Origin of the sequence: Stappia stellulata DSM 5886, from assembly GCF_000423705.1 — a bacterium.
Classification (GTDB): domain Bacteria; phylum Pseudomonadota; class Alphaproteobacteria; order Rhizobiales; family Stappiaceae; genus Stappia; species Stappia stellulata.
In genome coordinates this window covers 1-114,310 of the sequence record NZ_AUIM01000010.1, presented here as the reverse complement: position 1 = coordinate 114,310, position 114,310 = coordinate 1, and the positions used below count along the sequence as shown (strand labels likewise).

The 114,310-nt window shown below is 66.8% G+C and carries 99 protein-coding genes and 1 tRNA gene (1 of these 100 cut by a window edge); 57 read left to right on the top strand and 43 right to left on the bottom strand.

The features are described from left to right. From G572_RS0105745 to G572_RS0105700, 10 genes are all read left to right on the top strand, one after another. Positions 1–689, top strand: the 3' portion of a protein-coding gene (locus G572_RS0105745) for a histidine utilization transcriptional repressor HutC (RefSeq protein WP_084649909.1). It extends 46 nt beyond the left edge of the window; the window shows 689 of its 735 coding nt (coding positions 47–735); its start codon lies beyond the left edge, outside the window; the stop codon is at positions 687–689. Between the two features lie 200 nt (positions 690–889). After that, entirely contained in the window at positions 890–1,924 is a 1,035-nt protein-coding gene (locus tag G572_RS0105740; protein ID WP_029057658.1) for a TRAP transporter substrate-binding protein, read from the top strand. Positions 1,925–2,024: 100 nt separating this feature from the next. Beyond that, the gene (locus tag G572_RS0105735; RefSeq protein WP_029057657.1) at positions 2,025–3,296 is read left to right on the top strand and encodes a flavin-dependent oxidoreductase; all 1,272 of its coding nucleotides are present in this window, start codon (positions 2,025–2,027) and stop codon (positions 3,294–3,296) included. After that, the gene (locus G572_RS0105730) at positions 3,293–3,790 is read left to right on the top strand and encodes a MarR family winged helix-turn-helix transcriptional regulator (RefSeq protein WP_029057656.1); all 498 of its coding nucleotides are present in this window, start codon (positions 3,293–3,295) and stop codon (positions 3,788–3,790) included. The genes G572_RS0105735 and G572_RS0105730 overlap by 4 nt, the downstream gene beginning before the upstream one ends. 141 nt (positions 3,791–3,931) lie before the next feature. Then, on the top strand, positions 3,932–5,986 hold the full coding sequence (locus tag G572_RS0105725) for a putative bifunctional diguanylate cyclase/phosphodiesterase (RefSeq protein ID WP_029057655.1): 2,055 nt from the start codon (positions 3,932–3,934) through the stop codon (positions 5,984–5,986). 217 nt (positions 5,987–6,203) lie between these two features. Continuing rightward, entirely contained in the window at positions 6,204–6,713 is a 510-nt protein-coding gene (locus tag G572_RS25350; protein WP_156884491.1) for a hypothetical protein, read from the top strand. 56 nt (positions 6,714–6,769) lie between these two features. Beyond that, positions 6,770–8,038: an imelysin family protein gene (locus G572_RS0105715; RefSeq protein ID WP_029057654.1), complete on the top strand. Its 1,269-nt coding sequence runs from the start codon at positions 6,770–6,772 to the stop codon at positions 8,036–8,038. 93 nt (positions 8,039–8,131) lie between these two features. After that, entirely contained in the window at positions 8,132–9,658 is a 1,527-nt protein-coding gene (locus G572_RS0105710; protein ID WP_051241708.1) for a di-heme oxidoreductase family protein, read from the top strand. A gap of 95 nt (positions 9,659–9,753) precedes the next feature. After that, entirely contained in the window at positions 9,754–10,878 is a 1,125-nt protein-coding gene (locus G572_RS22685; protein ID WP_084649908.1) for an imelysin family protein, read from the top strand. Beyond that, positions 10,859–12,022 carry a DUF1513 domain-containing protein gene (locus tag G572_RS0105700; RefSeq protein WP_029057652.1) on the top strand — a complete coding sequence of 388 codons (1,164 nt, stop codon included), beginning with the start codon at positions 10,859–10,861 and terminating at the stop codon, positions 12,020–12,022. The genes G572_RS22685 and G572_RS0105700 overlap by 20 nt, the downstream gene beginning before the upstream one ends. Before the next feature lie 5 nt (positions 12,023–12,027). On the opposite strand, the gene G572_RS0105695 is transcribed toward G572_RS0105700, so the two are convergent. Beyond that, the gene (locus G572_RS0105695) at positions 12,028–12,552 is read right to left on the bottom strand and encodes a glycine cleavage system transcriptional repressor (protein ID WP_029057651.1); all 525 of its coding nucleotides are present in this window, start codon (positions 12,550–12,552) and stop codon (positions 12,028–12,030) included. 101 nt (positions 12,553–12,653) lie between these two features. Further along, positions 12,654–13,172 (bottom strand): cupin domain-containing protein, encoded by a 519-nt coding sequence (locus tag G572_RS22680; protein WP_051241702.1) that lies wholly within the window; start codon positions 13,170–13,172, stop codon positions 12,654–12,656. 408 nt (positions 13,173–13,580) lie between these two features. Here G572_RS22680 and G572_RS0105685 point away from each other — a divergent pair, with 408 nt between their 5' ends. The 9 genes from G572_RS0105685 (at position 13,581) to G572_RS0105645 (ending at position 21,551) form a co-directional block, all read left to right on the top strand. Beyond that, on the top strand, positions 13,581–13,826 hold the full coding sequence (locus G572_RS0105685) for a DUF6732 family protein (protein ID WP_029057650.1): 246 nt from the start codon (positions 13,581–13,583) through the stop codon (positions 13,824–13,826). Then, on the top strand, positions 13,826–14,932 hold the full coding sequence (locus G572_RS0105680; protein ID WP_245566160.1) for a sirohydrochlorin chelatase: 1,107 nt from the start codon (positions 13,826–13,828) through the stop codon (positions 14,930–14,932). The genes G572_RS0105685 and G572_RS0105680 overlap by 1 nt, the downstream gene beginning before the upstream one ends. Next, a complete protein-coding gene (locus G572_RS0105675; RefSeq protein ID WP_029057648.1) occupies positions 14,929–15,591 on the top strand; it encodes a precorrin-8X methylmutase in 663 nt (220 codons plus the stop codon). Before G572_RS0105680 ends, G572_RS0105675 begins: the two co-directional genes overlap by 4 nt. Next, complete coding sequence (locus tag G572_RS0105670) at positions 15,588–16,826, top strand: bifunctional cobalt-precorrin-7 (C(5))-methyltransferase/cobalt-precorrin-6B (C(15))-methyltransferase (protein WP_037545927.1); 1,239 nt, start codon at positions 15,588–15,590, stop codon at positions 16,824–16,826. The genes G572_RS0105675 and G572_RS0105670 overlap by 4 nt, the downstream gene beginning before the upstream one ends. After that, entirely contained in the window at positions 16,823–17,578 is a 756-nt protein-coding gene (gene cobI, locus G572_RS0105665; RefSeq protein WP_281168752.1) for a precorrin-2 C(20)-methyltransferase, read from the top strand. Before G572_RS0105670 ends, cobI begins: the two co-directional genes overlap by 4 nt. Continuing rightward, a complete protein-coding gene (cobJ, locus tag G572_RS0105660) occupies positions 17,548–19,368 on the top strand; it encodes a precorrin-3B C(17)-methyltransferase (RefSeq protein ID WP_029057645.1) in 1,821 nt (606 codons plus the stop codon). The genes cobI and cobJ overlap by 31 nt, the downstream gene beginning before the upstream one ends. Then, complete coding sequence (gene cobM / locus G572_RS0105655) at positions 19,365–20,138, top strand: precorrin-4 C(11)-methyltransferase (RefSeq protein ID WP_029057644.1); 774 nt, start codon at positions 19,365–19,367, stop codon at positions 20,136–20,138. Before cobJ ends, cobM begins: the two co-directional genes overlap by 4 nt. Before the next feature lie 72 nt (positions 20,139–20,210). Then, a complete protein-coding gene (locus tag G572_RS0105650) occupies positions 20,211–20,837 on the top strand; it encodes a class I SAM-dependent DNA methyltransferase (RefSeq protein WP_029057643.1) in 627 nt (208 codons plus the stop codon). An 84-nt stretch (positions 20,838–20,921) separates the two neighbouring features. Continuing rightward, positions 20,922–21,551, top strand: coding sequence for a class I SAM-dependent DNA methyltransferase (locus G572_RS0105645; protein WP_029057642.1), 630 nt, complete (start codon positions 20,922–20,924; stop codon positions 21,549–21,551). A gap of 71 nt (positions 21,552–21,622) precedes the next feature. Here the strand turns inward: G572_RS0105645 and G572_RS0105640 are convergent, their stop codons facing one another. Further along, positions 21,623–22,918 carry a cobyrinic acid a,c-diamide synthase CobB gene (locus G572_RS0105640; protein ID WP_029057641.1) on the bottom strand — a complete coding sequence of 432 codons (1,296 nt, stop codon included), beginning with the start codon at positions 22,916–22,918 and terminating at the stop codon, positions 21,623–21,625. After that, the gene (gene cobA / locus G572_RS22675) at positions 22,915–23,787 is read right to left on the bottom strand and encodes a uroporphyrinogen-III C-methyltransferase (RefSeq protein ID WP_051241700.1); all 873 of its coding nucleotides are present in this window, start codon (positions 23,785–23,787) and stop codon (positions 22,915–22,917) included. Before cobA ends, G572_RS0105640 begins: the two co-directional genes overlap by 4 nt. 125 nt (positions 23,788–23,912) lie before the next feature. Here cobA and G572_RS22670 point away from each other — a divergent pair, with 125 nt between their 5' ends. Beyond that, positions 23,913–25,046: a cobalt-precorrin-5B (C(1))-methyltransferase gene (locus G572_RS22670; RefSeq protein ID WP_051241699.1), complete on the top strand. Its 1,134-nt coding sequence runs from the start codon at positions 23,913–23,915 to the stop codon at positions 25,044–25,046. Continuing rightward, positions 25,034–25,771: a cobalt-precorrin-6A reductase gene (locus G572_RS0105625; RefSeq protein ID WP_029057640.1), complete on the top strand. Its 738-nt coding sequence runs from the start codon at positions 25,034–25,036 to the stop codon at positions 25,769–25,771. The genes G572_RS22670 and G572_RS0105625 overlap by 13 nt, the downstream gene beginning before the upstream one ends. A gap of 7 nt (positions 25,772–25,778) precedes the next feature. Here G572_RS0105625 and G572_RS22665 read toward each other — a convergent pair whose 3' ends face one another. Further along, entirely contained in the window at positions 25,779–26,564 is a 786-nt protein-coding gene (locus G572_RS22665; protein WP_084649907.1) for a WecB/TagA/CpsF family glycosyltransferase, read from the bottom strand. A gap of 225 nt (positions 26,565–26,789) precedes the next feature. On the opposite strand from G572_RS22665, the gene G572_RS0105615 reads away from it, so the two are divergent. Both G572_RS0105615 and G572_RS0105610 read left to right on the top strand, forming a co-directional pair. Then, the gene (locus G572_RS0105615; RefSeq protein ID WP_029057639.1) at positions 26,790–28,856 is read left to right on the top strand and encodes a GumC family protein; all 2,067 of its coding nucleotides are present in this window, start codon (positions 26,790–26,792) and stop codon (positions 28,854–28,856) included. Then, the gene (locus G572_RS0105610; protein WP_029057638.1) at positions 28,837–30,171 is read left to right on the top strand and encodes a hypothetical protein; all 1,335 of its coding nucleotides are present in this window, start codon (positions 28,837–28,839) and stop codon (positions 30,169–30,171) included. Before G572_RS0105615 ends, G572_RS0105610 begins: the two co-directional genes overlap by 20 nt. Here the strand turns inward: G572_RS0105610 and G572_RS0105605 are convergent. Both G572_RS0105605 and G572_RS22660 read right to left on the bottom strand, forming a co-directional pair. After that, positions 30,135–31,307, bottom strand: coding sequence for a glycosyltransferase family 4 protein (locus G572_RS0105605; protein WP_084649906.1), 1,173 nt, complete (start codon positions 31,305–31,307; stop codon positions 30,135–30,137). The genes G572_RS0105610 and G572_RS0105605 overlap by 37 nt on opposite strands. 8 nt (positions 31,308–31,315) lie before the next feature. Next, positions 31,316–32,401: a polysaccharide deacetylase family protein gene (locus G572_RS22660; RefSeq protein ID WP_051241697.1), complete on the bottom strand. Its 1,086-nt coding sequence runs from the start codon at positions 32,399–32,401 to the stop codon at positions 31,316–31,318. A gap of 375 nt (positions 32,402–32,776) precedes the next feature. Here G572_RS22660 and G572_RS22655 point away from each other — a divergent pair, with 375 nt between their 5' ends. The 4 genes from G572_RS22655 to G572_RS0105580 are packed head-to-tail and all read left to right on the top strand — an operon-like array spanning position 32,777 to position 38,243. Then, a complete protein-coding gene (locus G572_RS22655; RefSeq protein ID WP_051241695.1) occupies positions 32,777–34,003 on the top strand; it encodes a glycosyltransferase in 1,227 nt (408 codons plus the stop codon). Next, positions 34,000–35,391 (top strand): lipopolysaccharide biosynthesis protein, encoded by a 1,392-nt coding sequence (locus tag G572_RS22650; RefSeq protein WP_051241693.1) that lies wholly within the window; start codon positions 34,000–34,002, stop codon positions 35,389–35,391. Before G572_RS22655 ends, G572_RS22650 begins: the two co-directional genes overlap by 4 nt. Next, the gene (locus G572_RS0105585) at positions 35,378–36,433 is read left to right on the top strand and encodes a glycoside hydrolase family 5 protein (protein WP_029057635.1); all 1,056 of its coding nucleotides are present in this window, start codon (positions 35,378–35,380) and stop codon (positions 36,431–36,433) included. The genes G572_RS22650 and G572_RS0105585 overlap by 14 nt, the downstream gene beginning before the upstream one ends. Before the next feature lie 10 nt (positions 36,434–36,443). Continuing rightward, positions 36,444–38,243: an alpha/beta hydrolase family protein gene (locus G572_RS0105580; RefSeq protein WP_029057634.1), complete on the top strand. Its 1,800-nt coding sequence runs from the start codon at positions 36,444–36,446 to the stop codon at positions 38,241–38,243. Here G572_RS0105580 and G572_RS0105575 read toward each other — a convergent pair. The 5 genes from G572_RS0105575 to G572_RS0105555 are packed head-to-tail and all read right to left on the bottom strand — an operon-like array spanning position 38,228 to position 44,132. Then, positions 38,228–40,711 carry a glycoside hydrolase family 2 protein gene (locus G572_RS0105575; RefSeq protein ID WP_029057633.1) on the bottom strand — a complete coding sequence of 828 codons (2,484 nt, stop codon included), beginning with the start codon at positions 40,709–40,711 and terminating at the stop codon, positions 38,228–38,230. The genes G572_RS0105580 and G572_RS0105575 overlap by 16 nt on opposite strands. Before the next feature lie 26 nt (positions 40,712–40,737). Continuing rightward, positions 40,738–41,754, bottom strand: coding sequence for a DUF1839 family protein (locus G572_RS22645; protein WP_051241691.1), 1,017 nt, complete (start codon positions 41,752–41,754; stop codon positions 40,738–40,740). A 14-nt stretch (positions 41,755–41,768) separates the two neighbouring features. Beyond that, a complete protein-coding gene (locus G572_RS0105565; RefSeq protein WP_029057632.1) occupies positions 41,769–42,677 on the bottom strand; it encodes an amino acid--[acyl-carrier-protein] ligase in 909 nt (302 codons plus the stop codon). Positions 42,678–42,693: 16 nt separating this feature from the next. Continuing rightward, entirely contained in the window at positions 42,694–43,875 is a 1,182-nt protein-coding gene (locus G572_RS0105560; RefSeq protein WP_029057631.1) for an acyl-CoA dehydrogenase family protein, read from the bottom strand. Further along, the gene (locus tag G572_RS0105555; RefSeq protein WP_029057630.1) at positions 43,875–44,132 is read right to left on the bottom strand and encodes an acyl carrier protein; all 258 of its coding nucleotides are present in this window, start codon (positions 44,130–44,132) and stop codon (positions 43,875–43,877) included. The genes G572_RS0105560 and G572_RS0105555 overlap by 1 nt, the downstream gene beginning before the upstream one ends. A gap of 330 nt (positions 44,133–44,462) precedes the next feature. On the opposite strand from G572_RS0105555, the gene pcaF reads away from it, so the two are divergent. After that, positions 44,463–45,668 carry a 3-oxoadipyl-CoA thiolase gene (gene pcaF, locus G572_RS0105550; protein ID WP_029057629.1) on the top strand — a complete coding sequence of 402 codons (1,206 nt, stop codon included), beginning with the start codon at positions 44,463–44,465 and terminating at the stop codon, positions 45,666–45,668. A 10-nt stretch (positions 45,669–45,678) separates the two neighbouring features. Here pcaF and G572_RS22640 read toward each other — a convergent pair whose 3' ends face one another. Genes G572_RS22640 through G572_RS22635 form a run of 4 tightly spaced genes read right to left on the bottom strand, consistent with a single transcriptional unit; the run spans position 45,679 to position 49,021 of the window. Further along, positions 45,679–46,494 (bottom strand): small ribosomal subunit Rsm22 family protein, encoded by an 816-nt coding sequence (locus G572_RS22640; RefSeq protein WP_051241689.1) that lies wholly within the window; start codon positions 46,492–46,494, stop codon positions 45,679–45,681. After that, complete coding sequence (locus tag G572_RS0105540) at positions 46,491–47,567, bottom strand: glycosyltransferase family 4 protein (protein ID WP_037545921.1); 1,077 nt, start codon at positions 47,565–47,567, stop codon at positions 46,491–46,493. The genes G572_RS22640 and G572_RS0105540 overlap by 4 nt, the downstream gene beginning before the upstream one ends. Continuing rightward, complete coding sequence (locus tag G572_RS0105535; RefSeq protein ID WP_029057627.1) at positions 47,567–47,965, bottom strand: 6-pyruvoyl trahydropterin synthase family protein; 399 nt, start codon at positions 47,963–47,965, stop codon at positions 47,567–47,569. The genes G572_RS0105540 and G572_RS0105535 overlap by 1 nt, the downstream gene beginning before the upstream one ends. Before the next feature lie 36 nt (positions 47,966–48,001). Beyond that, positions 48,002–49,021 carry a zinc-dependent alcohol dehydrogenase gene (locus G572_RS22635; RefSeq protein ID WP_208979043.1) on the bottom strand — a complete coding sequence of 340 codons (1,020 nt, stop codon included), beginning with the start codon at positions 49,019–49,021 and terminating at the stop codon, positions 48,002–48,004. Positions 49,022–49,108: 87 nt separating this feature from the next. On the opposite strand from G572_RS22635, the gene mdoH reads away from it, so the two are divergent. The 4 genes from mdoH (at position 49,109) to G572_RS0105510 (ending at position 54,690) form a co-directional block, all read left to right on the top strand. Then, positions 49,109–51,001 carry a glucans biosynthesis glucosyltransferase MdoH gene (gene mdoH, locus G572_RS22630; RefSeq protein ID WP_084649905.1) on the top strand — a complete coding sequence of 631 codons (1,893 nt, stop codon included), beginning with the start codon at positions 49,109–49,111 and terminating at the stop codon, positions 50,999–51,001. Between the two features lie 173 nt (positions 51,002–51,174). Further along, positions 51,175–51,678, top strand: coding sequence for a hypothetical protein (locus tag G572_RS0105520; RefSeq protein ID WP_029057626.1), 504 nt, complete (start codon positions 51,175–51,177; stop codon positions 51,676–51,678). Between the two features lie 34 nt (positions 51,679–51,712). Next, entirely contained in the window at positions 51,713–53,014 is a 1,302-nt protein-coding gene (locus G572_RS22625) for a CaiB/BaiF CoA transferase family protein (protein WP_051241684.1), read from the top strand. Continuing rightward, positions 53,011–54,690 carry a thiamine pyrophosphate-binding protein gene (locus G572_RS0105510; protein WP_051241682.1) on the top strand — a complete coding sequence of 560 codons (1,680 nt, stop codon included), beginning with the start codon at positions 53,011–53,013 and terminating at the stop codon, positions 54,688–54,690. The genes G572_RS22625 and G572_RS0105510 overlap by 4 nt, the downstream gene beginning before the upstream one ends. A 9-nt stretch (positions 54,691–54,699) precedes the next feature. Here the strand turns inward: G572_RS0105510 and G572_RS0105505 are convergent, their stop codons facing one another. Both G572_RS0105505 and G572_RS0105500 read right to left on the bottom strand, forming a co-directional pair. Next, complete coding sequence (locus G572_RS0105505; RefSeq protein ID WP_037545916.1) at positions 54,700–55,188, bottom strand: DUF302 domain-containing protein; 489 nt, start codon at positions 55,186–55,188, stop codon at positions 54,700–54,702. A gap of 111 nt (positions 55,189–55,299) precedes the next feature. Beyond that, positions 55,300–56,472 (bottom strand): YeeE/YedE family protein, encoded by a 1,173-nt coding sequence (locus G572_RS0105500; RefSeq protein ID WP_051241680.1) that lies wholly within the window; start codon positions 56,470–56,472, stop codon positions 55,300–55,302. A gap of 359 nt (positions 56,473–56,831) precedes the next feature. Between G572_RS0105500 and G572_RS0105495 the strand changes: the two genes are divergently transcribed. Both G572_RS0105495 and G572_RS22620 read left to right on the top strand, forming a co-directional pair. Then, positions 56,832–58,214 (top strand): tetratricopeptide repeat protein, encoded by a 1,383-nt coding sequence (locus G572_RS0105495; protein ID WP_029057622.1) that lies wholly within the window; start codon positions 56,832–56,834, stop codon positions 58,212–58,214. A 99-nt stretch (positions 58,215–58,313) separates the two neighbouring features. After that, entirely contained in the window at positions 58,314–59,564 is a 1,251-nt protein-coding gene (locus G572_RS22620) for an OpgC family protein (RefSeq protein ID WP_281168751.1), read from the top strand. On the opposite strand, the gene G572_RS22615 is transcribed toward G572_RS22620, so the two are convergent. From G572_RS22615 to G572_RS0105460, 5 genes are all read right to left on the bottom strand, one after another. Continuing rightward, positions 59,561–60,433: a CE1 family esterase gene (locus tag G572_RS22615; RefSeq protein ID WP_051241678.1), complete on the bottom strand. Its 873-nt coding sequence runs from the start codon at positions 60,431–60,433 to the stop codon at positions 59,561–59,563. The genes G572_RS22620 and G572_RS22615 overlap by 4 nt on opposite strands. A 113-nt stretch (positions 60,434–60,546) precedes the next feature. Next, positions 60,547–60,708 carry a hypothetical protein gene (locus tag G572_RS26190; RefSeq protein ID WP_156884489.1) on the bottom strand — a complete coding sequence of 54 codons (162 nt, stop codon included), beginning with the start codon at positions 60,706–60,708 and terminating at the stop codon, positions 60,547–60,549. After that, positions 60,708–61,715: a cytochrome d ubiquinol oxidase subunit II gene (gene cydB, locus G572_RS0105475; RefSeq protein ID WP_029057621.1), complete on the bottom strand. Its 1,008-nt coding sequence runs from the start codon at positions 61,713–61,715 to the stop codon at positions 60,708–60,710. The genes G572_RS26190 and cydB overlap by 1 nt, the downstream gene beginning before the upstream one ends. 4 nt (positions 61,716–61,719) lie before the next feature. Continuing rightward, the gene (locus tag G572_RS0105470) at positions 61,720–63,129 is read right to left on the bottom strand and encodes a cytochrome ubiquinol oxidase subunit I (RefSeq protein WP_029057620.1); all 1,410 of its coding nucleotides are present in this window, start codon (positions 63,127–63,129) and stop codon (positions 61,720–61,722) included. Positions 63,130–63,295: 166 nt separating this feature from the next. Further along, a complete protein-coding gene (locus G572_RS0105460; RefSeq protein WP_051241890.1) occupies positions 63,296–64,027 on the bottom strand; it encodes a potassium channel family protein in 732 nt (243 codons plus the stop codon). 275 nt (positions 64,028–64,302) lie between these two features. Here G572_RS0105460 and G572_RS0105455 point away from each other — a divergent pair, with 275 nt between their 5' ends. Next, positions 64,303–64,674 (top strand): hypothetical protein, encoded by a 372-nt coding sequence (locus tag G572_RS0105455; RefSeq protein ID WP_029057618.1) that lies wholly within the window; start codon positions 64,303–64,305, stop codon positions 64,672–64,674. Positions 64,675–64,707: 33 nt separating this feature from the next. On the opposite strand, the gene G572_RS0105450 is transcribed toward G572_RS0105455, so the two are convergent. Further along, on the bottom strand, positions 64,708–65,763 hold the full coding sequence (locus G572_RS0105450; protein WP_029057617.1) for a dipeptidase: 1,056 nt from the start codon (positions 65,761–65,763) through the stop codon (positions 64,708–64,710). A 301-nt stretch (positions 65,764–66,064) separates the two neighbouring features. Between G572_RS0105450 and G572_RS0105445 the strand changes: the two genes are divergently transcribed. The 5 genes from G572_RS0105445 to G572_RS26185 all read left to right on the top strand — a co-directional run bounded on the left by G572_RS0105445 (position 66,065) and on the right by G572_RS26185 (position 70,688). Next, positions 66,065–67,546, top strand: a complete 1,482-nt coding sequence (locus G572_RS0105445) for an aminotransferase class I/II-fold pyridoxal phosphate-dependent enzyme (protein ID WP_037545913.1) — start codon at positions 66,065–66,067, stop codon at positions 67,544–67,546. Further along, entirely contained in the window at positions 67,543–68,586 is a 1,044-nt protein-coding gene (locus tag G572_RS0105440) for a TIGR01459 family HAD-type hydrolase (protein WP_029057615.1), read from the top strand. The genes G572_RS0105445 and G572_RS0105440 overlap by 4 nt, the downstream gene beginning before the upstream one ends. Next, complete coding sequence (locus tag G572_RS22610) at positions 68,580–69,725, top strand: Rossmann-fold NAD(P)-binding domain-containing protein (protein ID WP_037545908.1); 1,146 nt, start codon at positions 68,580–68,582, stop codon at positions 69,723–69,725. The genes G572_RS0105440 and G572_RS22610 overlap by 7 nt, the downstream gene beginning before the upstream one ends. Continuing rightward, positions 69,722–70,510 carry a class I SAM-dependent methyltransferase gene (locus G572_RS0105430; protein ID WP_029057614.1) on the top strand — a complete coding sequence of 263 codons (789 nt, stop codon included), beginning with the start codon at positions 69,722–69,724 and terminating at the stop codon, positions 70,508–70,510. The genes G572_RS22610 and G572_RS0105430 overlap by 4 nt, the downstream gene beginning before the upstream one ends. Then, a tRNA-Pro gene (locus G572_RS26185) sits at positions 70,501–70,688 on the top strand. The genes G572_RS0105430 and G572_RS26185 overlap by 10 nt, the downstream gene beginning before the upstream one ends. A gap of 826 nt (positions 70,689–71,514) precedes the next feature. Here the strand turns inward: G572_RS26185 and argS are convergent. The 4 genes from argS to G572_RS0105405 form a co-directional block, all read right to left on the bottom strand. After that, the gene (argS, locus tag G572_RS0105420; RefSeq protein ID WP_029057613.1) at positions 71,515–73,227 is read right to left on the bottom strand and encodes an arginine--tRNA ligase domain-containing protein; all 1,713 of its coding nucleotides are present in this window, start codon (positions 73,225–73,227) and stop codon (positions 71,515–71,517) included. Positions 73,228–73,311: 84 nt separating this feature from the next. Next, positions 73,312–74,412: an S-methyl-5-thioribose-1-phosphate isomerase gene (gene mtnA / locus G572_RS0105415; protein WP_029057612.1), complete on the bottom strand. Its 1,101-nt coding sequence runs from the start codon at positions 74,410–74,412 to the stop codon at positions 73,312–73,314. Between the two features lie 90 nt (positions 74,413–74,502). After that, the gene (gene hmuQ / locus G572_RS0105410; RefSeq protein WP_029057611.1) at positions 74,503–74,817 is read right to left on the bottom strand and encodes a heme-degrading protein HmuQ; all 315 of its coding nucleotides are present in this window, start codon (positions 74,815–74,817) and stop codon (positions 74,503–74,505) included. After that, a complete protein-coding gene (locus tag G572_RS0105405; RefSeq protein WP_029057610.1) occupies positions 74,802–76,109 on the bottom strand; it encodes a DUF2325 domain-containing protein in 1,308 nt (435 codons plus the stop codon). The genes hmuQ and G572_RS0105405 overlap by 16 nt, the downstream gene beginning before the upstream one ends. Before the next feature lie 450 nt (positions 76,110–76,559). On the opposite strand from G572_RS0105405, the gene hemP reads away from it, so the two are divergent. From hemP to G572_RS22600, 5 genes are all read left to right on the top strand, one after another. Continuing rightward, a complete protein-coding gene (gene hemP, locus G572_RS22605) occupies positions 76,560–76,769 on the top strand; it encodes a hemin uptake protein HemP (protein WP_037545905.1) in 210 nt (69 codons plus the stop codon). A 140-nt stretch (positions 76,770–76,909) separates the two neighbouring features. Continuing rightward, complete coding sequence (gene pheS / locus G572_RS0105395; protein ID WP_029057609.1) at positions 76,910–77,992, top strand: phenylalanine--tRNA ligase subunit alpha; 1,083 nt, start codon at positions 76,910–76,912, stop codon at positions 77,990–77,992. Continuing rightward, positions 77,989–78,645, top strand: a complete 657-nt coding sequence (locus G572_RS0105390; protein WP_029057608.1) for a hypothetical protein — start codon at positions 77,989–77,991, stop codon at positions 78,643–78,645. The genes pheS and G572_RS0105390 overlap by 4 nt, the downstream gene beginning before the upstream one ends. A 65-nt stretch (positions 78,646–78,710) precedes the next feature. After that, on the top strand, positions 78,711–81,131 hold the full coding sequence (gene pheT, locus G572_RS0105385; protein ID WP_029057607.1) for a phenylalanine--tRNA ligase subunit beta: 2,421 nt from the start codon (positions 78,711–78,713) through the stop codon (positions 81,129–81,131). Positions 81,132–81,243: 112 nt separating this feature from the next. Then, entirely contained in the window at positions 81,244–82,128 is an 885-nt protein-coding gene (locus tag G572_RS22600; RefSeq protein WP_245566159.1) for a nucleotidyltransferase family protein, read from the top strand. On the opposite strand, the gene pabB is transcribed toward G572_RS22600, so the two are convergent. Both pabB and G572_RS25345 read right to left on the bottom strand, forming a co-directional pair. After that, on the bottom strand, positions 82,068–83,894 hold the full coding sequence (gene pabB, locus G572_RS0105375; RefSeq protein ID WP_029057606.1) for an aminodeoxychorismate synthase component I: 1,827 nt from the start codon (positions 83,892–83,894) through the stop codon (positions 82,068–82,070). The genes G572_RS22600 and pabB overlap by 61 nt on opposite strands. Before the next feature lie 23 nt (positions 83,895–83,917). Then, positions 83,918–84,934 carry a class I SAM-dependent methyltransferase gene (locus G572_RS25345; RefSeq protein WP_169391288.1) on the bottom strand — a complete coding sequence of 339 codons (1,017 nt, stop codon included), beginning with the start codon at positions 84,932–84,934 and terminating at the stop codon, positions 83,918–83,920. A 294-nt stretch (positions 84,935–85,228) separates the two neighbouring features. On the opposite strand from G572_RS25345, the gene G572_RS0105365 reads away from it, so the two are divergent. Continuing rightward, positions 85,229–86,104: a cation diffusion facilitator family transporter gene (locus G572_RS0105365; protein WP_156884487.1), complete on the top strand. Its 876-nt coding sequence runs from the start codon at positions 85,229–85,231 to the stop codon at positions 86,102–86,104. Between the two features lie 125 nt (positions 86,105–86,229). Further along, positions 86,230–87,000 (top strand): SDR family oxidoreductase, encoded by a 771-nt coding sequence (locus G572_RS0105360; RefSeq protein ID WP_029057604.1) that lies wholly within the window; start codon positions 86,230–86,232, stop codon positions 86,998–87,000. A gap of 117 nt (positions 87,001–87,117) precedes the next feature. Here the strand turns inward: G572_RS0105360 and G572_RS0105355 are convergent, their stop codons facing one another. The 7 genes from G572_RS0105355 to G572_RS22590 all read right to left on the bottom strand — a co-directional run bounded on the left by G572_RS0105355 (position 87,118) and on the right by G572_RS22590 (position 94,502). Next, positions 87,118–87,816, bottom strand: a complete 699-nt coding sequence (locus G572_RS0105355) for a VIT1/CCC1 transporter family protein (protein ID WP_029057603.1) — start codon at positions 87,814–87,816, stop codon at positions 87,118–87,120. Then, positions 87,813–89,690: a heavy metal translocating P-type ATPase gene (locus G572_RS0105350; protein ID WP_029057602.1), complete on the bottom strand. Its 1,878-nt coding sequence runs from the start codon at positions 89,688–89,690 to the stop codon at positions 87,813–87,815. Before G572_RS0105350 ends, G572_RS0105355 begins: the two co-directional genes overlap by 4 nt. 59 nt (positions 89,691–89,749) lie before the next feature. Continuing rightward, positions 89,750–90,709 carry an FAD:protein FMN transferase gene (locus G572_RS0105345; protein WP_029057601.1) on the bottom strand — a complete coding sequence of 320 codons (960 nt, stop codon included), beginning with the start codon at positions 90,707–90,709 and terminating at the stop codon, positions 89,750–89,752. Then, the gene (locus G572_RS0105340) at positions 90,690–92,897 is read right to left on the bottom strand and encodes a PepSY domain-containing protein (protein WP_029057600.1); all 2,208 of its coding nucleotides are present in this window, start codon (positions 92,895–92,897) and stop codon (positions 90,690–90,692) included. The genes G572_RS0105345 and G572_RS0105340 overlap by 20 nt, the downstream gene beginning before the upstream one ends. Before the next feature lie 13 nt (positions 92,898–92,910). Further along, positions 92,911–93,393 carry a DUF2271 domain-containing protein gene (locus G572_RS0105335; protein ID WP_029057599.1) on the bottom strand — a complete coding sequence of 161 codons (483 nt, stop codon included), beginning with the start codon at positions 93,391–93,393 and terminating at the stop codon, positions 92,911–92,913. Between the two features lie 85 nt (positions 93,394–93,478). After that, a complete protein-coding gene (locus tag G572_RS0105330; RefSeq protein ID WP_029057598.1) occupies positions 93,479–93,859 on the bottom strand; it encodes a hypothetical protein in 381 nt (126 codons plus the stop codon). A 367-nt stretch (positions 93,860–94,226) separates the two neighbouring features. Continuing rightward, positions 94,227–94,502 (bottom strand): PepSY domain-containing protein, encoded by a 276-nt coding sequence (locus G572_RS22590; protein WP_037546045.1) that lies wholly within the window; start codon positions 94,500–94,502, stop codon positions 94,227–94,229. A gap of 146 nt (positions 94,503–94,648) precedes the next feature. On the opposite strand from G572_RS22590, the gene G572_RS0105320 reads away from it, so the two are divergent. Both G572_RS0105320 and G572_RS0105315 read left to right on the top strand, forming a co-directional pair. Then, the gene (locus G572_RS0105320) at positions 94,649–95,308 is read left to right on the top strand and encodes a response regulator (protein WP_029057597.1); all 660 of its coding nucleotides are present in this window, start codon (positions 94,649–94,651) and stop codon (positions 95,306–95,308) included. After that, positions 95,305–96,645: an ATP-binding protein gene (locus G572_RS0105315; RefSeq protein ID WP_029057596.1), complete on the top strand. Its 1,341-nt coding sequence runs from the start codon at positions 95,305–95,307 to the stop codon at positions 96,643–96,645. The genes G572_RS0105320 and G572_RS0105315 overlap by 4 nt, the downstream gene beginning before the upstream one ends. A gap of 9 nt (positions 96,646–96,654) precedes the next feature. On the opposite strand, the gene G572_RS22585 is transcribed toward G572_RS0105315, so the two are convergent. Then, complete coding sequence (locus G572_RS22585) at positions 96,655–97,374, bottom strand: nucleotidyltransferase family protein (RefSeq protein ID WP_051241676.1); 720 nt, start codon at positions 97,372–97,374, stop codon at positions 96,655–96,657. 333 nt (positions 97,375–97,707) lie between these two features. On the opposite strand from G572_RS22585, the gene G572_RS0105305 reads away from it, so the two are divergent. The 5 genes from G572_RS0105305 to recQ all read left to right on the top strand — a co-directional run bounded on the left by G572_RS0105305 (position 97,708) and on the right by recQ (position 105,302). Further along, the gene (locus tag G572_RS0105305) at positions 97,708–99,024 is read left to right on the top strand and encodes a DegT/DnrJ/EryC1/StrS family aminotransferase (RefSeq protein WP_037545902.1); all 1,317 of its coding nucleotides are present in this window, start codon (positions 97,708–97,710) and stop codon (positions 99,022–99,024) included. Positions 99,025–99,036: 12 nt separating this feature from the next. After that, on the top strand, positions 99,037–100,530 hold the full coding sequence (locus tag G572_RS0105300) for an FAD-dependent oxidoreductase (protein ID WP_029057594.1): 1,494 nt from the start codon (positions 99,037–99,039) through the stop codon (positions 100,528–100,530). Positions 100,531–100,551: 21 nt separating this feature from the next. Continuing rightward, positions 100,552–101,892: a sugar porter family MFS transporter gene (locus tag G572_RS22580; protein WP_051241675.1), complete on the top strand. Its 1,341-nt coding sequence runs from the start codon at positions 100,552–100,554 to the stop codon at positions 101,890–101,892. After that, positions 101,889–103,289: a sugar porter family MFS transporter gene (locus G572_RS22575; protein WP_084649901.1), complete on the top strand. Its 1,401-nt coding sequence runs from the start codon at positions 101,889–101,891 to the stop codon at positions 103,287–103,289. Before G572_RS22580 ends, G572_RS22575 begins: the two co-directional genes overlap by 4 nt. Positions 103,290–103,502: 213 nt before the next feature. Further along, the gene (gene recQ / locus G572_RS0105285; RefSeq protein ID WP_029057593.1) at positions 103,503–105,302 is read left to right on the top strand and encodes a DNA helicase RecQ; all 1,800 of its coding nucleotides are present in this window, start codon (positions 103,503–103,505) and stop codon (positions 105,300–105,302) included. A 58-nt stretch (positions 105,303–105,360) separates the two neighbouring features. On the opposite strand, the gene G572_RS0105280 is transcribed toward recQ, so the two are convergent. From G572_RS0105280 to G572_RS22570, 3 genes are read right to left on the bottom strand one after another with little or no spacing between them, the layout of a single operon-like run. Further along, a complete protein-coding gene (locus G572_RS0105280; RefSeq protein ID WP_029057592.1) occupies positions 105,361–106,803 on the bottom strand; it encodes a sensor histidine kinase in 1,443 nt (480 codons plus the stop codon). Beyond that, positions 106,800–107,468, bottom strand: a complete 669-nt coding sequence (locus G572_RS0105275; RefSeq protein ID WP_029057591.1) for a response regulator — start codon at positions 107,466–107,468, stop codon at positions 106,800–106,802. Before G572_RS0105275 ends, G572_RS0105280 begins: the two co-directional genes overlap by 4 nt. A gap of 48 nt (positions 107,469–107,516) precedes the next feature. Further along, a complete protein-coding gene (locus tag G572_RS22570) occupies positions 107,517–108,335 on the bottom strand; it encodes a L,D-transpeptidase (RefSeq protein WP_425423417.1) in 819 nt (272 codons plus the stop codon). 168 nt (positions 108,336–108,503) lie between these two features. On the opposite strand from G572_RS22570, the gene dsbD reads away from it, so the two are divergent. From dsbD to G572_RS0105255, 3 genes are read left to right on the top strand one after another with little or no spacing between them, the layout of a single operon-like run. Beyond that, positions 108,504–110,390, top strand: coding sequence for a protein-disulfide reductase DsbD (gene dsbD / locus G572_RS0105265; RefSeq protein ID WP_029057590.1), 1,887 nt, complete (start codon positions 108,504–108,506; stop codon positions 110,388–110,390). A gap of 1 nt (position 110,391) precedes the next feature. Beyond that, on the top strand, positions 110,392–111,216 hold the full coding sequence (locus G572_RS0105260; RefSeq protein ID WP_029057589.1) for a TlpA disulfide reductase family protein: 825 nt from the start codon (positions 110,392–110,394) through the stop codon (positions 111,214–111,216). Between the two features lie 10 nt (positions 111,217–111,226). Further along, positions 111,227–111,835 (top strand): DsbA family protein, encoded by a 609-nt coding sequence (locus G572_RS0105255; RefSeq protein ID WP_029057588.1) that lies wholly within the window; start codon positions 111,227–111,229, stop codon positions 111,833–111,835. Positions 111,836–112,196: 361 nt separating this feature from the next. On the opposite strand, the gene G572_RS0105250 is transcribed toward G572_RS0105255, so the two are convergent. Next, the gene (locus tag G572_RS0105250) at positions 112,197–113,402 is read right to left on the bottom strand and encodes an amidase family protein (RefSeq protein WP_037545899.1); all 1,206 of its coding nucleotides are present in this window, start codon (positions 113,400–113,402) and stop codon (positions 112,197–112,199) included. A 652-nt stretch (positions 113,403–114,054) separates the two neighbouring features. Continuing rightward, positions 114,055–114,310: integrase core domain-containing protein (locus G572_RS0105245; protein ID WP_029057586.1), on the bottom strand; the 256-nt coding region annotated here is incomplete at its 5' end.

Here is a 114,310-nt window from a genome sequence, read left to right as displayed (position 1 = left end):
CGCTGACTTCCTTCCGCACGATCAAGACCGAGATCCTGCGCCGGATCCGCGACCGCGTCTGGCAGCCGGGCGAGCTGATCCCGGGCGAGGAGGATCTCGCGCGCGAGTTCGGCTGCGCCCGGGTCACGGTCAACCGGGCGCTGCGCGAACTCGCCCAGATCGGTATCGTGGAGCGCAAGCGGCGCGCCGGAACGCGCATTGCCGAACACCCCTTGCGCGAGGCACGCCTGGAAATCCCGGTGGTGCGGGTCGAGGTCGAGGCGCTGGGCGCGCAATACCGCTTTTCGGTGCTGAGCCGCGAGATCCTGGCCGCGCCCGAGGCGATGCGCGCGCGGCTCGATCTTTCGGGCAAGGTGCGAATGCTGCATCTGCGCTGCCTGCATTTCGCCGACAATCGCCCGTGGCAGTTCGAGGACCGCTGGATCAATCTCGCCGCCGTACCCGACATCGAGGGTGAACGGTTCGACACGATGAGCCCGAACGAGTGGTTGGTGAAGAACGCGCCGTTCTCGGAGATGGAAATCGCGCTCAGCGCCACGGCGGCGACAGCGGAAGACGCGGATCTTCTGGGAATCGCCAAGGGCGACCCGCTGTTCGTCTTCGAGCGCACGACCTGGCTCCTCGACCAACCGCTCACCCACGTGCGCATGCTGCACCGGCCCGACTACCGCATGGTCTCGCGGTTCTGAGGGGCGAGATATGGCGGAGCGCGCCTGGCCTCGGTGCGAAGACCGCCTTGCCGGCTTGATCTGCTCATGCGTCGGCGGCATACTCGTTTACATTATAAACGATCAGACGCGCCCTTGACCTCTTGGCTCTTTCCGTGCGGCTGTATCGATCCGATCCGGGGAGCGCTCCGGTCGCAAATGTGTTCTGGGAGGATCCGCGCATGAACCGCTTGAAATCCGTTGCCCTTGCCGCTGCCGCCTTGTGCGTCGGCATCGCGCCCGCGCTTGCCCAGGAGGTCACGCTGCGCGTGCATCACTTCCTGCCGGCGCCAGCCCCCGTGCCGAAGAACTTCATCACGCCCTGGGCGGAAAAGGTGATGGAAGAGTCCGACGGGCGCATCAAGGTCGAGGTCTATCCGTCGATGCAGCTTGGCGGCGGCCCGCCGGCGCTCTTCGATCAGGCCCGCGACGGCGTGGTCGATATTGTCTGGACGCTTCCCGGCTACACCCCCGGCCGCTTCCCCGGCACCGAGGCCTTCGAGCTTCCCTTCATGCCGGCCAAGGCGGAAGCCACCAGCCAGGCGTTCTGGGATTTCTACGAGAAGTATCTGACCGAGGAATTCAAGGACGTGCATCCGATCGCGCTGCATGTGCACGGGCCGGGCCTCCTGCACGTCAAGGGCGACGGCGTCTCCAAACTTGAGGACATGAAGGGCCTGAAGCTGCGCGGTCCCACGCGCCAGACCAATGCGCTTCTCAATGCGCTTGGCGCGACGCCTGTCGGCATGCCGGTTCCGGCGATGCCCGAGGCGCTGTCCAAGGGCGTGATCGACGGAACCGTCGTGCCGTGGGAAGTGACCACGCCGCTCAAGGTCGCGGAACTCGTTGGCAGCCACACCGACTTCGAGGGGCCGCGCGGGCTTTACACGGCGACCTTCGTTTTCGCCATGAACAAGGCGAAATACGACAGCCTGCCCGACGATCTGAAGGCGGTGATCGACGCCAACAGCGGCCGCGAGATGTCCAAATGGGTCGGCCGCGTGATGGATGAAGGCGACGCGCCGGGGCTCGTTGCGGCGGAAAACGCCGGCAACACCATCCGCAAGCTGCCCGAGGACGAGGTCGCGCGCTGGAAAGCGGCAGCCGACCCCGTTGTCGAGGCCTGGGTCGCCGAGGTGACGGAAAAGGGCTACGACGGGGCGGCTATGGTGGAAGACGCCAAGGCGATGATCTCCAAATACGCCGACGCCAACTGAGGCGGACCGTTTGCATGACGCGCGGGCGGCCGGTTCGGCGCGCCCGCGCATGCAATCGCGAAACGTCCATTGAAAAGCCGTACAAGAAGAGCTGCACAACATGACCGTCGTGATCGCGGGTGCCGGTGTCGCCGGCCTGACGCTCGCCCTGTCTCTCCATCAGGTGGGCATTCCCGTTCGCGTGTTTGAAAGCGTGCGCGAGATCCGGCCGCTTGGCGTCGGCATCAATCTCCAGCCGCATGCGGTGCGCGAGCTCGACGAACTCGGATTGCTTGAGCGGCTCGATGCCATCGGCCTGCGCACGCGCGAGGTCGCCTATTTTTCCACCCACGGCCAGCCGGTCTGGTCGGAGCCGCGCGGCATGACCGCCGGATACGCCTGGCCGCAATTTTCCATCCATCGCGGCAAGCTGCAGATGATGCTGCTCGACGCGGTGCGCGAGCGGCTCGGCCCGGATGCGGTGCGCTGCGGTGCGGCCGTGGCCGCCTGGCGCGACGCGGGCGACGGCGTCGAGATCGATCTCGTCGACCGCACGAGCGGCGAGGGGCTCGGCAGCGTATCGGGATCCGTGTTTGTCGCGGGCGACGGCATTCATTCCTCCACCCGCGCGGCGCTTTACCCCGACGAGGGCCTGCCGGTCTGGGGCGGCATTGTCATGTGGCGCGGCATTACCCGGGGCCCACGGTTTCTCGGAGGGCGGACCATGGCGATGGCCGGCTGCAAGCCGCGCAAGTTCGTCTGCTATCCGATCGAGGACATTGAGCTGGACGACGGGTCGGAAGGCTCGCTGATCAACTGGATCGCCGATCTGAAGTTGCCGGCGGATTATCTGTGGCGGCGCGAGGACTGGAACCGTCCGGGCGACAGGGCGGATTTCCTGCCGAAATTCGAAAACTGGCAGTTCGACTGGCTCGATGTCCCAGCTGTCATCGGTGCCGCCTCGGAGATCTTTGAATATCCGATGGTCGACCGCGACCCGCTCCCACGCTGGACCCATGGGGCAATGACGCTGATGGGCGATGCCGCGCATCCGATGTATCCGATCGGCTCCAACGGCGCGAGCCAGGCCATTCTGGATGCCCGTGTGCTGACCCGCGAACTGCTGGCGCAGGGGGCGGGACCGGCGGCGCTCGCCGCCTATGAGGCCGAGCGCCGCGAGGCGACGGCCAAGATCGTTCTCGCAAACCGTGCCGACGGACCGGACCGGATCCTCGATATCGTCGAGGCGCGCGCGCCCGACGGCTTTGCGCGGATCGACGATGTGCTGACGCATGAAGAGCGCGTCGGCGCTGCCGCCGGGTACAAGCAGGTCGCGGGCTTCAGCGTCGAGGCGCTCAATGCACGCCCGCCGATTGTCCCGGCTCCGGGATGACCCGCTCCGGGCCCGAGGCCGGCAAGACATCCGCCGACGGCGTATCCGCGCCGTTGGACCACGGCTGTCTTGACGAACTCGTCGGCCATCTGCTCCGCCATGCGTTCCTGCGCGGACATCAGGTCTTCGCCGAGGTCTTCGACGGCGACAGCCTCACGCCCCTGCAATTCATGGTGCTTGAGCTTGTCGACAGGAATCCCGGCGTGACCCACCGCGAGGTGGCAGCCGTCATGTCCTGTGCGCCGTCGGTTCTGACAACGGCGCTCAAGCCGCTGGTGGCATCGGGTGCGCTGCTGCGCGAGGGCGTTGCCGGCGACGGCCGGCGCGCGGCCTATCGTCTGTCGCGGGACGGGCGGTCCTGGTTTCAGGATCTGCGTCCGAAGATCTCCCGCGCGGAAAGCGAGCTTCTTTCGGGCCTGGAAGAGACGGATCAGGCGACCTTGCGCGACATGCTCCGCCGCATCGCGGGCCGGTCCGGAGGTCGGCCCGTTTAACGCTTGATTCAGCACACGCTTGAAGGGTGCTCGGCGTTAACCTGATGAAGATTGCCCGCTCTTATTGTTGACACAAGATTCCAAAACCCAACGCATGTTCGCTCTTTTTCCGGTGGACATGACAGTTCGGATCAACTGTGCATGTCTTACGTTCTGTCCTGTATCGCGACCGAACACAATCCGTTCCTGGTCGCGCTTGCCGCGCTCATGTGCGTCGTTGGGTCCTGGATCAGTTTCAGTCTGTTCCGCCGGGCCCGCGATACGCGCGGTTCGACGCGGGCGGGGTGGTTGTTCCTGAATGGCATGGCCTCGGGATCCGCGGTCTGGTGCACGCATTTCATTGCGATCCTCGCCTTTGAAACGCCGCTTAGCCTCGAATTCGATCCTTTGCTGACCATCCTCTCGCTGATGCTGGCCATCGTCGGCACCGGCATCGGCTTCGGACTGGCAAGCAGCGGCTGGGGGCGGTTCGCCCCGGAGGCCGGCGGTCTGTTCGTCGGCGCGGCAATCGCGGGGATGCATTACCTCGGAATGGCCGCCCTGCATGTCGAAGGCTTTGTGGAGTGGAACGTCTCCATGATCGTCGCGTCCGTGGCGCTGGTCGCGGGATTTGGCGTCCTGTCGCTGAACCGCGCGATGCGTCCCGTGACCCGCTGGTGCCATCACGGAGCGGCCTTTTGCTTCTTTCTCGCCGTGGTGACTCTGCATTTCACCGGTGTGGCGGCGCTGACGATCACGCCGCTGGCGCCGGTCAATCCCGGCCATCAGCCGGCGCTGTGGGCGCTTGCCTTCGCGGTTGCGGGCGTTGGAACGCTGGTCATCGGCATGGGGGTGGTGACAGCGCTGATCGACCTGCGCACGCGCGCGCTCGCCGATGCGGACAGGATGCGCTTGTCCACCAGCGATCCCCTGACCGGACTGGGCAATCGGGCCGCATTCAACCGCGTGTTGGAGGACGGCTGCAGCTGGGCGGATGCATCCAACAGCCAGCTCTGCGTCGTGCTCGTCGATTTCGATGATTTCAAGTCGATCAACCAGTTGCGCGGCTACAGCGCTGGCGACGCGTTTCTGACCGCGATTGGGGCGCGGGTCATGGCCGGCCTGCAGCCGGAGGAGTGCGCGATGCGGCTCGGTGGGGACGAGTTCGTCGTCGTCAAGCGACTGACCGATGGCGGCTCCCTTCAAGGCTTCCTGGACCGGTTGCAGGCCCTTTTCACCGACCCTGTCCGCGCGTCGGGGACCGCGCTTTCCTGTCCGGTGTGCATGGGCGTGGCCATCTATCCCGACCACGGCCTGTCCTCCTCGGACCTTCTGGCCAACGTCGGCCTGGCTCTCGCGCGCGCCAAGCAGGACAAGCTCTCGCCGGTGCAATTCTCTGACACGGTGATGGATGCTGCGGAAAAGACACGCCGCACGCTCGGTGTGCTCTTGCGCGGCGTCGTGGAGCGGGGGGAGCTGGTCGTTCAGTACCAACCGCAGTTCGATCTCGAAACCGGTGCGATATCCGGAGCGGAAGCCCTGCTTCGCTGGACCCATCCGGTTCTCGGGCCGGTGTCGCCGGCCGACTTCATTCCGGTTGCGGAGGCAAGTGGCCAGATTGTCGGGATCGGCGAATGGGTGCTGCGCGAAGCGTGCCGACATGCGGCGGCATGGCCGAGCCCGTTCAAGGTTGCCGTCAATCTCTCCGCGGTCCAGTTGCGCCAGGCGAATCTGCCGGAACGTGTTGCCGCAATCCTCAAGGAGACCGGGCTCCCGGCAAGCCGTCTTGAGCTCGAGGTGACGGAAACCTCGCTGATGGCGGATCTCGAGCGCAGCGTCGCCGTCTTGCGCCGTCTTCGCGAGACGGGCGTGTCCATTGCCCTGGACGACTTCGGCACCGGCTACTCCGCCCTGGCCAGCCTGCAGGTGTTTTCCTTCGACCGCCTGAAGCTCGACAAGAGCTTTGCCGGCGATCTCGCGATGTCGAAAGAGGCGCGCGCGATCCTGAAAACGGTGCTGCTGCTGGGCCAGTCGCTGGCGATTCCGGTCCTCGCCGAAGGGGTTGAAACTGAACCGCAGGCCGCGTTTCTGCGCGAGGCAGGATGCCCGAATGTCCAAGGGTTTCTCTATTCGCGACCGATCTCCGACGGAGCGCTTCGCGCCATGATTTTGGCGCAGGACGAGGCCGGACCCCGCGCTGCGGCCCGGCACGCCTGAGGGCCGGTCGTCCCCGCGACCACGGGCCGCCGTCTCGTTTCGAGGGTTTCTCTTGAAAACATGAATTTACTTGTGAAGTTTAGAATGATTCTAAACCATTGATTTTGCTTGTTTTTAAACTTGACTCTAATGGTTATGTAATTGTATTTCCGGGTCATGGCCAATGAGGGCCACCCTTTGATGACGGGACCTTGACCCCCGTTGATTGGAGGCCGGAATGACTGACATGAGCTTTCGTCCTGCAAGCCTTGCGTGCGCGCACGACGAAACGGAACACTTGGTCGTCGAGGGCTTGCGCCGCTGGATCGCGGGTTATCAGACCGGCAGCATCGCCTGCTGGGAGCTGGCCTGGAATCTTTATGCCGCAAAGCTCGGCGTGGCGCGTGCAAGGCCCCTTATGGCGGGGCTTGGCTGTTATGCGCGTGCGCTCAACGGTTATGCCAAATGCGGTTTCTGCCTGCTTCCTTACGATTGCCGGCGCCGGTGTCCGCATGAGGATCTGGCGGTCGGTGTCGTGGCGGCCTGGCAATGCGGCGACCGCGTTGCGGCAAGCGGTATCGTCGAGGAGCTTGTCGTTTCGCCCGGATTGCCGGCAACGCTCGAGGCGGCAGCGCATTTTGCCGACAGTTTGCGCCGGGTCGATCTGACCCTGCCGAACGTCCTGCGGCGCCCGTCCGTCTCGTCGCGTCCGGCGCGCACCCATTCACCGGCAGAAACCCGTCATTGATCGCTTCTCTTTGCCCGGCCGGGGTCGCCGGGCGTCAACCCGAAGGATTTTTCCAGATGAAGACGACCGTAGTGATGGCGGCGCTTGCAGGTCTTGCGCTGTCGGGTGCGGGCTTGGCGCGGGCCGAGGCGCCCGAGCCGGTGCTTGAGACCTATTCCGACATCGCCGCCGCCGCCTACGCGGACGCGCTGGCAACCGCCGGGACCCTGTCCGGCAAGATCGACGCGCTTGTTGAAGCGCCGTCCGACGAAACCCTTGCGGATGCGCGCGCGGCCTGGATCGCGGCGCGCCGACCCTATCAGCAGACTGAGGTGTATCGTTTCGGCAATGCGCTCGTGGACGCCTGGGAGGGCAAGGTCAATGCCTGGCCGCTGGACGAGGGCCTGATCGACTATGTCGATGCCGGCTACGGCAATGAGTCGCCCGAGAACGCTTTCTACACGGCCAATGTGATCGCCAATCCGACCCTCAAGCTCGGCGGCCGCACGATCGACGCAAGCGCAATCACACCGGCACTTCTGGCAGAGGAGTTGCAGGAAGCGGGCGGCATCGAGGCGAATGTTGCGACCGGCTACCATGCCATCGAGTTCCTCTTGTGGGGACAGGATGTCAACGGCACCGGTGCCGGCGCAGGCAACCGCCCGGCAACCGATTTCGATCCCGACAATTGCACGGGTGGCAACTGCGAGCGCCGTGCGGCCTATCTCAAGGCCGCAACCGATCTGCTGATCGACGATCTCGCCGAAATGGCCGAGGCCTGGACGGCGGGCGGCGCGGCGCGGGCCGATCTTGCGGCCAAGGGGCCCGAGGGCGGTCTCGCCACGATCCTCACCGGGATGGGCTCGCTCAGCTACGGCGAACTGGCGGGCGAGCGCATCAAGCTCGGCCTGATGCTGCACGACCCGGAGGAAGAGCACGACTGCTTCTCCGACAACACGCATATGTCGCATCTCGACGATGTCGTCGGCATGCGCAATGTGTGGCTTGGCACCTACAGCGGCTTTGCAACCGGCTCGGTCGAGGGTGCGTCGCTGCGCGATTACGTGGCCGAAGGCGACCCGGCGCTTGCCGACGAGATGACGGCCAAGCTGGACGCGACGCTTGCCGCCTTCGAGGCGATGCGTGCGCGGGCTGAGACCGTCGAGGCCTACGACCAGATGATCGGCGAAGGCAATGACGAGGGCAATGCCGTCGTTCAGGCCGGTGTCGACGCGTTGGTCGCGCAGACCCGCACCATCGAGAAGGTGGTGACGGCGCTTGATCTCGGTGCGGTCGCCTTTGAAGGGTCCGACAGCCTCGATAATCCGGGCGTTGTCTTCCAGTAAGCCTTACCCCGTGCAGTGGGCGCTGGACGGAGCGCCCACTGCACGCCTGTCTCGGCCGCGCGCTTGGGGAGGGGGCGGCATCAAGGTGTTTTGATGATGATCCGATCACGAATCCGGGCTGCAACCGGTGTGCTTCTGGTTGCCGCCCTGCCGGCGTTTGCGGGCGATGCAGATCCTCTGCCGCATCGCGACGATCTGTCGAAACAGGACCGTGCCCGCGTCGCGCGCGTGCTTGTGCCGCCTGCGGACCCGGGCGCGCCGGAACCCTATGAAGACATGCCGGGAGGAGCTGCAACCTCGCGCAAGCGGTTGAATGCCAACGCTTTCTCCTTCCCTTCCGCCAATCTCTCGTTCTCCGGGCAGCGTGACTTCGCGTTGGGAAACGGGTTGTTTGAAAAGTTTTGGGTGTCGTCGCCGGCTTCGACCCGTGCTTCCGACGGCTTGGGGCCGCTTTACAATGCGCGCTCCTGCCAGGGGTGCCATCTGAAGGACGGGCGCGGGTTCCCGCCGGACGCGGGCGAGGATCCGGTCGCGCTGTTTCTGCGTCTCTCCGTGCCGCCGGGGGAGGCGGACGACCGCGACCGGCTGGAAAGCGGAGCGGATCTCGTTCTGCCGGAGCCGACCTATGGCACCCAGTTCCAGACCTTCGCCGTTCCCGGCCTTTCGGCGGAAGGGCGGCTGGAGATTGACTACACGCAAAAGCCGGTGCGCCTTGATGACGGCACCGAAGTGATGCTTCGGGTGCCGGACTACACGATCGCGGAGCTCGCTTACGGGCCGATGCAGTCCGACGTGATGATCTCGCCGCGCGTGGCCCCGCCGATGATCGGACTCGGTCTGCTGGAAGCGATCCACCCCGGAGATATTCTGGCGCTGGCCGACCCGCACGATGCGGACGGCGACGGCATCTCGGGTCGGCCGAGCTGGCTTGGCAAGGGCGGTGACGACAAGCGGGCGCTCGGCCGTTTCGGCTGGAAGGCGTCGGCGCCGAGCGTGCGCGCGCAATCCGCCGGCGCTTTCGCCGGAGACATCGGCATTTCGACCCCCGATGTACCGCGCCCGCATGGCGACTGCACCGCGCGCCAGACAGCCTGTCTCGACATGCCGACCGGCGAACAGGCGGACCTCGGGGAATCCGAGGCCCCGGACCCGGTGCTGGAGCTGGTCGATTTCTACGCCAGAAACCTCGCCGTGCCGGCGCGGCGGGACGCTCGCGATCCCGAGGTTCTCGCCGGAAAAGGCGTGTTTGCGGATCTCGGATGCAACACATGTCATAATCCGAAATATGTTACATCCCGTGCGGCCGCCCAGCCCGAACACAGGTTCCAGCTTGTCTGGCCCTATACCGATCTCCTGCTGCATGACATGGGCGAGGGGCTTGCGGATCATCGTCCCGCCGGCAGTGCCAATGGGCGCGAGTGGCGCACCCCGCCACTGTGGGGCATTGGCCTCACGGAGCTTGTCGGCGGCCGCGAGGCCTATCTTCACGACGGGCGCGCCCGCACGCTGGAGGAAGCGATCCTCTGGCATGGCGGCGAGGGGCAGGCCGCGCGCGACGGATATGCGGCGCTCGTGAAAGAGGACAGGGAGCGGCTGTTGCGCTTTCTCGGCTCGCTGTGAACCTCGGCGGATTTGACCCTGTACATTGGCCCGACCCGACGCGCTGGCCCGACCCGACACGCTGGCCCGACCCGACACGAAGGAAGGTTATCCGCATGCGATCTGTGACGACCACGCGTTTCGTTGCCTTTTTCGTCTGGCTTGCAATCGGTGTCGCCGGTCCGGTCGCGGCTGCAGACAAGGCGTCCCCCGAACCGGCGAAGCCGGATTTTTCGACGTTGGTGCCGAGGCTGGTGAGCGACCATGCCGTGCCGGTCGCGCGGGATCTCGCGGCGCGGCTTGTCGTTTTGCGCGAACGTATCGACGCACTGTGCGCCGAAACGCCCGCTAACGACGCGGCGCGCGCCTTCGATGCGGCTTTCGGCGAAGCCGTTGCGGCCCATGGCCGGCTATTCGTGCTCCGCTTCGGGGCGCTTGCCGAGGAGACGCGGCTGGAGCGGCTGGCCTTCGTGCCCGACCGGCGCGGCGTTGTCCGTCGTCAGGTGACGCGGCTTCTCGCCGATCCCGACCCGTCCGCCACCGATGTCGCGACGCTTCGCGACAAGAGCGTCGCGCTCCAGGGCCTTTCCGGGCTGGAATGGATTGCCTATGCAGCGGACGGGTCTGTCGGTCTTGGTGACCGCGACGCGGGGCGGGCGTTCCGTTGTGCCTATGCCGGAGCGATTGCGGAGCGGACGGCGCGGCTCGCCGGCGAAATCGTCGAGGCCTATCGTGCGCCCAGCGGCCAGACCGCCCTGCTGCTCGCGCCAGGACCCGACAACGCGCTGGCGCAGGATGCGCATGCGGCGGCCGGGTTTGCCTTCCACCAGATCGTGACAAGCCTGACCCTGGTATCCGATCAGGTGCTTGCGCCGGTGCTGGAGGAGGGACCGCCCGCCGCGCGCGCCGCGCGGGCGCCGTTTGCGCGCTCGCATCATGCGCTCTTGCATCTTCGCGCGGCCCTTGGCGGCATCGAGACCGCCCTGCGCACCGCGGGTTTTGCGACAATGGACGCGGATGCAGCCTGGATCGGCGACACAATGGCGTTCGAGACGAAGAACGCGGTCGCCGCGCTTGAGGCCCTGCCGTCCGGTCTGGCGGCAGCCCTTGCCGATCCCGAGCAGCGGGCGAAGCTTGCTTATGTCGCGCTCATCCTGGACGGACTGGAACGCACGGTTGGCGGGGAGCTGGCCGGCCATCTCGGCTTCCAGGGAGGCTTCAATGCGCTCGATGGAGATTGACCGGCGGCATCTTCTTCGTCACCTGCTGTCGGGGATAGGCGCGGCGGGGCTTGCCGGTTCAGCGGCGGGCGGTTTGCGCGCGGCCGGGATCGCGGCCGGGATCGCGGATGGAGAGCCGCTCTATGTCGCCGCAAGGCGAGAGGCGGACGGGTCGCACGCCGTTGCCGTCGTCGGGCTCGACGGGCTGGACCGGATGGTCGTTCCCCTGCCCGGGCGGGGCCATGATGTGACCGTGTGCCGGGCGACCGGCCGCTGCCTCGCCTTCGCGCGGCGTCCGGGAACCTTCGCCGTGGTGTTCGATCCCGCCGGCGGTGCTGTGCCTGCCGCCTTTGCCGCCGTGCCCGGCCGGCACTTCTACGGGCACGGCGCCTTTTCCCCCGACGGGCGGCTCGCCTATGCGACCGAAAACGACTATGCGGCCCTGCGCGGGGTCATCGGCGTCTATGACGTGTCGGGAGACAGGCCGCGCCGGATCGGCGAATTCGACAGCGGCGGCATCGGTCCGCACGACATCCTGCCGATGCCGGACGGCCGCACGCTGGTTGTGGCGAACGGCGGCATCGCCACCCATCCCGACACAGGACGCGAGAAGCTCAATCTCGACGACATGCATCCGAACATCGCGCTGATCGACAGCACGACGGGCGCGCTTCTCGGCACGGTGGACGGAGAGGCCGGGCTGAGCCGGCTCTCCCTTCGCCATATGGATGTCGGGGCGGATTCGCGCGTGTGGATCGGCGGTCAGTACCAGGGCGCTTCGAGCGAAACCCCGCCGCTGATGGCTTCGTTCGACCCGGGCGAGGGACGCTTGCGCATGCATGACATCCCCGACGACTTGCGGCCGGGGCTGCAGAATTACATCGGCTCGGTGACGCTCAACCGCGATGGCAGCGTGGTTGCCGCGTCCTGTCCGCGTGGCGGGCGGGTGCTATACTTTTCCGCGCGTGACGGCGCGTTTCTGGCAAGCCAGACCCGGCGGGACGCCTGCGGCCTGGCGCCGCTCGATGCCCGTTCGTTTCTGGTCTCGGACGGCGGGGGCGCGCTTCTGGAAAGCGCCCGCCCGGACCGCTCGCCGCTGCTGGTGGCCGCGCGCGCCGGCATCGCCTGGGACAATCACCTGGTCGCATTGGCGCCGGCGGGCTGACCGTCTCAGCCGATATCGGTGAAGTCGATTTCAGCCATGAGATCGCCGGCGAGATCCTCCAGCGCCTGTGAAAGCGCGTCGGTTTCAAGGTCGACGGGGAGAACCACGTCGAGCTCGGCGCGGAACATCCGCTCGCCGCTCATCGATCCGGCATAGATCTCGGTCGACAGGTTGGTGATGCTGACCGAGTGCTCGGCGAGCGCCGCCGACAGGGCCTGGACGATGCCGGAATGGTCCTGACACATCACGGCGATCCGGGCCGCCTGTCCGTGCGATTCGCGGTCGGTCTCGCCGCGTTTGACGGTGATGTTCAGGCCATCGCCGGCAAGTGCTGCGAGCCCGCTCTCGAGAGCGGCGACCCGGGCGTCGGGCGCTTCCACCCGCACGATGCCGGCAAACTCGCCCGCCAGACGCGCCATGGAACTCTCGATCCAGTTTCCGTCATGGGCTGCGACAACATCGGCGATCCGGCGCACGAGGCCGGGCCGGTCGTCGGCAATGACGGTCAGGACGAGTGAAACTGTCGACATGGTGCGTCTCCCCTTGTGTTTTGCGGGAAGACTAGAACATCGGGCGCAACAGTGGGAACCGGTTTTCGGGTCAATGCGCTGCGCGGAACAAGCTGTGCCTCCTACGACGCCTCGCGCCGTGCCGGTGCCGTCTTGGAACCGATTGCGACCGTGTAGAGCCTTTCCGCAATTGCGGACAGCCGGTTCAGCACCTTCAGCGGCACCCTGGCCAGCGTCGGGATGACCCTGTGGCAGAAGGCGACTTTTCGCACGTAGCTGGGAACATGCCATTCGAACCATGTGTAGGCGGGGAAATAGGCGGTGTCGCCCGCGTGCAACTCGCGGACCTCGCCGTCGGGCCCGGTGACGGTGACACTGCCTTCGAGGATGAAGACGGCTTCGTCGCAGCCAAAGTACCAGTTGAAGCGCCCGGCCGTGCAGTCCCAAACCGCCATCGTCGCCGCCGCATCGGCGCCTTCCGCGATCTGCATGACGCGCGCCTGCGGCTGACCTTCCAGGATCCAGTCCGGATCGATAGGGGCGTCGGAGAGCGCGAGCGTGTCGAGACGCGCATGGATCAGACCGGCCGCCGTGCGGGCGCTCGAAGGAAGGTGTGTCGGTTGCCCGTTTGCGGTCAGCATTGGCGGCGGGTCCCTCTCGAGGTGAACAGACCCTGCACGTTAGACGGGAAAGGGTGAAAATCCGGTTTCCCGGATCGCTGCAATTGTACCGAGCCGACGGACAGGGGCCAACCGGTGTCGTATTTCGCGCTTGATGGCCGCTGCTGCCTCAACTAGCGTGCGCGGCCTGGGAACACTTCCCTTCGACGGCGTCCCGCAAGGGGCTGAAAACGAGTCCGGTGGCGACCGACCCAATTCGGGGGTCCACTCCGGAGCTGTCCGACCGGTGACCCGGCTTGCACGCGATGCGCGCGACCGGATGTGCGGCCGGCCGACCTGTTTCCAGTCTCCCCGGCTCAGCACCGTTTGAGGGTCCATGCCGCAATGCGCCCCTGCGTTACGCAAGGGTCGACGAGGGAGCCTTTTGAGATGAAACCCGTATTTGCCTCAGGTGTCGTTCTGGCACAGCTTGTCGCCGGCACGACCGCCGCGGCCGCTCATGGCGGACATGTCGGCGAGCTTGCCGGCCATGCGCATTGGGTTGGCATCGCCGCCGTGGCGGCAGCCGCGGCGCTTGCCGCCGGTGTGGCACTGGCGGGCCGCAGGCGTTGCGGCGAATCGCACGCCGCATCGAAGGCCGACGTGGGCGCGACGCCGGAAGAGGGGACAGTTTGATGGCCGATGCATTGATGGACCCGGCGCAGAACGGCGAGAAGCTCGGCCTGATGATCTGCGGTCATGGAAGCCGCAATCGCGGAGCGGTGCAGGAGTTCGCGCAGCTCGCCGAAGGCCTGCGCACCCGTTTTCCCGAATGGCCGGTGGAATACGGCTACCTCGAGTTTGCCAATCCGGTGATCAAGGATGGGCTGGACAAGCTGCGCGATCAGGGATGCACCCGCATCCTTGCCGTGCCGGGCATGCTGTTTGCGGCCGGACACGCGAAGAACGACATTCCCTCCGTCCTCAACACCTATCAGGCGCAGAACCCGGGCGTGACCATCGACTACGGACGCGAGCTGGCCGTCGACCCGCGGATGATCCGGGCCGCCGGCGCGCGCATCCAGGAAGCGCTCGATGCCAGCAACAGCGATGTTCCGCTGCATGAAACGCTGCTGATGGTGGTGGGACGCGGCGCCTCCGATCCGGATGCCAATTCCAACGTCGCAAAGATCACCCGCATGCTGTGGGAAGGCTTCGGCTTCGGCTGGGCGGAGACCTGTTATTCCGGCGTGACCTTCCCGCTTGTCGAACCGGGGCTGGAGCATGCCGCCAAGCTCGGCTATCGCCGCATCGTCGTCTTTCCGTATTTCCTGTTCTCCGGCGTTCTGGTGTCGCGCATCTACAACCGCACGGACGACGTGGCGGCACGTCATCCGGAGATCGAATTCCTCAAGGCCGGCTATCTGAACGACCATCCGCAGGTGATCGACACGATGGCGGACCGGGTGCGCGAGATCCTTCAGGGATCGAACCTGATGAACTGCCAGATGTGCAAATACCGCGAACAGGTGCTCGGTTTCGAGGAGGACATCGGTCGCGCCCAGGAAAGCCATCACCATCACGTCGAGGGACTTGGCGCGGAAGCCGAATGCCAGCTGTGTGACGTGACCTGCACCGGCGCCTGCGAGGCGGACCCGCGGGAGCACCACCATCATCACCATCATGGCGATGGCCACGACCATCATCACGATCACGACGGCCATGGCCACGATCATCACCACCCGGTTTACCCGCATGCGGATCATCCCCTGGGACCCAAGTCGATGAGGCGCGACGGGTGAGCAAGACGCCTGCCGGCAGCTACGGTTACGAACGCGATCCGGCGGCGATCTATCGCCAGTCCTTTGCCATCGTGCGCGCCGAAGCCGATCTCGATGCCGTGCCGCCGGAGCTTCATCCGGCGGCGATCCGCATTATCCATGCCTGCGGCATGCCCGAGGTGGTGGCCGATCTCGCGTGGAGCGAGGGCGTCGCGCAGGCGGTCGCGCGCGCGCTTGCGAAAGGCGCGCCCGTGTTCGCCGACGTGCGCATGGTGACCGAAGGGATCATCGCCAGCCGCCTGCCGGCGGACAATGAGGTGATCTGCACGCTCAACGACGCGCGCGTGCCGGACCTTGCCAGGCAACTCGCAACGACACGGTCCGCCGCGGCGGTCGAATTGTGGCGCGCGCGCCTCGACGGCGCCGTCGTCGTGATCGGCAATGCGCCGACGGCTCTGTTTCATCTTCTGGAACGGCTCGGCGACTGGGATGTCCGACCTGCCGCGATCCTCGGCTTTGCGGTCGGTTTCGTCGGCGCGGCGGAATCGAAGGACGCGCTTGCCGGAAATCCCTTCGACGTTCCCTATCTGGTTCTGCGGGGCCGGCGTGGCGGCTCGGCGATTGCCGCTGCCGCGCTCAACGCGCTGGCCGGTGGCGTGCCGGAGGAGGCCGCACCGTGAGCGAGATCGCTGCGCAAGGCGCCGACGGACAGCGCGCACCCTGGCTGACGCTGATCGGTATTGGAGAAGACGGCTGGGATGGCCTGTCGCAGCTGGCGCGCGCCGCCTTGCGCGATACCGCGAGGGTCTTTGGCGGTGCCCGCCATGCCAGGCTTCTGGCCGTCAACGGCATCGAGGTCACACCGTGGCCGTCCCCCTTTCACGAAGGACTGGAGATGCTGCTTTCGGCGCGCGGCACGCCGACGGTGGTTCTCGCCAGCGGCGATCCCATGTGGTTTGGCATCGGGGCAACGCTTGCGCGTCGCCTGCCCTTGGGCGAGATGACGATCCTGCCGGGCCGGTCCTCCCTGTCACTTGCCGCGTCCCGTCTTGGCTGGCCGCTGCAGGACGTCGAGATCGTGTCGCTGCACGGACGCGCCATCGACAGTTTGCGCGCGCATCTCTTTCCCGGCGCCCGTTTGCTGTGCCTGACCTCCAACGGGGCTGCGGTCGAGGCGATTGCCGATCTTCTGGCCGACGAGGGCTATGGTGCAAGCCGGCTCAGCGTCCTGGAGCATCTGGGTGGCCCGCGTGAGCGCATCGTCACCGGTACGGCGGAGAGCTGGGACGATGCGGTCGCCGATCTTAACGTGCTGGCAATCGAGGCACGAGCTGTGCGCGACACGCCCTTGCGCGTGCGGGTTCCGGGTCTGCCGGACGATGCCTTCCGCCACGACGGCAAGATCACCAAGCGCGAGGTGCGTGCCGTCACGCTCGCCCGTCTCGCGCCGGTTCCCGGCGCGCGGCTGTGGGACATCGGCGCGGGGTCCGGCGCGGTTTCCATCGAATGGCTGCGCGCTGCGCGCGGAGCCTCGGCCATCGCACTGGAACCCAATGACGAGCGTCGTGCCGTGGCGCTGGCCAATGCGGCCGCCCTTGGCACGCCGCAGCTCGATCTGCGCAATGCCTCCGCGCCCGAAGGGCTCGACGGACTGGAGCCGCCCGATGCCGTCTTCCTCGGTGGCGGCCTGACGGCGCCGGGGATTGTCGATGCCGTCTTCGAGGCGCTTGTTCCCGGCGGCCGGCTCGTCGCCAATGCGGTGACGCTGGAAAGCGAGGCGGTGCTTCTCGCGGCCCACGCGCGGCTGGGCGGGGAACTGACGCGCATTGCCATTTCCCGTGCAAGCCCCGTCGGCGGCCTGACCGGCTGGCGTCCCCTGATGCCTGTCACCCAATGGAGCCTGGTGAAACCGTGAGCGATGCCCCCATATCCGCGAAGCGCTCCGGCGGAACGCTTTACGGCGTCGGTCTGGGACCCGGCGATCCGGAATTGATGACGCTGAAGGCGCATCGTCTGATCTCCGACGCGCGGGTCATCGCCTATCCGGCGCCGGACGACGGTCAGAGTTTCGCGCGGTCGATCGCAGCCGACGCGATCCGTGCCGACGCGCGCGAGATCCCCATCGTGGTGCCGATGCGCGTCGAGCGCTTTCCCGCACAGGCCGTCTACGACAAGGCGGCGGAGGAGATCGGCGCGGCTCTCGACAACGGCCACGACGTGGTGACGCTCTGCGAGGGCGACCCCTTCTTCTACGGGTCCTTCATGTATCTGTTCGAGCGGCTGTCGCCTCGTTTTGCCTGCGAGATCGTGCCGGGCGTGACCTCTCTGACCGCCTGCGCCGCACGGCTCAAGCGTCCGCTGACTGCGCGCAACGACGTTCTTACGGTGATCCCGGGGCCGCTGCCGGACGAGGAGATCCGCCCGCGCATCGCGGCGGCGGGTGCCGTGGCGATCATGAAGGTCGGCCGCCATCTCGACCGCCTGACCCGCCTGCTCGACGACATGGGACTTCTCGCCCATGCCGGTTACGCGGAGCGCGCGACACTATCCAACGAGCAGGTCCTGCCGCTCGCCGACGTCCGGGGCGCCTCCGCCCCCTATTTTTCCATGATCCTGATCTACAAGGGAGATGAAGCGTGGATGCTTCCGCCGCAATCCTCGTCCTGACGCCGGCTGCCGAGGCGACCGCGCGCCGGGTGGCGGCCGCGTTGCCCGGCGCAACGCTGCATGGACTTGCCCACCGGGTGCCGGGGCTGGACGTTTCCTTCGCCGAGACGCTCAATCATATCCGCGTGCTTTATCAGGCCGGCACGCCGATCATCGGCGTCTGTGCCTCCGGGATTCTGATCCGCGCACTGGCGGCGGTGATTTCCGACAAGCGGCTGGAACCGCCGGTGCTTGCGGTCTCCGAGGAGGGCGCAAGCGTCATCCCGTTGCTTGGCGGGCACCGTGGGGCGAATTCGCTGGCACGCCAGGTCGCGGAAGCGCTCGATGGACACGCGGCGATCACCACCGCCGGCGACACGGCGCTGGGGATCGCGCTGGATTCTCCACCGGCCGGATGGTGGCTTGCCAATCCCGAGCACGCCAAGGGCTTCATGGCGGACCTTCTGGCAGGCAGCGCGGTGCGGCTTGAGGGCGACGCGGACTGGATCGCGCGCTCGCGGCTCGCGATATCGGACAAGGCGGATCTGACCATTGCCCTCACCGAGGAACGGCGCGTGCCGGACGCCCGGACGCTGGTCTATCACCCGCGTCGTCTTGCGGTTGGCGTGGGCTGTGCGCGCGGGTGTGCGCCGGACGAACTTGTCACGCTGGTGCGCGAGACGCTTGCAGCCGAAGGGCTGGCGGAAGGGGCCGTGGCGCTCGTTACAACCCTGGATCTGAAGGCGGACGAGCCGGCGATGAACGCGCTCGCCGCTGCGCTTGGCGTTCCCTTGCGCGTCTTCGACGCGGCGACGCTGGAGGCGGAAACGCCGCGGCTGAAAACGCCCTCCGACGTGGTCTTCGCCGAGGTCGGCTGCCATGGCGTGAGCGAGGGCGCGGCCCTTGCCGCAGTCGGTTCGCAAGGCGCCCTTCGCGTTGCCAAGCGCAAGACGGCAAATGCGACGGTGGCGGTTGCCCAGTCGCCCGTGCCCCTGAAGTCCCCCGAAATCGGCCGTGCGCGCGGTCGGCTGTCGGTGATCGGCATCGGTCCCGGACGCGACGACTGGCGCACGCCGCAATCCTCGCGTCTTCTGGCGGAGGCTGACGAGATCGTCGGCTATTCGCTGTATCTCGATCTCGTCGCCCCCCTCATTCAGGGCAAGCCACGCCACGCTTTTCCGCTTGGCGCGGAGGAAGAACGCGTGCGTTTCGCGCTGGAACGCGCCGGTGAGGGGCGGTCGGTCGCCCTCGTTTCGTCGGGCGATGCCGGCATTTACGCCATGGGAGCGCTGGTCTTCGAACTGCTCGACAGGCCGCAAGCCGACGGCGGTGTCTCGGATGCCGCACGGCGCATCGAGGTGATCAACGCGCCGGGCATTTCCGCGCTTCAGGCGGTTTCGGCGCTGATCGGCGCGCCGCTCGGCCATGACTTCTGCACCATCTCGCTCTCCGATCTTCTCACCCCCTGGGAGGCCATCGAGCAGCGGCTCAAGGCGGCAGCACGGGGCGATTTCGTCATCGCCTTCTACAATCCCGTCTCCAAGCGCCGCCGCACCCAGCTGGCGGCTGCCCGCGAGATCCTTTTGGCGCACAGGCCCGCCGATACACCCGTGGTGCTCGGGATCAATCTGGGGCGCGAGGGCGAGACCGTGCGGGTCACCACGCTGGAGGCGCTCACCGTCGACGAGGTCGACATGCTGACCACGGTTCTGGTCGGCTCTTCCGCATCGCGCGCGGTGATGACGGGTGCCGGCAAACCCTTCGTCTACACGCCGCGCGGCTACGCCAAGCGCATCGAGGAAAAGCTATGACCGTTCATTTCATTGGCGCGGGTCCGGGCGATCCGGATCTCATCACCGTGCGCGGCCTTCGCCTGATCCAGAGCTGCCCGGTCTGCCTCTATGCCGGCTCTCTTGTGCCGGAAGCGGTTGTCGAGGCGGCACCCGAAGGCGCGCGCGTGATCGACACCGCGCCGATGACGCTCGACGAGATCATGGCGGAAATCGAGGCGGCGCACGCGCGGGGCGAAGATGTCGCCCGCGTGCATTCCGGCGACCCCTCGCTCTATGGCGCAATCGCCGAGCAGATCCGGCGTCTCAGGGCCAAGGACATTCCCTTCGACGTGACCCCCGGCGTGCCGGCCTTCGCGGCGGCTGCCGCAGCCTTGGGTCAGGAACTGACCGTCCCGGAAATCGCCCAGACGGTGATCCTGACCCGCACGGCGATGAAATCCTCCGCCATGCCCGAAGGCGAGGATCTGGAGACGCTGGGTCGCTCGGGCGCGACGCTTGCGATCCATTTGTCGATCCGTAACCTGCGCGAGATCGAACGCCAGCTCGCGCCCCTTTACGGCGCCGATTGCCCGGTTGTGGTCGCCTATCGCGTCGGCTGGCCGGATCAGGCCTTCATCCACGGCACGCTCACCGACATTCGCGACAAGGTGCGCGAGGCCAAGCTCACCCGAACGGCGCTGATCTTCGTCGGTCGTGCGCTCGAACCCGCCGCCGACTTCCGCGACAGCGCGCTCTATCACGCCGACCACGTCCATGTGCTGCGCCCCAAGCGCAAGGCAAAGAGCTGATATTCCAGCCGAATTTGCACAAGCCACCAGTCTTCTCCTAGGATCGGGCATCCGATCCGAAGGAGGACTGCCATGTCGCCGGAAAATCCGTTGCTCACGCGCGCCATTTCGCTCGGGCATGACAAGTCGAAGATCACCGAATTTTACGACGAGTGGGCGAAGGCCTACGATCACGACATTGTCGACATCATCGGCTATGTCGGTCATCGCGTGACGGCGGAGGCGCTTGTGTCGCGCGTGTCGGGCGATGCGGAAATCCTCGATGCCGGTTGCGGCACCGGGCTCGTGGCGCTCGAACTGAAAAAGCGCAATGCCGCCCTGCGCATCGACGGCATCGACCTCACGCAGGGCATGCTCGACGAGGCCGCCCGGACGGGAGCCTATCGGCGGCTCCTTCCCGGCGACCTGACGGCGACACTTCCCCTTTCCGACAAGTCCTATGACGGCATCGTCAGCGCCGGCGTCTTCACAAACGGTCATGTCGGGCCGGAAGGGATCGACGAACTGGTGCGCGTCGCCCGGCCCGGGGCGCCGATCGTGCTCACCGTGCGCGACACCGCCTGGGAGGCGGACGGCTTCGATGTTCATATCCGCGATCTCGAACGGGCGGGCGCGATCCGGCTGCGCGAGATCAAGCACAGTCCCTATCACGCCCATGAAGGGATGCTTTGCCGTTTGTGCACACTGGATGCAGTGTAAAACAGGCGGCATCCGCGCGCCGATTTGTAATTTCTTTCAATATTTCCTAGGCTTGGATTACATCAGCCAAAGGAGAGACACGCCATGGAGCCGGAAAACCCGCTCTTGAAACGCGCCTATGCCCTGGATGGCAACGCCCGCGAGATCCGCGCGCTCTACCGCGACTGGGCCGGGAGCTACGAGGCCGACACGATCGAGGGCATGGGCTATGTCGCGCCGCACCAGGCGGCAAAAGCCTTGTCCGAAAAGCTAGACACGGACGCGCTCGTCCTCGACGCCGGTTGCGGAACGGGCCTCGTCGGTGAGGCGCTGACCCGGCATGACATCGCCGGTCTGGTGATCGACGGCCTCGATCTCAGCCCCGGCATGCTGGAGCAGGCGGCGGAGAAGAATGTTTACCGCAAGCTCTCTGAAGCCGACCTGACCAAGCCGCTCGATATGCCCGCCGACAGCTACGACGGCGTCGTCAGCGTCGGCGTCTTTACCAGCGGCCATGTCGGTCCGCAGGCGATGGACGAACTGGCCCGCGTCGCGCGGCCCGGCGCGCCGGTTATCGTGACGGTGCATGAAAAGGTCTGGGGTCCCGACGGATATGCCGATCACCTGAAGGCGATGGAGGCAAAGGGGCGGGTTCGCGTGCGCGACATTCGCGACGCCGCCTACCACGAAAAGGAAGGCTACACCTGCAAGCTCTGCGTGCTGGAGGCCGCCTGACAGCGGTTTGTCGCGTGGTGACGGCACCCCCGAACTGCGTCATCGCGTGGCGATGAGATTTCGAAACACTGTCATCGCGCGGCGATGACATGGGCAAAGGAGCCCATGACGTTGCCCGCCCTCAGCCCCATGTCGGCAAGGGGCGACCCGGTCGCATCGCGCGCGGAAAAAAGCCGCTCCGCCGCCCCCTCGTGGGTGGTCGTCGCATAGTGGAACTCATGCGCCGAGAGCGGCCCGGCGAAGGGCGTTGCGCCAATTGGCGTCAGCACCCGATAGCCGAGGTGCAGCTTGCGTGTCGCGAAGCTCGTTTCCAGCGGCAGAAGTCCGGCCATGGCATGACGGTTGCCGTCGGCATCGGTCAGGCCCTGCCCGAGGGTCATGTACCCCCCGCACTCGCCAAAGACGAGCGCGCCTCGGGCGGCCGCCGACCGCAGGCCGTCGAGACATCGCGTGGCAGCGGCAAGCTGCCCGGCGTGCAGTTCGGGATAGCCGCCAGGCAGATAGACGGCATCGGCATCGGGCGACGGTGCCTCATCGCCCATGGGCGAAAAGAACGTCAGCTCCGCGCCGGCCGCGCGCCAGCCGTCGAGCAGGTGCGGATAGCAAAAGGCGAAGGCGACATCGCGCGCGACGGCGATCCTCTGCCCGAGCGGGGGCAGCCCGGGCTGGGGGGATGACCTGCCGAGCGGCGCGGCGAGGTCCGTCAGCGCCGACAGGTCGAGATGGCGCGCGCACAGCGCCGCCGCCTGATCGAGAAACGCGGCGAGATCCGCGTGTTCTTCGGCCTGGACCAGTCCCAGATGCCGTTCCGGGAGGGAAAGGGCGCGGTCGCGCGGCAGGGCACCCAGCACGGGGATGCCGAGCGGGTCGAGTGCCGTGCGCAGCATTGCCTCGTGGCGGGGACTGCCGATGCGGTTCAGGATCAGACCCGCGATCAGGATATCGTCCCGGTGATCGCGAAAACCGCGCACCAGGGCTGCGATGGATTGTGCCTGTTTCGCGCAATCGACGACGAGCACGACAGGCAGTGCGAGGATCGTGGCGAGATCGGCGGCGGAGCCGCTGCCGTCGGCGGCGCCGTCGAACAGCCCCATGGCGCCTTCCACCAGCAGGAGGTCGGCGGTGTCCGCCTGTCGGGAGGCAAGCCCCCGAATCCCGTCGGCCTGCATCGCCCAGGCATCGAGATTGACGCAAGGCCGCCCGCTGGCGGCCTCATGGAACTTCGGATCGATGTAGTCCGGGCCGGATTTGGCGGAGGCGACGCGCAGTCCCGCGTTTTTCAGCGCGCGCAGCAGCGCGAGCGTCAGCGTCGTCTTGCCGGCGCCGGAACCCGGTGCCGCGATCAGCAGGCCGCCCGGCGCGCTCATCCGGTCTCTGATGTCTGCCTGAGATCGAGCGGGTCGGCGTTGAGGCTGCGGCCTTGAGCCGCCCCCAGCCAGTCGAGCCCGGCGCGCAGGCGCACGACCTCGCCGACGCAGACGATGGCCGGCGGTTCCAGGGTGGCCTCCGCCGCATCCTCTGCCGCGCGCGCAAGCGTTGTTTCCAGCACCTTCTGGTTGGTCAGCGTGCCGTTGCAGACGATGGCCACCGGTTCGTCGGCGCGCCGTCCGGCGTCGAGCAGGTTCCGGGCGATCTGCGCCAGATGCTTCATCGCCATATACATGACGATCACCGGAGATCCCCTGGCGATGGCATCCCAGTCGATTGCGGACGGGGCGAGGCCCGTCTGGTCGTGGCCGGTGAGGAAGGTGACCGCCTGGTTGGTGTCGCGATGCGTGGCGGGGATGCCGGCATAGGCCAGCCCGCCGATCCCGGCGGTGACGCCCGGGATGATGCGAAACGGCACGCCGGCGCCAACGAGCGTCAGCGCTTCCTCGCCACCGCGTCCGAAGACGAAGGGATCGCCGCCCTTCAGCCGGAGCACCCGGTGACCGGCTTGTGCATACTCGATCAGCTTGAGCGAGATGTCGCGTTGCTTCGGGCTCGGCTTGCCGCCGCGTTTGCCGGCATAGTCGATGATCGCGCCGGGCTTGGCGAGGTCGAGAATGCTGGTGTCGACGAGCGCGTCGTAGACAATGACGTCGGCATGGCGCAACCCGTTGAGCACATGCAGCGTCAAGAGGCCGGGATCGCCCGGCCCGGCGCCGGCCAGCCACACCCATCCGGCCTCGAAATCGGGGAGGCGCAGCCGGGACGGATCAAGGCCGTCGGTGAGATCGTTGGGCGTCGTTGTCATGTCCCCCCGGTTTTACGACGCGTGTGCGCTCGCGCCAAGGTCAACTTGCGTCGTCTGTTATTGAAATCGCGACCCTGGCGCCCTTTGCCGTGACGCCTATCGCGGCCCGCCCTATAGTCCGGCGCATGAACGCGACGAACACCACCGAGTTGCGCCGGGGATGGACCACGGGCGCCTGCGCGACGGCAGCCGCCAAGGCCGCCTATCAGGCGTTGCTGACGGGTGCGTTTCCCGATCCCGTCGAGATCGTCCTGCCCAGGGGCGAGCGTCCCGCCTTTGCGCTTGCCCGCGAGGAGCTTGCGGAAGGCGCGGCGCTGGCGGCCATCGTCAAGGACGCGGGCGACGATCCCGACGTCACTCACGGCGCGCTGGTGATCGCGCGGGTGCGCCTCGCGCCGGCCGGCAGCGGGGTGGTGTTTCGCGCCGGCGACGGCGTTGGAACCGTTACCCGCGAGGGCCTGCCGATCCCGCCCGGCGAGCCGGCGATCAACCCCGTGCCGAGGTCGATGATTTCTGCGGCCATCGCCGAGGTCGCCGAAGCGTTTGGCGGTAGCGGCGATGTCGAGGTGGAGATCTCCATTCCCGGCGGCGAGGCGCTGGCGCAAAAGACCATGAATCCCCGGCTCGGCATTGTCGGCGGCCTGTCGATCCTGGGGACGACCGGGATCGTGCGGCCGTTTTCCTGCGCGGCCTGGATCGCCTCCATCCACCGTGGTGTCGATGTCGCGCGCGCGGCCGGCGTGACCCATGTCATCGGAGCGACGGGGGCGACATCCGAGGCGGCCGCGCAGGCGCGTCATCCCGATCTGCCGGAACTGGCCCTGCTCGACATGGGCGATTTCGCCGGCGGATTGCTGAAATACCTGCGCGCCCATCCCGTACCGCGCCTGACGCTGGCCGGCGGCTTCGCCAAGCTGGTGAAACTGGCCCAGGGCGCGCTCGACCTGCATTCGGCGCGCAGTCGTGTCGATTTCGAGGCCCTGGCCGATGTCTTGCGCGAAAGCGGCGCGTCGCAAGGGCTTGTCGAGGCGGCGCGCACGGCGAACACGGCCAAGGAAGTGCTGGACCGCGCCGAACGCGACGGCGTCGATGTCGCCGGCGCTGTGGCCCGTGCGTCTCACGCGGCGATCCGCAAGGTGCTGCGCGATGCTCCGGTCGACGTCGAGGTGCTCGTGGTCGACCGCGCCGGGCGGATCGTTGCCGAAACGCCGTTCGAAACCGCGCGAACGTCGCCGGGGGAGAGCGGATGCGCCTCCTGATTCTCGGCGGTACCGGAGACGCGCGCGCGCTCGCCGCACGGTTGGGCGAAGACGGTCGGCATGACATTGTCGTCTCGCTCGCCGGCGCCGTGGCGCGTCCCGAGGTTTATGGGGCGAGAACGCGGATCGGCGGGTTCGGCGGCGTCGAGGGCCTTTCCGCTTATCTCGCTGAAAACGCGGTCGGGGCTGTCATCGATGCGACCCATCCGTTCGCGCAGGCGATGACCGCCAATGCCGTTGCGGCCTGCGCGCGCATGCAAGTTCCGCTGCTGCGTCTCGACCGGCCGCAGTGGCGGCCGGGGGCGGGCGACGACTGGCGGGAGGTGGCCGACTTGACGCAGGCGGTTGCCGCACTCCCCGAGGGCGCACGTCCGTTCCTTGCCATCGGGCGCAAGGACATCGGCGTCTTCGCGCTGCGCCGCGATCTTGATTGCCTGATGCGAATGATCGATCCCCCCGCGCCGGATCAGCCGTTGCCGCCTGGACGGCTGGTGCTTGGTCGTCCGCCGGCGAATGCGGATGCCGAATGCGTGGCGTTTCGCGACCACGGTGTGACCCATGTGGTCACCAAGAACAGCGGCGGACCGTGGGGGTACGCCAAGATCGAGGCTGCGCGGCGTCTCGGCCTTCCGGTGATCGTCGCAAGCCGGCCGCCGCAGGTCGCGGTGGAAACCGTGGCCGACACGCAGGCGGTTCTGGACTGGATTGCGCGCCTGGACCGGTGAGGCCTCCCTAGCCGCGCGACAACCGCGCTGAAGCCCAGAGGCCGCCGATCTTCCAAAGATAGCGGACAACGCCGAGCGTATAACGTCCGCCGAGGCGCTTGGGCTCCTGCGCGAAGCGAAACACCCACTCCAGTCCGAGCCGGCGCATCGTGCCGGGCGCGCGCACGACCTCGCCGGCCGTGAAATCGAACAGCGCGCCGACGCCGAGCGCAAGCGGTACGTCGAGGGACGGCGACAGCGTCTCGATCAGATACTCCTGTTTCGGGTTGCCCATGGCGACCAGCAGGATGTCGGGAGCGGCCGTGTTGATCTCCGCGACGATTTCCCCGTGATCGTCGGGGCCGAAGTACCCGTCGCGATGACCGCAGACCAGGATATGGGGATGGGCTGCGGCGAATTTCTCGGCCGCGCGGGCGACGATTTCCGGCTTCGCGCCAAGGAGATAGACACGCGTTCCCCCGGGCGCCGCGGCAAGCAGGGCGGGCACGAAATCGGTGCCGTTGAGGTTGTCGGGAAAGCCTTCGCCGGTAAGGAGTTTCGCGCCGATTTCCGCGCCGATCCCGTCGTTCAGAACGAGAAAGCCGTCGAGCGTTCGCGCGAATTGCGGGTCATCCATCGCCAGCAACAGTCCATGCGCATTGGCGAAGGCAACCCGCAAGGCCGGCCCGTCCGGCACATGCGCCAGCAGGCGATCGATGGCCTCGCGTTGGGTGCACCGGGCAATCGAGACCGGGCCGATGCGGACCTGCGGCGGTGTTTTCGTCGCGGGTTCGGTTGGGCGCGCGCTGTTCATGGTCCTCGGTCTCTCGATGGTTGGTGCAGCATAGGCCCGAAGTGCAAATCAGGTGCTAACCGCGCAGGGAAATCCGCAGCAAGGCGAAAGCGGGGTCCGCCAGCGCAGGTGGCATGCGGACTTGCGAATTGTTAACCATGTTCGGGCAATGCTTGAAAGGCACATGAACCATCTTCGGCCCCGTTCAGGCGGCGGCGCGAACGGATATCCAGGCGGCGCGCGAGCATGATCGATATCTATCAGATTCCCGGCATTTTGCGGAAGCGGATCCGATGGTTGATCGCGTTGCCGATTGTTTTCATGGTGTTTGCGCTGGCATTTCTCGCCATGAAGACGCCGGAATACAGCACCAGTGCCGAGCTCTTGATCGAGCCGCAGGGTCTGCAGATTGTCGGCAACGACATTCTGGCTCGCGACAATGGAGAGGGCCTGCAGAAGCTGGCCGTCGACAGCCAGACCTATGTGATTCTCTCGCAGGCGGTTCTGGAGGATGTCGTCGAGCGTCTCAAGCTTGTCGAGGATCCCGCGATCACGCAACTGCCCGGAAACGGGCTGCTTTCGCGTTTGCTCGGTCGTGAAGCGCCGACACCGACCGAGGAGGATATCCGCGCTGCCGCGATTGCCGGGCTGAAGAAGAGACTTCAGGCCGTCCGGGTCGAAAAAGCGTTCGTCATCGACATCATCATGCGTCATCCCGACCGCTTCGCGGCCGCCGCGATCGCCAACGAGGCGGCGCGGGCCTATCTCGACGAGGCCCGTCGCTCGCGCGCGGACGCCACCTTGCGTGCCAGTGTCGCGCTTCAGGAGCAGGCCGACGACCTCAAGAAGCGCGTCGAGGCGGCGGAGGCGGCGGTGGAGAGCTTCCGCGCCGAGAACGGGCTGATCAGCACCGGACAGCGCGGCCTTGTCGTCGATCAGCAGCTTCAGGACATCAACACCCAGCTGACCCAGGCGCGTGTGGATCTGGAGCGGGCAAAGTCGAACGCGGACCTGCTCAAGACGCTCACCGTGACCGACATCGAGGCCGGAGGCCTTCCGGCCAACCTGCAGACAACCACCCTTGGATCCTTGCGCGTGCAGTTTGCCCGGATCGCGGAGCGCGAGGCCCAGGCGGCGACCACGCTTGGCGCGAACCATCCGCAACTGCGCGAGCTCCGCTCGCAGCTCGACAACACCCGCCGTCTCATCGCCGACGAATTGTCCCGCGTGCGCCGTTCGGTCGACAGCGACCTGCAGCGCGCGCTGGCCAATGTCGCGGCTCTGGAAGGCGAAGCGAACAGGCTCGCCTCGACCAATGTCGACCAGAGCCGCTCGCAAATCCGCCTGCGCCAGCTGGAGAACGAGGCCGCCTCGCTCGGGAGCGTGTACAATTCCTTCCTGGGCCGCGCCAACGAACTTCAGGAACAGCAGGAAATCGACACCAGCAATTCGCGGATCATTTCGCGCGCGGTGGCACCGCTGAAGGCGAACGGCCCCTCGGGACTGATCGTCCTGGCCGCCGCTGCCGTCTTCGGCTTTGCACTCGCGGCAGGCGGCGGCGTCGCCTGGGAAATGCTCAACGGCAAGCTCGGATCGGACCGCGAACTGGTCGAGCGCACCGGCGTCCCGCTGATCGCGCGATTGAGCGCGCCGGGCACCGGCGAGGCGCCGGCCCGTCTCGAACGCTTCCTGCCCGGCGAGAGCGCTGCCACACGCGCCGCCGAACGCCAGCTCGCCGTGACGCGCATCGCCTATGCCCTGCGTCATGCCTTTGCCGAGGAGCGTCCCGCGAACATTCTGGTGATTTCGCCCGGGAAGGAGCGCGCGCTTTCGCCTCTGGTGCGCGCCATCGCCAGCGGTCTCTATGACATGGGCGAGGACGTGCTGCTGGCGCGTACCGATGCCGCTGCCGCCATGGCCGCGCCGCAACGCGAGGTGCTTCCCGCGCAGGAGCCGCAGCGCACCCGCCTGTCCAGCCGTCGGCGTGCGGCGCCCGCCTACGAGGAGGGTGGGGTCGCTCCGGTGCAGACGCGCAGCGGCGGGGCCGCCGCCCCCTTCACCGTCGAGCGCCTGGACGGAAAGACCCATGTGCCGGGAGCGGACCAGATCGGCGCCGGCGAGGACGAGTTCTTGTTGATCGACGGCGGATCCGCCTTGTCCAATCCCTATTTGCCGGTTCTGCTCGGGCAAAGTGATGCGATCCTTCTCGTCACCACTCTCGGCGAGACCTCGCGCCAGGATCTCGACCGGACGCTGACGCTGTTGCAGCCCTGGCAGGACAGGATGATCGGCAATGTGGCGCTCGCAGCCTGATTCCGCGCCCGCGCCAAAGCCGCGTTCGGCGTCTCTGCCAGACGGGTTTTCGCGGTTCACCGCGCGTCCCGACACCTACGACCTGTGGCTGCGGGCGGTCTTCGCCATCGTCATCGCGTCGCTGGTGTTCAACTGCTTTCTCGCCTTCGTCAACACCCGGGTGACGGGGATCTCGGCAAGTCATGTGATGCTGGTGGAGGTTCTCTTGATCGGCGCGGGCTTCCTGCTGGCGCTCGAGCGGCGGGTCGATCTCTATGTCGTACTGACAATCTATCTTGCCTATATGGCGCTGATCCTGGCAATGCGCCCGGAACTCGACCTGAAGGGGATCCGCGACGGGCTGATCCCGATCTGCTTCTACTTTCTCGGCCGGGGCGTGCGCGACATCCGCTCGGTCGACAAGCTGGTGATGGCCTGTGCCGGCATCGTCATCGCCATCGGCCTGTTCGAATATTTCCTGCTCGACGTCTTTCTCGCCAACGTCAACATCAACGACTATTACATCGCGCGCGGGACCATCAACGCCGGCGACAATTTCACGGAAGGTTCGGACCTCTTCATCAGCGGCATTCGTCCCGAGGGGCGGAACTTCTTTCCCTTTCTCGGCATTCACCGGGTGTCTTCGGTGTTCCTGGAACCGGTCTCGATGGGCAACTTCGGCGCCTTTCTCGGCATGTGGGCGCTGTTTCGCAAGGACATGGCCCGGCGCAAGCTGCTGTTCGCGGCCTCCGCGACCGTGATCATCCTGGGCGATGCCCGCTTCGGCCTGTTCGTCTGCATCGCCTTTTTCTCCGCTTTCGTCGTCTACCGCTTCGTGCCGCGCGTCGTGTGGTGGCTCGTTCCGGCGATGCTTGCGCTGTTGCTGGTGCTTTACGGCCTGTCGACCACCCAGGTTGGCTGGCACGACAATCTCGGCGGGCGCTGGTTTCATTCCGCGCGCCTGTTCCTCAAGCTCGATCTGGCGGGCCTGTTCGGCGTCTCGGGCGTCGATACATTTCTCGACGACAGCGGCTATGCCTACACGCTGCACCAGTTCGGTCTGATCGGCGTGATCGTCATGTGGACGGCCTTCGTTTTCGTGCCGGTGCGTTCAAGCGATGCCTGGCGCTTCCGCGCGCTGGTCGTGACCTACATCAGCCTGCTGATGGTGGTGTCGAACTCGCTGTACTCGATCAAGACGGCAGCGCTGTTGTGGCTTTGCGTCGGGGCGACGGACGTTTGGGCAGGGTTTGCGGCGGACAGGCGCCCGGCCGTGACAGCGCCCGGGACGCCTCGTTTTCAGCGCCCGAGAACCTCGCGGTACAGTGCCTCGTAGCGCAGTGCTGTCGCATCCCAGGAATAGGCTTGGGCCTGTGTGATGGCGGTTTCGCGCGCAGCGGCCGGGTCGTGCGCGACGCGGGCATAAGCCGTGCGGATCGCGTCCGCCGCGCCCTCGGGCTCGCGGAAATCGCTGAGCGCGATGCCGGCATGCTTGTTCGCGAAGGCGGTGAAGGCGGCGTTTCGCTCGACCACGCTTGAAAGGCCCGCGCTCATCGCCTCGATCAGCGCGATCCCGAAGCCCTCGTATTGCGAGGCGCTGACAAAAAGGCTGGCCCTGCCGAGCAAATCGCGCATCTGCGCATCGCTCGGACCCACATGCAGATCGACGTTTGCGCCGAGACCGCGGTCCGCGATCATCGTCTCGACGTCGGCCCGGCTCCAGTCGAACGGCGTGCCGACGATTGCAAGCCGCCACTCCGGGTCGTCGGCTGCAAGGCGCGCCATGGCGTCGAGCAGGAGGTCGATGCGCTTGTTGTGGGCGAGACGGCCGATGGTGATCAGCGACTTTGCCGGTTCGGGCGATCCCGCGCCGGCGAATTTCTCGATGTCGACGCCGTTTTCGATCAGCCGGACCTTCTCGGGCGCGACGCGAGCAAAGCGCTCGTAGTCGCTTTCGCTGCAGCATGCGAGCGCGCCGTAGCGTTTCGCGGAGGCCCGGGTGATCGAGCGGAACCAGATCCGCTTCAACAGGCGATAGTCGGAGCTGTGGAAGAAGCCGCCATGGGTGGTGGCGACCAATTGCTTGCCATGCAACCGCCGCGTTGCCGCCAGCGCGTCGAAGAAGAAATCGATGGCATGGACATGCACGAGGTCGGCATCGGCGATTTCGCGCAGGAAACCGAGGCAGACGGGATAGCGCGTCGAGCCGAAATAGGGCAGGCGCACCACTTCCGCACCATCGATGATCTCGCGGTGGGCAAGCTTGGCGCCATCGCCGCGAAACAGCCGGTCGCAGGTGATGATGCGGATGCGCCGGAAGCGGCCGCGCTGGCGCGCCACCAGACTGGCGACGAAGTCCTCCAGTCCGCCGACGCTGGGCTTGTACTGGCGCACCACATGCACCAGCGTGTCGCCGGCGAAGACCGGGTCCGGTCCGGCCGCGCCGCTCTCCAGGGGCTCGTGGCTGTGCATCGCCGCCCTCACGTCGTCGCTTCCGCGAGGCTTGCAAGCGGGTTTCCGCCACGGCTTGCAAGAGCGCGGAACAGGCCGGCCGTGCCACAGGCGGTATAGGCGGCGCCGTCTTCGGTGTATTCTGCGTTCTGCCGGGGCAGGGTGAACGGGCTGTCGGCATGGGCCGGGAACAGGCATCCGGGCGTTGTCGTGACGGCGGAGCGGAATCCGGCCTCGCGGGCCATTCGCGGCTCGCGAGCGCCCGAAAGCGACGGCGCGCCGTAGGGATAGGCGAAATGCGGGACCTCCCGCTGCAGACGCTCCTCCAGAAAGCGCTTGTTGCCGGTCATCTCCGCCCGCACGTCCGCGTCGTCCAGGAGCGAGAGCGCCCGGTGGTTCACCGTGTGGGCGCCGATCTCGATCAGCGGGTGACGGTCGGCCGCGATCATGCCGGCCTCGTCGATGGCCGCGCGGTCGACGATGTCGGCGAGGAAGATGCCGTGGCGCGCAAATGTCGGGCCAAGCATTTCACTGCGGGTGAAGTCGTCCCAGACCCAGGCGAGCACGCGGCGCAGGCCGGCGATCTTGCTGTCCAGGTCCGGACAGCAATAGCGCACGCCCATCGGCTCGATTTCGATCTGGTCGCGGTCGCGGAACAGGGCGGTCAGGCCGAGCCACCAGGCGTTGATGTCGCGGGAGATCATGGCGGTCGGAACATAGATCGTCGCCGGGGCCTCGAAGCGCTCCATCTCCGGAAGGGCGAGATCGATGTTCGAGCGATACCCGTCGTCGAAGGTGAGCACGGCGAAACGGCGCGCCGCCGGGTCGGCAAGCCGGCGCTGCGCCTCGTCGAGGGTGACGATGTCGCGGCCGGTTTTGCGCAGATGAGCAAGAATCCGGCTGAAATCCTCGATGCGGCATCCCTGGTCGAGATCGCGGCGCGGATCGCGGGTGAAATCGTGGAACATCAAAATGACGCCGCGCCCACCGTAGCGGCGGGCGATCAGGCGGGTCGCGCCGCTCGCCGACAGAACGCGCAATCCAAGCGTCTTGACGCGACGCTTCCAGCGGTCCGTCCGGCTCAGTCTGGGCGTGGTGGTCAGTTGCGCAACCATGCGTCCTGCAAAATGTCCTGTAGCGGCCGGTTTGGCCGGTGTCCGGTGTTGGCTCCGAGCCTTGCGGGCAGGGCTGGATCTACCCCACGCTAGCTGCCGCGCATGAACGACAGGTTGAGGTTTCGCCCCCCCGGCCAACGATTGCCGGTTTGGTTAAGCAATCGTGAACGGCTGTGCCGGCTCCGCGTCTGGGTTTCCCGGAAAGGTCCGGTTAAGCTCATTGAGGGTTTTTTGCCGCGCAGAGACCGTCTCCCCTTCCAGGACACGGCAGGTTAAGATGTGCCGGGCTACTGATCTTGCGATCGTCGGCAGGCTCGCGCCGCCCGCCAGGGCGCCCCTGCCTTGTGGAAACAGACCGAGGACATCCCGGACGTCATGCGCATTTTGATGCCCTGTGCCGCTTTCCCGCCCTTTGCCGACGGGGGAGGGCCGATCTCTTCCCTGTTGCTGGCGAAGATGCTGGTTGCGGCCGGCCATGACGTGCGCGTTGTCAATGTCGGCGAGGACGACCGGCACGAGATCTACGAGGGCGTTCCCGTCCACCGCATCCGCAGTCTCAACATCTACTGGAACTATTACACCTCCCGTCCGGCCTGGAAGAAGCTCGTCTGGCACGCGCTCGAGAACGGCAACCCGCGCGCCTTTCTTGCAATGCGGCGGGAGATTTCCGATTTCCGACCCGACATCATGCTGACGGTCAGCATCGAAAACATCAATGTCGCCTCCTGGGCGGCCGCGCGCGCGGCCGGCATCCCGGTCGCGCACACGATCTTCAGCGCCTTCATGATGTGCTGGAACGGCGTCATGCAGCGCGACGGGAAGAACTGCCCGGCCCAGTGCGCCAGCTGCTATGCCGGGTCCTTCGGTCGCCGGCAATTTTCACGTCTCGTCGATGCCGTGATCGGCGAATCGCGGGACATCGTGCAGCGGCATCTCGACGAGGGCTATTTCCCCCGCGCGGCCGCCTATCGGGTTCCCGCGGTGATCGACGCGGTGCACGCCGACGCGCCGCGCAGCCTTCCCGCCGACCGACCGTTGCGCGTCGGGTTTCTCGGCGTCCAGACCCGGTTCAAGGGGTTTGGCGTGCTCGCGGAGGCGGCGCGCCTTTTGTCCGCGCAGGGCAATGTCGAATTCGTCATCGGCGGCACCGGCCGCGACAGCTTCGCGGAGGAAACTCGGGCGCTGTTTCCGGTGAACCGCACACGCTTTCTCGGATGGACGACGCCGGCCGAATTCTTTCCGCAGGTCGACCTTCTGGTCTATCCGACCATCGGCCGCGAGGCGTTCGGGCGGGCGACGATCGAGGCGTTCTCGCACGCCGTGCCGGTGATCTCGACCGACATCGGCGGTGTTGCGGAAAATATTGCGGATGGTGTCAACGGCTACCATGCCGCGGCCGGCGACGCGGCCGCCCTCGCGGCCTGCATCGAGCGGATCGCCGCATCGCCGGATCTTTACGCGCGGCTGTCGAAGGGTGCGCTCGAGGCGGCCGCGGACTATCTCGAACCAGCGGTGTGCTCGATCCTGGAAAGCGCCCTTTCCCGCACGCTGGAGCGCCACGGGGGGGCGACGCGTCGGGACGTGCGGGAGGCATCCAGATGAAGCGGCTTCTGGCGCTCGCCGCGCGCGGGAACATCAAGCGGCTGTTCTGGTCGCTGTTCAGCCGTTTCGGCAGCACGGTGCTCAGTTTCGCGGCACTGTTCGGGGCCAGCCACGCGCTGGATACCGCCGAATACGGCCTTTACATCTTCCTGTTTTCGGTCGGCACCTCGCTCGGATTGATCTTTGTCCTGGGGCAGCCGGTGCTGCTGGTAAAGCACTTCCGTTTGAAGGATCACGTGCCCGGCGAAACCAATCAGGCGCTGTTGCGTGTGAACGCGCTGTGGCTTGGCTTCGGGATTGGCATCCAGCTTCTGGCGGCTATGTCGGTCTGGATCTTCTCCGCGCGGCTGTCGGCCCCGTATGATTCGCTGCCGATCGCGTTTTTGTTCGGCGCGGTCTTCACGGTGAGCGAATATCTCCAGAACTATTTCCGCATCCACGGGCGGATCGTGATGGCCCTCGTGCCGCGCGAGAACCTGTGGCGACTGTTGACGGCGGTCACGCTTCCGGCACTCGCCTATGCGGGCCTTCTCGTGAGTGGCGCGGCGGCGACGGAGATCGTGACCGGCCTGCTGGTGCTGACGGTCGGGTTTCAGGCGATCTCCTTCGTCAAGCACGAGGGGCTCGCCTTTCTGTCCCGGCGCGCGGCAAGGGGCCAGGTCGTGCCCTGGCGGCGCTGGAACGCGGAAACGCTCAATTTCAGCGCCAATGGTTTCTTCAACGCCGCGTCGTCCTATCTGGAAACGATCCTCATCGGCATCGCCATCGGGCTGGAGGTTGCCGCCTTCTATTTCGTCGCCTATCGGATCGCGATGCTGCTGACCCTGCCGGTGCTCGCCATCGACACGGTCGGCATTCCGCTGATCTCGGCGAAGTTCCAGGAAAACGACCGTCCCGGTGCGCAGAAGCTGGTGGCGATGCTGTCGGCCGGAAGCTTCGCGCTGGCGGCCATCGGCGGCGTGATGCTCTATTTCCTCGGTCCCTTCATCCTGCATCTGTTCGATCCCGCATTCGTCGAGCACTTCGACGTTCTCGTGCTCTTGTCGCTGGCGGCGATCAGTCACGCCTTCTTCGGACCCGGCACCTGGCTGACGATGATCGGTGGCGGTGAATCCTATCTTCTGCGCATGCGCAGCATTGTCTTCGTCGTCTACCTCGGCCTGCTCTATGTTCTGGGACGGCAGTTCGGTCTCGACGGGGTTGCCATCGCCGGTTGGGCGCAGCTGGTGATCGTGCATCTGCTGTCGCGCCGCTGGGTCATGCGGACCTGGCAGGTCGACAACATGGCGACTGCGATTCTGGGGATATGGCGCAATCGCGGCGGCGGCGATGGCGGAAACGCGCCCGGCCTGAAGGTCGGCGGGGAGGGGTCGCATGCGCGCTCCTGACCAGTGGAGGCGGGCCGTCAAGCTCGCCCTCGTCCTGGCGCTCGCAATGCCCGTGACGACGGCGCGCGCGGACTGCCTGCGCGGGGCGAATGTGGCGGGCGCCGAATTCGGCGATCTGCCGGGCGTTCACGCCAAGACCTACATCTATCCCGCGCGGGCAACGCTTGCCTATTTGCGCGCCAAGGGCATGAACGCGGTACGTCTGCCGTTTCGCTGGGAACGTCTTCAGCCGAAACTCGACGCTCCGCTTGCGAAGGCGGAGCTGGCGCTGCTCGACGAGACCGTCACCGCGGCAACCGGCATGGGCCTCACCGTCATTCTCGATCCCCACAATTACGCGAAGTATCGCGGTGGCTTCGTTGGCAGCGACGCCGTGCCCGTCTCGGCGTTCGCCGATTTCTGGCGCCGGCTGGCATCGCGCTACGGGGACCGCGAGGATGTTGTCTTCCTGCTGATGAACGAGCCGGCCCATATTGCCGCGCGCGACTGGCTGCCCTCGGTCAACGCGGCCATCGCGGCGATCCGGGAGGCCGGCGCCGGCAACCTGGTGATGGTGCCGGGCACGATCTGGACCGGCGCGTCGCACTGGTTCGACGAACAGCCCGGCGGCTCCAACGCCGAGGTGCTGAAGGGTGTTGTCGATCCGCTCGACCGGTTCGTCTTCGACGTGCACCAGTACATGGATGACGATTTTTCCGGAACCAAGACCGCCTGCAGCCGCGTCGATGATGCGATGACCGCCATCGAGCGGTTGACAAAATGGCTGGAACAGACCGGCAATGCGGCTTTCCTCGGCGAGTTCGGCGGCCACGCCCGCCCCGATTGCTATGAAGGGCTTGTGCGCATGGTCGGTTATCTCAACGCGCGGCCGGACGTCTGGGCGGGCTGGACGATCTGGGCCGCGGGCGACTGGTGGGGCGATTATCCCCTGTCGGTACAACCCGAAGACGGTCTGGACCGTCCGCAGATGGTGGCGATTTCGCGCCTGATCGCCCGCCGCACGCCGGCGGAAACGGCTTGCCCGGCGCTCGCGCGGCCATGAGGATGGACCCATGACGTCGAGCGAGCTGACATCCGGGCGGTCCGTCGGAGGGGAGGCGGCCCTTGTGCCCGTTTCCCTCGCCGGCACGTTTGCGGTTCTGCACCCGGCCCAAGGGGCGGTCGGCGTCGTGATCGCGGGCCCCTGGGGATATGAGGATCTGTGCGCGCGTCGCTCCCTGCGCATTCTGGCCGACCAGCTTGCGGCGGCGGGCTATCCGGTCCTTCGCTTCGACTGGCCGGGCACGGGGGACGCGGCGGAAACGGCCGCGGAGGTCGAGGGTCTTGCCTGTTACGAGGCGACGCTGGATGCGGCCTGCGCCGTCTTGCGCGAGAGGTCCGGGGTGGAGGAGATCGTTCTGGTCGGCCTTGGCCTCGGCGCGACGCTTGCCCTGACGGCGGTGGCGGACGGGCGCCAGCGCGCCGCAGCGCTTGCCCTGCTCGCCCCCGTGGTGAAGGGGCGGACCTATCTGCGCGAGCTTCAGGCACGCGCGGCGATGATCGGCGAGATCACGGGCGCGGCGCCGGATCCTGCGCCGGGCGAAAGGCTCTCCTTCGGCGGACTCGGGCTCGGCGAACAAGTCGCTGCCGACATTCGCGCCCTCGATGTCTCCGGCCGCGCCGGGCGGGCGGATCTGCCGCCGGCCTTTGTTGCGCATCGCCCGGACAAGGCGGTGGAGGAAGCCTTCGGCAAGGCGGCCTCCGCCGGCGCGACGGGCGAATTGCATGTCTTCGCCGGCTATGACGATCTCATGAGCGATCCGACGGCCTCGCTTTGTCCGCAGGCCGATTTCGACCGGCTGGTCGGCTGGCTGGTGCGCACCGTTCCGCCGCGGACATGCCGCGTGTCGGGCGTGTCGCCGGATGCTCCCCTCCTTGAGCTCGCCGGGCGCGCGCGCGAGGCCTCCGTCGCTTTCGGCGCACAAGGTGGCCTGATCGGCGTCTGGTGCGAGCCGGACGAGCGCCTGCCGGGCGCACGACCGGTCGTTTTTCTGAATTCCGGCGCGACACCGCGTGCCGGCTGGGCGCACGGCGCGGTCGAGGCCGCCCGGACGCTGGCCGCCCGTGGCATCGCCTCGCTGCGCATCGATCTCGCCGATATCGGCGACAGCCGGCCCCAGGCCGGCGGGCCGCAGATCGTGCATTATCACCCGAGCCAGCTTGCCGACCTGCGCGCTGCGCTCGATGTGGTCGCTGCCAAGGGGTTTGCGGCCGGCGCCGTCGTCACCGGCACCTGCAGCGGGGCCTATCTGGCGCTGAACGGGGCGGTGGCGGACCCTCGCGTGCGCAAGGTCGTCGCGGTCAACCTTCAGCGGTTCCTCTGGGATCCGCGCGACGATGTGGCGGAGGTGCTGCGTTTCGGCCATACCTCGGCGGTCGACTACGGACGCAAGATGCTGAGCGCGGAGAAGTGGAGACGGATCCTCAGCGGCCGGACCAATGCCTTCGCGTTGCTACGCTCGCTGCTGAGGCGCGGGTTTCGCCGCGCCGAGCGCGACTTCGCGCCCTGGCTTTTCGGCCTTGCGCCCTTTTCCAGGCTCTACGCCAGGGTCCATGCCAATCTGGCGACGCTTCGCGACCGGGGCACGGATGTGACGCTTGTCTTCAGCGACGGCGATCCGGGGCTGGCGCAGCTACCGGTTTTCTTCGGCAAGGACCTGCGCCGACGCGTTTCCTATCCCAATCTCGCGGTGATCGAGCTGACCGATGCCGATCACAATCTGACGCAGCGTGCGGCGCGCGCGGAGCTTGTCGATCTGCTGGCGTTGGCGGCCGTCGCCGAGGATGCGGCGACCCGTCAGGCGGCGGAATAGGCGACCGCGTCGCTGTTCAGCGCACGCACGAGGCCGGAGGGGCGGGCGGTTGCATCGCTGCCGGGCCGCCGGACCAGCCTGACCCGCTTCGCCTGCCCGGGGGCAAGATGGAACCAGCTGTCCTGCGCTTCGAAGGCGTCGTCGTCGACGCAGACGGACTGTGCCACGCGGTCCGTTTCCAGCACCAGCACATCGGTTCCGTCGTCGTCGCGGTCCATCGCCACCGACAGCATCGCGCCTCTGGCGGTTTTGCTTCGTCCGAGCGGAAAATGAAACGCCTCGTCCAGCGAGGTGCCGTTGCCGTCGCTCAGCCGCACATGCGCGCAATCATGCGAGGGCGGGCCGAAGCGGAAGGCATATGTCACATCGAAAAACGCGCCGATCAGGTCGGTGGCGGAAAGCGTGCGCGCCTCGCGCGGGGCGAGCACCAAATCGCTCTCGCCGGTGGCAACCGCCAGCCGGCCGTCGCGCAGGCAGGCGAGGTCGAGGCGTAGCGTCCGGTTTTCCGCCGTCTCGTTCACCACATGGATTGCGAGGCCGTTGGTGCCCTCGTCGGTGACAGAGACCGCCACGGGCCTGAAAGCCCGCTTCAACCCATACCAGGCGGATTTCGGCCGCCCGTCGTGAGCGACCACGCCCCATCCGGCGCCGGGCGCGAGGTCCTGGAAGGTCCACACCAGTGCCCCGGCGCAATTCGATCCGGGGCGGCGCCATTCGGCAAACGTCGCCTCCATCACCTCGGCGACCGCGGCTCGCCCGTGGTCGAGCCAGGACTGCGGGTCGCCGTGGCGCAGGTTCGCGGGCGATACGTCGTAGAGCGCCTCGACATAGTGGTCCCGCACATCCTCGAAATCCCAGCCGACACCCCGGTCGCGCGGGACGCCGTTCTTCCAGGCCGGATCGTGGCCGGGCGCGTTTCCGCCTGGCATGCTTTGCGGATCGCCGTCGGGGGTATTGGAAAAGGCGAGGCATTCGGCGGCAAAACGCACGTCGGCGCGCCGTGCGTCTTCGAGCGGGCGCAGATAGGCGCCAACGCCGTAGTAATGCGCAATCCCGGCATCGGGAGAAAACGGCATCGCCCCGCCGTGCGGCGAATTCGGCACATAGGCGACGTCGGGGCGGATCTCCTTGACGGCTGCGGGCAGGATTTCCTCCGTCAGCGGCCCGCGCCAGCGGCTTTCGGGAAGCCCGAGCATCGCGGCCTGCTGGTACATCTCGCTGCCGCCGCACACGACGGCGAGGCTCGGCGAAGACTGCGTCGCGCGCAGGTGATCGCGCGTTTCGTCGCCCACGGTGGCGATGAAGTCCGGGTCCTTTGCCGGATAATCGAAATTCGCGAAGGGCAGATCCTGCCAGACCAGAATGCCGAGTTCGTCGCAAAGCTGGTGGAAGGCCGGGGCTTCCGGCGCCATCGTGCCGCCGATCCTCAGCATGTTCATATGGGCGTCGCGCGCGCGCTCCAGCCAGGGGCGGTAGCTTTCGCGGCTCGACGGCAGCCGCAGGATGTCGGCATTTGTCCAGACCGCGCCGCGGCAGAACACCCGCTCGCCGTTGATCCTGAGCGCGAAGCCGTTCCCATCCGCGCCCGGGTCGACCTCGATGCGGCGAAACCCGGTGCGCCCCAGCGCGATTTCCCCCAACGCCGTGCGCAGCGTCAGCGCGTGCAGATGCGGCGTGCCATGGGTGTGCGGCCACCAGGCCTCGATGCCGGGCAGGAGCATGTCGGCCGACCACAGGCCGTTGTCGCCCTTGTCCAGCGGTGCGTCCCAGCCGGCACAATTCAGGCTGGGCGTGTCCCCGGTTTCGCCCGGCAGCCGCAGGGCAACCCTGAGCCGGCCTGTGCCGTCCTCGCCGAGCGTGGCCTCGATGCGCAAGTCCTCGATGCGCACGGCTGTTTCGGCGACGAGATGCAGGCCGCGCCAGGGGCCGACGGCATGGACGTCGGGACACCAGCCGGGCATGTGGCCAAGCAGGGTCGTGCGCATCAATCGCAGGCCCGGATGGCCGGCAAGCTGCGTGCGCCACCGCGCGCGCGGTCCCTTGCGCTCCAGATGCGGCGCGAGGGCGCGGAAGCACAGCATGAGATCGCCCGGGCCGTCGAGATCGAGCCGGATCTCGTGGCGGGCGTACATGCTGTCGGAAATCAGCACGGGCTGGCCGTCGAACCAGGCTTCGCAGACAGTCGCAAGCCCCGGTGCGATCAGCCGGTAGGCACCGGGCCCGGGAACCTCGACATGGGCGAGATACCACACGTCGCGGTCATGCAGCGGCACGGGCGCGTCGAGCGAAAAAAGCCCGGCGTCGGCGAGTGCGCCCGCGGCCGTTCCGGGCACGGCGGCCGGATGCCAGTCGCTGTCGACGTTGCAGTCGGCCGGCGTTGCCCAGGCGCTTGCCTCGGTCACGGTCATGTCCCAGTCGACCCCGGCGAGCAGGTCGTCCGAGGGGGCGATAAGGCAGGGATCGATCATGGGAACTCTCAAGTCACGCCGCAGGCTCAGGCCGCGCGGATGCCCGAATGCGTCTTTGGACGGTCCGCCGACAAACGGGCAAGGGCCGGACCGAGGTCGCTCATCAGCCGGTCCCAGGCGTGGGCGGCCGGGAGAAGCCCGTCGCCGAGCCCGGCGAATTTTTTGCGTGCCAGCGCGCGGGCGAGCTGGAACTGCAGGCTCTTGCAGGTCGTTGCGATCTCGCGCGCCGCCTCCGCCGGTCCGGCAAGGGGGCCGTCCAGCGCCAGCCAGTCGAGATGGGTCGCCGCCAGCTCGAAATTCGCGCCCGCCTGACGCAGCGTGTTGAAGGCGTATTTGTGAAAGACGTCGAAGGGCCGCTCGGAGAGCGCCTCGATGTCGGCGGCGAACCCCGTGGCGTAAGACGTGAAGGGATTGGCAGCCGGGCGACGGTCGTAATGAACCGTCAGAAGCCTGAGCGCCTCGGCGCGGCGCGCCTCGGGCGTGGGAGCCTTGGCCGGGAACTTGGCGAATTCGGTATAGGGCAGAAAGGGCAGGGCCTGCGCATGGTCGCCACGCTGGAACACGCCGTCGAAATCCTCGCCCTCCAGCGCGAAGAAGCCGCCGTTGTGGAAGTAGTGCATCGTGCGGGCCTCCACGTCGAGCGCGGTGATCGCGACGGTCGTCTTGCCGTGTTCGATGCGATAGCTGACGCCCGGCGTGTCCGGCAGGAAGTAGCTGTCGACCTCGACGAGGCACAGCCGTCCGCGCGCGATCTGGGTCGCGACATGGCGTTCCGCCGCTTCGTAGATCGCCAGTTCCTGGGCGCGGATGCCGTAAAGCGTCTCGAGGTCTTCCAGCGGCACCTTGAAGAAGGTGAACTGGTCGCCCTCGAAATCCTGGGTGAGCGTGAAGCCGAGCATGGCTTCAGGCTCCAGATCCAGCGCCTTGAGCGTTTCGATCCACAGGTCGATGTAGCAGTTGGTTTCCGGCCAGATGCGTTCCGCGTCATGCAGGGGATGCGGGGTGTAGCTCTGCGGATCGAGGGCGGCGAGGGTTTCAAACATGGTGCAACGCCCCGTCAGCCCCAAAGCGCGGCGCGCACGGGCGCCGGCCAGTCCGCGGTGTCCAGCCCGTGCTTGGCAAAGAGCGCAAGCGCGATCCGTTCCAGGCCGAAGCCGACGCAGGCGGTATGGGCAACCTCGCCGTCGGCGGTCTCAAGCCCCCAGGTGGAGCCGAAATGGTCCTGGTGATAGTTGAAGCTGAGGCAGGCGGTCTTGTTGGCGGTGGACGTCACCGGGATCAGCAGCTCGAACTTGAGCTTTTGTTCGCGCTGGCTGTTGCCCATCATCTTGCCCGCGCGCCCGAAGAACGGGTCGTTGGCGGTGTCGAGTTCCACGTCGAGACCGACGGCCTCGATCAGCTTCGCGCCGCGCGCCATCCAGTCCTCGCGAAACGCCATCACCTCGTCCGGCGTGCCGATGCGCACGAATTCGCGCATGCGGAAGAGCTGCATGCGCGCCGGATCCTTCGACGGCTCGTGACGGAAGCAGTAGGACTGCAGGTCGTAGAGGCCGCCGCCCTCGGAAAGCGGTCCGCGCCTGGCGATCGTGGGATAGAGCGGATAGCAGGCCGCCGGCGTCAACACGATGTCGGTCGCCTTTTGCCCTTCCGTCCAGTCGCCGCCCTCCGCGATGCATTCGAGCAGGTTCATGTGGTCGAGCTCGCAGCCGCAGAAGCTGTGCACCGTGCCGGCGAGCTGCGGGAAGCTCTTCATGTAGCCCGAGCCCTCGAAGTGGGCCCGGTTCATGCCCGGCGGAAAGCGGATCACTTCCGGCGTTGCCTCCGGTGCGTGCTTGCCGATCAGCGCCTCGAAGCGCGCGATCACATCCTCGAAGGCGCCGCCGCGGCCATACAGCCCGTCGACGCCGGTGTCGATCAGCAGCCCCGCGGAAAACAGCCGGTCGAGCAGGGACGTTTGCATGTCCATGGCTCCGTTCCTCCCCTCAGCCCAGAAGGCTGGTATCTTGCTTGTGGATCAAGAGCATGTTCGACGTGTTGCCGAGAATGCGGTCGTTGGAGATCATCAGCTGCGCGGAATGCGCGTCGCGCAGATGCCGGCCGAGGCTGAACGGGGTGCCGTTCTTGTAGGCCAGGATGCCGCAGATCAGCATGCAGTGATTGATGATCGTCAGGACGGTCTGCGAGCTGGCGATCTTGAGGTTGTTCATCGCAACCGAGAAACTCATGGACGACAATTTGTCCTCGTTCTCGCGCGCTGCCTCATACATCTCGAGCGCGGCCACGATGCTGGCCTTGACGCCCTGCAGCAGGCTTGAGGCTTCCGCGACGCGCAGCGCGCCCGGCGGTGCCGTGTCGGGGGACTTGCGCGCGGCGGCCCGCACGAAGGCCTGGGCCCGGCCGAAGGCATCGGCGGCGATCCCGTACCACACCGCGCTCCACAGGATATGGGCGTGGGCGAGCATGGACTGCGCGGCGATCTCGGCAAAGGGGCGCGGCAGGATCTGGACCGCCGGCGCCTCTCCCTTGAAGACATAGCCGTCGGAACAGGTGCCGCGCATGCCGAGCGCGTCCCAGACATGTGTCTTTTCCAGCGTGTACTGGTCCTTGAGAAAAACGGTCAGAACCTGGTCGCTTGCTGCCGCATCGGCGTGGCTGCGCGAGGTGATCAGGATGGCGTCCGCCTGGTCGCCATAGGAAATCACGGTCGCGTTCTTCTCCAGACGGCAGGTGTCGCCGTCGACCTCGATGGCGCAAATGGAGTTGCGCATGTTGCCGCCGATGCCGCCTTCCGTGGTGGCCGATCCAAGCAGCAACTGCTCGCCGGCGACCCGCGCCATGAAGCCCTGGTGCCAGGGATCGTCGCCGCCGTGGGTGACGAGGCTCGACACCTTGATCTGATGCATCGCGAAAACCATCGCGGAGGAGGAACATGCCTGCCCGAGGATCGAACACAGTTCGGCGATCTCGGCCGTGGATGCGCCCTCGCCGCCGAAATCGGTCGGGATCTGCACGCCCATCAGGCGTTCCGCGCGCATCGCCTCGACGGCTTCCGCCGGGAAGCGGCCGTCGCGATCGACGTGGTCGGCATGGCTTGCGGCCACCGCCGCCACGCGGCGGGCGCGTGCTGTCAGCTCGAGGTTCGGGGCGTGGGCGTGGATGTTCATCATGCGGCCTGCTGATCTTTGCTCAGCTCCGTCACGACCTCGGTAATCGCCTTGATGCTGGAAAATGTCTTGCGGTTCAGCCGGTCTTCCGGAAACTCGATATCGAAATGCTCCTCGATGGCGAGCATCAGCTGCACCGAGGCAAAGGAGGACAGACCGGCCGCATAGAGGTCCGCGTCGTCCTGCAATGTCGCGACATCAACCGGCAGCTTGCCGTGTTTTGCGACAATCGATCGAATGGCTTCAACGGCGGACATGACACTTCTCCTGTTCTTGGCAGGTGAATTTTTTGTTTTCTTGCCTGCGCTTTGATGGATCACGTATCGCACAAGTGTATTGACAATATCTGAAGTTGTTGAATGAAAGAAGTTATGTTTTTGATAAGGTTAATCGTGTGTTTTCCTGGTCTTGCAGATTTGCGAGGCTGGGCGCGCCGACCGGCGCGGGAAAGCCGGCAAACCGGATGCTAATTCATTGACCGTCCGGTCGATTAATTATTAAATGAATGCCGGTCAGGCGTTGACGCGGCCTCCCTTGTCGCCGAAAACGCTTTAGGTTTAAAGTTTGCCCGCGGGAGGGGCTTCGCAATGCGCCATGCCTATATCGTCGATTACATCCGCACACCGATCGGCCGTTTCGGCGGGGCGTTGAGCGCCGTCCGGGCCGACGACCTGGGCGCCGTGCCGATCCGCGCTCTGATGGCGCGCAATGCCGGCGTCGACTGGGCGCGGGTCGATGATGTGATCTATGGCTGCGCCAATCAGGCGGGTGAGGACAACCGCAACGTCGCGCGCATGGCGGCGCTTCTGGCCGGCCTTCCGGTCGAGGTGCCGGGCACCACCGTCAATCGTCTGTGCGGCTCTGGAATGGACGCGGTGATCATGGCCGCGCGCGCCGTGCGCACCGGCGAGGCGGAGCTGATGATCGCAGGCGGCGTGGAGAGCATGTCGCGCGCGCCCTTCGTCATGCCCAAGGCGGACACGGCGTTTTCGCGCAAGGCGGAAATTCACGACACGACCATCGGCTGGCGGTTCGTCAATCCTGTGATGAAGAAGCAGTACGGCATCGATTCCATGCCGGAGACCGCCGAAAACGTCGCCGCCGACTATGGGGTCGCCCGCGCCGACCAGGACGCCTTCGCCGTGCGCTCGCAGGAGCGTGCCGTTGCTGCCCAGGAAAACGGACGTCTGGGCGAGGAGATCGTCCCGGTCACCATCCCGCAGCGCAAGGGCGATCCCATCGTTGTCGAGCAGGACGAGCATCCGCGTGCCGGAACCACGGTCGAGAAGCTTGCAAAACTCGCCACGCCGTTCCGCGACGGCGGCTCGGTGACGGCCGGCAATGCGTCGGGCGTGAACGACGGTTCGGGAGCGCTGCTGATTGCCTCCGAGGCTGCGGTGAAGGCCTATGGGCTGACGCCGATTGCGCGGGTGGTCGGCGGTGCAGCGGCGGGCGCGCCGCCGCGCGTCATGGGCATCGGTCCGGTGCCGGCAACGCAAAAGCTGATGGCGCTGCTCGGCCTGTCGATCTCCGATTTCGACGTTGTCGAACTGAACGAGGCCTTCGCCGCGCAGGGCCTTGCGGTGCTGCGTGAACTCGGCCTTCGCGACGACTGTGAACACGTGAACCCCAACGGCGGGGCCATTGCGCTCGGCCACCCGCTCGGCATGTCGGGCGCACGGATCGTGGGAACGGCGGCGCTGGAGCTTGTCCGTCGCGGGGGGGGACGGGCGCTTTCGACCATGTGCATCGGCGTCGGTCAGGGCATCGCCTGCGCCATCGAGAAGGCCTGACCTTCGCTCGCTATACCGGCAGGCAGGCGAGGTCGCGATGCCCGACCCGGGTGACGAGCTCCTGCGCGGCGATTTCCCCGCGCCGGCGCTCGTGCCAGCGCGCGAGGCTGTCGGCATCGACCGCCATGTCCCGGGCGGCCTCGACCCAGCCGTCGACCAGCATTGACTGGAACGCCTGCTCGCCGCGCTCCGCCTCCCAGTCCGACGGGCCTTCGACCACGCGGAAGTTCACCTGCTGAAACGCCTCGCGGGTGAGATCGGAGGCCTGCGGTCCGAGTGCTGCGCCGAACCCCTTGTCGCCGTGCTGATGCGTGTTCATTGCCTCGCGGATGCTTTCGTCGAGGGGGTCGGCGGGCGCGAGCGACAGGCGCCCGTCATAGGTCAGCATCGCCAGGAACGGCAGCCGGTGCGCCGCCAGCTGGCGGGCGAAGGCGGAGATCCATCCCGCCGACACCAGATCGAGAAACGCGGACGTGGTGACCCCGTCGATGCCGTCGAGCAGCGCCTCGGGCACGCCCGTCGCGAGATCCGTCTCGACGATCTCCACCGGCATTTCCTGCCCGTCCATGAGCGTGCGGGCGCGTGCGATCAGCGCCGGATCGTGTTCCGCGAGCCGCCAAGCCTGAGGTGTCGCGACATGGGGGGCGAGTGCGCGAAGCGTCGCGCCGGTGCCCGCGCCGAGATCGAGCAGCGCCAGCGGGCGCGACGGGTCGGAGCTCCTGCGCACGGCGAGATGATTGAAAAAGGCATCGCGGACCTTTGCATTGCGGGCCCGCAGGTCGACGGGTTCGCGCGCCGAGAGCCAGTCGCCGGAAAATCCGCTCATTGCTCCATGCCTTTCAAGATGTCGATAAACCGCGCGGCTTGCGCGTCCCAGTCCGGCAGTTGCGCGACATGCGCAAGCGCGCCCAGCGACAGCGCATGGCGATCTTGCGGCGTGGCGGCGAGCCGGGCAAGGGCGTCGGCGACCGCCGCGACGTCGCCAACCGGCAAAAAGATACCGGCTGTTTCCGGGACCGTGTCGCGCACCGCGCCGTCTCCCGTCGCGACGACCGGAAGGCCATGGGCCATCGCCTCGACGAAGGCCATGCCATAGCCCTCGTAAAGCGTTGTCAGCACGAAGAGATCCGCCGCCCGGTAGAGGGCGTCGAGTGCCTCGCGCGGCAGCGCGCCATGCAGGGTGACCTTGTCTTCAAGCCCGAGCCGCGCGATCAACGCGCGGATCTCTCCGGCGTGGTCCGGATCGAGCGCGGCGCTTCCGGCGATGTCGAGCCGCAGGTCGCGATCTCCCAGCCGGCTGAGCGCGTCCAGCAGCGTCGCATGGTCCTTGCGCGGGATCAGCGAGCCGACGCTGAGAAGCCGGAGCGGACCGGCGCCGTCTCTCGGCCCTTTCGCAGGGACGCGCGCGTCGATCTCGACGCCCGGTTCCACGACGCTGACGGCCTTTGCCGCGACGCCGAAGGTCTCGCACACGGCGCGCGCCGTCGCCGCGCTCGTTGTCACGACATGGCGAACGTGGGCAAGGGCTGCCCGTTCCGCAGCAAGCAGCGCGGATGAACGCGCGTCATCCAGTCCGCTTTCATGGCCAAGCGGATGATGCAGAAGCGAAACGAGCCGCAACCGTGCGGCATGGGGCGCGAGTTCCTCGGCCATCACGCCGCAGGCCAGCCCGTCGATCACGGTGAGCCGCCCGTCCGGCAGTGCCGCCAACGTCGCTTGCGCCTGCGCCCGCACCTTTGGGGACGGCGCCGGATATCCGGGGCCGAGCGAGCGCGTCTCGACGCGTGCTCCCGCCCTCTCCAGCGCCGCGATCATCTCCCGGTCGTAGAGATAGCCGCCGGTCGGGGTCGAGAGATCGCCCGGATAAAGAAAGGTGAAGTCGGACGCGGCTGCGCTCATCAGATTTCGGCTTCGTACCAGGCCCGCGCCACATGGGATTCATGCAGGGTCACGCGGATCGCATGAAGCTCGGCGCCGGGGCGCCCCAGCCGGTCGGCGCGGGCCGCGGCGGCAAGCTTGTCGAAGATGTGGCGGGTGAGGAATTCCGTCGTCGTGTTCTTGCCCTTGAATTCGGGCACGTCGTCGAGGTTCTGGAAGTTGAGCGGTTCCAGCGTTTCCTTCAGCACCTCATGGGCGCGGCCGATATCGATGACGATGCCGTTCGCGTCGAGATCGCGCGCGCGGAACGCCGCGTCGACCACGAAGGTGGCGCCGTGCATCTTCTGCGCCGGACCGAAGACCTCGCCCTTGAAGGAATGGGCGATCATGATGTGGTCGCGGACTTCAACACTGTGCATGGGACTTCTCCGGAAAGTGTCTAGGGAGACGGCTCGTCAGTCACGATCCGCCGTGGTGTCGTAGGAAATCAGCGGCATTCGCCCGCAGCCCTCGGGGCCGAGCAGGGCGGGAACGCGCTGCGCCGCCCCCGTTAGCGGAACGGGCTTTGAAATCAGGGCGTCGAGCGCCGGGTCACGCAAAAGTGAAAGCGCGGTTTCAAGCCGTCGCCGATGGCTCCAGCGCGGCTGGCGGTGCGGCGGAACGCGCCCGACCTGGCTGGAGCGCAGCGTCAGCCGCCGGCTGTGGAAGGCGCCGCCAAGTGTTGCCGTGACGGGCGTGCTACCATACCAGCTCATCTCCACGACGCAGGCCTCGATCCCCGCCAGGGAAAGCGCGGTGTCGAGCCCGTCCGGGTGACCGCTGGCGTGATAGACGAGATCCTGGTCGCGCGGTGCGGTTTCCGGCGTCGCGAAACCGGCGCCGAGCGCGCGCGCAGGTGCTTTGCGGGAAGGATCGATATCCACGACGGTAACGCGCGTGCCGGGGATCCGGGCGGCGAGATATGCGACGAGCAGGCCGATGATGCCCCCGCCGACCACGGCAATGTGATCTCCCGGTGAGGCCCCGCCGTCCCATAACCCGTTGAGGGCGGTTTCCATGTTGGCCGCCAGGATGCCGCGCGCCGCCGGAACGCCGTCGGGCAGCGGAATCGCGGCGTCCGCAGGAACCGTGTAGAAGGACTGATGGGGATGGAGCACGAAGACGGTCTCGCCCAGCCGCCCGGGCGCGCCGGCGACGATCTCGCCGACGCTGGCATATCCGTATTTCACGGGAAAGGGAAAGTCGCCGGCCTGGAACGGCGCGCGCATGCGGCTCCATTCGCTTTCGGGCACCTTGCCGGACAAAACCAGCCGTTCGGTGCCCGGACTGACGCCGCTGAAACGGGCGCGCACGCAGACGTCTCCGGTCTCCGGCGCGGGGACGGTTCCGCTGCGGAGCGCCATGCGGCCCGGCTCGACGGACCACAACGCCTGCATGTCGCACGGAAATTTTTTCACGTTTGTGCGGTGCGTCACAAATCCTCCTCAGTCCCGGGCGACGTATAACCCAATTGTCGGGTCGCCGCATTCGGGACTCTTTCATATATGTGCAAAGGTCGTTGTATGTTCCAAAAACACCGTCCGCATTTTTTGACACCGGATCCGACCGGCCTTGGCCATGCGTCCGAGACCTCCGCATCCGGCGCGGCGCATGTGCCGGTGGATGCACGCCGTCTGGCGGTGCGCCGCGGCGTGTTTGCGACACTGGTTCTGGCCACGATCCTTGCGCTGACAACCCTCTTGACCGTGAGTTTCTCCGCCGACGGGCTAAGCTGGGTGGAGGGGCTGATGATCGGCTTCTTTCTGCTGACCCTGCCCTGGACCGCGATCGGCTTCTGGAATGCGGCAATCGGCCTGACCCTGATGCGCACGCAGCGCGATCCGGTCGGTGCTGTCTGTCCGATCGCCTCCGGCGACACATCCGTTTCAAGCCGCTCCTCCACCGCGATCCTCTCCTGCATCCGCAACGAGGATGTCGACCAGGTAGCGGTTCACCTCGATGCCATGCTTGCCGATCTCGCCCGAACCCGGCATGCGTCGGGCTTTGCTCTTTATGTGCTCAGCGATACCAATCAGCCCGAAATTGCTGCCAAGGAAGACGCCGTCTTTTCCGCGCTCGCCGAACGCTGGGCCGATGTTCTGCCCGTCGTCTACCGTCGCCGCGACGACAATCCGGGCTTCAAGGCGGGCAACATCCGCGATTTCTGCGTCCGCTGGGGCGCCAGCCACGATTATGCGCTGGTGCTCGATGCCGACAGTTTCATGTCCGGCGCGGCCATTGTCGATCTCGTCGCCAAGATGGATGCAAACCCGCGTCTCGGCATCCTGCAGACGCTGGTCGTCGGCATGCCGACCAACAGCGCCTTCGCCCGGATCTTCCAGTTCGGCATGCGGCTCGGGATGCGCTCCTATACGCTGGGCAGCGCGTGGTGGCAGGGCGATTGCGGTCCCTATTGGGGGCACAACGCAATTCTCAGGGTGAAACCCTTCACCGAGGCCTGTCATCTGCCCAAGCTTGCCGGCGAAGGCCCGCTGTCGGGCTGGATCCTGAGCCACGACCAGGTCGAGGCGGTGTTGATGCGCCGCGCCGGCTACGAGGTCCGCGTGATCCCGCGCGAGACGGAGAGCTTTGAGGAAAACCCGCCCAACGCGCTGGAGTTCATCCGCCGCGAATTGCGCTGGTGTCAGGGCAATCTTCAGTATTTCAAACTGCTCGGCCTGCCGGGTCTTTTGCCGACAAGCCGCGTGCAGATGGCACTGGCGATCCTGATGTTCGTGTCCGCCCCCGCGTGGCTCCTCTTCATGACGACCGGTGCCGGGGTTGTCGCCCTTGGCGGTGCGGATCTGGTGCAGTTCGAGCAGGCTTCCGGCTTCACGCTTTTCGTCGTGATCCTGACGATGATCTTCGCGCCCAAGATCGCCACCGTGATCGACATCCTTGCCGACCGGCGTTTGCGCGCGGCCTTTGGCGGGCCGGTTCGGATCGTTTTGGGGTCGCTGTCGGAAATCGTCTTCGCGGCCCTGATGGCGCCGGTCGTCGCCGTTGCCGTGTCGCTCTTCATTGCCGGTCTCCCCTTTGGCAAGGCGATGGGCTGGGGCGCACAGGTGCGCGACACGCGCGCCCTTCCGCTCGGTCTTTGCGTGTCGCGGCTCTGGCCGCAGATGGTCTTCGGCTTTGCCGGCTTTGCCTGGGCGGCGGCCTTTGCGCCGGACCTCGTCTGGCCGCTCCTGCCGGTGATCCTCGGTCCCGCCATCGCGGTCCCGCTTGCGCTTGGCACCTCGGGCGAGTGGGTCGGACGGCTGGCACTGGCAACGCGCCTCTGGCGCCTGCCGGAGGAGACCGTGCCGCCGGAATGCCTGCTGCCGCTCCGTCTCTCCGCTCATGCAGCCCTTGGCGTTGCCTTCGTGCCGTCGCGCGCGTTTTTCGAACCGGAGCCGGAAAAGGCGAAAGCCTGACCCGGCGCCTGGTCACGCCAGCGTGAGGGCAACTGGCCGGCGCGTCTCGCTCGGTTGATTTGAACGGAGCGGGCATTGCTCCCACAGTCGGATGTCGGGACCGGACAACCGGTTCCCGGCGTCTGCCTGCAACGCCGCCGGGTCCGGCGGGTCGCCCTGAGGAGCCCTGATCCATGCCCGCCTCCGTCTCTTCCACCCTCCGGCCGCAACACGGCCCGTTTCCCCCGCTGACGCTGGCGACGCTCGCGACCGCGATCCTCGCCGGCCTTTTTGCCGATGGCGCCTGGGAGATCTGGGCGCGTTTCATCACGCCCTTGTGGGTCGGCGGCCCGTTGCAGCCGGCCGCCCTCGTCCAGTCGGTCTTCGGGTTCAGCAGTTTTGCGCTGGCCGAGATCGTGCATCTCGTTGTCGGCATCGTTTTCTATCCCCTCGGCTATCTCTTCATTGCCAGGCCGATTGCCGACCGGTTCCTGCCGTTCCTGCCCTGGCCGGTGGTCGCGCTGGGCTTCGGCGTCGGGCTCTGGGTGTTCGCGCTCTACGTCATGGCCCATCTGATTGCCGGACTGCCGCCGTTTCTCGGCTTCATCCAGTTGACCTGGGCCTCGCTCGTCGGGCATCTCATCTTCGGTCTCGTCTGCGGCGCCGTCGTGCGCTGGCGCAGGGGAGCCGCCGTCTGATTTTCTCCGACCGCCTGAAAGGACCTTCGCGCCGGTGACGACCTCATTTGGGACTGAAACCCCGCCCGATCCGTCCGGCGGCGCCCCCCGGGGGCCGCTTGCGGGCCTTGTCGTGCTCGACCTGTCGCGCATTCTCGCCGGCCCCACCGCCACGCAATTGCTGGGCGATCTCGGCGCCACCGTGTGGAAGATCGAACGCCCGGGGCGCGGCGACGACACCCGCGGCTGGGGACCGCCCTTTCTCAAGGACGCGCAAGGAAACGAGACACGCGAGAGCGCCTATTATCTGTCCGCCAACCGCAACAAGCGCTCGCTCGCCATCGATATCGCGGCGCCCGGGGGGCAGGATCTTCTGCGCCGGCTCGCGGGCAAGGCCGACGTGCTGATCGAGAATTTCAAGGTCGGCGATCTCGCCCGGCGCGGTCTCGGTTACGACGATCTCAAGCCGTCGAATCCCGGCTTGATCTATTGCTCGATCTCCGGCTTCGGCCAGAGCGGTCCCTATGCGGCGCGCGCCGGCTACGACTTTTTGATCCAGGGCATGGGCGGGCTGATGTCGCTGACCGGGCGTGCCGACGAGGACGGCGGAGAGCCGACCAAGGCGGGCGTGGGCATCGCCGATGTCATGTGCGGCATGTATGCCTCCAACGCGATCCTGGCCGCCCTTCATCACCGCACGGCAACGGGCGAGGGCCAGCACATCGACGTCGCCCTGCTCGACACCCAGGTCGCCTGGCTGATCAATCAGGGTGTTGCCTATCTCACCGACGGTGCGGTGCCGCCCCGGCGCGGCAACGCCCATCCCGCAATCGTGCCCTATAACGCCTATCCGGCGCGCGACGGCGCTTTCATTCTGGCGGTCGGCAACGACGCGCAGTTCCGTCGCTTCTGCGAAGTGGCGGGTGCGCCGTCGCTTGCCGACGATCCGCGCTTTTCCGCCAACGCCGAACGCGTGCGCAACCGCGCGGCCCTCGAACCGGAGATCGAGCGACTGACGCGCACGCGCGACGCCGGCGACTGGATCGCCGTGCTGGAAGCCGCCGGCGTTCCCTGCGGGCCGATCAACGATGTCGGCGAGGTTTTCGCCGATCCGCAGGTGCGCCATCGCGGCATGCGCATTTCCATGCCGCATGAGACAAGCGCATCGGGAACGGTGGACCTGATCGGCAATCCGCTGAGGTTCTCGAAAACGCCGGTGAGCTTCCGGCGGGCGCCGCCGGAACTCGGCGCGGACACGCGAGAGGTGCTTCGTTCGGCGCTGGAGCTTGACGAGGCGGAGCTTGAGCGCCTGACGGCGGAAGGCGCCTTCGGCGCGCAGGGAGACGAGACGCAATGACGAGGGATGCGGGGACGAGGGATGCGGGGACGACGGGTGCGGGGACGACGGGTGCCGGGCTGATCGCGGAGAAGCTTCGCCAGGCGGGGTGCCGCCATGCCTTCGGCATTCCCGGCGGCGAGGTGCTGGCGCTGATGGATGCGCTGGAAAACGCCGGCATCGCCTTTCATCTCGTCAAGCACGAGAACGCCGGCGGCTTCATGGCCGAGGGCGTGTGGCATGCCGAGGCGCGTGCAAGCGGAGCGACGGCCGCGCCGGGCGTGTTGCTGGCAACGCTCGGTCCGGGTGTTGCCAATGCGGTCAATGTGGTCGCCAATGCCTGGCAGGACCGGGTGCCGCTGATCTTCCTGACCGGCTGCGTCGATGCGTCGGAGGCGGAGACCTACACCCATCAGGTGTTCGATCACCAGCAGCTGTTGCGCCCCATCGTCAAGGCGAGCTTTCGCGCGAGTCCCGGCGCGCTCTCCGCCATGATGGACAAGGCGGTCGGGATCGCTCTCGACGGTCAGCCGGGGCCGGTGCATGTCGACGTGCCGATCTCGGTTGCCGAAGGCGCGACCGAAGAGGTGTTGCGGCCCTTGCCGGCGGGTCTCACTCCCGCCGACCTGACGCCCGCAGGTCCCGCGCTGGAAGCGGCGCGTGCGCTTTTTGCTTCTGCCAAACGCCCGATTGCGATTGCAGGCGTCGATGCGGTGAACGAGGGCGCCGGCGAAGCTGTTGCCGCCTTCTGCCGCGCGCATGGCGTCCCGCTTGTCACCACCTACAAGGGCAAGGGGCTGATGGATGAGGCCGATCCGCTTGCGCTTGGCGGGGCGGGGCTTTCTCCTCGCGCCGATGCGCATCTCCTGCCGCTCTTCAAGGCCTCCGATTGCATCTTGGCTTTGGGCTATGATCCGATCGAGATGCGCATCAACTGGCGCGATCCCTGGTCTCACGATGCCCCGGTGATCGAGATTGCGGCGACCCCGCGCGCCCATGGCATGCACGGCGTGCGTCACCTGCTCGCCTCGGGCGTTGCGGCCGGGCTGGATGCGCTGGCCGATGGCCTCTCCCCGACAGCCACCTGGGAGGGCGGCGAGATCGCCGACGCCAGGGCAGTCCTTGCCGCGCAATTCGCGCCGGAGCCGGAAGGCTGGGGACCGGCGAGCGTCTTTCACACCCTGCGCGAGGTGTTGCCGGCGGAAACGGTTGCCACCGCCGACAGCGGCGCGCATCGCATTCTGGTCTCGCAGATCTGGCACACGGCGGTGCCGCGCGGCATGCTTCAGTCCTCCGCGCTTTGCACCATGGCCTGCGCCCTGCCGCTCGGGATGGGCCAGAAACTCGCCGACCCGGACAGGCCCGTCGTGGTCTTCGTCGGCGATGCCGGTCTGGAAATGGGCCTTGGTGAACTGGCGACGTTGCGCGACATGCGTCTGCCGGTGATTGTCTGCGTGCTTGTCGACGAAAGCCTGGCGCTGATCGAGCTGAAGCAGCGCGCCGGGCAGCGGGCCAATGTCGGCGTCGATTTCGAAGGCACGGATTTTCCGGCACTTGCCAGGGCCATGGGCGGTCACGGCCTGTGGGTGGACGACGCCGAAACGCTCAAGCGCGAGGCGCAGGCGGCGCTTTCCCGCGACACCTACACACTTCTGGCCTGCCGCATCGGGCGCCGCGCCTACGACGGCAAGTTCTGAAGCATCGCCTCAGTCGACGGCGTCCTCGGCAATCGTCTCGAACACCGCGTCGAGTTCGCCGGCCAGCGTTTCGAGCGCGTCGCCGCCCTTCGCCATATAGGGCGCGAAGACGAAGCTCGGGTGCTTGTAGGAGAGCGTCGCTCCGCCGTCCGTGTCTTCCGTGACATAGAAGCGGATCGGCGCCTCGATGCCGGCGGCAACGCTCGCCTCCAGCATCCGCCTTGCATAGTCGTTGCGGTAGACGCCGATCACCCGGTTGCCGGGAATTGTGATGCCCTGCATTTTTGCGCCGGCGGACGCGCTGGCCTGGGTGACGAGACCCATCTCGGCCGCCTTGATCGCGGCGGTCAGACTGTCCACGAGGTCGGGAAAGGCCTTGTCGGTTTCAATCACCGACCAGCCGTCGCGCGGCGCGACCTCGGCCTGTGCGACCGAAGGGACGCTAACGGCGAGGACAAGGGCGGGCAGGCACAGGGCGCGGGCGATATCGGTAAACATGGCGTCGGGGTCCTTCTTTGAAAGCAGGAAGAAGCCCGACCCTAACGGATCGTGTGCGCTGCACCGCACACGCGGCAATCACGGTTGATCACGATCCGGCGCGCCGCCGCCTCAGCCCATCCCGAGCCTGAGGCGGATGCGGGTGCCGGCAAGGCTGCCGATGAAGCCGAAGACCAGCCACAGCCAGCCGTGCAGCGAGCCGGAAACGATCCCGCCGAGATAGGCGCCGATGTTGCAGCCATAGGCAAGCCGCGCGCCGTAGCCCATCAGCAGCCCGCCGACGATCGCGGTCAGGAGATCGCGGGTGGAGAGCTTCCACACCGGCGCGTATTTGCCGGCAAGGGCGGCCGCTGTCATGGCGCCGATCAGGATTCCGAAGTTCATCACCGAGGTCGCGTCGGCGAAGACGGAGGCCTCCAGCGCGCCCTTCTGCCACTGCCAGTAGGGCCAGTCGGTGACCGTCACGCCGAAGCCCTGCCAGATCTTCGCGCCCCACAGCGCAAAGCCCGAGGTGATCCCCCACGGGCGACCGAGCACGACGAAGGTGGCGATGCCGACGACGGCGATCATCACCGCCCCCAGCCGCAGCGACCACGGGCCGGCGAGGAACGAGGCGGTCGGTTTCGGATCGGCGAGGCTGCCGTGCGCCTTGCGTTCGACCCGGATGCTCCACAGTGCGATCAGGCCGAGCACGGCGGCGGTCGCGGCAAAGGCGCCGACGGGGCCGAATTCGCTCACCAGCGAAAAGGCGGGCAGTTTCGGCAGGGCCCCCCAAAGATGCATGTGCGGCGTGGCCGCCACGGAGCCCATCACGAAGGCGGTCAGCGTCACCATCATCCGCGTCGAGCCGCCGCCGGCGGTAAACAGCGTGCCGGAGGCGCAGCCGCCGCCAAGCTGCATCCCGAGCCCGAACATCGTCGCGCCAATGGCTGCGGCAATGCCGAAGGGAAAGACGAAGCCGCCCGTCGGCATGCCGAAGGAGGCGCCCCAGCCGATCAGCGGGAAGGACACGGCCGCAGTCAGCAGGATCAGCAGGAACTGCGCGCGCAAGCCTCCGCCGCGCTTTTCCGTGACGATGCGGCGCCATGCAGCGGTGAAGCCGAAGCTCGAATGATAAAGTGCCACGCCGGCAAGCCCGCCGATCAGAACGGCATAACCGAGCGTGGGACCGCCGGTGTTGCTGGCGATCAGCGCCACGGCGGCGAGGCCGGCGAGCGACAGGGCGAGGACCGTGCGGTTCGAGCCGGAGAACGTCTGGGCGAGAGATTGTGCAAGAGCTGTCATGACACCGGTTTACTCCCATGCGTGCACGGGCGGAAGGTATGGCGTTTTGCAGGATCGCGCTGCCGCGCAATTGCTTTGCCCGGATCTGGCCGCTATTGGAAGATAGATCCGGCCTTCGCCCGGTTTCGCACACGTCGGTCACAAGTTTTTGTGTGTTGCACGTCATCCGCGCCGCGGAAAAACTGACAGTGCGAAAAGGAATAGGCACACGCCGGTCCTTGCAAGGACTGCCCTTCGGTCCCTCCCGGTCGAAGATCCGGTCATGCAAGCCCGAAGCGCCCTTTGCCTCCCCGCCCGCCCGCTGTGCGTTGTCACAGGAACCCTCGCGGCCCGTTCGCCGCAGGCAGGAAGAAAGCCGCATGACCCTTACCGACCGCTACGGCTACCCTCTCACGATGTCGGAGCCGGCCGCTCTGGAGGCCTGGCAGAGCGCGCTCGATGCGTTCCTGGCCCACGGGACGACGACGCCGGACCATCTCGCCCGCGCCCTGTCGCTGGAGCCGCGCTTCGCGCTCGGGCACGCGACGCATGGCCTGTTCTGTCTGCTGCTCGGCCGGCGTGAGATGGTCGGCGTGGCGGAAGAGGACTGGAAACAGGCGGATGGCGCGCGCACGGCCGTTGGCGCGACCGTTCGCGAGGCGGCCGTGATCGATGCGTTGCGCGACTGGCTCGACGGCCACCCGCGCGCGGCGGCCGATCGCCTGGATACAGCCCTTGCCGCCCATCCCGCGGATCCGCTCCTGATGAAACTGGTGCATGCCGTCCGCTTCGTTCTGGGCGATGCCGCCGGCATGAGGCGTTCGGTGGAAACCGTGCTCGACGCCTATGACGAAAGTCACTCCGCCTATGGCTACCTGATGGGCTGTCACGCTTTCGCACTGGAGGAAACGGGCGAATACGACCGGGCGGAGCGCAGCGGCCGGCGGGCCGTGGAGCTTGCGCCGGACGATGCCTGGGCCCTGCATGCCGTTGCCCATGTGTACGACATGACCGGACGCGCGGAGGAGGGGCGCCGCTGGCTGGAGGCCAACACCCAGACCTTTTCCCACTGCAACAATTTCCGCTTTCACGTGTGGTGGCATCTGGCGCTGATGCAGCTCGACCGGGGCGACATCGCCGCCGTCCTGGCCCTTTACGACGAAGAGATCCGCTCCGAGCGCACCGACGACTACCGCGACATTTCCAATGCGGCCTCGCTGCTGATGCGCCTTGAAATCGAGGGCGTCAACGTCGGCGGACGCTGGGAGGAACTGGCGCAGATTTCCCAGACGCGCATTGACGATCGCTGCAATCTCTTTGCCGATCTCCACTACATGCTGTCGCTCGGCGGTGGGCGCCGCCGCCAGGCGGCCGATGCCATGCTTGCCTCCGTCGCGCTGCATGCCGAGGAGCCGACCGACCTGGGGCGGGTCGCAGCAACGGCCGGCCTTCCGGCCGCACATGGGCTGGAGGCCTATTTCCGCGGCAACTTCTTCTCCGCCTTCCATCATCTCGACCAGGCGCGCCCGACCTTGCGCGGCATCGGCGGCAGTCACGCGCAGCGCGATGTCTTCGAGCGTCTCGCCATCGACGCGGCGTTGCGCGCGGGCCTTGCCGGCGAGGCGGAACGCCTGCTGCGCGACCGTCTCCGCCTGCGCGGTGCGCCCGACCGTTTCACCAGCGAGCGTCTGGAACAGGCCGACAGCATGAAGCGGGCGGCGAAGATCATGCAGGACGAGGCCCTGCGCGCCCAGCCGGCGTAAATCGGCCTTGGTTTTCTCGCGTCTCCGTGGCACAGAAATCGCGCTTCCGCGCGCCGGCGAGGCAGCGCCCCTTTGAACGGCTTCAAGGACCCGCGTCTCGTGAACGTGCACTCCACGCCTGCTGCCACTGCCCCGCGTCCGCGCGATCCGCGCCTCGATTTCTTTCGCGGCATCGGCATGTTCATCATCTTCATCGCCCATTTGCCGGCAAACACATGGACGCTGTGGATACCGGCACGCTTCGGCTTTTCCGACGCGACGGAGATCTTCGTCTTCTGCTCCGGCATGGCTTCGGCAATTGCCTTTGGAAAGGTGTTCGACCACAGCGGCTGGCTGATGGGGGCGGCCCGTGTCAGCCACAGGGTGTGGCAGGTCTATTGGGCGCATGTCTGCCAGTTCCTGATCATTGCCGCCGGCCTTGTTGCCGTTCAGACCAGCGGCGTTCTGGAAAGCTGCTGCGGCCTCACGCAGGACTATGTCGCGTCGCTCAATCTTTGGCATTTCTTCGAAAAGACCAGCGAAACGCTGCCGGGTCTTTTGACGCTGACCTATGTGCCGAACTATTTCGACATCCTGCCGATGTATATCGTCATCCTGCTGCTTCTTCCGGCGATCATGGCGCTGTCGCGGCTCGGGCGTGCGCCCGTTTTCGCTTTCATGGGGCTGTTGTGGCTTGGCGCGACCTTCGGGGTCCTCGGGCTTCCGGCGGAACCCTGGTCGGACCGGGTCTGGTTCTTCAACCCCTTTGCCTGGCAGCTTCTGTTCTTCAGCGGCTTTGCCTTCATGCGTGGCTGGATCCCGGCGCCGCCGGTGCGCCACGTCCTGATTTTTGTCGCCCTTGCGGTTGTTGTCCTGACCGTTCCCTTCGCCTGGTTTCGCGCCTATGGCGCCTTTCCCGCGTTGCTTGAAATCCGCACGGCCATCGAGCCGCTTTGGGCGAAAACGGAATTCGGCATCCTGCGCTATGTGCATTTTCTCGCGCTCGCCTATCTCGCCTGGATCGCGGTCGGTGCCGGCGGACGCTATCTCGTCGTCGACAATGCCTGGGGCGCGGTCGTGCGGGTGATCCAGAAGGTCGGCCAGCAGTCGCTTGCCGTTTTCCTGGCGAGCCTCGTCGTTGCCCAGGCCGTGGGCATCCTGCGCGACATGGCATGGGGACGCGGCGACATGGTCATCGAGTTTCTCGCCAATGCCGGCGGTTTCGCGGTGCTCATCGCGGTTGCCTATCTGGTGTCCTGGTACAAGAAGGAGCCGTGGCGCAAGCAAGGCGGCGGGGCCGCGCCGGGTCGGCAGACGGGCCCGGGCGACCGGCACCGGAAGGATGCCGCGGGAAACACCTCCGGGCGCTAGTCGCTCCAGTCCAGATGGCGGCCGAGCGCGCGCCAGGCGCGCTCGACCCATTCGGCGCGCACGCTGTGTCCGCCCGAATGCAGGCACACTTCCAGAAGCGGCGCCGTGCCGCGGCCCGCTTCCGCCTGAGCCTCCTGGCGCTGGCAGGTGAGGCCGGTCGCGGGCGCGGAGGCCGGGAAGATGCGCGGCAGTCCGGCCTGCGCCTGCCACACGGCAAGACTGTCGGCGACATCGGACTGGCGCCAGCGTTCGCCGATGGGGCGCCCTTCCAGCGGCACGGTGCGGTCGGCGGTTCCGTGGACATGGAATAGCACCGGCGCCGGCGAGGGGCAGCTTTCCGGGATCGGATCCCAGAACGCCCCGGCAATCGGCGCGAAGCCGGCGAAGAGCCCGCCGCGATAGCAGGCAAGGTTCCACACCATCGATCCGCCCATGGAAAAGCCGGTGGCCATCATGCGCTCGCTGCGCAGGGGAAAGCGTGTCGTGAGATCCTCGACCAGGGCGTCGAAGAACGCGAATTCGTCGCGCAAGGCGCGCGGCGCGCCGGGATAGGACCAGGTCTTGCCCGCGCCTTGCGGCGCCACGAAGGCGACGTTCAGCCTGTCGGCCAGTCGCGCCCAGGCCGCGTTGCGCATTTCCCCTTGAGCCGTTCCGCGCCAGCCATGCAGGAAGACGATGGCGCCGAGCGGGCTTTTCCCGTCCCAGCCTGTCGGGAAGCGGATGCGGTATTCGCCGGTTTCGATCTCGCAGGGGGTCTCGATGCCGCAATCGGCCTGTTGGTCGCGCGTTGCGCCAGCCGCTTGCGGTTCCCCGACGAGCGCAAGGCAAAGCGCGGCGGCAATCGGAAGGGCGGGGGCGATAGGCGGCATATGCGGCAGTCCGTGTTGCGAGGATCTGTGCATAAGGATGCGCGTGAAGGCCCGTGCGGCAAGGGGCGCGCGCGGATTGTCACGTCACGGATCGGTGATCGCGGAGCCTTGCGTCAGAGGATCGCCCATCGGATCGCGCTGGCAATCGCGAACAGCACGGCGACGCCGGCGAGCCACAGTCCGGCGAACCATGCCAGCCGGCGCGGCAGGCTCGCCGGCCCGCCGGCCTTTTCGTCCGTGCCGTCGCGTCCGTCCGGATGTCGTGCGCCCGTCATCAGTGATATCCGTCGCCGGGTCGCACCTTGCCGCGGAAGATCCAGTAGGCATAGCCGGAGTAAGCCAGGATCATCGGGATCAGCACGGCGGCACCGGCGAGAAGGAACGCCAGCGAGCTGTCGGGCGCGGCCGCGTCCCAGATGGTGATCGTCGGCGGCACGATGTTGGGGTAGAGGCTGATGCCAAGGCCCGCGAAGGTGACCAGGAACAGCCCCAGGCTTGCCAGGAAGGGCACGACGTCGCGGGTGCCGCTCAGGCTGCGGAACAGCACCACGGCGAGGCCGAGCACCATCAGCGGAACCGGCGCGGTGTAGAAGATCTGCGGCACCTCGAACCAGCGCGCGGCGATTGCCGGATCGAGCGCCGGCGTCCAAAGGCTGACGATCCCGATGACGACCAGCATGGCGAACATCAGCATCATCGCCTTGTGCCGGAAGTGATCCTGCATCGGGCCTTCGCATTTCCACACCAGCCAGGTGGCGCCGAGAAGCGCATAGCCGATGACGACGGCGACGCCGGTCATCAGGGAAAACGGCGTCAGCCAGTCGAGCCAGCCGCCTGCATAGGCGCGTCCCTCGACCTCGATGCCCTGCACGATGGCGCCCAGGATGATGCCCTGCGCAAGCGCGGCCGTCAGCGAGCCGAGAAAGAAGGCGATGTCCCAGATCCAGCGCCTTTCCTCGCTTGCCTTGAAACGGAACTCGAACACGACGCCGCGAAATACCAGGCCGAGCAGCATGGCGACGATCGGCGCATAGAGGGCCGGCATCAAGATGGCGTAGGCCAGCGGAAAGACCGCATAAAGCCCGCCGCCGCCGAGCACCAGCCAGGTCTCGTTGCCGTCCCACACGGGGGCGACGGAATTCATCATCACGTCGCGTTCGGTGCCCGAGCGCGCGGTGGGAAACAGGATGCCGAGGCCGAGGTCGAACCCGTCGAGCACGACATAGAGAAAGACGGCCGTGGCGATCAGGAGCGCCCAGACGAGGGGAAGGTCGAGTTCCATGACGTCACTCCGCCGGTTTGGGGGTGTGCGGGTCGCGGTAGGCGGGCGCGGGGGTGACGCCGGCCGCGCGCACCGGCTCCATGTCGGCCGGGCCGTTGCCGGAGTCCGGCGGTGCCGCCATCGCGCGCAGCAGATACATGGTGCCGATGCCGAAGACGATGAAATAGACGACGATGAACACGAGAAGCGAGGTCGCGACCGCCGGCGCGTCCACCGGCGAGATGCTGTCTGTGGTGCGCAGGAGGCCGTAGACGGTGAAGGGCTGGCGCCCGACCTCGGTGGTGATCCAGCCGGCGAGCACCGCGATGAAGCCGGTCGGCCCCATCGCCAGTGCCAGCTTGTGGAACAGCGGCGCGTCGTAGAGCCGTCCCCTGGCGCGCAGGTAGAGGCTCATCAGTCCGATGCCGAGCATCGCGAAGCCGATGCCGACCATCACGCGGAAGGAAAAGAACACGATCGTCGCGTTCGGCCGGTCCTCGGGCGGAAAGTCGTTGAGACCGGGCACCCGTCCGTCGAGCGTATGCGTCAGGATCAGGCTGCCAAGCTTGGGGATCTCGACCTTGTAGCGGGTCTCGCCCGCCGCCATGTCCGGTATGCCGAAGAGGATCAGCGGCGCGCCGTTCTCGGCCTCGAAGTGGCCTTCCATCGCCGCGATCTTCGCCGGCTGGTGCTCCAGCGTGTTGAGCCCGTGCATGTCGCCGGCGAAAATTTGAAGCGGCGTCACGAGGGCTGCCATCCACATCGCCATGGAAAACATCACCCGCGCCGCGTCGCTTGTGCGGTCCTTGAGCAGATGCCACGCCCCGACCGCGCCGACCACGAAGGCGGTGGTGAGATAGGCCGCCAGCATCATGTGGACGAAACGGTAGGGGAAGGAGGGGTTGAAGACGATCTCGAACCAGTTTTCCGGCACGAATTGCCCGACTTCGTTGATCGAATAGCCGGCGGGGGTCTGCATCCAGCTGTTGACCGACAGAATCCAGAAGCCCGACAGCGCCGTGCCGAAGGCGACCATCACGGTTGCGGCGAAATGCAGGCGCGGGCCGACGCGGGTCAGGCCGAACAGCATGATGCCGAGGAAGCCGGCTTCCAGGAAGAAGGCGGACAGCACCTCGTAGCCCATCAGCGGTCCGAGCACCGGGCCTGTCTTGTCGGAAAAAACCGACCAGTTGGTGCCGAACTGGTAGGTCATGACGATGCCGGAGACGACACCCATGCCGAACGCGACGGCGAAGATCTTCATCCAGTATTTGAACAGCCGCAGGTAGACGTCGCGCCCGCTCGCCAGCCACAGACCCTCGAGCACCATCAGGAAACTGGCGAGGCCGATGGTGAAGGAGGGAAAGATGATGTGGAAGGAGACGGTAAACGCGAACTGGAAACGGGCCAGGTCGACTGCGGAAAAATCCATCATGTTCCCTCCGGCGTTGATGCTCTCGAATGGCCGCGGTACGGTCGCCGGGCCGCGCGGCAATTGTCATGCTTGCACGGATACTGCCGCGCAGGCGGTCAAAAGCGATGTGACAGATTGAAGCTTTTGTGCGTCGCGATGCAAGGCCGCCGGGACTGGCCCGTCCCGCTCACGCCCATTCTCCTTCGGTGGGAATGTTGATCGTGCGGCCGCAATGCTTGCAGTGTACCGCATCCGGATCGTGGCGTGACAACCCGCAGTCCGGGCAATCGTAGGCGACCTTCTGCGGGCGGAAGATCGTCTGCACCAGTCGCAGGAACAGGCCGACGCCGAAGATCATGATCAGCACGGTCAGCAGTCGTCCGAAGCTGTCGGTCATCGTGATGTCGCCGAAGCCGGTGGTGGTCAGCGTCGTGACCGTGAAATAGAGCGCGTCCAGATAGGTGTTGATCGACGGGTTCTGGTGGCCTTCGGTGACGAAGACGACGGCGGTGACGACGAAGACGAAGACCATCAGGTTGATCGCCGACTGGATGATCTCCTCGTTGCGGCGGAAGAAAAGCGACGCGGAACGCAATTCGCGCAGCAGGTGATAGGAGCGCAGCAGGCGCAGCATGCGCACCACCCTGAGGAAGGCGAGATTGTCGATGAAGGCGCTGGCGAAGAGCGACAGGATGACGATCAGGTCGGCGACATTGGTGAACTCGAACACCATCCGCCAGGGCCGGTGGGCGGCATACATCCGCAGGCCGTAATCCAGGGCGAGCACTGCCGCGATCGCATAGTCGATCAGATGATTGACATTCTCCGGATCCATCATCGAGGAGACGATGAAATAGGTGATTGTCACGAGGTCGAACACCAGCAGCGCGATCCGCCAGCGCCGCGCAGCCGGTGTCATGCCGTAGTAAAGCCGGCGAACCTTCGCCTGTAGCGCCGGGGGGGACGCCGTATCGGCCTGGTCCTTGTCGCTCGGTTTTGCGTCGTTCGTTTCGCTGCTCATCGCAGGACAAGACCCCAGCCGCGCGGCGGCGTCAATGCCGCATGCCGGGGACGTGGATCGGGGCCGGGCGCGGGCCGGCGCGCGGCGGCTGCGCAATGCCTTTGGACTCTCGTGCGAATCGGCGCAAACTTTTTGTTAACCATTGCGGCGAAGGGCGTTTCGGGGTGCCACCGATGAATTCACACACGAGTTTCCTTGACTGGGCGCGGGCAGCCAATGCGGGCGGCGGCGCGGCCGCGCGAACGGGGGATGCAATGCCCGATTTTCAAAACGCGCTTCCGACCCTGGACGACTCGCTGCGGTTTGCCGAGCAGCATGTCGGCGACATCCTGCACACGCCGAGATCGCGCGACGGCGCGGCCTATCGCTTCATCGTGCGCGGCACCGGGCGGTTCGGCGACGGTGCGCGCAGTGGCAGCCCGAGCGAGGTGCTTGCCGCCACCCGCCGCGAGGCGGAGTTGCGCCGCCTGCATGCGGTGGCGACCAGCATCGCCAGCTACCTGGAAGAGCGCATCGAGGCGGAAGCGCCGCTCCACGACGCATAGCCGACCGTGTCGGCCGGGCGGCCTGTGAAAGGGTTACGTCCAGGTCCGCTCCAGCACCGAGAGCCAGTTGCGCCAGGCGATCTTCTCGATCAGCGCCTCGCCGTAGCCTGCGGCCCGGAACGCGTCGATCAGCTTGGGCAGCCCGCTGACGTCGCCGATGGCGCGCGGCACGAAACACCCGTCGAAATCCGAGCCGAGCGCGACCCCGTCCTCGCCGAGCCTGGACAGCATGTGATCGGTGTGGCGCACCATCAGCTCCAGCGGCGTGTCGCCTTTGTGGGCGCCGTCGGGCCTGAGGAAGGCGACGTGGAAGTTGAGGCCGGCCAACCCCTTGCTTTCCGCGATGGCGTCGAGCTGGCGATCGGTGAGATTGCGTGCGGAAGGACAGACCGCATGGGCGTTGGAGTGCGAAGCCACCAGCGGGCGGTCGCTGGTTGCGGCGACGTCCCAGAACCCTTTTTCCGTCAGATGCGACAGATCGACCATGATCTTGAGTTGGTTGCAGGCCCTGACCAGCGCCTTGCCGGTGTCGCTCAGGCCCGGTCCCGTGTCCGGTGAGGAGGGGCAGGTCATCGGTGCACCGTCGCCGAAGATGTTCGGCCGGCTCCAGACGGGGCCGAGCGAGCGCAATCCTGCGGCATGCAGCACCTCGAGCGCGCAGAAATCCGCGTCGATCGCCTCCGCTCCCTCGATGTGCAGCACCATGGCGAGCGCATCGTCGGCCATGGCCTGGCGGATGCCCGGCACATCGGTGCAGATCGCGACGGCGCCGGCCGCTTCCCGCTCCAGCCGTCTTGCACGCGCGGCCATGCGCAAGGTGAACCCCAGCGCGACGTCCTGCGCGACCGGCGCGAAATTCGCCGGATCGCTCGGGTTGTAGCGCACCGTGAGGTCCAGCCCCGTGCGCGAGGGCACATACATCGCGAACAGGCCACCGGCGAAGCCGCCTTCACGCGCGCGCGGCAAGTCGATGTGATCGCGGTCCGAACGGGTCAGGAATGAGCGTTCGCGCGCAGTGCCTGCGCCCAGCTCCAGTTTCAGCAAGGTGTCATTGTGTCCGTCGAAGACGGGCACGAGGTCGGGGGGCATGCGGATCTCCGAAAGGTGCTGCGGGAGCGTTACACTCGCCACACAGGGCTGGCGTTGCAAGAAGGAACTTTGGCCGGACAAGGCGCCAGGACGCAATCCCGATCAGAGGGCTTGTCGATTGCGACTTATCTCAAAAGCGACGTAGAGTAATATAAATAAAATATATTAAATTATGTACTTTTCGGAATGACGATTTGAGATTTCAGGTATTTCTATAATTATGTTGCGCAATATGACTGATTGTGATCGTATAACGAGTATATGTAATATATGCTATTAAATAGAGATTTTGGGTGGTGGCATGATGTGTGAACGTGTGGCCGGCCCCTCGCAGGGCCCGGCAGTCGAAAGCCTGCATCGTGCCCGGCTGGCCCTGATGGGGTTGGGGGAGGACGGGACACGCGTCGGACCGGGCATGTTCGATCCCGATGTGGTGTCCTTCGCCCATGGCGAAGGGGTCCGTCGACCGTTCCCCGGTGCCATCCGAAACGCCATCGAGGCGCTGCGCGATGCCGATGGCGCGCCGATCGAGAACTACATGTTCCTGCGGCGTTTCCCCGATCTGGAAACCGAAATCGCGCATAGTTTCTGCCGTGTTGGCGTGCCACGGGCCTTCGCGCGAAACGTGGTTCTCGACGCCGGCTCCACGCGTCTGATGGTGGCGGCCATCGGTCTGATGACGCGCGGCGGGTCGGACGTCGTCACGTCTCCGGGCTTCTACCATCCCCTTGCCGGCTGGTGCGGCTATCTCGACCGGCCCTTGCATGTCCTGCCCACCTCCCGGGCACGGGCCTACAAGCTCGGAGCGAAGGAGCTGCGGGACTGGATCGCCCGCACGCGTCCGAAGGTGCCACCCCTGCTGGTTCTCTTCAATCCGACCATGACCGGCGCCGTCTACAGCCAGGACGAACTGGATGACCTGGGCGCGGTTCTGGTCGAGGCGGACATGCTCGCCATTGAGGATGCGCTGTTCGCGGGGTCCGAATATGACGCCGACGGGGCGCGCGGGCGTCTGGCTGCATCGCCTGCGGGCGAGCGATGCCTCACGGTGGCCGGCGCCAGCAAGCTGCACTGCCTGGCCAATCTCAGGATCGGCTGGGGCTGCGGTCCGGACTGGCTGGTCGCGATCCTGCAGGATTACATCACCAGCAGCGCAGCCAGCATTCCCCATGTCGCCAAGGCGGCCGCCCTTGGCGCCCTGCGCGCGCCGGCGCTTTTCTCCCGGCGCAATGTCGAGGAGTGCCGACGGCGGATCGGGCTCGTCTGCGAGCTGGTGCACGGGCTCGATGCCCGCCTGCGCGCGGCGACCCGCCTGAACGCCCCGATGGTGACGGTCGGGCATCCGGTCGAGGCAGGGCATTCGGTGCTTCTGGAGTTTCCCTGTCTGGTCGGTCACGAGTTGCCGGAGGGTGGCACGCTGGGCGACGGCGCGGATCTGACGCGGCTTTTTCTGAACGAGGCGAAGGTCGCTTTCGCGCCTGCCGTGTCGCATGGCTTCGAGGGACCGCGCGTGCGCGCCAATGTGGCGTCCATCGGTACGGATCTCACTTATGGCGCGTCGAGGCTCTGGGAGGACCGTGCCGACGAGGCCTGGGGCGAGGAGCAGGAGCACAGCTTCGACGATGGTTTCGCCCAGGCGCGCGAGCTGATTGTCTCCGCATTCGCGGAGCGCGTCGAGCCGGCCCTCTTGAAGCTGCTGAATCAGCTGCCGGATGTGACCCGGCCTATGCCGCAACGGCAATCGGCGGCCGCGATCGCCGCCGGACAGGGAGCGGCGCTGTGAGCCCGCGTGACGGCGCGGGAGGTGCCGAAGCTGCAACACGCGCCTACGGCCCATGGTCCGAAAGCGGACCGGCCGACGGCGGTCTTTCGCTCCAGGTGCCGCCGGTCAACGTCACGGAACCGCGCCGGCTTGCCGGTCTTGGCGGGCTGTTCGACGATGCCGCGCGCGCGGAGGCGCCTTGCGCGGTCCTTGTCGATGTCTGGGGCGTTGTCACGGACGGGGTGCGTGCCTATCCGTCCGCCATCCGCGCACTCGAGCGCCTGCGCGAGCGCCGTGTGCCGGTGGTGCTTGTCTCCAACACGTCGCGCCGTGGCGAGGATCTGGCCCGCCTGCTCCAGGAGCAGGGGCTCGCCCCCGATCTCTACGCCGCGGTGATCACCGGCGGCGGTCTGGCGTTCGAGCAATTGTCGGACGAAGTGGCACGGCGCCGCCGTTGCGGTGGCGATGCCCTGCGCTGTGTCGTCGTTGGAACGCAGCCCGGTGGCGACTGGGCGCGCGACGCCGGTCTGGCCTGCGTCGACTCGCCCGACGCGGCGGATCTTCTTCTCGGCTTCGGCGTTCTGGGGCACGGCGACCCGCGCGCCGACGCGCCTTTGCCCGTGCCCGACGTTGAGACCCGTCGTCTCCTGCGAGCCGCCGCCCGCGCCGGCCTGCCGCTGGTTCTGACCAATGCCGATACCTGCGTGCGCATTGCCGGGTCGCTTCATCTCGGCATTGGCGCGCTCGCGCCCGTCTACCAGTCGTTCGGCGGGACCGTTCGCATCTATGGAAAACCCGCCCTGGAAATCTATTCCGCCGCGTTGGCGGCTGTCGGGAGCGCCGATCCGGTCCGTGCCCTGATGATCGGCGACACGCTGGCGACCGACATCGCCGGGGCCCGGGCAGCCGGCATTCCGACCGTTCTCGTGACCGGCTCGGGGTCCCATGCCCATGAACTTCATGCCGGCCCGCAAGGCCGGCTTTGTCTGGACGCGCTTGCGGGGCTTGTCGAGCGCACACGGGTTCGTCCGCACCACGTGATGGAGGCGATGCAATGGTAGATGCCTGGAAACGCGACCGCGTCCTGATTTTCGGCGCCGGTGTCATTGGCGGCCATGTCTGCGACCTGCTGTCGCGGATGGACGACCGCTTCGATCTTGTTGTCGCGTCGCGGCGCGGCGATGCGCTGTCGCAGCGCGTGAACCTGTCGATCACCTCCGCGCTTTGCCTGGGGTTCGATCCGCGCATCGAGGCGGTGGCCTGCGATGTATTCGAGACCGACGCCTGCGCGGCGCTGATCGACCGGGTCCGCCCCGACATCATCGTCAACGCCACCAGCCTGCAGACCTTCTGGGAGATCGGCCTCTTGCCGTCGGAGGCGTACAAGCATCTGGAGCGCGCGCGCATCGGCCCGTGGCTGCCCAATCATCTGGCGACCGCGCGGGCGGTGATGCGCGCCGTGCGATCCGCCGGCAGCAGCGCGCTGGTGGTCAATGCCGCCTTCCCCGACGCGGTGAATTCCGCGCTTGCGACCGTCGGCCTCGCTCCGCATGTCGGCGGCGGCAACATCGCCAATATCGTGCCGACGCTGACCCGTGCGGCCGCGGGCCAGCTCGGCGTGGAACGCGGCGCGCTGACGGTTCATTTCGTCGCGCATCATGTCGCCTGCAACGCGATTTCCTCCTATGGCACGCCGGGCGACGCGCCCTATCGGCTGAGCATCGTGCTCGACGGCGCGGAGGTCGCCGACACGCTCGATCACACGGCGCTGTTTTCCAGCGTGATCGGCGAGTTCAAGCGCGTGCGCGGCGTCACCGGCCAGATCGTTGCCGCCTCCGGCGTCGCGGCGGTGACCGCCGCCTTGAGCGCGCCCGATACCCAAAAGCCCATGCATGTGCCGGGTCCCAACGCGCTTCCCGGCGGCTATCCGGCGCTCGTCGGCAAGCGCGAGGTGCGTCTTGCCCTGCCCAACGGTCTTCCGCAGGACGAGGCGATCCGCGTCAATCTCGACGGACAGACGGTGGAAGGCATTTCCGAGATCCGCGCCGATGGCACCATCGTCTATGCGCCGGCGGAAATGGCGGTCTTGCGCGAGGCCTTCGGCTATGATTGCGCGCAGATGCATGTCGACGACGTCGACGACTGGGCGGGCGAGTTGCAGGCGCGCTACCGCGCCTATGCCGAAAGGGTGAGCGCATGAGCGAGGCGGGCGCGATGACGGACAAGGAGCACCCGGACGACGTGCGGGCGGCAAGCCTCGTCACGGCAAACCGGCGCGGGCGCACCACGACGCGGCTGAACGAGATCAACCGCCGCTTTGCCGACCTCGCCGGGTCGGCGGCCCGGCCCGTGCTCGATCTCGGCTGCGCCTTCGGCGTTGCCGCCCATGCAGCCCTTGCCTCCGGCGCCACCGTTCATGCCAATGACATCGACCCGGCGCATCTGGAGGCGACGGCGCGCGATGCCCCGCCGGGGACCTCGGACCGTCTGCATCTGGCGCCGGGCGCCTTTCCCGCCGAGCTCGACTTCGCGCCCGAAAGCCTGTCGCTGGTGCATGCCTCCAACCTGCTCAATTTCCTCTCCGGCGCCGAGATCGAGGCGGGCTTTGCAAAAATCGCCGCGTGGCTTGAGCCGGGCGGCCGGTTCCTGTCGATCTCCGGCTCGCCCTATGCCGCCAACATCCGCGCCTTCGGCCCCGTCTACGAGGCGAACCGCGCGGCGGGCCTCGCCTGGCCGGGCGAATGCCACGACCTGCCGGCGGTGTCCGACGATCCCACGATCAGCGAACTGCCCGCTTTCCTGCATCTCGTCGACCCGGATGTGCTGTCGCGTGCCGCGCGTGCAGCCGGGCTGGAGGTTGAGGAGGCGCGCTTCTTTCACCGTGCGGGGACGCCCGACTACATCGCGCTCGACGGGCGCGAGAACGTCGTCTTCGTCGCGCGAAAACCGATCCCCGAAGACGAAAAGGGGCAAATGCATCCGTAGCTTAACCGGTAAAATGCTGCAGCGGAACGCCTGGAAGGCCTGGCGACTGGGGAATGATTTCACCAGGGCATCGTCATTCCACCCCGACCCGGATCCCGGAACGGCGGACTTTACGTGGCTTAAGAGCACCAGCTTTGGGAGTTGGTAGGTGCGGGTTCGAGTCCCGTCGGATGCGCCATTTTCTCGCGCCATGCCGTGACCGGCAGACGGCGCGACATGTGACACGGCCTCCCGGATATCCTCCGGTCGAGGCCGGACGGTTTCCTGCATGGGAAGGAAAGGAGGTGAAAAATCATGGACAAAGTGATGGCTCTTCGGGAGATCAAGGCCGCGCTCGCGCTGACGAGCTCGCGTCTCTCCGAGACCGCTGCGCCAATGGCGAACCGGTCTGTACCAGCGTCTGGTGTTCCAGCCGCTATGCCAAAGCTGGCCGTTCCATCCGCTGCTCCAGCGGGTAAGGGCGTGCCAGTGAGCGGGATGCCACCCGCTGTGCCAGCCAAGGATCTTGACGATCTGGCTGTACCAGCGGCGCATCCACTGGCGCGTGATGCGGCGCCAATCGCCAGCTCGGCTCCAATTGCCGCTGGCGCGCTCGCCAAGTTCGATGCCGTTCCAGCCCGCTAAGGCACATGAGGTCGGCGGGTGACCGTCGCCCGATAGCCGCAGCACCGGAACGCGCGCGAACTTGCGCTTTCGCAAAATGTGATGCCCTGGAAATGATGCCCTGGAAACGATGCCCTGTAGAAACCCGCGCCGCGGGAGGGTCGGCCATCTCGGTCCGGTCTTTCCGCGGTTGCAGCCGCAAGAGCGCGCCGGAGGCGGCGTGCCCCTGATCGCTTTCTGGCGGACTTGCAGATTTTACAAGTTTTGCGCCGGATTTTGCGAAAATTGCGTTTTGAATTGCGAATATTGATCGGATTGCGCGTGACCGCGCAGGCGATGCGCCGCAAGGCCGGGCGGGGACAAGTCGCCGGCCGGTGCCCGGTTGAATCCGTCGTCTTGCTTCACGCCTGGAGGCCCGGCAGCAGTCCGCAGGCGGTCATCGCCGCGCGCACCGGCGGCTGAAGCACGGCGTCGGTCTTCGGCCCGATATCCCCGTCGCGGCGGGCCTGCGCGAGGCGCGCCAGAAACCGCGCCGGGGCCACCGGATCGTCGCGCTTGGATGCCTGGATCAACACCCGCCTGAGCCTTTCGCCCTGAAGCAGCGCGAAGCGCTGCGCATCGCCGCCCGACGCCGTTGCGTGCCCGGAAGGCGGTGCAAGCGCGAGTGCTGCGAGATCGAAGCCCGGATTGCGCTCCGGGTCGGTGAGGGCCGCAAGGTCGATCTCCAGCGCAACGCCGGCCTCCGCGATCAGGAACGGCGTCAGCGCGATGGTTGCCACGGCCCGGCCTTGCGTCTCTGCGGGCAGGGCGGCGAGCGGGCCGGGAAGGTTGCGGGCGAGCGTGTCGATGAGGTCGTCGATCAACAGCGTGTTGCCGGTGCTCGATTTCATCGTCGAGCCGTCGAGCCGCACCAGCTGATGGGGCAGCATGCGGTAGCGGTCGAAAAAAGCTCCGGCGCCGAGTGCCCTCAGCGCATCGAGGCGGATCTCGGTGCTGGTCAGCCATTCCTCGCCCATCACGTGCAGGATGCGGTCGGCCGGCGATGCGCCCTGTGCCGCCTCCAGCCAGAGAACCAGCGCGCGCAGGTGTTCGGTTGCAAAGCCGTCGCTGCGGGTGAGCGGGCAGCGCGGGTAGTCGTCGCGCCCGGTTTCCAGGATCACGACGCCGTCGTCCTCGCGCCGCGCGAGGCCGACATCGATCAACCGGTCCGCAAGCGCCAGTGCCGGCCCGACCGCATCCGATTCGCGCAGGAAAACGTCGTGGCGCTGGCCGAGGCGGGCGAGTGTCGCCGCCTGATCGCGCAAGACGAGATCGATCATCTCCCGCCACAGCGCATGCGTCGCGGTGTCGCCTGCGCGCCAGGCGGCGAGCACCGCGTCGGCGGCATCGCCATGGAGCGTCAGTTCCCGCGCGATCGGCGCATCGGCGTCCGCGCCGCCCTCATCGGACACGACGGCCCCGGCGATCTCGCCGTAGAGCCTGCCGACCAGCCGGTCCACGGGTCCGCCGCCCGCCAGCGCGGACAGTCCGCCCGCCGCCGTTACGCCGGCCAGCGCCTCGGCGATGTTGCGGCCGATGTCGCAGACGACGCTCTGGCAGGCGACCTCGGCGCCGCGTGCCCGCCACAGGGCGGCTAGCGCGCCGCCGAGCGCGATGTTGCGAAGGTGCCCGACATGCAGCGCCTTGTTGGCGTTGGGATCGAGATAGTCGACGAGAATCCGCGTGCCGGTGGCCGTGCCGCCAAGCTGCAGCGGATCGTCCGGATGTGCGGCAAGGCCGTCCGCGACCCGCTCCAATGTTTCGTCGGTGAAGCGCAAGGTCAGCCGGTTCTTGGAAAGCCGCGCGCTTTCCACCGCCGGCCAGGCCTCGAAGACCGATGTCAGGGCCGTGCGTGCGGGGCCGTCGATCCGGCCCTTGAGGATGACGGAGACGTCGGCAGCACCCTGTGGTCCGCGCCGGAAGTCGGTCTGCCGGTCGAGCGCGCCGACCGCCCGGTCAAGCCCGGCCTCGACAAGTGCCGACAGGGCGCCCGCAGAAAGCGGGCCGCCACTATCCGCGATGCCGCCGGCCGGGTCGCCGATGCCATCCTGTGCCGTCTTCGGTTTCTGGTCCATCGATCCGTTCCGAAAATCGCCGAAGCGGGCGAGTTCGGATCAGTTTTGCAACCTTCGGTCGATCAGGCAAGGGGCGGATGCGCGTTAGGCCACCGCGCGGTCCGGAAAGAGCCCGGCGAGACCGTCCGCGCTTGCATCGCAGATGCCGCGCTCGGTGATCAGGCCGGTGACGAGCCGTGCCGGGGTTACGTCGAAGGCGGGATTGGCAGCGGGCGTGTCGGGCGGCGAAATCAGTACCTTGTCGATGCTGCCGTCGGCGCGCCGGCCCTGGATCCAGGTGACTTCCTCGCCGTTTCGCTCCTCGATCGGGATCTCGCGCACCCCGTCGCGCACGGTCCAGTCGATGGTGGAGGAGGGCAGCGCGACATAGAAGGGAACGCCGTTGTCCTTGGCCGCAAGCGCCTTCAGGTAGGTGCCGATCTTGTTGCAGACGTCGCCCTGCGCGGTGGTGCGGTCGGTGCCGGTGATGACGATGTCGACCTGGCCGTGCTGCATCAGGTGGCCGCCGGCATTGTCGACGATCAGCGTGTGCGGCACGCCGTGCTTGCCGAGTTCCCAGGCCGTCAGGCTGGCACCCTGGTTGCGCGGCCGGGTCTCGTCGACGAAGACGTGAACGTCGATGCCGGCGTTGTGCGCCTGATAGATCGGCGAGGTCGCCGTGCCCCAGTCGACGGTCGCGATCCATCCGGCGTTGCAATGGGTTAGCACATTGACGGGCTCGCCGGGCTTCTTGTTCGCGGCGATCTCGCGGATCAGCGAGAGCCCGTGTTCGCCGATGGCATGGTTCACCGCGACATCGGCGTCGCAAAGCTCTGCGGCGAAGCGCCAGGCGGCGGCGGCGCGCTCCGCTTCATCGAGCGGCGCGAGGCGGGCGCGGGCGGCATCGAGCGCCCATTTCAGGTTGATCGCCGTTGGTCGCGTCGCGATCAGCGTCTCGTAGGCATCGGCGAGCTTGGCGTCGCCGGCATCGCGTTGCATCGCCAGCGCCATGCCATAGGCGGCCGTGGCGCCGATCAGCGGCGCGCCGCGCACCCACATGTCGCGGATGGCGGTCGCGGCGTCGTCGACGCTGTGCAGATCCACGGTGACGAATTCATGCGGCAGCCGGGTCTGGTCGATGATGCAGGCGCTGCGGCCGTCTTCACCCGGCCAGATCGCGCGATAGGGGGTTCCGTCGATCTTCATGATTTTCCCGCTCTGGTTGTGAGGCTGCCGTCGGTAGTTTATCACGCCGTATGCGGTCGCAAAACCGGTGCCTGTCCGGTTTCCCCGGCCTCAGGCGGTTTCGGCGAGCACGACCTGAAAGCCCTCGAAATCGGGCGGGCCGAGGTAGAGCGGCTTGTTGTCGCCGGCGTTCTTGTGCGCGTCGCGAAAGGCCTGGCTCTTCGTCCAGGCCAGAAAAGCCTCTTCGCTTTCCCAGATGGTGTGGGAGGCAAACAGCGTGTGTTCGTCGCCGGTTGCGCCGCGCAGCAGGTGAAACTCCCTGAAGCCCGGAACGTCGCCGAGCTTGCGCTCGCGGTTGCGCCAGACGGTTTCGAAATCGTCCTCGTGGCCGGGCCTGACGCGAAAGCGGTTCATGGCGATGAACATGTCGTGGTGTCCTCCTGTGGCGTGTCGTGACCCGGTATTTGGCCATGATCGTCCGCTTCGACAAGGTGCCGCAGGGCGCGCGCGAAGGTGCTCTGGCCGGGACTGCGCAGGGCGACGAAGGGCATGTTGCGTTTCTGGCACGCCCGTTTGGCGCGCAGGCAGGCATCGTGGCTGACGCAGCTGACCGGACAGAAGACGCAGTCGACGGACGGAAGCAGCTGATCGAGCCGTTGCGGGGCGTCCTCCACGCCGCCGTCGTGATGCAGGAAGGCGGCGTTGAATTCGGCGGCGATGCCGCGCAGCCGGTCGCGGTGACCGTGCAACCCGCCGACATAAAGCACGGTGCGGGGCCGCCCGCCGGTGCCGGCCGACCGGCTTTCGGGCGGCGTTCTTGCGGGATATGGCGCCTCGGTCGAGGCGGGACATGGAAGCGGGCGGGATCCGGGCCCGTCTGCGGCCTGTCGTGCCGCGCCGTCGAGCGCCCGCAGCCGCGCCTCTGCCTGGCGCGCCCTGACCCTTGCTCCCTGAAGCGCGCGCTGGGCCTTGTCGAAACGCCGTTGCAGCGCATCGTTTTGCGGCCGGCCTTTCGCCTTCGCCCTCGCGGTGGCGCCGGCGCCATGGGCGGCGCTTGCCTGCAGGTCGGTGAGACGCGCGCGCAGCCGGGCGATCTCGGCGTCGCGCTCCGCGAGGGCCGCGTGCAGCCCGGCCTCGGTGCGTTTCGCGCGGTCTTCCATCTCGCGGATCTGGTCGCGCAGCGCGGCCGCTTCCACGGTCTTGCGGCGGAAGGAGGCTCCGGCCAGATGCGACCACATGTGCACCTCGCCGAAGACGCGCACCCGAAGGTCGTTCGGCACATGGCCGTGGCTCATGAAGGCCCAGTATGCGGGCGCGACCTGGCCGCGGTCGCACATGTCGTCCCACAGTTCCGCCAGACCCGTGGCGTTCCGGGTGCGCGCGACCCGGCGCAAGGCGCCCTCGAACCGCGCGTCGAGGAGCTTCTGGAAAGCGCGGGAAAAGGCGTTGTCGGTCGTCGACAGGCGAACGAAGTGTCCGTGGAGGTCGTAGTCGGGTGTTTCGGGCGCAATCTCCATGCCGATCCGCCGCGCAACCCGGCGCAAGTCGCCGACGCTGGCGCAGGTGCCGACAATCGAGCAATGCACGCTGTCGTTCTGCTCCCACAGAAAAATGCGCCGACGCGGCTCCGGCGGGCCGGTGCCGGACGCGGTGGCCGATGCTTCCGCCTGGATGGCGGCGGCAACGGCGGCCTCGAGGGAACCGTTACCGGCGCACATGACGCGCCTTTCGGCAGGTGAAAAACCCGGCGCGCCTGTGCATCGGCGCGAAGGGCGGGGCAACGGGAGGGGGCGGCAGCATGGGGCCTCGCATGGCGCAGCGCCGGCATCTGCCGTGCGACCGCGCTTCGCTTTTCGATCGTGGAAAGGCGTGGCTGGCTGAACCGGCGAGGGAGTTGCCGGTGTGGCTTGCTGGCGCTTGGACATGTCCGGCGGCCCCTGGACACGGATGGGGCCGCGAACCGGACTCTTGGTATAAAACATGACATAAAGAGTCAAGTATAAAGCCCGGCGCTGGGAGAGGCGCACCGGCAAGCACAAGGCCACACGGCCAGTCCCGTTTTTCAACAGGCGAGCGGGGAGGATTGCGTCCTTGTTAAAACATGAGTATTTGAGTCACAAATTCGTTCGGCGCGCCGGTTTCGCGCCTCTTGCTTCAAGGAGATTGTCATGTCCCAGGACCCGCCCGTGCGACGCACGCTTCTTCGCCGACCGGGCGCCCGCCGGCCTTTCGCCGCTGCGTCCAAGGCTGCGCTGGCACCGCTGGAACTGGACAGTTCCGCGCTTTTCCAGGGCGCGCGCGAAGTGCATATCAGGCACAAGGACATGACCTACCGCCTGTCGATCACGCGCTTGGAGAAGCTGCTTTTGACCAAGTAGCGCGCCGCTTGCGCCGCTGCATGTGGACCGGGGAGGCGGCTGCGGCTGGAAACCGGCAAAAAGTCTGCTAAAAGACCGGAAACCTTCTCACCATGCCGCGCGCGCGGGCCTGTCCGTGCGCCGCAAATCCCGACGGTGTCATGTCCGAACTCGAAAACCTGGAATCCGAGATCCTCGCGGCCATCGCCGCTGCATCGACCGAAGCCGACCTGGAAGAGGTTCGGGTCGCGGCCCTTGGCAAGAAGGGGTCTGTCTCCGAACAGCTCAAGACGCTGGGCAAGCTCTCGCCGGAGGAACGCCGGGAGATGGGGCCGGCGATCAACGGCCTGAAGCAACGCGTCGGCGAGGCGCTGGGCGCCCGCCGCGAGGTGCTGCAGGAGGCCGCCCTCAACGCGAGGCTGGAAGCGGAGCGGATCGACGTGACGCTGCCGCTGCGTGCGGCACCGTCGGAGGCCGGCCGCATTCATCCCGTGAGCCAGGTGATCGACGAACTGACGGCGATCTTCGCCGACATGGGCTTTTCCATCGCCGAAGGCCCGGATGTCGAGACCGATCATCTCAATTTCACCGCGCTGAATTTCCCGGAAGACCATCCGGCGCGCGACATGCACGACACGTTCTTCCTGCATCCCAAGGAGGACGGCGAGCGCATGCTTCTGCGGACCCACACCTCTCCGGTGCAGATCCGCACGATGATGTCGCAAAAGCCGCCGATCCGCGTGATCACGCCGGGCCGCACCTATCGCTGCGACAGCGACCAGACGCACACCCCGATGTTCCACCAGGTCGAGGGGCTCGTCATCGACAAGGGCAGCCACATCGGTCACCTGAAGTGGGTGCTCGAGGAATTCTGCAAGGCCTTCTTCGAGGTCGACGAGATCAAGATGCGTTTTCGCCCGTCGTTCTTCCCCTTCACCGAGCCGTCGATGGAAGTCGATATCGGCTGCGACCGCTCCGGCAACGAGGTGAAGATCGGCGAGGGCGACGACTGGCTGGAAATCCTCGGCTGCGGCATGGTCCATCCCAATGTCATCCGCAATTGCGGGCTGGACCCGGACGAATATCAAGGCTTTGCCTGGGGCATGGGCATCGACCGGATCGCCATGCTGAAGTACGGCATGCCGGACCTGCGTGCCTTCTTCGACGCCGACGTGCGCTGGATCGACCACTACGGTTTCCGCCCGCTCGACCTGCCGACGCTGTTCGGGGGGCTGTCACGATGAGGCTCTTCGCCGCCCTGTGGCTGGTGCTGCTGACGGCCGTGCTTGTCGCGCCGGTCCAGGCCCAGACCAACCTCCAGACGCCCGCGCAAACCGGCGCGCCGTCGTTCCTGGAGGTTTGCGCCGACAAGACCGAGGAGCGCGGCCGGCTGCGCTATTGCGACGACTATTTCCGCCAGGGCCTGGGCGCGGGCGCGGATCCGGTGTTGTACCTGCGCGACCGCATCACCCGGCTGCGCGCAAGCCATGAGACGAATGCCTCGGAAAAATACCAGAGCTTCCTGACGGCCGTCTACATCACCGCCTTCCTGGCCATCGCCACCCTCGTTCTGGTGACGAGCGAGCGGCGCATCGCGGGGATCTCCAAATGGTCGACGGCGACCTCGGCGCTGGCGTTGCTGATTCTCATCGGCGCGGTGACCTACGGCTGGCTGGACAAAAGCCAGGCCGAGGATGCGGCGATGCTCGAACTGGGCTTGTTGCGAGACCAGGTCGAGACCGAGGCATCGCAGGCGATCGCCGGTGGCGACGGGATCAGCGACATGCAGGTGGAGCGCTGGAACGACCGCTTGCACGAGATCGGCCTGCGCTTCGCGCAGTCCTATGCCGGCGCCTCCGTGATGCCTGATCTGGACCGTTTCACCCCGACCGATTGACGGTCGCGTCGAATGGCGCCGCGCGAGCGGGCGCCCTCCGCGACACAAGACAAGAGACCGATGCCATGAAATTCACCCTGTCCTGGCTCAAGGATCACCTGGAGACCGATGCCGGTCTCGACGAAATCGTCGAGACGCTGACGCGCATCGGCCTGGAGGTCGAGGATGTCATCAATCCCGCCGACAAGCTGAAGAGCTTCACCATCGCCCGCGTGGTGGAGGCCAAACAGCACCCGAACGCCGACCGGCTGAAGGTGCTCAGCGTCGATGCCGGCGACGGCGGCGAGCTGCTGCAGATCGTCTGCGGCGCGCCCAACGCGCGCACCGGTCTCGTCGGCGTGCTGGCGCGCCCCGGCGATTATGTGCCGGGCATCGACGTGACGCTGTCGGTCGGCAAGATCCGCGATGTGGAAAGCTTCGGCATGATGTGCTCGGAGCGCGAGCTGGAACTCTCCGACGAGCACAGCGGCATCATCGACCTCGGCGAAGGCGCGCCGGTGGGCGTGTCCTACGCTGAATTCATCGGCCTCGACGATCCCGTGATCGAGATCGGCCTGACGCCGAACCGCCCCGATTGCGCCGGCGTCTCGGGCATCGCCCGCGACCTCGCCGCGGCCGGTCTCGGCAAGTTCAAGGAAAACCGCCCGCAGACGGTCGCGGGCGAGGGCCCCTGTCCGGTGAAGGTCGATCTGGACTTCGGCGACACGCCGTCGCTGTGTCCCGCCTTCGGCCTGCGCCTGGTGCGCGGGATCCGCAATGGCCCGTCGCCGGAGTGGATGCAGAAGCGCCTGATCGCCATCGGCCTGCGCCCGATCAACGCGCTGGTCGACATCACCAATTACATCACCTTCGACCGCGGCCGTCCGCTGCACGTCTTCGACGCCGCCAAGGTCCAGGGCGATCTCACGGTGCGGCGCGGGCGCGACGGCGAGGAGCTTCTCGGCCTCGACGGCAAGACCTACCGCTTCGACGACACGATGTGCGTGATCGCCGACGAGAACGGTGTGGAATCCATTGGCGGAATCATGGGCGGCGAAGTTTCCGGCTGCACCGCCGAGACCACCGACGTGTTGATCGAATCGGCGCTTTGGGACGAGACCAACATCGCCCGCACGGGCCGCGCGCTCGGCATCAACACCGACGCGCGCTACCGTTTCGAGCGCGGCGTCGATCCGCAGTTCTGCCTGCCGGGGCTGGATCTCGCCACGCAGTTGGTGATGGAGCTTTGCGGCGGCACGCCGAGCGAAGTGACCTTCTCCGGCGCCATTCCCGACACCGACCGGGTGGTCGATTTCCCCTTCGCAGAGGTCAAGCGGCTGTCGGGTCTCTCGCTGTCGGATGCGGAGATCAAGGGTGTGCTCGGCCGGCTCGGCTTCTGGGTCGCCGGCAGCGGCGATACGGTCAAGGTTTCGCCGCCGTCCTGGCGCCCGGACGTCCACGGCAAGGCGGACCTTGTGGAAGAAGTCGTGCGCATCGTCGGTCTCGACAAGGTGGTCTCCACCCCGCTGCCGCGCCAGTCGACGGTCTCCGGCCGCGTGCTGACCGTCGCCCAGACGCGGCGCTCGCAGGCACGGCGCACGCTTGCCGTGCGCGGCATGAAGGAAGCGGTGACCTGGTCGTTCATTTCCGCCAAACAGGCGCAAGCCTTCGGCGGCGGCGGGCGCGACCTCGAGCTTGCCAATCCGATTTCCGCCGACATGTCCGACATGCGCCCGAGCCTGGTGCCGGGCCTTGCCGCCGCCGCCCAGCGCAACGCCGACCGGGGCTATCCGGATGTCGCGCTCTTCGAGGTCGGCCAGGTCTTCGCCAACGACACGCCGGAAGGCCAGTCGATGGTGGCCGCCGGCGTGCGCCGGGGAACCGCAGGTTTCACCGGGGCCGACCGCCACTGGTCGGGCAACGCGGCGCCTGTCTCCGTCTTCGACGCCAAGGCCGATGCGGAGGCCGCCCTTGCGGCCGCCGGTGCGCCGGTCGACAAGCTGATGGTCTTCACTGAGGTGCCCGACTGGCTGCATCCGGGGCGCTCGGGCGAATTGCGCCTCGGCCCGAAGACGGTGCTCGCGCGCTTCGGCGAATTGCACCCGCGCGTCATGCGCGCGCTCGATCTCGACGGGGCGATCGCGGTCTTCGAGGTGTTCCTCGACGCGATCCCCGTGCCCAAGGGCAAGGGCGGGCGCTCCAAGGGCGCCTTCAACGCCAGCGACCTGATGCCGGTGCGCCGCGATTTCGCCTTCGTCGTCGACGAGGCGGTGACCGCCGACAAGCTGATGAAGGCGGCGCGCGGCGCCGACAAGGCGCTGATCGCCGACGTCACGCTGTTCGACGTCTATCGCGGGGCCGGCATCGAGGCGGGACGCAAGTCGCTCGCCATCGACGTGACGCTGCAGCCGCGCGCCAAGACGCTGACCGACGAGGACCTCGACGCGGTCGCGGGCAAGATCCGCGCGGCGGTGGAAAAGGCGACCGGCGGCACGCTTCGCGGCTGAGCGCTTGTGCGCGGACGCCGGCTCCCATACCCTTTCAAGGTGCTTCGGCACGCGCCGTAGGCAACGGGCGCGCCGGCACCTGCGGGGGCAGGGAGCAATTCAGGAGAGCGTGGTGGCTGCACTGACATCGCCTCGAAACCCGATACCGTCGACCGGCCTTGCCCTCGACCGCACGACGCTGGGCGATCCCGCGCTTGCGAGCGAGGACGACCGGCGCCGGGTTCTGGAACTGTTGATCCGCACCGATCCGGATCTGATGCGGGTCTTGCGCGGCGCGCGGAGGCTTGCGCTGCCGGACTGGCGGCTTGCCAGCGGCGCGGTCTATCAGACCGTGTGGAACGCGCTCACCGGGCGCGAAGCCGGTCACGGCATCAAGGACTTCGATCTTCTGTATTTCGATGGCGCCGATACAGGCTATGAGGCCGAGGACCGGGAAATCGCGCGCGGAGAGGCGCTCTTGGCCGATGCGCCCGCCCCGGTCGAGATTCGCAACCAGGCGCGGGTGCACCTGTGGTTCCAGGCGCGCTTCGCCCGGCCCTATCCGAAGCTGCGGTGCACCGACGAGGCGCTCCTGAACTATGCCTCGAAGACCCATGCGGTCGCGGTGCGTCTGGAAAACGACGACCGCCTGTCGGTCGCAGCGCCTTTCGGACTGGCGGATGTCTTTGCGATGCGGCTGGTGCCCAATCCCGTGCTCGACAATGCCGCGACCTACGTGAAAAAGGCGCAACGCATGTCGGCGGCCTGGCCGGAGATCGAGGTCGTGCCCTGGCCTGCGCACGCGGGACCTGAACATGAAGGACCCGCGCACGCGGGACCGGTGACCGGAGAGCCGTCGAACGACAGCGCGTTTGAAGCGGACGATCCGCCTCGGCCGGTCGAGGACGAGCCGGGGGCGCGGGAACCGGCGGATCAGGCGCTGCGTGACGATCCGTCTCAGGATGGCCGCGACTGGATGTCGCTCGCGACCAGCCCGCGCACCGAATTGCCGAAATAGACCCTTTCCGCCGCCAGCACATCGTCCAGCGTGAGCGCCGCCTCGAAAGCGCGGCCGCTCTCCAGCAGGGCTTCGCGCAGCGTTCCCGGCAGCAGGCCATGGAACAGGGGCGGGGTCAGCAGCCGGCCGCCCCGCGCGACGAAGAGATTGGTGTAGCTGCCTTCCGTCGCAAACCCGTCGCCGTTGACGAAAAGCACCTCGTCGCAGCCCCGTGTCGCGACCATGCGCTTGAGCGTGTCGTCGTAAAGCGCGCGCCGGGTCGTCTTGTGGGCGAGCAGCGGGTTGCCCGCATCGACGGGCCTGTCCGACACCGCGATGCGCCAGCGCGGCGGCGTGGGCGCCAGCGCCTCGTCGGCGAGGCGAAACCGCCCGTCGGCGGAGAGTTCCAGACGCACGCGGCGCGGGGCCTCGAAGCGCTCCGCCAGCGCGGACAGCGCGCCCGCGATCGTGTCCGGGGCACATGTGAACCCCAATCGGGCCGCGCTTTCTTGAAGCCGGCGCATGTGGCGCTTTAGGAGCAGATAGCCCTCCAGCGGGTGCCAGGCCATTGTCTCGATCAGCGCGAAATCGGGCAGGGGGCGTTCCAGGAACGCGAGCTTTAGCCGGCTTTCGGCGTATTCCGGGCCCGCCCCGGAATCGAACACCAGTCCCGATCCGGTCCCGATCTCGAAGGATCCTTCGCCCGCATCGTCGGGCGTTCGCGCGACCATCGTGCGGATCGCCACGTTGAAGCGAAAGTCGCCGCCGGGCTCAAGGTGACCGATGGCGCCGGTGTAGATCCCGCGCGGACCGGTTTCCAGGGCGTGCAGGATCTCCATCGCCCTGAGTTTGGGCGCGCCGGTGATCGAACCGCAGGGAAAGAGACGCGCCATGCAGGCGGCGAAGCCGTGGCCGGGTTCGAGCTGCGCTTCCACCGTGGAGGTCATCTGGTGCAGCGTGGCGTAGGGCTCCACCTCGAAGAGGCGTGGCACCTGAACGCTGCCCGGCACGGCGATCCGCGACAGGTCGTTGCGCATCAGGTCGACAATCATGACGTTTTCGGCCCGCGACTTGGGATCGCGGGCAAGCTCTGCCGCGATTTCGGCATCGGCCTGCGCGTTGAAGCCGCGCGGTGCCGTGCCTTTCATTGGCCGGCTTACAATCTGCGTTCCGCGCCGTTCCAGAAAGAGCTCCGGCGACAGCGACAGGACCTGGTGCGTGCCGAGGTCCAGCCAGGCGGCATGGCCCACCGGCTGTGTGGTGACCAGCCGGGCGAACAGGGCGCGCAGGTCGCCCGACCAGCGTCCGCGCGCCCGCATGGTCAGATTGGCCTGATAGATGTCGCCCTTTGCAAGATGGCGGCACACCGCGTTGAAGGCGGCCTCATAGTCGCGCTCGCTCATGTCCAGGCTGTCGACCGTTGCCGCGGGCGGGGCGGCATGGGCGGCGGCGCGCGCCTCCGGGGCCGCAAGCAGGTCCAGCGCGGCTGTCAGCCCGAGCCGTTCCGGCGCGTCGTAAATGCCGAACCAGACAAGCGGCAGCTCCGGATCCGCCGGCGCGAGGGCGCGCAGCTTTTCCTCGAATGCATATCCGGCTTCATAGGACAGGTATCCGGCGACATGATGCCCGCAGGCCGCGGCCTGTTCAGCGGCCTCCAGGCATGCTGTCACCGCGTCGATGCGGGAACAGGCGAGGGTCCGGTGCGGAGCGGAAAACAAAAGCGCCGTGTCCGCCTGTGCGTCGAGCAGCAGGAGACGACCGGTCGTGTCGCGCGGGCATGTCGTCATGGCGCTCTCGCTGGCGGGTCGGGTCAGCTGCGTGGGTCGGTTCCTGCGCGCACCGGCGCGGTCCTGTTCATCCGGGCAAAGACGCGGTCGAGGATTTTCGGGGCATTGCCGTGGCTTACCGCCAGCAGATACTCCTTTGGATAGCGATAGCACTTGTTGAGAAACCGGCCGATGCCCTTCTTGCTCGCCACATGGCCGATGGTCGATGTGGCATGCAGGTCCGCCCAGAGGGTCTCGTAGTTTTCCGGCATTTCCATCGGCGCGTCGCTGAAATGCTCGGAAACCTTGCGGGCGAGGAAGGTTGTCGACGCGGAGCCTTCGGGAATGATCTCGAAGCCGGCCTTCAGAAGCATCGCCTTCAGCGTCTCGTGGTTGAAATTGTAAATATGCGCGAAGTGAAAGCGCGTCCACGGAGCGTGGTTGGTGTGCTGGATGTCGGGCACGGCGACCGAGAGCAGCCCGCTCTCGCGCAGGAGCGAATTGATGACGCGCAGCGAGGCGAGCGGGTCCGGCAAATGCTCCAGCACATGGTTCAGGTTGATGATGTCGTAGCCGTCCGGATCGAGCGCCGCGGTCTCGTAGGTGCAGTTCTGGACGGGAAGGCCGAGCACGCGCCTCGTATAGTCCGCGTAGCCGGTGTTGGGTTCGATGCCGGTGACCTTGAAGCCCGCCTTGCGGGCCATGTAGAGGAACTCGCCGCTGCCCGAGCCGATGTCGAGGAAGCGCGTCTGCTCCGGGCTTGCGTGTCTGGCGATTTCCGCGACGCGCTGATAGGCCCCGGGCGCATAGCGATAGGTGTGCTTCAGCTTCGGCTCGTAGGTCGACTTGTAGGCCTTGCGATAGTCGACGGTGTAGAAGCGGTCGAGTTCTTCCTTGGTGGGGATCGGATGGCTGTGCACCAGCCCGCAGCCGGTGCAGATCACCGTGGTCAGCGGTTTGGAACCGCGTCCCACGCCGGAGACGACACGCCGGTTTTTGCCCGCGCAGATGCGGCACTCCGTTTCCAACGTGACAACGCTTCCGTTTTCAACGTTCGCCAACACACGGCCCCCGGTGTTTGAAAAGACTTTGCTGCACCTGCGCTGCGTCCAGCGACAGCCCGCCGTACGTCATACTGGGTCGCGTCGTTTGCGACCAGAAAAATGTACCGGACCGGAGCGATCCGGCGCCGGTTGGCACCGGTTTCTTGCGTTGCTCTCGCGCTTGACGTTCCACGGGCTGGAGGCGGCAACCTTGTGGCGAGGCCACGGCCTTCGGGTCACAGCTCAAATCGCCCTTGGAGATGCAGGATGAGTCACGCAAGTCACGGACCGACGCCGATACGGGGGCGCGGAATGAAGATTTCCGCCTGGTTGACCGGGGTCTATTTCGTTGTGGAACTGGCGATCGGATTGTGGACGGGCTCCATTGCCGTCATTGCGGATGCCCTGCACACCTTCTCCGCCGTTGGCGGGATCCTGGTCGCGCTTCTTGCCGCCCGCCTTGCCCGGCGCCCGGCCGACGCGCAGCGCTCGTTCGGCTGGTACCGAAGCGAGATCATCGGCGCATTGGTCAACGGCGGATTTCTGCTGGCGATGGCGGTGGTGGTCCTCGTCATGTCGGCGATGCGCCTGTTCGACCCGATCGAGCTTCCGACCACCCCCATGCTGATCGCCGCCGCGGGCGGGCTCGCGACAGAGGTCGTGTCGCTTGCCCTCGTCTGGACGCAGGCCCGCGAGGACATCAACGTGCGCGGCGCGCTCTGGCATATCATCCAGACCTTCGTCGGCAGTCTGCTGATCGTCGTCACCGCGCTGGTGATCTGGCTGACCGGGTTTCTCGCCATCGATCCCCTGCTCGGCATGGCGTTCGGTTTCGTTCTGATCTGGGCGAGTTGGGGGATCCTGCGCGATGCGTCGCATCTCCTGTTGGAGGGAACGCCCCCCGGCATCGATCTTGAGCACGTGTCGGCGGCGCTTGCCGAGCTCGCCGGTGTCATCGACGTCCACCATCCCCATGCCTGGGCGCTTACCAGCGGTCGGCATGTCTTCTCCGCGCATATGCGCGTGCGCGACGACGCCGTTTCCGAGACGGTGCTCGATCGTGCGCATGACCTGCTTCGGCGCCGCTTCGGTTTCTACTTTTCCACCTTGCAGCTGGAAGTCCGCTGCCGCGATGAGGAGACCGCCCGGGAGATCGATGTCACCCGCCCGTCGAGCCTGCCGGATTGACGCGTTCCGTCGCATTGCATCTGGCGGGCGAGGCGCGCTTGGGGGCCGGACTCGGCATTGCCGGAGAATGCGATAGAATGTCCGGCGTTGATCCCCTCATTGCAAATCCGGTTTCTGGAGAGTGTATGTCCGAGTTTGAAAACAAGAGTGTTGTCATCACCGGCGCCAGCCGGGGTATCGGCGAGGCCGCCGCGCGTCATCTGGCCGCCCTTGGCGCCAATGTCGTGCTTGCCGCGCGCAGCGCCGGCGATATCGAACGCATCGCAAGGGAGATCGAAGCCGCCGGGGGCACGGCGAGCGCGATGACCTGCGACGTTGCCCGCCAGGAGGACGTGAAGGCGCTGATCGCGCGCGCCGTCGAGCTCTACGGCGGTCTCGACGTCCTGGTGAACAATGCCGGACTGATCGATCCGATCGCGCGGCTTGCCGACAGCGATCCGGACGCCTGGAGCCGGGTCGTCGATGTGAACGTCAAGGGCGTCTACTACGGCCTGCGCCATGCGATCCCGGAAATGACCGCGCGCGGCGGTGGCACGATCATCAACATCAGTTCCGGCGCCGCGACCGGCGCGCTGGAGGGCTGGAGCCACTATTGCTCGACAAAGGCGGCGGTGCTGTCGCTGACCCGCTGCACCGACAAGGAGTATCGCGGCGAGGGCATCCGCATGATCGGACTGAGCCCGGGCACGGTGAAGACCGAAATGCAGGTCGCGATCAAGGCGTCGGGTCTCAATCCGGTGAGCCAGCTCGACCCGTCGGTGCATATTCCGCCCGAGTGGGTCGCCAAGACCATCGCCTATCTCTGCGGCCCCGGAGGCGATGCCTATCTCGGTACGGATTTCTCGCTGAAGACCAACGAGGGGCGTGCGGCGGTGGGACTGCCCGCGGTGTCCTGACGCTGCGCGCGGGTCGGCCGGGGAGGAGAGTCTGTGCCGGCGCGCCCGCATTGTTCTCCCCGGTTCAGAGGCGCGCCGATCCTTGGTGCGACCCGCTGACAACGCCAGGCCCGTCTCCTAGACGGTGACCCCGAAAACCATGCCGACGGCGGCGGTCGCGGCCATGGCGAGCGCTCCCCAGAAGGTGACCCGCAGCGCGCCCTTGGCGATCCCGGCACCGCCGGCGGAGGCGCCCAGTCCGCCGAGCACGGCAAGCGCCGGCAGCGTGGTGACCGCCACCGCGACCGAGATCGCGGAGGCCGGCGCAAGCCCCGCCACGATCAGCGGCACGACGGCGCCGATTGCAAAGGTCAGTGCCGAGACGACGGCGGCCTGGATCGGACGGGCGGCAATGGTCTCGGAGATGCCCAGTTCGTCGCGCATATGTGCGGCGAGCGCGTTCTTTTCGGTGAGCTGGACCGCGACTTGCCGGGCCAGCCGGTCGTCGAGACCGCGTTCGACATAAATCTGCGTCAGTTCGTCGAGTTCGGCCTCCGGCGTTTCCTCCAGCTCGCGCGTTTCGCGGGCGATGTCGGCCTTTTCGGCGTCCGTCTGCGAGCTGACCGAGACATATTCGCCGGCGGCCATCGACATCGCGCCGGCAACGAGACCGGCAAGGCCGGCGATCAGCACCTCCGTGCGCCCCGAGCCGGCCGCCGCCACGCCGACGACGAGGCTCGCGGTCGACACGAGACCGTCGTTTGCGCCCAGAACGGCGGCGCGCAGCCAGCCGATGCGATGCACCAGATGGACTTCGGAGTGAAGAATACGGGTCATTGGCCTTGTCCTTTGGCATTGGGAGCCGAAGGCTCCGCGCGCGGCGTGATCTTCAGGGCACGAAGGGCGTTGAGGATCACGGCAACGTCGATCACCTCCTGCAGAAGCGCGCCCTGAACCGGTGTGAGATAGCCGAAGGCGGCAGCAATCATCCCGGCAATCGAAAGGCCGATGCCGGCGACGACGCTTTCCACCGCGATCCGCCGCGCGCCCCTGGCCACTTCCAGCCCCGGCAACAGCCGGTTCAGATGGTCGACCAGCAAGACGACATCCGCCGCTTCCGCCGAGGCGGCCGCGCCGCGCGCGCCCATGGCAACGCCGACGTCGGCGGCCGCCAGCGCCGGGGCATCGTTGACGCCGTCGCCGACCATCATCACGGGGCCGTTCTTGCGTTCGCTCAGAACCAGAAGCACCTTCTGGTCCGGCGAGAGATCCGAGCGCACCGCATCGAGACCGAGGCCTTCCGTGACCGCCTCCGCCACGGCGCGCCGGTCGCCGGTCGCCAGAAGAATGCGCTCGATGCCGTTTTCCCGAAGGCCGGCGAGCAGGTCCGCCGTTCCCTCGCGCAACGCGTCGGCCAGGGCCAGATGGCCCGCCAGCACGCCGTCGACGGAGACGGCGACGATCACCGATCCCGGTTCGCGGATGTGGCGATCCCAATCGGGCGGTGCGGCCTGTCGCGTGACGAAACCGATCCCGCCGACGACGACGCGGCGTCCGTCGACGGTGCCGGCGACGCCTTCGCCCGCCGTCTCGACGAGGTCTTCCGGGACGGGCAGGTTCATGCCGCGCGTCCGCGCGTCCGCGACGATGGCCTGGGCGATCGGATGTTTCGATGCCTGGTCGAGGGCGGCGGCGTAGTAGAGCACCTCGTTTTCGTCGAGCGTGCCATGGCGTTCGATGGAGACGATCTTCGGCCGCCCGTCGGTCAGCGTGCCGGTCTTGTCGAGGATCAGCGTGTTGATCCGCGCCAGCGCCTCCAGCGGTTTCGCGCCCTTGATCAGCACGCCGAAATGCGCGGCACGCGACAGGCCCGCCACCAGCGCCACCGGAACGGCAAGGATCAGCGGGCAGGGCGTTGCAACGACGAGAACGGCAACCGCGCGGATCGGATCGCCGGTAAACCACCAGGCTGCCGTCGCCAGCACCACGGTAACAACGAGGAAGGCGAGCGAATAGCGGTCGGCGAGCCGCGCCATCGGCGCCTTGGATTTCTGTGCCGCCTCCACCAGCCGCACGATCCCGGCGTAGGTGCTGTCGGCGGCGCGGCGCGTCGCGCGCAGGTCGAAGGCCTCGCCCGCGTTGGTCGCCCCGCTCATCACCTCGGCCTCGCGCTCAAGCCGCGCCGGCAGGGATTCGCCCGTCAGCGCCGACAGGTCGAGAACGGCGCGCGCGCTTGCAAGCGTCCCGTCCACCGGCGCGACGTCGCCCTGCCGGATGAGAAGGAGGTCGCCGGGTTCGATCTCTTCCAGCGGCACCTCGTCGAGGGCGCCGTTGCGGTGGCGGGTCGCGGTGCGCGGCACACGGGCGAGAAGCGCGCTCATCTCGCGCCGGGCGCGCCCCTCGGCGAAGGTCTCCAGGAAGGTGCCGCCGGAATACATCAGCGCCACCACGGCCGCGGCCAGCGTTTCCCCAAAGACAAGCGCCGCGGTCATCGAGAGTGCTGCGACGATGTCGAGGCCGACCTCGCCGGCGCGCAGCGAGCGCACGATCTCCACCAGAAGCGCGGCCAGCACGGGGAGGACCCCGGCGATCCAGACGGCATCCGCCGCCCAGGCCCGTCCGGTGAGCGACAGCGCGAGGCCGACACCCAGTCCCGCAAGCGCGATGGCGACAAGCGCGGTGTTCACGCGGTCCTGAAACGGGGCGGTCATCACAGGGGGGCCATGGCAAGGAGGGTCCGGTGTCGCGTCGCGCAGCGGGCGGTGGCAAGTCAGGCCGGGCGCGGCTGGAAGAGAGGTCCGACCGGCGTTTTTCGCAGCCGGTCCCCGTCCCGGTCGATGAAGAGGGCGTCGAGGGTCAGTTTACCGGCGATTCTTGCCCCCTCCAAGCGTCCTTTCACCATCAGGGCCGTTGCCCAGGCATCCGCCGCCATGCAGGTGTCGGCGACAACGGTGACCGAGGCCGGCGCATGCGCAAGCGGGCCGCCGCGTTTCGGGTCCATCGTGTGCGACAGCCGCTTTCCGCCGACCTCCACGAAATGGCGATAGTCGCCGGAGGTGGCAATGGCGGCATCCTCGAGCGCCAGGATCGCGCAGGGTTTGCGCGCAAGCGGGTCGGGATCCTCGATCGCCACCGTCCAGGGCGCGCCGTCCGGCTGGGTGCCGAGCGCGCGCAACTCGCCGTCGATGGCAAGGAGCGCGCCGGGAATGGCGAACGCCCTGGCGACCTCGGCCAGCCGGTCGACGCCATATCCCTTGGCGATGCCGTTGAGATCGAGCGACACCGGCGCATGCTTGCGGGCGCGTCCGCCCGCCGTATCGAGTTCCAGCACGTCATGCGCCGCCGGTCGCGTGGCGGAAAGGGCTGCGCGGATGCGGCTTTCCTCCGCCGCCTCGGGGCCGAAGCCCCAGGCCGAAACCGCATCGCCCATGGCAATGTCGAAGGCGCCGTCCGATGCGCGCCCGACCTGAAGTCCGGCCTCGAGCACCGCCATCAGCGCGGCCGGCAGGTCGACCCAGACATCCGTCGGGGCCGCGTTCAACCGCATGAGATCGCTGTCGGCGTTCCAGGTGGACATCTGCGCGTCGACGTCGGCCACCGCCTGCGCCATGGCGCGTTCGGCGGGCGCGACGTCGAAATCCGCCGGCATGTGAAACAGGGCGGACCAGCGGGTGCCCATCGTCGCCCCGTTCAGGGCGTGGCGGGTGAGATCAGTAAATGTCTTCGCCATATCGGCCCTCGGCTTTGAGTGTCTGGAGGGAGAGGCCCCGGGGTGCCAGGATCTCGGTCAGCGCTTCGGCGACACCCGCCGCCATCCCGCGCCCGCCGCACACCAGCACCTCGGCACCGTCGGCGATCAGCTGCGCCACCTGCGCGCCATCGCGGCGCAGCGCGTCCTGGACATAGCTGCGCGTCTGCGCCCGCGAGAAGGCCGTGGTGAGCGAGGCGAGCCGTCCGTCCGCCTGCCACTCGGCGAGCTCCGCACCGTAAAGCAGGTCGCTGTCTGGGTGGCGGACACCGAACCACAGGTGCATCGGGCGTTTGTTCGCATTGGCTCGGGCAAAGCCGGCAAGCGGCCCGATGCCCGTTCCCGCGCCGATCAGGATCACCGGCGCGCGGCCGCGTTTAGGCCGGAACGTGGGGTTGGGGCGCACGAAGGCACGCATGCTGTCGCCGGGCTGAAGGCTCAGGAGCTGGCCCGAGCACAGCCCGCCGGGGTGTTTCCTCACACAGACTTCCGCAAAGCCGTCGCCGGTCGCGGAGGCGAGCGAATAGAACCGGGTGACGGGCGAGCCCGCCGGCACGATGCCGAGGAGGTCGCCGGCGGCAAAAGACGGCAGGCCCTGGCCGATCCAGCGCCGCCAGACCGGCAGGCGGGGCACGGCAAAGCGCAGGATGGAGACCGGGGTCTGCATGTCCGTTCCGTAATCGCGACGCGAGACGAGCGTCAGGTCGCAGGTGCGCGGCGCGACCGGCTGGTGGTCGATCTCCAGCGGCGTCCCGATGACCGCTCCGAAGGCGCGCGCCCAGCGGGCGAAGTCCTGCGGCGACTGGCGGTCGACGCTGTCCATCGGCAGGAGCGCGGGCCAGCCTTTCGCCGCCGCCGCATCCGCGACATCTTGGGCGAAACCGCAAAAGGCGGGAAAGTTGCGGTCGCCGAAGCCGAGCACCGCAAGCGGCGCGGCGGGAGCCTCGGGCAGTGCGGCCAGCCGGTCGAGAAAGCCCGCCGCAGAGGAAGGCGCCGTGCCGTCGCCATAGGTCGCGGCAAGCACGACGATGCGCCTGGCGCTTGTGTAGCGTGTCGGCGCGAAGCGCGACATCGCATCGGTGTGCACACTGTGGCCGTCGGCAGCGAGCGCGTCGTGCAGCGTCTTTGCAAATCCCCAGGTGCTGCCGCCCTCGCTGCCGACCAGCAGGATCGTGTCGGCCCGCCCGGGCGCGGCATTGGCGCGGATGCGAGGCCGCTTGCCTGCGCCACCTGCCCAAAGGACGATGCCCGTTCCCGCCATGACGGGGACGCCGAGCGCCATCAGCCCGAGAACCAGCCCGAGCACAGAGGCGCCCTTGCCGGTGTGCAGCATGTAAATCGTCTCGCTGACCCGGTCGAAGCCGCCGAGGTCGTTCCAGGCGACAAGCGCGCCGGTGCCCTGGTCGATGTAGCCCTGGCCGGTGTCGGTCTTCAGCGTGAAGGCGTCGGTGAGGTCGCCGGGATAGGGGAAGGTGAGCTCGCGCAAGGTCGAGACAGCGGTGGCGCGCAGGGCCGGCATGTCGGCGACGACGGCGCCGGTTTCGCCACTGACGGCGGGAAAGGCCGGCGGCGCGGTCTCCTCCGGCAGAAGGGCGAAGGTCGAGGCGCTCATCCACAACGCGGTGGCCGAGGACAGCAGAAGGCCTGCGACCGAGACGCGGGCGATCTCCACGTGCAGCCGCCCGGATACCGCGCCCTTGAGCGGCGAAAACACCTTGCGCCAGCCGCCGGTGCGCCGCACCACGAGGGCGATGCCGCTGATGGAGAGGAGAAGCATTGACGCCGCGCCGACCGCCGCCGCGATCCGTCCGGCATCGTCGAGGAACAGCGACCGGTGCAGGTTTTTCAGCCAGCCGCGGGCGGCCGGCGCATCTGCGCTGGCCACGCCCGCGCCGGTTGCCGGATCGATTGCCGCGGCCCCCGGCGCGCCGTCCTCGAACCAATAGGCGACGATCCGGCCCGACGGTGCGCGGCGGATCTGCTCGACGCCTGGATGCTGGGCCTGGATCCGCGTCGCGAGCGTCGCGACGCTGAGCCCTGGATCGCCCTGCGCCGGGGTCTGAAGGGTCTCCAGCGCCGGGAACAGCGAAAGGGCGGCGCCCGAAAGCGCGAGCACCACAAGAAGTGCGGCGGCGGCAAGCCCGGGCCATCGGTGCAGACTGCGGATCATCACACGCGCTCCGTTACATGTCGTAGGAGAAGGAGGAGATGTAGCGGCGCCCGGCCGTTGGCTTTCCGGCGCCGTCCGAGGTCAGCGGCACGGCGATTTCCGACGGGCTGTCGCGCATGTCTTCGACGGCGGCATCGATATGAAGCACATAGCCGGCATCGAAGAGGGCGTCGGAGAGATCGAGCGTGATGGAAAGCTCACGTCCCGCGCCGACGCTGGCGCCGGTGATGCCGTTGATCTCGGCGGTGTTTCCGGCGGTCGCGCGATACCAGTCGCGCAGGTGCTCGTAGTATTTGGACTTTCCGCCTGCCATCCACAGGCTGCCCTTGTAGGCGCCGGAGGCATCGGTGACGTAAAGCGCCAGATAGGCACCGTCGCCGCCGTAATCGTTCAGCGTGGTGGTCAGGGTCACCGGCCGGGCCTGCGCGGCGCCGGGGAGGGCCAGTGCCGTGGTCAGCGCAGTGGTGAGGGCGAGGGCGGCAAGAAGGGATTTCATCGGGGATCTCCAGCCTGGACGATGAGGAATGCGACCCCGCCGCCGGAACGGACGGCGGGTCTTGGCTGATGTGGGGCGAAAACGGTCAGTTCACCTTGACCTTGGGCGCGGCGCCATCGCCGAACAGGCCGTTGGCCGGCGGTGCCACGCTGCCGGCGGGTGCGGCGTTCATGCCGCCACGGCGTCCGCCGTCGTCATCATCATCATCATCATCGTGATCATCGTCGTCGTGATCATCGTCGTCGTGATCATCGTCGTCGTGATCGTCGTCGTCGTCATCGTCATACTCATCATCGTCGTCATTGCTGGCGAGCTTCAGGAAGCCCTCCTGGAGCGTCTCGGCACCCTTGGAGAGGACGGCATAGGGTTCGTCCAGGTCGACGGTCTTCATGGCGCCGATGGCGGGGGCTGCGATCAGCGCGCCGAGCGCTGTGGAAGCGGCAAGAACGGCAAGTTTCGTTTTCATGGCAGGTCTCCTCGGGGTGGGTTGATGCGGTCAATGTCGCAGGGCCGCCTGAGGGCTTGCTGACGGGTCGCGGGTTTTCGCTTCAGCTTGGCGTCAGGTTCGGGCGCGGCGCGAAAACAAGCCCGCGAAATCGCGGGCCGAGGATGATGACAAAGGTTGAGATGTCCCCGGTGTCACACCGGGAAAGCGCAAGCCGCGACCCGCCATCGGAGAGCGGGAAGTGCTTGTTCAACAGGGCACGACCCAACAAAAGGCAATGGCCCTGCGGTCCCGGACCTCGCGCTTGCGCGAGGTCCGGGACAAATGGTCTTGAGAGGTCGTCATGGCCCTCGGCCCGCGAAAGCGCGGGTCGAGCATTGGATGCGTGTCAGTCGTCGAACTCGAACTCCACGACGTCCAGCGTCGCGGGATCCAGTTTCACCTCGATCTTGCGACCTTGCGTGTCGCGGCCCTTGATCTCGTAACAGCCGTCGTCGATCTTGATGCGCCGGACGGACCAGCCCTTGGTTTCGGCCATGCTCTCCACTGCGGTGCGCGGCTGCCATTGCTCCATCGGCACGCTGCAGTCGTCATCGTCTGCGCGGGCCGTGCCGATCGTGCCAAGTGACAGGAGGACGGCGAGAAGGATGAGGGGTGTCTTCATGGAAGGATCTCCGGGTTGCGTTGCGTCTGGTTCCTTTCATGAACCGTCAAACTGACGCGGACCTGAAGCGGGCGCGGGGCGGGCTTCAGCTTGCGGTAAGCCGGAAAGGCGATACAGATGCAAAGACCCACCGACAGCGAGCCACAATGCGCATATTGCTGATTGAAGATGACGACGTGCTCGGCGCGGCCGTGCATGACCAGATCGTGGCGGACGGGCATTCGCTCGACTGGGTCCGGCGGCTCGATGCGGCGCGCGACGCCATCACGGTCGCGGCCTACGATCTGCTGCTGCTCGACCTGATGCTGCCGGACGGGCGCGGCATCCCCTTTCTGAAAGAGCGCCGCGGAGGCGGCGACGTCACGCCGGTGATCATCCTCACCGCACTCGACCAGGTGAGCGACCGGATCGAGGGGCTGAACGCGGGCGCCGACGATTATCTGGTCAAACCCTTCGATCTCGCGGAACTTTCCGCGCGCATCGGCTCCGTAGCACGCCGCTATTCCGGCAATCCCAATCCGGTCGTCAGGCTGGGGTCGCTGGAGATCGATCTCGCGGCCCGACGCGTGACGAAGGAAGGAAAGCCGGTGCCGCTGACGGCGCGCGAATGGGTGTTGTTCGAGGCCTTCGTCCAGCGGCCCGGCCAACTGCTCTCCAAGGCGCAGCTGGAGGAGCGGCTCTATTCCTTCGATACGGAAATCGAGAGCAACACCATCGAGGTGCATGTCAGTCGCCTGCGCAAGAAGCTCGGCCGCACCGCCATCGCCACCGAACGCGGGCTGGGATATCGCCTGGGCGCGCCATGAGGATGCCGCGCTCGATCCAGCTTCGCCTCGCGCTTGCGATCAGTCTCGGGGTCACCCTCCTGTGGGTGGCGGCGGCCACCGTGACGGCGACGATCCTGCGCGACGAGATGGACGAGGTCTTCGACAGCGCGCTCCAGGAAACCGCGCAGCGCATTCTTCCGCTCGCCGTGATGGACATTGTCGCCCGCGAGGAAGAGGGCCTGACCCAGCAGCTCGCCACGTTGCGCACCCACGACGAGTTCTTCACCTATATCGTTCGCGATGCGCAAGGGCGCGTGCTGCTGACGTCCCATTCCGCGGATCCGGAGCTTTTTCCCGCCTTCGACGGCATCGGCTTTCGCCAGACGGCGACGCACAGGTTTTACTTCGACGCGGCGCTGCAGGAGACGATCACCATCGCGGTCGCCGAGCCGCTCGACCACCGCGTGGAGGTGGCGCGCGAGATGCGCATGGCGCTCGCCCTGCCGCTTCTGCTTGTCATCCCGCTGTCGGTCGCGGGGATCCTGCTGGCCGTCCGGCTCGGCTTTCGCCCGGTGCGGCGGCTTCGCGACGCGCTCGCCATGCGCGGTGCGGCCGATCTGTCGCCTGCGCCGGCCGACGACCTTCCTGGCGAACTCGCCCCGATCGCGGCCGCCGTCAACCAGTTGCTGGCGCGGCTCGCCGCCGCCTTCGAGGCGGAGCGTAGCTTTGCCGCCAATGCCGCGCATGAGCTGCGCACCCCGGTGGCCGGCGCCCTTGCCCAGGCGCAGAGGCTGCAGAGCGAAACCGGGGACCCGAAGGCAGCCCGGCGGGCCGGGGAGATCGAGACAACCCTGAAACGCCTGACGCGCTTGTCGGAAAAGCTGATGCAGCTGGCGCGCGCCGAAGGCGGCCGTCTGCGCAGGGACACACCCGCCGACATGCGGCCGATCTTGCAGATGGTCGCCCAGGATGTCGGGCGCGCGGAGGAAGGGGGGCGTATTGCGCTCGACCTGCCGCAAACGGCGGTGCTGTCGGACATGGATCCGGATGCCTTTGCCATTCTGGCGCGCAACCTGATCGAGAACGCGCTGAAACACGGTGCGCGGGAGGCCCCGGTTCGCGTCACCCTGTCGCTGCCCCGGCGCTTCACCGTCACCAATGACGGCGCGACGCTTGCGCCCGATACGCTTGCCCGGCTGACCGGTCGGTTCGAACGCGCGGACGGTCGCGGCGACGGCAGCGGCCTGGGACTGGCCATCGTGCGGACCCTCGCCGAGCGCACGCAGGCCTCGCTTGCCCTGACCTCGCCCGCACCCGGGCGGGAGGGGGGACTGGAAGTCACGGTCGACCTGCCGCAGGGGCCGGCACCGGCCTGACGCGCGTGGCTACCCGAAGCTCTCGGTGAAAGCCGCGTCGTCCATCGCCTCCAGCTCCTCGATCTGGTCGAGCGTGCCGACGTCGAACATGCCGTCGAAGGTCACCGCCGCAACCGGGACGTCGTCGTCCAGCATCATGCGGATCGCGTCGGGCATCTCGTATTCTCCCCTGCTGGAAAGGGGAAGGTCGGAGAAGTACCGCTTCACCTCGCCGGAGAACTTGTAGATTCCGGCGACCGCGAGGTTGGACTTCGGCCGCTCCGGCTTTTCCTCGATCTCCAGAATTCGACCCGCCTGATCCACGTTCACCACGCCGTAGCGTTGCGGGTCGGAGACCTCCACCACGCCGATGACATTCTTTGCGGGCGCGTCGACGACCGAGGAAACGGCGCCGCGGGCGAAGAGACTGTCGCCGAAGATCACGAGGAAATCGTCCTCGATCGTCGGCAGTGCCAGACGCACCGCGCCGCCGGTGCCGTCCAGCGTCGCCTGCTCGATGTATTCGAATTTTTCACTATGCGGATGGCGGTCGTAGTGCGCGACGATGCGCTCAGACAGATAGCCGACGACGAAGACGATCCGTTCGATCCCGGCCTCGATCAGGCTGTCCACGATCCGGTCGCACAGCGGGACCCCGCGCACGGGCACGAGGATTTTCGGGATGCTGTCGGTAATGGGACGCAGCCGCGTTCCCCTGCCTGCACCCAGGATAACAGCCGTGCGGATCATGATTTCTCTCAACGGTGGTGTGGGTCGGGCCATCGAACGCTCCGGAGGCTGCCCGCCGGCAGCGTGCGCAATTGCCGGGTTCTAGGGGATCTATCCGGCAATGGCAACATGGTCCGCACCCGTCGTTCGTTCGCCACGGCACGCTCGCCGCATGTGATGTGAAAGGGCGTTCGGTCCCCTCCGTCGGTCGTCTTCACCGCGGTCAGGCGGTTATTTCTACAAGTTCGGACCCACACTTAGGCTGTCCTTAACACCCAGGTCCGATCATGGCCGACGCTCAGACTAAGTATCTTTTGAGCGATAAAGTCATTTGTTTAAAAAACAGGTATTTGAATGCCCCTGTCCAATTCAGAAAATCGGCTGGCCATTGATGGTGGCGATCCGGTCCGAACCGCCCCCTTGCCGTGGGAACTGCCCGGAGCGCATTGGATCGGCGAGGAAGAGCGCGAACTGGTCGATCGGGTGGTGCGCGCGCAAAGTCCTTTCCGCTTTTACGGCCCCGACCCGCAGCACATGGTGGAAACCCTTGAGCGGGAGTGGTGCGCCGCCTACGGACATGGCAATGCACTGGCGGTCTCGTCCGGGACCGCGGCCCTGTCCATCGCGCTTTCCGCGCTGGAGGTCGGCCCGGGCGACGAGGTTCTCGTTGCCGGCTACATGTGGGTGAGCTGTCTCTCGGCCATCGTGCGCGCCGGCGCCATTCCGCGCCTCGTCGACATCGACGACACCTTCTGCATGGATCCGGCCGATCTGGAGCGCAAGATCAACGCGCGCAGCCGGGCGATCCTTCTGGTTCACATGAGCGGGGCGCCCGGTCGCGTCGCCGAGATCGCCGAAATCGCGCGCAGCCGCGGGGTCCGCCTGATCGAGGACTGCGCCCAGGCCGCCGGCGCCAGCCAGAACGGAACGCCCGTCGGCCGTTTTGGCGATATCGCGACCTTCAGTTTCCAGCTCAACAAGAACATGACGGCCGGTGACGGCGGCATGGTCGTGAGCGACGACGACGGGCTGTTTCGCAGGATCGTCGCGCTGCATGACCTGGGCTACGCCCGCAACGACCAGGGGCGGCTGGATACCAGCGACGAGACCTGCCAGCTCTGGGGCGTGGGAGCGCGCATGTCGGATCTTGCGGGCGCGATGGCGCTGGCGCAGTCGCGCAAGCTCGCGCGCATCACCGGCGCCATGCGCCGTTCGAAATGGCGCATCCGCGAGGCGCTCTGCGACATTTCCCAGATCCGCCTGCGCACGATCCCCGATCCGGACGGCGACAGCGGTCCTTTCCTGATCATGAGCTTCGCGGACAAGGACTTGTGCTCGCGCTTCATGACAGCACTCAAGGCCGAGGGCATCCAGGGGCCGAAGGGATCTCTCAGCTGCCTGCCGATGAGCGACTGGGGCCTGCACTGGTACTTCAACGTTCCCAGCCTGACGCGCAAGCGGTCGAACAGCCACGACGGCTTCCCCTGGAGCCACCCAGCGAATGCCTTTGCTCGGGAGATTTCCTACGACAGGGGGGCGCTGCCGGTCTGCGACGACCTGCACGACCGCTCGGCGCTCCTGACGATTGCATCGACGCTGTCGAACGACGACGTCGACGACATTATCCGCGCCTTTCGCAAGGTCGCGAATGCCTATTTTCAACCGCTTTGAGAGTTTTAATTCATGAAGTCTCTTTCCTCTATCGTGACGACGGACCTTGCCTCTGTCGTGGGAGCCGGGGCCGGATCCGGGCCCGACGTGCTGATCGTTGGATCGGGCACCGCCGGGGTCACCAGCGCGATCGAACTTGCGCGCAACGGCCTGTCCGTCGTTATCCTCGAGGCGGGTCCTTTCGTGTTGCCGATGCATGTCGGATCCTCGCCCTTTCGCAGCCGTGACGACCTGACTCCCCAGATCCACGATCTCGTGCGCCATCGCACCTCATGGGTCGAGCGCGTGCCGTTCGAAACGACCGGCGAGGCGCCGCTCAACAATGATTCCTGGTCGGTTGTCGGCGGGCGCACGCTGTTTTGGGGCGGATGCACGCCGCGCTTCACGGAATGGGACTTCGACGACTGGCCGCTCACGCTGGAGGAATTCGCGCCCTATTACGACCGCGCGGAAAACCTGATGCATGTGTCGGGCCCGCGCGCCAAACGGCCGCCGTTCTTTCGCGGCGAGGGCCAGCAGGAATTCCTGGATCGTCTGAACACGGCCGGTATCGGCGCCGAGCACGCCTCGCTCGCCGTGGATACGCAAGAGGTGCAAAACGGTCATATGTCGCGCAGTTTCGACTGTGCCGCGTCCCGCCTGATCCGCAGCGGACTGCTGACCCGCGCCGTGACGCCGGGTGGCATCGCGCTCGTGGAAAACACCGTGGTCGAGCGCGTCGAACATGCCGGTGGCCAGGTGACCGGCCTGGTCGCGAGGGGCGTCGATGCGAGCGAGCCGGTTCGTCTGACCGCGCGTCACTATACCTTCGCCTGCGGCGCGATCCAGTCGACGCGCCTGGCGCTTGCCTCCGGCCTCAAGGATCTGCATCCGGACGTCGGCACCCATGTCGCCGACCATCAGTTCGTGCAGGGGCTGTTGAAGCTGCGCGAGCCGCTGAAGGAGCCGATCTACGCCTTCATCCCGCCGACGAAGGAGCGTCCCTACCACATCCAGATCCAGGGGCCTTTCACAGAGACCTGGTACACGCCCTATCACGCGACGGTCTGGCTGGATTGCGACGTCAAGGGAACCTATCTGCTCGCCTATTGCTTCGGCGTTGGCGAATCCTCCGCCTCGAACGAGGTCAGGATCACCGACGGTCCGGGCACCGCGCCTGGCGAGATGGGCGGCTACACCGTCGTCGCGGACCGCAGTGCGCATGATCACCGGATCCTCGACGAGATGAAGGACTTCCTGCCCGAGGTCGCCGAAGCCCTCGGCGCCGAACTGGTCCGCTCCAAGGTCAATCCCCTCGGTGCCGCGCTTCACGAGATCGGCGGTTTGCGCATGTCGGCGCAGGAGAGCGACGGGGTTACCGACACCTACGGTCGCTTCTGGAAGCTTGGCAATCTCTCGGTCGCGGATTCCGCCGCCTGGCCGTCGCAGGGCTCGGCGAACAGCTATCTGACGATCACCGCGTGGTCCTTGCGCCATGCCGAAGGCGTTCTCGCGCGTCTGGCGTGAGACGGCGAGGGGAGAAAGACCATGCTGTTTCTGTTTCGACTGGTCGCGCTGGCGGCCCTGTTCGGCCTGCTGTTCGGCTTCGATGAAGGCGTGATCGCCGGGGCGCTGCCCCTGATCACCAACGCCTTCAGCATTTCCGTGACCGGCGAAGGCTTCATGACGGCTTCCGTTCCGCTTGGAGCGGTTGCGGGTGCGATCCTTGCGGCGACCTACGCGGACCGCCTCGGCCGGCGCAAGGTGCTGATCATGTGCTCGCTCCTGTTCATCGCCGGCGCGCTCGCCAGCGGCCTGGCGACGGGGCAGACGGTTCTGATCCTGGCGCGCCTGACGCTTGGTGTCGCGGTCGGGGCCTCGGCGCTTGCCGCGCCGATGTTCCTTGCGGAACTGGCCCCTGCGAAGTATCGCGGCGCGGTCGTCTCGTCGTTCCAGCTGATGATCACCGTCGGGATCCTGGTGTCCTACCTGATCGACATGGTGCTGGAACCGCTCGGCGCCTGGCGCTGGATGCTTGCGCTCGGCGCGCTGCCGGCCCTCGCCGCGCTCGTCGGCATCGTCTTCGCGCCCGAAAGCCCGCGCTGGCTTGCCGCAAACGGCGCGCGCGACAAGGCGATCTCCGTGATCGGCATGGTGCAGCCGGATCTGTCCAGGGCCGAGGCCGTTCACATCGTCGACGAGATCGAACGCTCCAGCGACCCCTCCCGCGCCGCGCCGGCGTGGGGCACCTTCTTGTCGCCGAGCGTGCGTCCCGTCGTGTTCTTCACCATCGCCGCCTTCATCCTGCAGCAGGTGAGCGGCATCAACGCCGTCATCTACTACGCACCGACCATCATGAGTCATGCCGGCTTCGACGGCAGCGCGACGCAGCTGGCCGCGACCGTCGGCGTTGGCGTGGTCAACGTTCTGATGACCGTGGTCGCCATGCTGGTGGTGGACAGTTTCGGTCGTCGCCCCTTGTTCATCCTCGGCTTCCTCGGTTCGGCGATCAGCCTCGTGGTGATTTCCTACGCCATGCAGGCGGACCGTCCGGATCTTGCGCCCGTCGGGTTGATCGGCCTGTTCGCCTATATCGCCTTCTTCGCGGTGAGCCTCGGGCCGTTGCCCTGGCTCTACATGTCCGAGCTGTTTCCGCTTGCGCTGCGCAGCCGGGGCATGGCCATGGCGTCGGTTGCGAACTGGGCGTTCAACTTCGCCGTTGTCTTCGCCTTTCCGGTGATCGTGTTCGAGTTCGGCGCGCCGTTCATCTTCGCGATGTTTGCCGGTTTTTGCACCATCGGCGCGGTTTACTCATGGTACTTCGCACCCGAGACCAAGGGCGTCAGCCTGGAGGAAATCGAGATGCGCCATAGCGCCGTGACCGCATGAGGGGAGGACCGCCTTCCGGCGCCAGGCTTTATCTGGCGCTCGGCCGGGTGGCCTTTCTCACCGTCTGCGCGGGGTTGCTGTTCGGATACAGCACCGCCAGCATCGCCGGCTGGCTGGACGAGATCGGGCTGGTGTTCGATCTCTCCACCTCCGGCAAGGAAAACGTCACCGTCACGCTGGTGATCTTCTGTTTTTTCGGTGCGATTGCGGCCGGGCCGCTGGCGCGGGCCTACGGCCGGCGCGCGGTGTTGCTGCTCGCCTTCGTGCTGGCGGCGGCCGGTTACGGCTTCACGCTGAGCGAACCGGATCTTCTCGGTTTCCTGATTGCGCGGATCCTCATCGGCCTGTCCGTCGGCCTCTCCTCCATGGCCGGGCCGATGTATGCGGGCGAGGCAACGCCTGCCCGCCATCGCGGCAGCGTCGTGTCGCTGTTTCAGCTCGCGGTAACGACGGGCATCCTGCTTGCCTATGCCGTGCCGCTGTGGATGGACGACCCGCAAAAATGGGCCCCGGGCATCGGCGTCGGTGGCGTCATTGCCGTCGCCGGGCTGGTTTCGCTCGCCCTCGTACCGGAAAGCCCGGTCTGGCTGAACGCGGTCGGACGGACCCGGCAGGCAATCTCCGCAGCTGTGTCGCTGGGGTTCACTCACCGGCCCTGGACCGCACGCAAGCCCGCAACGGCGGCGGCGCCTCAGCCCCCGCTCGGCCAGATCCTGCGCCGGGGCACCACCCCGGCGGTGCTGGCGCTGTGCTGCGGGCTCTTCATCCTGCAGAACCTGAGCGGCATCGACGGGATCCTCTACTACGCGCCCTCGATCTTCGTCGGCCTGGGGTTTTCGCCGGGAACGGCGGCGCTCGGCGCGACGTTCGGACTTGGGTTGATCAACCTGCTCGCGACACTTGTCGCCATCGCGATGGTCGACCGGCTGGGTCGCCGTCCGCTGGCCATCGTCGGTTCGCTCGTCATGGTGCTCGGACTGCTGGGCGTCGTGGCCGCGCAGTCCCTGTCGCTGCCGGTCCTCGGCCTGATCTCGCTGTGCGTCTACATCGGCGCCTTCGCGATCAGCCTTGGACCCTTGCCCTATGTGATGATGTCGGAGCTGGTGCCCTCCGCGATCCGCGAAACCGGCATCGCGGTTGCCTCCGCGACGAGCTGGTTGTTCAACGCGCTGGTCGCCTTCGTCTTTCTTTCGGGGGTCTCGACAATCGGCCTTGCCGGGGTGTTTCTGGTCTTTGCCGGGATCTGCGTGCTGGCATTGGTCGTCTCGCTGATCTGGCTTCCCGAAACCAGGGCGAGGCACCTCGACGACATCGAGGACAATGTGTTGTCGGGCGTTGCCCTGCGCCATGTGGGCGATACGCCGGGCGTGCGGGATGCGAAGCCGGTGGCCTCGTAACGCGCGGCCGGAAACGCGCGCCGGGAAAGGGCGTGACACTCGGGTTTCCCGGCCCGTCGCAAGGCCAGCCATCCGCGGTGGCCGAAGGGGGGGCGGATCATGCGCCTTGACGCGATCCGCCAACTCGATCATGTCGGAGGCCGCGCAGCCATCGCTCCCGTTCGTCCAAAGCTGCTATGAAGGGCGCAGACTGATTCCCCCGTGCCGAAGACAATGACCGCCAACGCCCTTGAAATCCTCAGATCCGTTTACGGCTACGACTCCTTCCGGGGTCTGCAGGCGGGTATCGTCGACCATGTCGCAAGCGGTCGCAACGCCTTCGTGCTGATGCCGACCGGCGGCGGCAAGTCGCTGTGCTACCAGATCCCGGCGCTCGTCAGACCCGGGATGGGGCTCGTCGTGTCGCCGCTGCTGGCGCTGATGGCGGACCAGGTCGCCGCCCTGCGGCAAGCGGGCGTGCGCGCCGCTGCGCTCAATTCCGACTTGCCGGCGGAGGAGCGTGGCGCGCTGTGGCGCGACATCCATTCCGGCGCCCTGGACCTGCTTTACGCGGCGCCCGAGACCGTCTTGCGCCCCGAGGTCCTGAACCAGCTCGAACGGGCGCAATTGTCGGTGATCGCCATCGACGAGGCGCATTGCCTGTCGCAATGGGGGCATGACTTCCGCCCCTCTTATCGCCAGCTCGATGAACTGGTCCGGCGCTTCCCGCAGACGCCGCGCATGGCGCTGACCGCGACGGCCGACGAACCGACGCGTGCGGAAATCCTCGCCCATCTCGACATCGCGCAATCCGATGCCTTCATCGCCGGCTTCGACCGTCCCAACATCCGTTACGCCATCAAGGAAAAGGACAATCCGCGCGCGCAGCTCAAGGATTTCCTGAAGCGCCACCTGAACGAGAGCGGCATCGTCTACTGCCTGTCGAAACGCAAGACGGAGGAGACCGCCGCCTGGCTGTGCGACCAGGGCCATGAGGCGCTCGCCTATCACGCCGGCATGGACAAGGCGGTGCGCGAGGCCAATCAGGCCCGGTTCCAGCACGGCGAGGCGGTCATCATGGTCGCCACCATTGCCTTCGGCATGGGCATCGACAAGCCGGACGTGCGCTTCGTCGCCCATCTCGACCTGCCCGGCAGCATCGAGGCCTTCTATCAGGAGACGGGCCGGGCCGGGCGTGACGGCCTGCCGTCCGACACGCTGATGCTCTACGGGTCCGACGATATCGCGCTGCGCAGCCGGTTCATCGAGGAGTCGGATGCGCCCGAGCCCCGCAAACGCATGGAGCGCCAGAAACTCGACGCGCTGCTGGGACTGGCCGAGACCGCCGGCTGCCGCCGGCAGGCGCTCTTGTCCTATTTCGGCGACACTTGCGCGCCTTGCGGCAATTGCGACACCTGCGAGGAACCGCCGGAGCTGTTCGACGGCACGATCGCCGCGCAGAAGGTGCTGTCCTGCATCTACCGGACCGGCGAACGCTTCGGACAGGCCTATGTCGTCGATGTGCTGCTCGGCGTCGAGAACGAGCGCATCGCCCAGTTCGGCCACGACCAGGTCTCGACCTACGGGATCGGGACCGAGCACGACAAGTCCACCTGGCGGGCGATCCTGCGCCAGCTGATCGCGTTGCGCTTCGTCGATGTCGACCTTGCCGGTCACGGGGGACTGTCGATCGCATTGGCGGGCCGCGATTTCCTGCGCGAAAAACCGACGCTGATGCTGCGGGTTCCGCCGCCACCCAAGGCGCGGCGCCGCGCGGCGGTGTCCGACGCGCTTCGCGCTGCCATCTCCGACACGGACCGCCTGCTGTTCGAGGCCTTGAGACACACGCGCACGGAGCTTGCGCGGGCCCAGAACGTGCCGCCCTATGTGATCTTTCACGACAAGACGCTGGTCGAACTTGCGACAACCAAGCCCGCGTCGACCACGGAAATGGCAACCGTGCCCGGCGTCGGCAAGGCGAAGCTCGAGCGCTACGGCCCGGCGTTCCTGACGGTCATCGCGGAGCACGCCTGACGCGCGCGGTCGTCCGCACGACCCTGCGGGCGCGGAACGGCGACCGGAGCGGCCGTCCTCAGCCCGATGGCGTTTCGCGTCCGGGCGGCGGCACATGCAACGAGGCGCGCAACCCGCCGCCTGCGCGGTTTTCCAGCGTCAGGTCTCCGCCCATTCGCGCCATCGCGGCGCGGGCAATGGCCAGGCCGAGGCCGCTTCCGGTGGGCGAACGATTGCGGCCCCTGACGAATTTCTCGACGACCCGCGACAGCTCGCCGTCCGGGATGCCGGGTCCCTCGTCCTCAATGACGAAACAGGCGCCACCGTCCGCCATCGGAACCACCCGGCAGGTGACCGGCGTGTCGGCCGGCGCATGATCGAGCGCGTTCTCGATCAGATTGCGCAGGGCCAGTGTCAGGAAATACGGCTCAACCTGCACCCGCAGGTCCCGCGCCTGCGCCCGATCCTCGGCCGGTTCGGGGGCCAGAACCACACGCCGGGTGGCCGCTCCGGGCACCGCCTCGGCCAGGATCGCCACCAGCAGGTCCGCGGCATTCTCCTCGTTGCCCACGCCTTGCACCTCGCAGGCCTCCAGCGCGGCCAGGTCGAGAAGCTGGCGGACAAGCCGGCTGGTGCGGTCGACCCCGGCCGTGATCTGGCGCAGCGCATTGGCATGAACCGCCGGATCGGCGCTGGCCAGCGCGATCTGTGCCTGGGTCTTGACGCCGGCGAGCGGGGTCTTGAGTTCATGCGCGGCAAAGGCGGTGAAGCTGCGCTCGCGCTCGCGCGCCGCCTCCACCCGCCGGAACAGGCCGTTCAACGCGGTGACGGCCGGCGCGATCTCGCGCGGCAGGGCCGTCTCCGGCAAGGGGCGCAGATCGCTGGCCGCCCGTGCCGACAGCGTTTCGGCCATGTCGCTGAGCGGCGACAAGCCGCGACGCACGCTGACCAGGATCGCAAGGGCCAGAACCGGCAGGATTACCAAGGCGGGAATCGCCAGACCCGCGACCACATCGTCCACCAGCCCGTCGCGGACCTCCAGGCTGTCGCCCACCATGACGCGCACGCCGAGCTCCGCATTCTCGATGGAGAAGACCCGCCATCGCTCGCCGTCGACGACGGCTTCGGAAAATCCGTCCGCCGTCTTGCTCAGCCGCTCGTTCGGCGCGCTTTGCGAGCGGCCGACGAGATTGCCCTCAAGGGACCAGATCTGGCAGGCGAGTTGCCGGTCGTAGTTCCCCGACCCGACCTCGAACGCGCCGACAGCCCCGATCTCGAGCCCTTCGGGCTCCGGTCCCCCGGCGTCCGGCTGTCCCGTTTGCAGGTTTCCGGCCTCGCCCACCTCGACGCGCCGGTCGGCCAGCAGGGAGTTCACCATGCGGGCGGCTTCCATCAGCCTTGCATCGAGGACCCGCTCCACCTCCGCCTGTGTGCTCAGGTAGATCCAGCCGACCGCAAGCAGCCATAGCAGCCCGGTCAGTCCCAGAAGGATCAGGCTCAAACGCGCGCGGATCGATGTCATGTTTCTTTCGCCCCCGCCAGCCTGTATCCGACGCCGCGCACGGTCTTGATGAAGTCCGCTCCGAGCTTGGAGCGCAACTTGTGGACATGCACTTCCACTGCGTTGCTCTCCAGCTCTTCCTGCCAGCCATAGATCCTGTCTTCCAGGCCGGCTTTCGACAGAACCCCCTGTGGTCGCTCCATCAAGGCGGCCAGAACGGCGAATTCGCGCCGGGTGAGGTTTACCGGCTCGCCGTCGCGCAATGCCGTCAGGGACGCCGGATCCAGTTCCACGCCGCGCCAGCGCAAGGTGGCGCTGGAGCGCCCCTTGCCCCGGCGCACGGCCGCCCGAACACGGGCGGCCAGTTCATCGAGATCGAATGGCTTGCCGACGTAGTCGTCGGCTCCGGCATCCAGGCCGGCGATACGCTCCGGCACCTGGTCGCGTGCCGTCAGCAGCACCACCGGGATGGCGCTTCCCCGGGCGCGCAGAGACGCCAGAAGGTCCAGCCCCGACCCGTCGGGGAGCATCACGTCGAGCACGATACCGTCATAGGCCTGGGCCGCGATGGCGGCGCGGGCGTCCTCGCATGCGCTCACCGCATCCACGGTGAACCCGGCAAGGCCCAACCCGACCGACAGGCCATCGAGCAGAAGCTCATCGTCCTCGACCACAAGAAGCCGCATGGTTTTCCGCTTTGCTCCAGTTTCTCGTTTCGTCTCGCGACGGCGGCGTCACGACACCAGAAGATGGCTCATCGCCGGATCGGGTATGACAACGATGGTGCTGCCGTCGCGCACCTGATCGTGCAGATAGATGACATCCTGGTTGATCAGGCGAATGCAGCCCGAGGACACGGCCTTGCCGATGCTCGCCGGATCCCAGGTGCCGTGCACCCGGTACAGCGTATCCTTGCCGTCCTTGTGAATATAGAGCGAACGGGCCCCGAGCGGATTGTACGGGCCCGGATCCATTCCGCCGTTGGCGATGCTGTAGGGTTCCAGGTCGGGCCGACGGGCCACCATCTCGTCGGGCGGCGTCCAGCGTGGCCACTTGCGCCGGTAGGCCATGCGCGCGCGACCGGCCCAGGAAAAGCCGTCGCGTCCGACTCCGATGCCGTAACGCATGGCCCTGTCCTTCGACAGGGTGTGATAGAGGTAGCGGTTGGGGGTGTCCACGATCAGCGTGCCGGGCCTTTCCGTGTTCGGATAGTCGACCTCCTGGCGCCAATACCGCTGATCGAATTTGGAGACATCGACCTCCGGAACCGGGAAGGGCTCTTCCGGAGCCGCATAATACATCGGCGGAACCACCGGCTGAGGCTGCGGCGGAGCGGTCGTGAGGCCGGCCCGGTTCTGCGTGCCGACACAGCCCGCGACCGTCATTGCCCCCAGTCCGACGAGGAAACCCCGCCGGGCGATCGCCCGCGAGGTGGGGGCCGCAACGGCGGCTTGCGTTTGCGCGACCGGACCGGTGTCATTGCGGACGTCCGGACGGCGGCGCTCCCGGGTCTGCGGGCATCCCGGGTCGATACCGGTTCGACACTGCGTCATTTGCAAAAGCTCCTCGTTGATCTCTTTCTGCCCGCTGCAAGCCCTACGCAGCTTAAGGCTGCCTTAAGCTGGGGACGGCACCTCGCCGGACGATCGCCTTTCCCGTCCGGTCGATGACCGTTGCGGGAAACGCTCCTTAGCCCGTCACGGTCATGGGATCGACATTCGATGAAACTCTTTTCGGCCTCAGCCTTTGCGCTTCTCGCGCTGGTCCTTCTTCCCTCAGCCGGCCCGGCCGGCGCTGCTCCGGCGGCTCCGTTGCCGGTCTCCGAGGCCTTCGAGCTCGACGTCGCGCGCGACGCGGATGGCGCATTGGTGTTTTCCTGGGACATTGCGCCGGGCTACTACCTGTATCGCGACCACATTTCCGCGCAGCGCGACGAGACCCCGCTGCCGCTGTCCACGCCTCCCGGCACGCCGAAAGACGATCCGGTCTTCGGCCCCACGCAAGTCTATACCGGGGCCGCCACCGCGAGACTGGAGACGCCGGTTTTCGGAACGCTGGAACTGACCTTCCAGGGGTGTCAGGACGACGGGATCTGCTACGCGCCGGAAACCCGTCACGTCGATGCCCAGACGCTGGAGGTTAGTGCACCCGCCGGCCCTGGCGGTCCGGGCGCGCTCGGCACCGGCCCGGAGATCGCCTGGACCGTGGGCGGGGAAACGGCAGTGGCGCCCGTTGAGGCCGTGCCCGGAACCGCCCCCGGGGCCGGCTCCGGCCCTGCCGACGCCGGGTTCGAGCTGGCCGCGAGCGGCGGTCTCGTCGAGGGGCTGCTGGAGCGGGGCGGCGTCCTGCTCGTTCTCGCCAGTTTTCCCCTCTTCGGTCTGTTGCTCGCCTTCACCCCTTGCGTCTTTCCGATGTATCCGATCCTTGCCGGTGCGCTCGCCCGGGAGGGCGACAAGCTGACGGCACGACGCGGGTTCGTCCTGTCGAGTATCTATGTCCTGTCGCTGTCGACAGCCTTCGGCCTGCTGGGCGCGGCCGCCGGCTGGTCGGGGCAGAACCTGCAACTGGTCCTGCAGTCGCCGATCACCTCCGGCATTCTCGCGGCGCTCTTCGCGGTGCTTGCCTTGTCGATGTTCGGCCTGTTCGAATTGCAGTTGCCGGGATCCTGGACCAATTGGGTGGCGGCGCGCACCGGCGGTCTCGGCGGTTCGGGGGGCTCAAAGCGCTCCACCGCGCTGCTCGGCTTTTCCTCCGCCCTCATCGTCGGTCCGTGCGTGACGGTGCCGCTGGCCGGCGCCTTGCTCTATATCGCGCAAACCGCCGATGTCGGCCTCGGCGCGGCCGCCCTCTTCGGGCTCGGTCTCGGCAAGGGGCTCCCGCTGATCGTCATGGGAACGCTCGGCGGACAGGCGCTGCCTCGTGCCGGCGCCTGGATGGAGGGCGTCAAGCAGATCTTCGGGTTCGGCTTTCTGGCCACCGCCATCTGGACCGTGGCTCCCCTTCTGCCCTCCGGCGTGGACCTGGCCCTGTGGGCCGCCCTGCTGATCGCGGTGGCAAGCTTCGCTGTCAGCGTCCCGCTGACCAACACCACAGCGCTTGCCTCGATGCGCGCCGTCGGGGGCCTGGCGCTGGTCTATGGCGTGATCCTGCTCATCGGCGCCAGCGCCGGCGGCACCGACCCGCTCAAGCCGCTGGCGCCGCTGGCCCAGCGCGGCGGCTCTGCGGGGTCGGGCGAGGGGAGGGAGCTGCGGTTCGCCGCGACCGGTTCGATTTCCGACCTTCAGGCAAGGCTCGCCTCCGCGAACGGGGAACGCTCGACCATGGTCTATTTCACCGCCGACTGGTGCGTGACCTGCCGTGTGATCGAGCGATCCGTCTTTCCCGACCCGCAGGTGCGGCAAAGCCTCGGCGACTTCCAACTCGTCAAGGCGGACCTGACCGACTTCAACGCCGAAAATTCCGCCCTGATGAAAGCCATGCGTGTGGCCGGCCCGCCGACCATGATCTTCTTCGACGGCGCCGGCCGGGAAGCCGCCGACACCCGCCTCGTTGGCAGCGTCACCGTCGATGCGCTCACCCGCTCGGCGCACACCACGGAGCGTCTCTAGCATGAACGCCGTTTCCCTCGGTCCCCTCGTCATGGCCGCCGACCGCTTCGCCGTGGTCCTCGGGATCTTCACCTTCCTGATCGTCGCCGGCATTCTGGCAAGGCGCGTCAACGGCCGGCTCGACGGCTGGGCGTGGTGGACCCTGCTCGCCGGCATCGGTGCAGCGCGGCTCGGGCATGTCGCGTTGCATCTCGACACCTTCGCGGCGGACCCCTTGCGTGTCCTGTACATCTGGCAGGGCGGCTTCTTCTGGCCGGCCGGCGCCGCGGCGGTGCTGGCGTGCCTCGTCTTTTTGCTCAAGGATGCGCGATTGCGCCTCTGGGGGGTGCTGCCGCTCGCCCTGGCGCTGGTTGTGTGGAACACGACCTGGCAGTTGACGGGCGGCACCAGCGCGCTTGCCGTACCCGACCGCAGCTTCCAGACCCTCGAGGGAACCCTTCATGATCTGGGCGCGGGCTCGGGAGAGCCGCGCATCGTCAACCTGTGGGCAACCTGGTGCCCGCCCTGTCGACGCGAGATGCCGATGATGGCGGAGCTTGCGCGGGAAAGCGACGCTGTCGACTTCATCTTCGCAAATCAGGGCGAAGGGCGGTCCGACATCCGCTCCTATCTCGGACAGACCGGGCTGTCTCTCGAAACGATCCTGGTCGATCCGTTCAGCGACCTGTCGCGGTTCTATGGCGCGCCGGGACTGCCGGCCACGCTCTTCATCGATGCCGACGGCATCCTGCGCCACGCGCATATCGGCGAGATTTCCCGCGAAGTGCTTCAGTCGAACATCGATCGGCTGACCGTCTCGCAAGACCCCGCAGCTTCCCCCCGTTAAGGAGACCTTGATGCTTACACGCCGTACCCTGCTCATCGCCGGCGCCGCCGGAACCGCGTCCCTTCTCGCCTCCGGCTTTCCGGCGGCGGCGCAGTCGATCCCGACCGTGGAGGAGGTTCTGTTCGACGAGGCCATCCCGACCATCGGCAACCCGGATGGCGACGTTACCATTGCCGAATACTTTGACTACCAGTGCCCGTTCTGCAAGCGCGGCCATCCGGACCTGCTCGATGTGGTCGCGAGCGACGGCAACATCCGCCTGGTGATGAAGGACTGGCCGATTTTCGGCGAACCCTCCGTCTATGCCGCCAGCCTCGTGCTGGCAGCCGGAGACGATTATGAGGCCGCGCACACCGCGCTGATGAAGACCGAAGGGCGCCTCAGCCGCGACGACGTCGATGCCACTCTGGCCGGGGCGGGGCACGATCCCGAGCGTCTTGCGGCTCGCGCCGCGGAGCAGGCCACCCGTATCCAGGGGATCCTGGATCGCAACACGAACCAGGCCAGCGCCTTCGGGTTTCGCGGAACGCCGGTTTATCTGGTCAATACGCAGCTCAATTACGGCGCGATGGACAAGGCGGCGCTTCTCGCCGCCGTCGAACGCGCCCGCGCCGCCTGATCCCCGGCGCGCGGCGGCCGAAGCCGGTCTCTCCCTGTCTCGGCAGGGGGGGGCGATCGAACCCGTTGTCTGTGTCTCACGACTGGATTGGCGGTAAAAAAGGAAGTGGGGGCGTGAAGTTCATCCAAAGCCCCCGCGCCTTGGGGCAGGCTGCAAAGCGCAAACAAATTGCGGGCCGAAGCCGACGAAAAAGAGAACGACACCTACGCTATAGCCCTCTAAAATCAAGGCTCGAGCGGAATGGTCCGGATGAGGCAGACGGTCGCGAAATTCAGACTTCTGCTCCGGCGTTTGCGGCAGAGTTTTCCCGGGAAATCAGCGCCGCCGATTTTTATGCAACGCATAGGATTTCCGCGAAATATCAACTGATCATTCTCTTTACCGCGCTCAATAGAAACTCGTCCTGATAGTGGCCTGCAACGAAGGACAAGCCGACCGGACAGGTATCCACGGTCAATAGCGGAACAGAGATTTCCGGCAAGCGTGCCACACCGGAAAACGCGGTGATGGTCATCGTCGGATCATAGAAGTCCATCACCGCTTCAAGCGTGTTCAGGGACCCTTTCCGGGGCGCGATTTTCGGCGTCGTAGGGAAGCAGATCACCGTTTCCGGGGTGAAGAAGGCGTTGATCTGCCGGAAGAGGCGTTCACACCTCGCCATATTGTCGAGCGCCGCGATGCGGTCGAACCTCCGGACATTGCCGTAGGCCATCGAGAACGTGAAGCCGAGTTCAGGCTTGCAAGCTTCGATCCAGTTGCCGACCGTGCTCTGGAATTCGGCGGTCTGCAGATCACGCAATCCATTCAGGTTGCAGACCTTCAGTTCGCACGCCTCCCCGACGATTTCGGAAAACCTTACCGGCTCAATCACAATGCCCGTGTGTTCTTCTATTCGATCCAATGCGCTGCCAACTTCATCTCGCACGGCGGCATCTGCGATCTCAAGCGCATCCTGCAAGACGAGGATGCGTCGTGGCGATGGCATTGATGATGCGGGAGCGTTCAGCAAGACGCGCATCGTGGCATCGAGCACCTCGAAGCGATCCGCCAGCACGCCTACGGTGCTGACGCTTGGCTGGAACGGCAAAACGCCAGCCTCGGAAATCCGATGAAGGGAGGGACGCATCCCCCAAAGACCGCAAAGGCTTGCCGGAACACGGACGGAGCCTCCCGCGTCCGTGCAAAGAGAAAAATCCGCAAGACCATTGGCGACGGAAGCAGCCGAGCCGCTGGACGAGCCACCGGGGACGCGATCCGGTGCTTTCGCGTTTCGGGGGGTGCCAAAATAGAAGCTCTCCCCGTCGAGGCTATACGTGAACTCATCCGCCACGACCTTGCCGACGCAGCGCGCTCCTGAGGCAAGCAGTTGATCGACGCAAAGCGCGTTGTGAACTGGTGCGGGATGTGCGTCCCGCCAAGCGGGGCTTCCATAGGAAGTCTTAAGTCCCGCAAGGTCGATGTTATCTTTCACGGTGAAGTAAAGCCCATCCAGCGAACCGTTACGTACGGGCGCGAGGTCAAGCTGTTCGACCAGTGCGCCGGATGGATCTGTTGGAGAGTGAGGCATATCGTCGATTTCCAGGCGCGAATCTGAACGGATTTTCCGGCAGTTCTACACCGCCGGGTCGAGACGATCACGTTCGTGTGTCACAATTTCCCAGAATCCGAGACAGGCTCAGTGCCTCTATAACCTGTTTCAGGGGACACCATTGTCAACGATCAACGGCCGCAAAGGGGGGCGGAAGCGGGCATCCTGAATTTCAAGAATTGACGGGCGGTAGCGTAAAAACGGCGTCTTGCCATCCCACCCGATGGAACGCCGCGTTCGGCGGCAATATCGCACAATAGAGGGCAATCGGCGGGAATGGCGGGGCATGCGGGATAGCGATGAGAACTATGTCTACGCTATACCCCTCTAAAATGAGGCGCGGTCTACCAGAATATTAGGACAACGGGATGCGGCGTTCAGCTCACACGCCATCGGAATAGCCGGCAAGCAGCTAGACGTTGATTGGCGGATGGCAGCACCACATAAGGGCGCCCCCTTTCAACACAGCTCAGTCACCTGTGCCTCTACGACAGCTAACTCCGCTTTTGTTTGCGCGACGATATCGGCGGTACACGCCACACAGAAGATCGGGCGCGTGTCCGTCGTCAGAACATTTGGCACAACTTGCGGCGTAAGTTTGCGGAGTGTGGGCCTCGTCTCGGTTTGATGTTTAGGCGGCGAGCTTGCGGTGTTGCAAGCGCCGATGTTCGAGTGTCTTTCGCTTGATCCTTTCTCTTCGCTTGATGATGGCTGCTGCCCTGCCGAAGTAGGCATCGGCGGGTGTGACGTTGTCGAGGCTCTCGTGGTAACGCTGATGGTTGTAGTGTTCGACGAACGCTTCGATTTGCTGTTCGAGATCGCCTGGCAGGAAGTAGTTCTGCAACAGCACACGGTTCTTGAGCGTCTGATGCCAGCGTTCGATCTTG

Bases quoted from the DNA above. Each gene is read 5' to 3' on its own strand.
- G572_RS0105335 (WP_029057599.1), bottom strand. From the start codon at position 93,393: ATGAAATCCCTTCTTGCCGCCCTCGCCCTCACCACTGCGCTGACCACG.
- G572_RS0105365 (WP_156884487.1), top strand. From the start codon at position 85,229: ATGAAGATTTCCGCCTGGTTGACCGGGGTCTATTTCGTTGTGGAACTG.
- G572_RS0105610 (WP_029057638.1), top strand. From the start codon at position 28,837: ATGTGGCGCTCGCAGCCTGATTCCGCGCCCGCGCCAAAGCCGCGTTCG.
- G572_RS0105605 (WP_084649906.1), bottom strand. From the start codon at position 31,307: ATGCACAGCCACGAGCCCCTGGAGAGCGGCGCGGCCGGACCGGACCCG.
- cydB (WP_029057621.1), bottom strand. From the start codon at position 61,715: ATGGAACTCGACCTTCCCCTCGTCTGGGCGCTCCTGATCGCCACGGCC.
- G572_RS0105540 (WP_037545921.1), bottom strand. From the start codon at position 47,567: ATGAGCGCAGCCGCGTCCGACTTCACCTTTCTTTATCCGGGCGATCTC.
- G572_RS22660 (WP_051241697.1), bottom strand. From the start codon at position 32,401: ATGGTTGCGCAACTGACCACCACGCCCAGACTGAGCCGGACGGACCGC.
- G572_RS0105460 (WP_051241890.1), bottom strand. From the start codon at position 64,027: ATGACACCGGCTGCGCGGCGCTGGCGGATCGCGCTGCTGGTGTTCGAC.
- G572_RS0105565 (WP_029057632.1), bottom strand. From the start codon at position 42,677: ATGGACATGCAAACGTCCCTGCTCGACCGGCTGTTTTCCGCGGGGCTG.
- G572_RS0105710 (WP_051241708.1), top strand. From the start codon at position 8,132: ATGATGATCCGATCACGAATCCGGGCTGCAACCGGTGTGCTTCTGGTT.
- G572_RS22580 (WP_051241675.1), top strand. From the start codon at position 100,552: ATGCTGTTTCTGTTTCGACTGGTCGCGCTGGCGGCCCTGTTCGGCCTG.
- G572_RS22615 (WP_051241678.1), bottom strand. From the start codon at position 60,433: ATGCCGCCTATCGCCCCCGCCCTTCCGATTGCCGCCGCGCTTTGCCTT.
- G572_RS22680 (WP_051241702.1), bottom strand. From the start codon at position 13,172: ATGCTGACCGCAAACGGGCAACCGACACACCTTCCTTCGAGCGCCCGC.
- G572_RS0105280 (WP_029057592.1), bottom strand. From the start codon at position 106,803: ATGACATCGATCCGCGCGCGTTTGAGCCTGATCCTTCTGGGACTGACC.
- G572_RS0105645 (WP_029057642.1), top strand. From the start codon at position 20,922: ATGGAGCCGGAAAACCCGCTCTTGAAACGCGCCTATGCCCTGGATGGC.
- G572_RS22590 (WP_037546045.1), bottom strand. From the start codon at position 94,502: ATGAAGACACCCCTCATCCTTCTCGCCGTCCTCCTGTCACTTGGCACG.
- G572_RS0105305 (WP_037545902.1), top strand. From the start codon at position 97,708: ATGCCCCTGTCCAATTCAGAAAATCGGCTGGCCATTGATGGTGGCGAT.
- G572_RS0105470 (WP_029057620.1), bottom strand. From the start codon at position 63,129: ATGATGGATTTTTCCGCAGTCGACCTGGCCCGTTTCCAGTTCGCGTTT.
- G572_RS0105625 (WP_029057640.1), top strand. From the start codon at position 25,034: ATGCGCCTCCTGATTCTCGGCGGTACCGGAGACGCGCGCGCGCTCGCC.
- G572_RS0105640 (WP_029057641.1), bottom strand. From the start codon at position 22,918: ATGAGCGCGCCGGGCGGCCTGCTGATCGCGGCACCGGGTTCCGGCGCC.
- G572_RS26190 (WP_156884489.1), bottom strand. From the start codon at position 60,708: ATGACGGGCGCACGACATCCGGACGGACGCGACGGCACGGACGAAAAG.
- G572_RS0105740 (WP_029057658.1), top strand. From the start codon at position 890: ATGAACCGCTTGAAATCCGTTGCCCTTGCCGCTGCCGCCTTGTGCGTC.
- G572_RS0105650 (WP_029057643.1), top strand. From the start codon at position 20,211: ATGTCGCCGGAAAATCCGTTGCTCACGCGCGCCATTTCGCTCGGGCAT.
- G572_RS0105680 (WP_245566160.1), top strand. From the start codon at position 13,826: ATGGCCGATGCATTGATGGACCCGGCGCAGAACGGCGAGAAGCTCGGC.
- G572_RS22610 (WP_037545908.1), top strand. From the start codon at position 68,580: ATGGTAGATGCCTGGAAACGCGACCGCGTCCTGATTTTCGGCGCCGGT.
- G572_RS0105405 (WP_029057610.1), bottom strand. From the start codon at position 76,109: ATGTGCGCCGGTAACGGTTCCCTCGAGGCCGCCGTTGCCGCCGCCATC.
- G572_RS0105495 (WP_029057622.1), top strand. From the start codon at position 56,832: ATGACCCTTACCGACCGCTACGGCTACCCTCTCACGATGTCGGAGCCG.
- G572_RS0105685 (WP_029057650.1), top strand. From the start codon at position 13,581: ATGAAACCCGTATTTGCCTCAGGTGTCGTTCTGGCACAGCTTGTCGCC.
- G572_RS0105535 (WP_029057627.1), bottom strand. From the start codon at position 47,965: ATGCACAGTGTTGAAGTCCGCGACCACATCATGATCGCCCATTCCTTC.
- mdoH (WP_084649905.1), top strand. From the start codon at position 49,109: ATGTTCCAAAAACACCGTCCGCATTTTTTGACACCGGATCCGACCGGC.
- G572_RS0105255 (WP_029057588.1), top strand. From the start codon at position 111,227: ATGCTTACACGCCGTACCCTGCTCATCGCCGGCGCCGCCGGAACCGCG.
- cobM (WP_029057644.1), top strand. From the start codon at position 19,365: ATGACCGTTCATTTCATTGGCGCGGGTCCGGGCGATCCGGATCTCATC.
- G572_RS0105260 (WP_029057589.1), top strand. From the start codon at position 110,392: ATGAACGCCGTTTCCCTCGGTCCCCTCGTCATGGCCGCCGACCGCTTC.
- G572_RS0105555 (WP_029057630.1), bottom strand. From the start codon at position 44,132: ATGTCCGCCGTTGAAGCCATTCGATCGATTGTCGCAAAACACGGCAAG.
- G572_RS0105330 (WP_029057598.1), bottom strand. From the start codon at position 93,859: ATGAAAACGAAACTTGCCGTTCTTGCCGCTTCCACAGCGCTCGGCGCG.
- G572_RS0105520 (WP_029057626.1), top strand. From the start codon at position 51,175: ATGCCCGCCTCCGTCTCTTCCACCCTCCGGCCGCAACACGGCCCGTTT.
- G572_RS22665 (WP_084649907.1), bottom strand. From the start codon at position 26,564: ATGAACAGCGCGCGCCCAACCGAACCCGCGACGAAAACACCGCCGCAG.
- G572_RS0105725 (WP_029057655.1), top strand. From the start codon at position 3,932: ATGTCTTACGTTCTGTCCTGTATCGCGACCGAACACAATCCGTTCCTG.
- G572_RS0105315 (WP_029057596.1), top strand. From the start codon at position 95,305: ATGAGGATGCCGCGCTCGATCCAGCTTCGCCTCGCGCTTGCGATCAGT.
- G572_RS0105345 (WP_029057601.1), bottom strand. From the start codon at position 90,709: ATGGCGAAGACATTTACTGATCTCACCCGCCACGCCCTGAACGGGGCG.
- G572_RS22655 (WP_051241695.1), top strand. From the start codon at position 32,777: ATGCGCATTTTGATGCCCTGTGCCGCTTTCCCGCCCTTTGCCGACGGG.
- G572_RS0105450 (WP_029057617.1), bottom strand. From the start codon at position 65,763: ATGCCCCCCGACCTCGTGCCCGTCTTCGACGGACACAATGACACCTTG.
- G572_RS0105445 (WP_037545913.1), top strand. From the start codon at position 66,065: ATGATGTGTGAACGTGTGGCCGGCCCCTCGCAGGGCCCGGCAGTCGAA.
- G572_RS0105715 (WP_029057654.1), top strand. From the start codon at position 6,770: ATGAAGACGACCGTAGTGATGGCGGCGCTTGCAGGTCTTGCGCTGTCG.
- G572_RS0105510 (WP_051241682.1), top strand. From the start codon at position 53,011: ATGACGAGGGATGCGGGGACGAGGGATGCGGGGACGACGGGTGCGGGG.
- G572_RS0105585 (WP_029057635.1), top strand. From the start codon at position 35,378: ATGCGCGCTCCTGACCAGTGGAGGCGGGCCGTCAAGCTCGCCCTCGTC.
- G572_RS22670 (WP_051241699.1), top strand. From the start codon at position 23,913: ATGAACGCGACGAACACCACCGAGTTGCGCCGGGGATGGACCACGGGC.
- G572_RS0105560 (WP_029057631.1), bottom strand. From the start codon at position 43,875: ATGAACATCCACGCCCACGCCCCGAACCTCGAGCTGACAGCACGCGCC.
- G572_RS22575 (WP_084649901.1), top strand. From the start codon at position 101,889: ATGAGGGGAGGACCGCCTTCCGGCGCCAGGCTTTATCTGGCGCTCGGC.
- G572_RS0105360 (WP_029057604.1), top strand. From the start codon at position 86,230: ATGTCCGAGTTTGAAAACAAGAGTGTTGTCATCACCGGCGCCAGCCGG.
- G572_RS0105430 (WP_029057614.1), top strand. From the start codon at position 69,722: ATGAGCGAGGCGGGCGCGATGACGGACAAGGAGCACCCGGACGACGTG.
- G572_RS0105735 (WP_029057657.1), top strand. From the start codon at position 2,025: ATGACCGTCGTGATCGCGGGTGCCGGTGTCGCCGGCCTGACGCTCGCC.
- G572_RS0105250 (WP_037545899.1), bottom strand. From the start codon at position 113,402: ATGCCTCACTCTCCAACAGATCCATCCGGCGCACTGGTCGAACAGCTT.
- G572_RS0105730 (WP_029057656.1), top strand. From the start codon at position 3,293: ATGACCCGCTCCGGGCCCGAGGCCGGCAAGACATCCGCCGACGGCGTA.
- G572_RS0105300 (WP_029057594.1), top strand. From the start codon at position 99,037: ATGAAGTCTCTTTCCTCTATCGTGACGACGGACCTTGCCTCTGTCGTG.
- G572_RS0105575 (WP_029057633.1), bottom strand. From the start codon at position 40,711: ATGATCGATCCCTGCCTTATCGCCCCCTCGGACGACCTGCTCGCCGGG.
- G572_RS0105275 (WP_029057591.1), bottom strand. From the start codon at position 107,468: ATGCGGCTTCTTGTGGTCGAGGACGATGAGCTTCTGCTCGATGGCCTG.
- G572_RS0105355 (WP_029057603.1), bottom strand. From the start codon at position 87,816: ATGACCCGTATTCTTCACTCCGAAGTCCATCTGGTGCATCGCATCGGC.
- G572_RS0105580 (WP_029057634.1), top strand. From the start codon at position 36,444: ATGACGTCGAGCGAGCTGACATCCGGGCGGTCCGTCGGAGGGGAGGCG.
- mtnA (WP_029057612.1), bottom strand. From the start codon at position 74,412: ATGAAGATCGACGGAACCCCCTATCGCGCGATCTGGCCGGGTGAAGAC.
- pcaF (WP_029057629.1), top strand. From the start codon at position 44,463: ATGCGCCATGCCTATATCGTCGATTACATCCGCACACCGATCGGCCGT.
- argS (WP_029057613.1), bottom strand. From the start codon at position 73,227: ATGGACCAGAAACCGAAGACGGCACAGGATGGCATCGGCGACCCGGCC.
- G572_RS0105320 (WP_029057597.1), top strand. From the start codon at position 94,649: ATGCGCATATTGCTGATTGAAGATGACGACGTGCTCGGCGCGGCCGTG.
- G572_RS0105500 (WP_051241680.1), bottom strand. From the start codon at position 56,472: ATGACAGCTCTTGCACAATCTCTCGCCCAGACGTTCTCCGGCTCGAAC.
- pheS (WP_029057609.1), top strand. From the start codon at position 76,910: ATGTCCGAACTCGAAAACCTGGAATCCGAGATCCTCGCGGCCATCGCC.
- G572_RS22585 (WP_051241676.1), bottom strand. From the start codon at position 97,374: ATGATCCGCACGGCTGTTATCCTGGGTGCAGGCAGGGGAACGCGGCTG.
- G572_RS0105340 (WP_029057600.1), bottom strand. From the start codon at position 92,897: ATGATCCGCAGTCTGCACCGATGGCCCGGGCTTGCCGCCGCCGCACTT.
- G572_RS0105390 (WP_029057608.1), top strand. From the start codon at position 77,989: ATGAGGCTCTTCGCCGCCCTGTGGCTGGTGCTGCTGACGGCCGTGCTT.
- G572_RS0105455 (WP_029057618.1), top strand. From the start codon at position 64,303: ATGAATTCACACACGAGTTTCCTTGACTGGGCGCGGGCAGCCAATGCG.
- G572_RS0105700 (WP_029057652.1), top strand. From the start codon at position 10,859: ATGCGCTCGATGGAGATTGACCGGCGGCATCTTCTTCGTCACCTGCTG.
- G572_RS0105615 (WP_029057639.1), top strand. From the start codon at position 26,790: ATGATCGATATCTATCAGATTCCCGGCATTTTGCGGAAGCGGATCCGA.
- pabB (WP_029057606.1), bottom strand. From the start codon at position 83,894: ATGACGACATGCCCGCGCGACACGACCGGTCGTCTCCTGCTGCTCGAC.
- G572_RS22650 (WP_051241693.1), top strand. From the start codon at position 34,000: ATGAAGCGGCTTCTGGCGCTCGCCGCGCGCGGGAACATCAAGCGGCTG.
- G572_RS25350 (WP_156884491.1), top strand. From the start codon at position 6,204: ATGACTGACATGAGCTTTCGTCCTGCAAGCCTTGCGTGCGCGCACGAC.
- G572_RS22640 (WP_051241689.1), bottom strand. From the start codon at position 46,494: ATGAGCGGATTTTCCGGCGACTGGCTCTCGGCGCGCGAACCCGTCGAC.
- G572_RS22645 (WP_051241691.1), bottom strand. From the start codon at position 41,754: ATGTTTGAAACCCTCGCCGCCCTCGATCCGCAGAGCTACACCCCGCAT.
- recQ (WP_029057593.1), top strand. From the start codon at position 103,503: ATGACCGCCAACGCCCTTGAAATCCTCAGATCCGTTTACGGCTACGAC.
- dsbD (WP_029057590.1), top strand. From the start codon at position 108,504: ATGAAACTCTTTTCGGCCTCAGCCTTTGCGCTTCTCGCGCTGGTCCTT.
- G572_RS0105505 (WP_037545916.1), bottom strand. From the start codon at position 55,188: ATGTTTACCGATATCGCCCGCGCCCTGTGCCTGCCCGCCCTTGTCCTC.
- G572_RS22685 (WP_084649908.1), top strand. From the start codon at position 9,754: ATGCGATCTGTGACGACCACGCGTTTCGTTGCCTTTTTCGTCTGGCTT.
- hemP (WP_037545905.1), top strand. From the start codon at position 76,560: ATGTCCCAGGACCCGCCCGTGCGACGCACGCTTCTTCGCCGACCGGGC.
- cobA (WP_051241700.1), bottom strand. From the start codon at position 23,787: ATGACAACGACGCCCAACGATCTCACCGACGGCCTTGATCCGTCCCGG.
- G572_RS0105695 (WP_029057651.1), bottom strand. From the start codon at position 12,552: ATGTCGACAGTTTCACTCGTCCTGACCGTCATTGCCGACGACCGGCCC.
- hmuQ (WP_029057611.1), bottom strand. From the start codon at position 74,817: ATGTTCATCGCCATGAACCGCTTTCGCGTCAGGCCCGGCCACGAGGAC.
- G572_RS22570 (WP_425423417.1), bottom strand. From the start codon at position 108,335: ATGACGCAGTGTCGAACCGGTATCGACCCGGGATGCCCGCAGACCCGG.
- G572_RS0105350 (WP_029057602.1), bottom strand. From the start codon at position 89,690: ATGACCGCCCCGTTTCAGGACCGCGTGAACACCGCGCTTGTCGCCATC.
- pheT (WP_029057607.1), top strand. From the start codon at position 78,711: ATGAAATTCACCCTGTCCTGGCTCAAGGATCACCTGGAGACCGATGCC.